The sequence below is a fragment of the Pseudomonas sp. B1-22 genome (assembly GCF_050474425.1).
Taxonomy (GTDB): domain Bacteria; phylum Pseudomonadota; class Gammaproteobacteria; order Pseudomonadales; family Pseudomonadaceae; genus Pseudomonas.
In genome coordinates, this window is the sequence record NZ_JBCHVH010000001.1 from 1 (window position 1) to 115343 (window position 115343).

Annotated in this window: 94 protein-coding genes and 1 tRNA gene (1 of these 95 running past the window's edge); 43 read left to right on the plus strand and 52 right to left on the minus strand. The window is 64.9% G+C overall.

Translation table 11 applies throughout. The features are described from left to right. Positions 1-161 precede the first annotated feature (161 nt). The 9 genes from ACQ5BL_RS00005 to ACQ5BL_RS00045 form a co-directional block, all read right to left on the minus strand. Positions 162-1019 (minus strand): hypothetical protein, encoded by an 858-nt coding sequence (locus ACQ5BL_RS00005; RefSeq protein WP_243809216.1) that lies wholly within the window; start codon positions 1017-1019, stop codon positions 162-164. Between the two features lie 201 nt (positions 1020-1220). Beyond that, complete coding sequence (locus tag ACQ5BL_RS00010; RefSeq protein ID WP_243809217.1) at positions 1221-2609, minus strand: amidohydrolase family protein; 1389 nt, start codon at positions 2607-2609, stop codon at positions 1221-1223. A gap of 12 nt (positions 2610-2621) precedes the next feature. Continuing rightward, on the minus strand, positions 2622-3977 hold the full coding sequence (locus tag ACQ5BL_RS00015) for a nucleobase:cation symporter-2 family protein (RefSeq protein ID WP_243809218.1): 1356 nt from the start codon (positions 3975-3977) through the stop codon (positions 2622-2624). A gap of 92 nt (positions 3978-4069) precedes the next feature. Continuing rightward, complete coding sequence (locus ACQ5BL_RS00020; RefSeq protein ID WP_243809219.1) at positions 4070-5116, minus strand: CobW family GTP-binding protein; 1047 nt, start codon at positions 5114-5116, stop codon at positions 4070-4072. After that, positions 5113-5724 carry a UbiX family flavin prenyltransferase gene (locus tag ACQ5BL_RS00025; protein ID WP_207887274.1) on the minus strand — a complete coding sequence of 204 codons (612 nt, stop codon included), beginning with the start codon at positions 5722-5724 and terminating at the stop codon, positions 5113-5115. Before ACQ5BL_RS00025 ends, ACQ5BL_RS00020 begins: the two co-directional genes overlap by 4 nt. Next, on the minus strand, positions 5721-7106 hold the full coding sequence (locus ACQ5BL_RS00030; protein WP_243809220.1) for a UbiD family decarboxylase: 1386 nt from the start codon (positions 7104-7106) through the stop codon (positions 5721-5723). The genes ACQ5BL_RS00025 and ACQ5BL_RS00030 overlap by 4 nt, the downstream gene beginning before the upstream one ends. A gap of 116 nt (positions 7107-7222) precedes the next feature. Beyond that, positions 7223-8128 carry an amidohydrolase family protein gene (locus ACQ5BL_RS00035; protein WP_207887272.1) on the minus strand — a complete coding sequence of 302 codons (906 nt, stop codon included), beginning with the start codon at positions 8126-8128 and terminating at the stop codon, positions 7223-7225. 4 nt (positions 8129-8132) lie between these two features. After that, a complete protein-coding gene (locus tag ACQ5BL_RS00040) occupies positions 8133-9062 on the minus strand; it encodes an amidohydrolase family protein (protein WP_138217011.1) in 930 nt (309 codons plus the stop codon). A 264-nt stretch (positions 9063-9326) separates the two neighbouring features. After that, a complete protein-coding gene (locus ACQ5BL_RS00045) occupies positions 9327-10217 on the minus strand; it encodes a LysR substrate-binding domain-containing protein (RefSeq protein WP_243809221.1) in 891 nt (296 codons plus the stop codon). Positions 10218-10335: 118 nt separating this feature from the next. Between ACQ5BL_RS00045 and ACQ5BL_RS00050 the strand changes: the two genes are divergently transcribed. Genes ACQ5BL_RS00050 through ACQ5BL_RS00060 form a run of 3 tightly spaced genes read left to right on the plus strand, consistent with a single transcriptional unit; the run spans position 10336 to position 13936 of the window. Continuing rightward, positions 10336-10800 (plus strand): (2Fe-2S)-binding protein, encoded by a 465-nt coding sequence (locus ACQ5BL_RS00050; RefSeq protein ID WP_207887270.1) that lies wholly within the window; start codon positions 10336-10338, stop codon positions 10798-10800. Continuing rightward, on the plus strand, positions 10800-13013 hold the full coding sequence (locus ACQ5BL_RS00055) for a xanthine dehydrogenase family protein molybdopterin-binding subunit (RefSeq protein WP_243809222.1): 2214 nt from the start codon (positions 10800-10802) through the stop codon (positions 13011-13013). Before ACQ5BL_RS00050 ends, ACQ5BL_RS00055 begins: the two co-directional genes overlap by 1 nt. A gap of 5 nt (positions 13014-13018) precedes the next feature. Beyond that, on the plus strand, positions 13019-13936 hold the full coding sequence (locus ACQ5BL_RS00060; RefSeq protein ID WP_207887269.1) for a LysR substrate-binding domain-containing protein: 918 nt from the start codon (positions 13019-13021) through the stop codon (positions 13934-13936). A gap of 64 nt (positions 13937-14000) precedes the next feature. On the opposite strand, the gene ACQ5BL_RS00065 is transcribed toward ACQ5BL_RS00060, so the two are convergent. Together ACQ5BL_RS00065 and ACQ5BL_RS00070 are read right to left on the minus strand one after the other, a co-directional pair. Continuing rightward, positions 14001-14594, minus strand: a complete 594-nt coding sequence (locus ACQ5BL_RS00065; RefSeq protein ID WP_243809225.1) for a glutathione S-transferase family protein — start codon at positions 14592-14594, stop codon at positions 14001-14003. Then, positions 14591-15040 carry a VOC family protein gene (locus ACQ5BL_RS00070; RefSeq protein WP_207887267.1) on the minus strand — a complete coding sequence of 150 codons (450 nt, stop codon included), beginning with the start codon at positions 15038-15040 and terminating at the stop codon, positions 14591-14593. Before ACQ5BL_RS00070 ends, ACQ5BL_RS00065 begins: the two co-directional genes overlap by 4 nt. A 113-nt stretch (positions 15041-15153) precedes the next feature. Here ACQ5BL_RS00070 and ACQ5BL_RS00075 point away from each other — a divergent pair, with 113 nt between their 5' ends. From ACQ5BL_RS00075 to ACQ5BL_RS00085, 3 genes are all read left to right on the plus strand, one after another. After that, positions 15154-16056: a LysR family transcriptional regulator gene (locus ACQ5BL_RS00075; RefSeq protein WP_243809226.1), complete on the plus strand. Its 903-nt coding sequence runs from the start codon at positions 15154-15156 to the stop codon at positions 16054-16056. A gap of 115 nt (positions 16057-16171) precedes the next feature. Then, entirely contained in the window at positions 16172-19405 is a 3234-nt protein-coding gene (locus ACQ5BL_RS00080) for a response regulator (RefSeq protein WP_243809229.1), read from the plus strand. After that, entirely contained in the window at positions 19402-20526 is a 1125-nt protein-coding gene (locus ACQ5BL_RS00085; RefSeq protein WP_243809231.1) for an HD-GYP domain-containing protein, read from the plus strand. The genes ACQ5BL_RS00080 and ACQ5BL_RS00085 overlap by 4 nt, the downstream gene beginning before the upstream one ends. 403 nt (positions 20527-20929) lie before the next feature. On the opposite strand, the gene ACQ5BL_RS00090 is transcribed toward ACQ5BL_RS00085, so the two are convergent. From ACQ5BL_RS00090 to ACQ5BL_RS00110, 5 genes are all read right to left on the minus strand, one after another. After that, the gene (locus tag ACQ5BL_RS00090; protein WP_243809232.1) at positions 20930-23068 is read right to left on the minus strand and encodes a hypothetical protein; all 2139 of its coding nucleotides are present in this window, start codon (positions 23066-23068) and stop codon (positions 20930-20932) included. A 3-nt stretch (positions 23069-23071) separates the two neighbouring features. Next, the gene (locus ACQ5BL_RS00095) at positions 23072-23731 is read right to left on the minus strand and encodes a hypothetical protein (RefSeq protein WP_226283719.1); all 660 of its coding nucleotides are present in this window, start codon (positions 23729-23731) and stop codon (positions 23072-23074) included. A gap of 47 nt (positions 23732-23778) precedes the next feature. Next, positions 23779-24477, minus strand: a complete 699-nt coding sequence (locus tag ACQ5BL_RS00100) for a hypothetical protein (RefSeq protein ID WP_243809234.1) — start codon at positions 24475-24477, stop codon at positions 23779-23781. Positions 24478-24725: 248 nt separating this feature from the next. Beyond that, a tRNA-Gly gene (locus ACQ5BL_RS00105) sits at positions 24726-24799 on the minus strand. Positions 24800-24950: 151 nt separating this feature from the next. Further along, positions 24951-25844, minus strand: coding sequence for an alpha/beta fold hydrolase (locus ACQ5BL_RS00110; protein ID WP_243809235.1), 894 nt, complete (start codon positions 25842-25844; stop codon positions 24951-24953). 502 nt (positions 25845-26346) lie between these two features. Here ACQ5BL_RS00110 and ACQ5BL_RS00115 point away from each other — a divergent pair. Continuing rightward, the gene (locus ACQ5BL_RS00115; RefSeq protein ID WP_243809236.1) at positions 26347-27180 is read left to right on the plus strand and encodes a substrate-binding periplasmic protein; all 834 of its coding nucleotides are present in this window, start codon (positions 26347-26349) and stop codon (positions 27178-27180) included. A 2-nt stretch (positions 27181-27182) separates the two neighbouring features. Then, the gene (locus tag ACQ5BL_RS00120) at positions 27183-30056 is read left to right on the plus strand and encodes an HD domain-containing phosphohydrolase (RefSeq protein ID WP_243809237.1); all 2874 of its coding nucleotides are present in this window, start codon (positions 27183-27185) and stop codon (positions 30054-30056) included. A gap of 157 nt (positions 30057-30213) precedes the next feature. Here ACQ5BL_RS00120 and ACQ5BL_RS00125 read toward each other — a convergent pair whose 3' ends face one another. The 6 genes from ACQ5BL_RS00125 to ACQ5BL_RS00150 all read right to left on the minus strand — a co-directional run bounded on the left by ACQ5BL_RS00125 (position 30214) and on the right by ACQ5BL_RS00150 (position 35541). After that, on the minus strand, positions 30214-30960 hold the full coding sequence (locus tag ACQ5BL_RS00125; RefSeq protein ID WP_243809238.1) for a murein L,D-transpeptidase catalytic domain family protein: 747 nt from the start codon (positions 30958-30960) through the stop codon (positions 30214-30216). A 391-nt stretch (positions 30961-31351) separates the two neighbouring features. Continuing rightward, on the minus strand, positions 31352-32404 hold the full coding sequence (locus tag ACQ5BL_RS00130) for a L,D-transpeptidase (RefSeq protein WP_243809240.1): 1053 nt from the start codon (positions 32402-32404) through the stop codon (positions 31352-31354). A gap of 200 nt (positions 32405-32604) precedes the next feature. Then, entirely contained in the window at positions 32605-33300 is a 696-nt protein-coding gene (locus ACQ5BL_RS00135) for a pseudouridine synthase (protein ID WP_207887245.1), read from the minus strand. Next, a complete protein-coding gene (locus ACQ5BL_RS00140) occupies positions 33300-33530 on the minus strand; it encodes a cysteine-rich CWC family protein (RefSeq protein ID WP_243809242.1) in 231 nt (76 codons plus the stop codon). Before ACQ5BL_RS00140 ends, ACQ5BL_RS00135 begins: the two co-directional genes overlap by 1 nt. Before the next feature lie 92 nt (positions 33531-33622). After that, positions 33623-34468 carry a DUF4824 family protein gene (locus tag ACQ5BL_RS00145; protein ID WP_243809244.1) on the minus strand — a complete coding sequence of 282 codons (846 nt, stop codon included), beginning with the start codon at positions 34466-34468 and terminating at the stop codon, positions 33623-33625. Then, on the minus strand, positions 34465-35541 hold the full coding sequence (locus ACQ5BL_RS00150) for a DUF2157 domain-containing protein (protein ID WP_243809245.1): 1077 nt from the start codon (positions 35539-35541) through the stop codon (positions 34465-34467). The genes ACQ5BL_RS00145 and ACQ5BL_RS00150 overlap by 4 nt, the downstream gene beginning before the upstream one ends. Before the next feature lie 258 nt (positions 35542-35799). Here ACQ5BL_RS00150 and ACQ5BL_RS00155 point away from each other — a divergent pair, with 258 nt between their 5' ends. After that, positions 35800-36057 carry a DUF1145 domain-containing protein gene (locus tag ACQ5BL_RS00155; RefSeq protein ID WP_243809247.1) on the plus strand — a complete coding sequence of 86 codons (258 nt, stop codon included), beginning with the start codon at positions 35800-35802 and terminating at the stop codon, positions 36055-36057. A gap of 122 nt (positions 36058-36179) precedes the next feature. After that, positions 36180-36356: a hypothetical protein gene (locus ACQ5BL_RS00160; protein WP_207887240.1), complete on the plus strand. Its 177-nt coding sequence runs from the start codon at positions 36180-36182 to the stop codon at positions 36354-36356. A 10-nt stretch (positions 36357-36366) separates the two neighbouring features. On the opposite strand, the gene ACQ5BL_RS00165 is transcribed toward ACQ5BL_RS00160, so the two are convergent. Further along, positions 36367-37278: a LysR family transcriptional regulator gene (locus ACQ5BL_RS00165; RefSeq protein WP_243809248.1), complete on the minus strand. Its 912-nt coding sequence runs from the start codon at positions 37276-37278 to the stop codon at positions 36367-36369. Positions 37279-37375: 97 nt separating this feature from the next. On the opposite strand from ACQ5BL_RS00165, the gene ACQ5BL_RS00170 reads away from it, so the two are divergent. The 3 genes from ACQ5BL_RS00170 to lapD all read left to right on the plus strand — a co-directional run bounded on the left by ACQ5BL_RS00170 (position 37376) and on the right by lapD (position 42150). Then, positions 37376-39349: an alkyl/aryl-sulfatase gene (locus ACQ5BL_RS00170; RefSeq protein WP_243809249.1), complete on the plus strand. Its 1974-nt coding sequence runs from the start codon at positions 37376-37378 to the stop codon at positions 39347-39349. A gap of 143 nt (positions 39350-39492) precedes the next feature. Next, complete coding sequence (gene lapG / locus ACQ5BL_RS00175) at positions 39493-40191, plus strand: cysteine protease LapG (RefSeq protein ID WP_430292753.1); 699 nt, start codon at positions 39493-39495, stop codon at positions 40189-40191. A 15-nt stretch (positions 40192-40206) separates the two neighbouring features. Continuing rightward, positions 40207-42150, plus strand: a complete 1944-nt coding sequence (lapD, locus tag ACQ5BL_RS00180) for a cyclic di-GMP receptor LapD (RefSeq protein ID WP_243809253.1) — start codon at positions 40207-40209, stop codon at positions 42148-42150. Positions 42151-42886: 736 nt separating this feature from the next. On the opposite strand, the gene ACQ5BL_RS00185 is transcribed toward lapD, so the two are convergent. Both ACQ5BL_RS00185 and ACQ5BL_RS00190 read right to left on the minus strand, forming a co-directional pair. After that, on the minus strand, positions 42887-43219 hold the full coding sequence (locus ACQ5BL_RS00185; RefSeq protein ID WP_243809255.1) for a tryptophan synthase subunit beta: 333 nt from the start codon (positions 43217-43219) through the stop codon (positions 42887-42889). Positions 43220-43333: 114 nt separating this feature from the next. Further along, complete coding sequence (locus tag ACQ5BL_RS00190; protein ID WP_430292754.1) at positions 43334-53440, minus strand: retention module-containing protein; 10107 nt, start codon at positions 53438-53440, stop codon at positions 43334-43336. A gap of 343 nt (positions 53441-53783) precedes the next feature. Between ACQ5BL_RS00190 and ACQ5BL_RS00195 the strand changes: the two genes are divergently transcribed. From ACQ5BL_RS00195 to ACQ5BL_RS00205, 3 genes are read left to right on the plus strand one after another with little or no spacing between them, the layout of a single operon-like run. Beyond that, positions 53784-55136 carry a TolC family outer membrane protein gene (locus tag ACQ5BL_RS00195; protein WP_207887231.1) on the plus strand — a complete coding sequence of 451 codons (1353 nt, stop codon included), beginning with the start codon at positions 53784-53786 and terminating at the stop codon, positions 55134-55136. A 49-nt stretch (positions 55137-55185) separates the two neighbouring features. After that, positions 55186-57342 (plus strand): type I secretion system permease/ATPase, encoded by a 2157-nt coding sequence (locus tag ACQ5BL_RS00200; protein WP_243806115.1) that lies wholly within the window; start codon positions 55186-55188, stop codon positions 57340-57342. Next, the gene (locus ACQ5BL_RS00205; RefSeq protein ID WP_243806113.1) at positions 57332-58702 is read left to right on the plus strand and encodes an HlyD family type I secretion periplasmic adaptor subunit; all 1371 of its coding nucleotides are present in this window, start codon (positions 57332-57334) and stop codon (positions 58700-58702) included. Before ACQ5BL_RS00200 ends, ACQ5BL_RS00205 begins: the two co-directional genes overlap by 11 nt. Positions 58703-59676: 974 nt before the next feature. Here ACQ5BL_RS00205 and ACQ5BL_RS00210 read toward each other — a convergent pair. The 6 genes from ACQ5BL_RS00210 to ACQ5BL_RS00235 all read right to left on the minus strand — a co-directional run bounded on the left by ACQ5BL_RS00210 (position 59677) and on the right by ACQ5BL_RS00235 (position 65453). Continuing rightward, positions 59677-60318 (minus strand): NAD(P)-dependent oxidoreductase, encoded by a 642-nt coding sequence (locus ACQ5BL_RS00210; protein ID WP_243806111.1) that lies wholly within the window; start codon positions 60316-60318, stop codon positions 59677-59679. Positions 60319-60434: 116 nt separating this feature from the next. Next, on the minus strand, positions 60435-61067 hold the full coding sequence (locus tag ACQ5BL_RS00215; protein ID WP_243806110.1) for a potassium channel family protein: 633 nt from the start codon (positions 61065-61067) through the stop codon (positions 60435-60437). A 72-nt stretch (positions 61068-61139) separates the two neighbouring features. Further along, positions 61140-62024, minus strand: coding sequence for a 3-hydroxyisobutyrate dehydrogenase (gene mmsB / locus ACQ5BL_RS00220; RefSeq protein WP_243806108.1), 885 nt, complete (start codon positions 62022-62024; stop codon positions 61140-61142). 118 nt (positions 62025-62142) lie between these two features. Then, positions 62143-63246 carry an enoyl-CoA hydratase/isomerase family protein gene (locus tag ACQ5BL_RS00225; RefSeq protein ID WP_243806106.1) on the minus strand — a complete coding sequence of 368 codons (1104 nt, stop codon included), beginning with the start codon at positions 63244-63246 and terminating at the stop codon, positions 62143-62145. A 10-nt stretch (positions 63247-63256) separates the two neighbouring features. Further along, positions 63257-64075: an enoyl-CoA hydratase gene (locus ACQ5BL_RS00230; protein WP_207887225.1), complete on the minus strand. Its 819-nt coding sequence runs from the start codon at positions 64073-64075 to the stop codon at positions 63257-63259. A 214-nt stretch (positions 64076-64289) separates the two neighbouring features. Beyond that, entirely contained in the window at positions 64290-65453 is a 1164-nt protein-coding gene (locus tag ACQ5BL_RS00235; protein ID WP_243806104.1) for an isobutyryl-CoA dehydrogenase, read from the minus strand. A gap of 148 nt (positions 65454-65601) precedes the next feature. On the opposite strand from ACQ5BL_RS00235, the gene ACQ5BL_RS00240 reads away from it, so the two are divergent. Together ACQ5BL_RS00240 and ung are read left to right on the plus strand one after the other, a co-directional pair. Then, complete coding sequence (locus tag ACQ5BL_RS00240; protein ID WP_243806101.1) at positions 65602-66480, plus strand: AraC family transcriptional regulator; 879 nt, start codon at positions 65602-65604, stop codon at positions 66478-66480. Positions 66481-66545: 65 nt separating this feature from the next. Next, positions 66546-67238 (plus strand): uracil-DNA glycosylase, encoded by a 693-nt coding sequence (gene ung / locus ACQ5BL_RS00245; RefSeq protein WP_243806099.1) that lies wholly within the window; start codon positions 66546-66548, stop codon positions 67236-67238. A gap of 72 nt (positions 67239-67310) precedes the next feature. Here the strand turns inward: ung and ACQ5BL_RS00250 are convergent, their stop codons facing one another. From ACQ5BL_RS00250 to ACQ5BL_RS00270, 5 genes are all read right to left on the minus strand, one after another. Continuing rightward, positions 67311-68354, minus strand: coding sequence for an AbrB family transcriptional regulator (locus ACQ5BL_RS00250; protein WP_243806097.1), 1044 nt, complete (start codon positions 68352-68354; stop codon positions 67311-67313). Beyond that, positions 68347-69864, minus strand: coding sequence for a tripartite tricarboxylate transporter permease (locus ACQ5BL_RS00255; RefSeq protein WP_243806095.1), 1518 nt, complete (start codon positions 69862-69864; stop codon positions 68347-68349). Before ACQ5BL_RS00255 ends, ACQ5BL_RS00250 begins: the two co-directional genes overlap by 8 nt. A gap of 10 nt (positions 69865-69874) precedes the next feature. After that, positions 69875-70345: a tripartite tricarboxylate transporter TctB family protein gene (locus tag ACQ5BL_RS00260; protein ID WP_207887219.1), complete on the minus strand. Its 471-nt coding sequence runs from the start codon at positions 70343-70345 to the stop codon at positions 69875-69877. Positions 70346-70497: 152 nt separating this feature from the next. Beyond that, positions 70498-71475, minus strand: a complete 978-nt coding sequence (locus ACQ5BL_RS00265) for a Bug family tripartite tricarboxylate transporter substrate binding protein (RefSeq protein WP_243806093.1) — start codon at positions 71473-71475, stop codon at positions 70498-70500. A 30-nt stretch (positions 71476-71505) separates the two neighbouring features. Further along, positions 71506-72807, minus strand: coding sequence for an OprD family porin (locus ACQ5BL_RS00270; protein ID WP_243806091.1), 1302 nt, complete (start codon positions 72805-72807; stop codon positions 71506-71508). A 215-nt stretch (positions 72808-73022) separates the two neighbouring features. On the opposite strand from ACQ5BL_RS00270, the gene ACQ5BL_RS00275 reads away from it, so the two are divergent. Both ACQ5BL_RS00275 and ACQ5BL_RS00280 read left to right on the plus strand, forming a co-directional pair. After that, positions 73023-73694 carry a response regulator gene (locus ACQ5BL_RS00275; protein ID WP_207887216.1) on the plus strand — a complete coding sequence of 224 codons (672 nt, stop codon included), beginning with the start codon at positions 73023-73025 and terminating at the stop codon, positions 73692-73694. Then, positions 73687-75096, plus strand: a complete 1410-nt coding sequence (locus ACQ5BL_RS00280) for a sensor histidine kinase (protein WP_243806089.1) — start codon at positions 73687-73689, stop codon at positions 75094-75096. The genes ACQ5BL_RS00275 and ACQ5BL_RS00280 overlap by 8 nt, the downstream gene beginning before the upstream one ends. A gap of 147 nt (positions 75097-75243) precedes the next feature. On the opposite strand, the gene ACQ5BL_RS00285 is transcribed toward ACQ5BL_RS00280, so the two are convergent. Both ACQ5BL_RS00285 and ACQ5BL_RS00290 read right to left on the minus strand, forming a co-directional pair. After that, positions 75244-76080, minus strand: a complete 837-nt coding sequence (locus ACQ5BL_RS00285; protein WP_243806087.1) for an HDOD domain-containing protein — start codon at positions 76078-76080, stop codon at positions 75244-75246. Positions 76081-76248: 168 nt separating this feature from the next. Then, complete coding sequence (locus ACQ5BL_RS00290) at positions 76249-77190, minus strand: YgfZ/GcvT domain-containing protein (protein WP_243806085.1); 942 nt, start codon at positions 77188-77190, stop codon at positions 76249-76251. A gap of 170 nt (positions 77191-77360) precedes the next feature. Between ACQ5BL_RS00290 and ACQ5BL_RS00295 the strand changes: the two genes are divergently transcribed. Together ACQ5BL_RS00295 and ACQ5BL_RS00300 are read left to right on the plus strand one after the other, a co-directional pair. After that, positions 77361-77615: a succinate dehydrogenase assembly factor 2 gene (locus ACQ5BL_RS00295; protein ID WP_207887212.1), complete on the plus strand. Its 255-nt coding sequence runs from the start codon at positions 77361-77363 to the stop codon at positions 77613-77615. Beyond that, the gene (locus tag ACQ5BL_RS00300; RefSeq protein WP_243806083.1) at positions 77599-78051 is read left to right on the plus strand and encodes a protein YgfX; all 453 of its coding nucleotides are present in this window, start codon (positions 77599-77601) and stop codon (positions 78049-78051) included. Before ACQ5BL_RS00295 ends, ACQ5BL_RS00300 begins: the two co-directional genes overlap by 17 nt. Here the strand turns inward: ACQ5BL_RS00300 and nadB are convergent. Next, the gene (nadB, locus tag ACQ5BL_RS00305) at positions 78020-79636 is read right to left on the minus strand and encodes an L-aspartate oxidase (RefSeq protein ID WP_207887210.1); all 1617 of its coding nucleotides are present in this window, start codon (positions 79634-79636) and stop codon (positions 78020-78022) included. The genes ACQ5BL_RS00300 and nadB overlap by 32 nt on opposite strands. Before the next feature lie 460 nt (positions 79637-80096). Here nadB and rpoE point away from each other — a divergent pair, with 460 nt between their 5' ends. The 12 genes from rpoE (at position 80097) to pdxJ (ending at position 90667) form a co-directional block, all read left to right on the plus strand. Beyond that, entirely contained in the window at positions 80097-80681 is a 585-nt protein-coding gene (rpoE, locus tag ACQ5BL_RS00310; protein WP_015476086.1) for an RNA polymerase sigma factor RpoE, read from the plus strand. A gap of 31 nt (positions 80682-80712) precedes the next feature. Next, the gene (locus ACQ5BL_RS00315; protein ID WP_243806081.1) at positions 80713-81303 is read left to right on the plus strand and encodes a sigma-E factor negative regulatory protein; all 591 of its coding nucleotides are present in this window, start codon (positions 80713-80715) and stop codon (positions 81301-81303) included. Positions 81304-81325: 22 nt separating this feature from the next. Then, positions 81326-82270: a MucB/RseB C-terminal domain-containing protein gene (locus ACQ5BL_RS00320; RefSeq protein WP_243806079.1), complete on the plus strand. Its 945-nt coding sequence runs from the start codon at positions 81326-81328 to the stop codon at positions 82268-82270. Next, complete coding sequence (locus ACQ5BL_RS00325) at positions 82267-82722, plus strand: SoxR reducing system RseC family protein (protein WP_243806077.1); 456 nt, start codon at positions 82267-82269, stop codon at positions 82720-82722. Before ACQ5BL_RS00320 ends, ACQ5BL_RS00325 begins: the two co-directional genes overlap by 4 nt. A gap of 36 nt (positions 82723-82758) precedes the next feature. Next, positions 82759-84189: a DegQ family serine endoprotease gene (locus tag ACQ5BL_RS00330; protein ID WP_243806075.1), complete on the plus strand. Its 1431-nt coding sequence runs from the start codon at positions 82759-82761 to the stop codon at positions 84187-84189. A gap of 147 nt (positions 84190-84336) precedes the next feature. Further along, on the plus strand, positions 84337-86136 hold the full coding sequence (lepA, locus tag ACQ5BL_RS00335; RefSeq protein WP_207887205.1) for a translation elongation factor 4: 1800 nt from the start codon (positions 84337-84339) through the stop codon (positions 86134-86136). 5 nt (positions 86137-86141) lie between these two features. Continuing rightward, positions 86142-86996 (plus strand): signal peptidase I, encoded by an 855-nt coding sequence (gene lepB / locus ACQ5BL_RS00340; protein WP_243806073.1) that lies wholly within the window; start codon positions 86142-86144, stop codon positions 86994-86996. A gap of 144 nt (positions 86997-87140) precedes the next feature. Further along, on the plus strand, positions 87141-87518 hold the full coding sequence (locus tag ACQ5BL_RS00345) for a DUF4845 domain-containing protein (RefSeq protein ID WP_207887203.1): 378 nt from the start codon (positions 87141-87143) through the stop codon (positions 87516-87518). After that, a complete protein-coding gene (gene rnc, locus ACQ5BL_RS00350; protein ID WP_207887202.1) occupies positions 87515-88204 on the plus strand; it encodes a ribonuclease III in 690 nt (229 codons plus the stop codon). The genes ACQ5BL_RS00345 and rnc overlap by 4 nt, the downstream gene beginning before the upstream one ends. Beyond that, positions 88197-89138 carry a GTPase Era gene (gene era / locus ACQ5BL_RS00355; protein WP_243806071.1) on the plus strand — a complete coding sequence of 314 codons (942 nt, stop codon included), beginning with the start codon at positions 88197-88199 and terminating at the stop codon, positions 89136-89138. Before rnc ends, era begins: the two co-directional genes overlap by 8 nt. An 88-nt stretch (positions 89139-89226) precedes the next feature. Continuing rightward, entirely contained in the window at positions 89227-89931 is a 705-nt protein-coding gene (gene recO / locus ACQ5BL_RS00360; RefSeq protein WP_207887201.1) for a DNA repair protein RecO, read from the plus strand. Continuing rightward, positions 89924-90667 (plus strand): pyridoxine 5'-phosphate synthase, encoded by a 744-nt coding sequence (gene pdxJ / locus ACQ5BL_RS00365; RefSeq protein WP_243806069.1) that lies wholly within the window; start codon positions 89924-89926, stop codon positions 90665-90667. The genes recO and pdxJ overlap by 8 nt, the downstream gene beginning before the upstream one ends. Positions 90668-90811: 144 nt before the next feature. Here pdxJ and cmoB read toward each other — a convergent pair whose 3' ends face one another. From cmoB to ACQ5BL_RS00405, 8 genes are all read right to left on the minus strand, one after another. Beyond that, complete coding sequence (cmoB, locus tag ACQ5BL_RS00370; protein WP_243806067.1) at positions 90812-91780, minus strand: tRNA 5-methoxyuridine(34)/uridine 5-oxyacetic acid(34) synthase CmoB; 969 nt, start codon at positions 91778-91780, stop codon at positions 90812-90814. After that, complete coding sequence (gene cmoA, locus ACQ5BL_RS00375; RefSeq protein ID WP_243806065.1) at positions 91777-92517, minus strand: carboxy-S-adenosyl-L-methionine synthase CmoA; 741 nt, start codon at positions 92515-92517, stop codon at positions 91777-91779. Before cmoA ends, cmoB begins: the two co-directional genes overlap by 4 nt. A 113-nt stretch (positions 92518-92630) precedes the next feature. Beyond that, positions 92631-93203 carry a hypothetical protein gene (locus ACQ5BL_RS00380; protein WP_207887197.1) on the minus strand — a complete coding sequence of 191 codons (573 nt, stop codon included), beginning with the start codon at positions 93201-93203 and terminating at the stop codon, positions 92631-92633. 86 nt (positions 93204-93289) lie between these two features. Beyond that, the gene (locus tag ACQ5BL_RS00385; protein ID WP_243806063.1) at positions 93290-94039 is read right to left on the minus strand and encodes a substrate-binding periplasmic protein; all 750 of its coding nucleotides are present in this window, start codon (positions 94037-94039) and stop codon (positions 93290-93292) included. A 1-nt stretch (position 94040) separates the two neighbouring features. Then, on the minus strand, positions 94041-94715 hold the full coding sequence (locus ACQ5BL_RS00390) for a lysoplasmalogenase (RefSeq protein ID WP_430292756.1): 675 nt from the start codon (positions 94713-94715) through the stop codon (positions 94041-94043). Positions 94716-94826: 111 nt separating this feature from the next. Next, positions 94827-95222, minus strand: a complete 396-nt coding sequence (locus ACQ5BL_RS00395) for a protease inhibitor I42 family protein (protein ID WP_207887194.1) — start codon at positions 95220-95222, stop codon at positions 94827-94829. 620 nt (positions 95223-95842) lie between these two features. Next, positions 95843-98242: an endopeptidase La gene (gene lon, locus ACQ5BL_RS00400; RefSeq protein WP_243806059.1), complete on the minus strand. Its 2400-nt coding sequence runs from the start codon at positions 98240-98242 to the stop codon at positions 95843-95845. A gap of 106 nt (positions 98243-98348) precedes the next feature. Next, complete coding sequence (locus ACQ5BL_RS00405; RefSeq protein WP_243806058.1) at positions 98349-99149, minus strand: AraC family transcriptional regulator; 801 nt, start codon at positions 99147-99149, stop codon at positions 98349-98351. An 86-nt stretch (positions 99150-99235) separates the two neighbouring features. On the opposite strand from ACQ5BL_RS00405, the gene ACQ5BL_RS00410 reads away from it, so the two are divergent. The 3 genes from ACQ5BL_RS00410 to putP all read left to right on the plus strand — a co-directional run bounded on the left by ACQ5BL_RS00410 (position 99236) and on the right by putP (position 103248). After that, a complete protein-coding gene (locus ACQ5BL_RS00410) occupies positions 99236-100099 on the plus strand; it encodes an ATP-binding protein (RefSeq protein WP_430292757.1) in 864 nt (287 codons plus the stop codon). Positions 100100-100198: 99 nt separating this feature from the next. Continuing rightward, a complete protein-coding gene (locus tag ACQ5BL_RS00415) occupies positions 100199-100948 on the plus strand; it encodes a helix-turn-helix domain-containing protein (RefSeq protein WP_207885270.1) in 750 nt (249 codons plus the stop codon). A gap of 782 nt (positions 100949-101730) precedes the next feature. Next, positions 101731-103248 carry a sodium/proline symporter PutP gene (gene putP / locus ACQ5BL_RS00420; protein ID WP_207885269.1) on the plus strand — a complete coding sequence of 506 codons (1518 nt, stop codon included), beginning with the start codon at positions 101731-101733 and terminating at the stop codon, positions 103246-103248. Positions 103249-103372: 124 nt separating this feature from the next. On the opposite strand, the gene ACQ5BL_RS00425 is transcribed toward putP, so the two are convergent. After that, positions 103373-104569 carry a sugar transporter gene (locus ACQ5BL_RS00425; protein ID WP_243806054.1) on the minus strand — a complete coding sequence of 399 codons (1197 nt, stop codon included), beginning with the start codon at positions 104567-104569 and terminating at the stop codon, positions 103373-103375. A 206-nt stretch (positions 104570-104775) separates the two neighbouring features. Continuing rightward, positions 104776-105690 (minus strand): LysR substrate-binding domain-containing protein, encoded by a 915-nt coding sequence (locus tag ACQ5BL_RS00430; RefSeq protein WP_430292758.1) that lies wholly within the window; start codon positions 105688-105690, stop codon positions 104776-104778. 140 nt (positions 105691-105830) lie between these two features. On the opposite strand from ACQ5BL_RS00430, the gene ACQ5BL_RS00435 reads away from it, so the two are divergent. Genes ACQ5BL_RS00435 through ACQ5BL_RS00445 form a run of 3 tightly spaced genes read left to right on the plus strand, consistent with a single transcriptional unit; the run spans position 105831 to position 107046 of the window. Then, positions 105831-106469, plus strand: coding sequence for an FMN-dependent NADH-azoreductase (locus ACQ5BL_RS00435; protein ID WP_243806050.1), 639 nt, complete (start codon positions 105831-105833; stop codon positions 106467-106469). Continuing rightward, on the plus strand, positions 106469-106777 hold the full coding sequence (locus ACQ5BL_RS00440) for a DMT family transporter (RefSeq protein WP_243806048.1): 309 nt from the start codon (positions 106469-106471) through the stop codon (positions 106775-106777). The genes ACQ5BL_RS00435 and ACQ5BL_RS00440 overlap by 1 nt, the downstream gene beginning before the upstream one ends. Positions 106778-106824: 47 nt before the next feature. Continuing rightward, entirely contained in the window at positions 106825-107046 is a 222-nt protein-coding gene (locus ACQ5BL_RS00445) for a VF530 family DNA-binding protein (RefSeq protein WP_243806047.1), read from the plus strand. Positions 107047-107292: 246 nt separating this feature from the next. Here ACQ5BL_RS00445 and ACQ5BL_RS00450 read toward each other — a convergent pair whose 3' ends face one another. Beyond that, the gene (locus tag ACQ5BL_RS00450) at positions 107293-110409 is read right to left on the minus strand and encodes a transglycosylase domain-containing protein (protein ID WP_430292759.1); all 3117 of its coding nucleotides are present in this window, start codon (positions 110407-110409) and stop codon (positions 107293-107295) included. 278 nt (positions 110410-110687) lie between these two features. Between ACQ5BL_RS00450 and ACQ5BL_RS00455 the strand changes: the two genes are divergently transcribed. The 3 genes from ACQ5BL_RS00455 to ACQ5BL_RS00465 all read left to right on the plus strand — a co-directional run bounded on the left by ACQ5BL_RS00455 (position 110688) and on the right by ACQ5BL_RS00465 (position 113438). Next, complete coding sequence (locus ACQ5BL_RS00455) at positions 110688-110933, plus strand: hypothetical protein (protein ID WP_207885262.1); 246 nt, start codon at positions 110688-110690, stop codon at positions 110931-110933. A gap of 131 nt (positions 110934-111064) precedes the next feature. Further along, entirely contained in the window at positions 111065-111742 is a 678-nt protein-coding gene (locus ACQ5BL_RS00460) for a class I SAM-dependent methyltransferase (RefSeq protein WP_243806046.1), read from the plus strand. Positions 111743-112055: 313 nt separating this feature from the next. Next, on the plus strand, positions 112056-113438 hold the full coding sequence (locus ACQ5BL_RS00465; RefSeq protein ID WP_207885260.1) for an amino acid permease: 1383 nt from the start codon (positions 112056-112058) through the stop codon (positions 113436-113438). A gap of 71 nt (positions 113439-113509) precedes the next feature. On the opposite strand, the gene ACQ5BL_RS00470 is transcribed toward ACQ5BL_RS00465, so the two are convergent. Both ACQ5BL_RS00470 and ACQ5BL_RS00475 read right to left on the minus strand, forming a co-directional pair. Next, positions 113510-113884 carry a 5-carboxymethyl-2-hydroxymuconate Delta-isomerase gene (locus ACQ5BL_RS00470; RefSeq protein WP_243806044.1) on the minus strand — a complete coding sequence of 125 codons (375 nt, stop codon included), beginning with the start codon at positions 113882-113884 and terminating at the stop codon, positions 113510-113512. Between the two features lie 286 nt (positions 113885-114170). Then, a protein-coding gene (locus ACQ5BL_RS00475; RefSeq protein WP_243806042.1) for a M48 family metallopeptidase crosses the window boundary here: on the minus strand, positions 114171-115343 show its 3' portion. 735 nt of this gene lie beyond the right edge of the window; the window shows 1173 of its 1908 coding nt (coding positions 736-1908); its start codon lies off the right edge, out of view; it ends in the stop codon at positions 114171-114173.

The following is a 115343-nucleotide window of genomic DNA, read 5'->3' on the forward strand; positions in this document are numbered from 1 at the left end:
GAAACGACGCATCGCCGATGGTAGTGTGGGGTTTCCCCATGTGAGAGTAGGTCATCGTCAAGCGCCTATCCCAAAGCCCCTGGTCAGCATCGCTGGCCGGGGGCTTTGCTTTTGCGCGCGGGAAAGTCGCCAGGCGACAGAGCAGGCCCACACCTGCCGTCTTACAGATGCCATTCCAGGTTCAGGAACGGCGTATTGGCCTCGGTGCCTGGCGTATTGGCGGAGTTGTTGCCGAACTTGTTCTTCCAGTATTCGTAACCTACCCCGGCAAAGAGGGTGCTCTTCTTGCCGAATGCCAGTTCGCCTACGTCTACAAGCACCGCAGCATGCACCAGCGTCTCGCTCACGGTGTCGTTACCGAAGCCGTCCTTGCCCTTGGGGGGGACGAAGTTGGCAAACCCCTTGAACTTCAGCGATACCGAGCCGAGCTGGAAGGGCGTGTCCCAGGCGGTTTCCACATAGTACGTATCGTCGAAGCGGATATCGTGCTTCTGGGCGAACGACAAGCCATTATGGTTCTTCTCGGTGCGGTACATCAGGCTCAGGTCCCAGAAGCCCGGTACATCGAAATTGATGGTCGGGCCGACGACGAACATGCGTTTTTCCGGCGCGAACGCGGTGTTCTTGGTGTTCCAGTCGAGGCCGGCCGACAGCGACCAGTCCCGAACGGGGCCCCACTTGAAGTCCTGGCCGGAAATCTTGTTGAGCGATAGTTGATGGCGGTACACCACATAGAATTCCGTGGCGCCGTCGTTGCTGTCTTCGGCGGGATCGGTGCTGTCGGAAAACAACGCCTGTATGTCGAGAAAGTTGCCGCCGTACTGGTATCCATCAACATAGGTGAATTCGACGATGTTCTTGGCGATCGAATCATCGATTCCCGGCTCGGCAAAGCGAGTGCCGTACAAGTAGCTGAAAGAGCTGTCGCTCCACTCGGCCGCTTGTGCAGAAGCAATCGCAGTCAACGATAGAACACCGATGGCAAAGGCCTGGCAGGCAGGTAACGTGCGTTTCTGCATTTTCTGTTTCCCTTGAGTCATCACCCCGTTCGGCGCGGGGGACTTTTTATTTTTCTCGGTGAGGCTTTGCGCAGGACGTGCGTCTACCGGCACGGCGCAATGAGCCGGACATGTCGAGTTGTCCCGAGGGGGAGGCCGTAGGAGTCCGGCCTTAAGGCCGCCATCGCTGGCAAGCCGGCTCCTACGAGGAGGGTGGGTGGATCAGTCGTCGACCTGCATCAGCTGCTGCACCCCGTCCCAGGCTTCGGCGCGCATCTGTTCCAGGTCCAGGCCCGGAATCACGCCGCCGTCGACCACCAGCCGCCCCCCGACCATGCTGTAGCGCACGGTAATCGGCTCGCCTGCAGCGACCGGCGCCAGCGCGGTATCGTGGAAGCCGAAGAAGCGCGGATGGTCCAGGCCGTAGATCACCAGGTCCGCTGCCTGTCCGACTTCCAGGGTGCCAACCGAGTCCAGCCCCAGCACTCTTGCCCCTCCGGCCGTTCCCCAGTGGATCACGTCCTCAGCCGTGGTGGCTGACGCGCCTTGCTCCGCGCGATGGATCAGCCAGGCCGTGTGCGCCTCACCAACCATGCTTCCGGATTCGTTCGAGGCCACGCCGTCGACCCCGAGGGAAATCGGCACACCGGCCTCGTACATCTGCGGCACCGGTGCGATACCGCTGCCCAACCGTGCGTTGCTCACCGGGCAGTGGGAAATGCCGGTGCCGGTTTGCGCGAGCATGCGGATCTCGCCTGGCTGCAGATGGACCGCATGGGCGAACCAGACGTCAGGGCCGAGCCATTCGTGTTCGGCGACGAACTCCACGGGCAGGCAGTTGTATTTTTCGCGGCAGAAGTTGACGTAGTTCTGCGTCTCGGAAAGATGCGTGTGCAGCCGCAGGCCGAGGCCGCGTGCGGAGTGGGCCAGTTCGCGCAGCAGTGTTGGCGGCAGCGAGAAGGTCGGCGTGGTCGGTGCCACCACCACCCGGCGCATCGCATCCGGAGTGTCCTGGTGGTACAGCGATTTGAGTCGCTCAATGTCGCCGACCATCTGATCCAGGGTCTCCGGTTGCAGCGCCGTTTTCGAGAATCCCGGATGTGCGCTGGCCGACTCCAATGCGCCGCCCCGGCACAGAGCGAAGCGCATCCCGAATGTCTCGGCCATGTCGAATAACAGGTCGCCGGTCTCAGTGGTGCCGTTGGCGTGGTAGAGGTAATGGTGATCGGCGCAGGTCGTAACCCCGGACAGCAGCAGTTCGGCCATGCCCAGCCGCGCAGCGATCCGCGCCAGTTGCGGGGTGAAGAGGTTCAGGCGTGGATAGGGCACGCTGGCCAACCAGCCTTGCAGGTCCTGGTTCATCCCCTCCGGTACTGCCTTGAGCAGATTCTGGAACAGGTGATGGTGGGTGTTGATCCAGCCCGGATACACCACCGAGTCACGGGCGTCGATGACCCGCTCCCCCGGTTGCGCCGTGAGGCCCACCGCCATTTCGGCGATGCGACCGTTGACGATGCGGATGTCTACGCCGCCAGCCCGGGCGCGCGGACCGCGCAACCCGGTCATCACCGCCAGGGGATTCTTGATCAGGGTGTTCTGCAGTTGAGTCATGGGCTTCTCCAGTCAGAGGGTGTGGGAGGCGGACTTGCTGGCTGTACTGTCGGGGGCGCTGACGCCATTGAGCGCCGCGTTGAGCAGCACCGACACCAGGCAGGCGATCACCACGCTGCTGTGCAGGAACGGCTGAGACCACTCGGGCAGTTGCTTGAACAGGGTCGGCGCCATCACCGGCACCAGGGCGGCCACGATGGTGAAACCGACGATCAGGACGTTGTAGCGGTTGCGCTCGTAATCGACCTTGGCCAGGGTCTGGATGCCGGCCGCCGCGACCACGCCGAACATGGCGACTCCGGCGCCGCCGAGGGCTGCGGTGGGCATCGAGGCGATGATCGCCCCGGCCTTGGGCACCAGCGCCACCGAGCACATCAGCAGCCCGCTGATCGCCACCACCCAGCGGCTGCGCACGCCGGTGAGGATCACCAGCCCGACGTTCTCCATGAAGGCAATGAACGGAAACGCTGCGAACATCCCGGCGATGGTGCTCGCCAGCCCATTGGCGCGCAGGCCGCCGATCACCTGTTTCTCGCTCACCGGTTTATCGACGATGTCGCCGATGGCGACGAACAGCCCCATGGACTCGACCATCTGCACGATCATCACCACCACCATGGTCGCGATCGGGATCAGGCTGAAGATCGGCAGGCCGAAGTGGAAGGGGTAGGGCACGGTCAGCCAGGGGGCTTCCTGTACGCTGTGGAAACTGCCCATGCCCAGGCCGTAGGCCAGCCCCGCACCCACCAGCATGCCCATCAGAACCGCCATGTTGCGCATAAGCGGGCCGCCGTAGCGGTTGACCAGCAGGATGGTCGCCAGCACCACCACGGAGACGGCCAGGTAGGTCGGTGCGCCGAAGTCGCTGGCGTGGCGGCCGCCGCCGATCCACTCGTAGGCGATCGGGAACAGCTGCAGGCCGATCACCGTGACGATGCAGCCGGTGACCACCGGTGGGAAGTACCGGCGCAATCGACCCACGAGGGGCGCGGCGAGCAGCGTGAATATCCCCGCGCCGATCACCGCTCCGCAAACCCCGGCGAACCCCACCTGCGGGTCGCTGCCGATGGCGATGACCGGGCCGACGCTGCTGAAGGCCACGCCCTGGAGGATCGGCAGGCGCACGCCGAACTTCCAGAAGCCGACACACTGCAGCAGGGTGGCGATCCCGGAGCAGAAGAGTGTGGTGCTGATCAGTACCACGGTATCGGCTTCGGACATTTTCAAGGCGCTGGCGACAATCAACGGCACGGCGATGGCGCCGATGTACGAGACGGCCATGTGCTGCAGGCCGAGGGTGAGCATTTGCCGGACCGGTAATACCTGGTCGACCGGGTGGACGGTGGAGACGGTACTGGCTGACGACATGGGGAATCACCTCTTGCTGTTTTTATTGGGTAGAGAGGGGTATTCGTTCTGCGTGCCCGGAGCCGCCATCCACCGGCGCCGATGCTTTTTTCTCAGCCGGCCAGGCAGGCCGCGAATCCTTGGTTCAACGCCGCACGATCCAGGTCGCGGCCGATGAACACGATCTTGCTGGAGCGTTGTTCCGTGCCCCACGAGGTGGAGGCGCGGAACTCGACGAGGCTGTGCACGCCTTGCAGCACGTAGCGCTGATCCTGGTCCTTGACCGCCAGCACGCCTTTCATGCGGTAGAGGTTGTCGGCCTGCTGGACGCGCAGTTCGCTGATCCAGCGGTGGAAGGCGCCCAGGTTCACCGCGCCGTCCACGGCGATGCCGACGGAGGAAACGCTGGGGTCGTGGTCATGCTCCAGATCGTCGTGGTCGTGATGATGCTCATCGGCGTGGTGATCGTGATCCGAGCCGATCTCCATCAGCTTCTGGGTGGCCTCGAAGGCACCGACACCGAGGATCTTCGATAGGTCGATCTCGGCGTAGCTGGAGGTCACCAGGTCCGCCGTGGCATTCAAGCCGCGAATCTTCTCGCTCAGGCTCGCCACTTCGGCGTCGCTGACCAGATCGATCTTGTTGATGACGATCCGGTCGGCACAGACGATCTGGTCCACGGCCTGGTTGTCCGCGCCGTCGAGTTGCAGATCCTCCAGGTGCTGGGTGATGTGCTTGGCGTCGACCATGGCCACGATGGCGTCCAGTTCCACTTCTTCGGCAATCGGGTCGTTGATGAAGAAGCTCTGCGCCACCGGGTACGGGTCGGCCAGGCCGCTGGTTTCGATCAGGATGTGATCGAGGCGTACCGGACGCGCCACCAGCTCGCGGACGATGCGCACCAGGTCCTCGCGAACCTCCGCGGTGCAGCACACGCAGCCGTTGACCATCTCGTAGATTTCTTCGGTCTCGGAACTGAGCACCAGGTCGCCGTCGATGCCGACTTCGCCGAACTCGTTTTCGATCACGGCAATCCTGCGACCGTGGTTTTCCTTGAGGATGTAGTTGAGCAGCGTGGTTTTTCCGGCGCCGAGGAAGCCGGTGAGGATGGTGACCGGAATCTTGCGGTTCGGGGTCGGTTGCTGGAATGGGCTGTTCATGCGAGCTCCTTCGATGGAGAGAAATGGCCGGTGGACGCCGGGCCGGGTTCACCCCAGCGCAGCGCGGTACCGGCGTCGAGGCCGAACAGGTCGAGGACACGGCCGAGGCTGTGATCGACCATTTGCGAAAGGGTGTGCGGGCGGGCATAGAAGGCCGGCACCGGCGGAGCGATGATTCCGCCCATCTCGGTGACGGCGGTCATGTTGCGCAGGTGCGCCAGGGTCAACGGCGTCTCCCGGGCCATCAGCACCAGTGTCCGGCGCTCCTTGAGGGTGACGTCGGCGGCGCGGCCGATCAGGCCGGTGGAGGTGCCGGTGGCGATTTCCGCCAGGGTGCGCATGGAGCAGGGGGCGACCACCATGCCCAGGCAGCGGAACGAACCGCTGGCGATGCCGGCGGCCACGTCGTCGGCGCGGTGGTAGTGGCTGGCCAGTGCGGTGACGTCCGCCAGTTTGTAGTCGGTTTCATGGGCCATGGTCAGCAGCGCGGCACGGCTGATGATCAGGTGGCTTTCGATGTTCAGCTCGGCCAGCAATTCCAGCAGTCGCACGCCGTAGATGAAGCCCGACGCACCGCTGATGCCGACCACCATCCGCTGGCGGCTCATGACGGGATGCTCTTGAGCAGATCGCGTGCGCGCTCGACCACCTCCTGGTCCAGTTGCGCCTTGATACCGTCGAAGCCCGAACCTCGGGTGGCATCCAGGCCCATCCGCGACGTGGTGCCATTGACCGAGGAGGAGGGGTCCAGCGGACTGCCGGGCAAACCGTCGACGACGAAGATGTCCTGGTGCGGCTGGAAGTGAGTCGCCAGCGCCCACAGCACCTGGCTGTCATCGGTGATGTCGATGTCGCCATCCACCGCGATCACGGTTTTCAGGTACGGGTCCCAGCCCAGCAAGGCGAGCATGATCTGCCGCGCTTCGCCGTCACGGGTCTGGTCCAGTGCCACGTAGCAATGGAAGTGGGTGCCGGAGTTGGGGTAGTGCACGGCGGTGACGGCGGGGAAGCGCGCCTTGAGCTTCTCGCTCATCTCCGCTTCCCGCGGCAGCCTCGCCAGGGTCAGGTGCTCGGCGTAGCGTCCGCCGACCACGTCCACCAGCCAGGCGTCCTTGCGGCGCATCAGCGTGTCGACCCGCAGGACGTTGTTGGTCGAGCGGTCCGAGGAGTACCCGCTGAACTCGCCGAATGGGCCTTCTTCGGCATACCCGGCCGGGTCTATCGCGCCTTCCAGCACGAACTCGGCGTAGGCCGGCACGCCGATGCCGTAGCGCGGGGTCCTGACCAGTTCCAGCGGTGCGCCGAACAGTCCGCCGGCCACTGCACGCTCGTCGCTGCCAAACGGCAGCCGCGCGGCGGCGGCCAGCATGAACAGTGGGTGCGCGCCGACCACCATGGCCACGTGCAGTTCTTCGCCCCGCTCGCGGGCGCTTTGCAGCATGCGCCACAGGTGACCACGGGAATGCAGGCTGGTGGCGAGGGTCTGCCGGGCGTGGCGCATCGAGCGGTGATAGCTCATGTTGGCGATGCCGGTGACCGGGTCTTCGGCGATGATGATCGCGTTGGTGATGTACGGCCCGCGGTCGCTGTCGAAATGCTTGAGCATCGGCAGCAGCGCCAGGTCCAGCGCTTCGCCTTCGAATATCTCGTCGAGTACCGGGCCGGTTTCAACATAGCGGGGCGGGATCGGCTGGTTGGCGCGGCTCTGGAAGGTTTCGTGCAACTGCGCCGGGGTGACGCCGAAGATCCGCGCGATGCGGGTCCTGGACGCGAACAGGTTGGTGACCACCGGCACGCCGAGCGTGCCGACGTTCTCGCAGATCAACAGGGGATCGCGGCCTTGCGCGGCCAGGGCATCGACCAGAGCGGTGACCTCCTGGTCGGCGGAAAGGGGTGACTCGATGGTGAGCACATCGTCCGGATACTGCCGGCGATAGCTGTCGATGAAGTCGTGGAAATCCTGGGTATCGCCGAGCGTGGAGAGGGGCATGGTTTCACCTCTTGAAAAAAACAGGCGCGCAGGGCCGAGGGCGACGTTCGATCGAGAGGCCAGCGGCCTGCCCGATCGAACACCGGTTCATCTGTGCGCCTGGAAGTCCCGCTGTGTTACAGGTAGGTCTTGCTCAGACGGAGGTCTGCCTCGACCAGGTTCCTGGGCGGCGGTGTCGGCTCGATGCCGCACAGCCGGGCGATGTTGTTGCCCAGGTAGTCCTCGAGGTGGTCCTCGTCGATGCCCAGGCCCTGGGGTGGCGGTGAGCACAGTACCTCCAGTTCCCGCAGCCACATGCCCGGCTCGTTCGGCGGCGAGTCGGTGCCGAACACGATCTTGTTGCGCGGCAGGTCCTTGGCGAACTCGACGATTCGCGACTGGAAGCACCAGCCGGATTCGCAGTACACGTTCGGCGTGTCCATGGCCATCCAGAAGGCCTCGAACGAGTAGTTGCCGCCGGTCTGGATGCCGAAGTGGCCGATGATGAAATTGACCATCGGGAATTCGCGGATGATCGGGTAGAACATCGTCGGAATGGTGTAGGGCCCGTCACCGGTGTGGATCAGCACCACGACGTTGTACTTGGCGCAGACCTTCATGGCCGGGCGTAGCCAGTCGAGTGCGCGGTCCGGACGGTAGCCGTGCATGTTGGCGTGCAGCTTGAGCATCTTGAAGCCGTATTCCTTGACGTGGAATTCCAGCTCGGCTGCACCGTTTTCCGGGCCCCAGCGCGGGTTGAAGGTGAAGTTGCCGATGAAGCGGTCCGGGTATTTCACGCAGAGTTCGGCGACATAGGACATGTAGTCGCGCACGCCCTCGCGGCCCCGCCGGTTGCCGTCGCGGTAGCCGGTATTGCCCGGCGGCGGCTGGATGAAGCCCATGTCGATGCGGCGCGGTTTGCCGTTGATCATGTACGGGCCGTCCATCAGCTTGAGCATGCGCTCGCCGGTGAAGGGTTCGCCGGTGTGGCGCCAGGCCTCGTCGACCAGGTTGGTGGGGTGCAGATGGGTATCGATGATCATGGGTTCAGCTCCTGGCCAGTTGAGTCGTGACAGGGCGCTTGAGTTGCGCCTCGGCTTCGGAAACGGAACGCGGCGGCGGAGTCGGTTCAAGCCCGATCATGCGTGCGGTGTTGTTGCCCAGGTATTCCTCGAGGGTGTCCTCGTCGAGGTTCAGGCCCTGGGGCGGCTCATGGCAGAGCACTTCCAGCAGGCGTAGCCACATGCCCGGCTCGTTCGGCGGGGTGTCGGTGCCGAAGAGGATCTTGTGCGTCGGCAGGACCTTGGCGAACTCGACGATCCGCGATTGCAGGCACCAGCCCGACTCGCAGTAGACGTTGGGCAGTTCCATCGCCCATTGCATCGGTTCGAACACGTAGACCCCGCCGGTCTGCACACCGAAGTGGGCCATGATGAAGTTGACGTTGGGGAACTCCTTGATCATCGGAACCCATTCCGATGGGATGCTGTAGGGCCCGTCGCCGGTGTGCAGCTTGACCGGGATGCCCAGCTCGGCGCACTTCTCGAAGGCCGGACGGACCCAGTCCAGCGCACGATCCGGGCGATAGGCGTGCATGTTGGCCTGCATCTGGACCATCTTGAAGCCATGTTCCTTGACATAGCGCTCGATCGCTTCGACGCCGTTCTCCACGCCGCAGCGCGGGTTGTAGACGAAGCAGCCGATGAAGCGGTCCGGGTACGTCTGGACCATCTTCAGGGTGTAGGCCATGTAGGCGTCGATGGATTCGCGACCGCTGAGTTCGCCGTCGGTCCAGGTGTAGATGGTGTTGCCCTGCGGCGGCTGGATGAAGGCTTTGTCGATGCGGCGAGGTTTGCCGTTGACCATGTACGGGCCATCCATCATCTCCAGCAGACGCTCGCCCGTGAACGGGTCTCCGTCATGCCTCCAGGCCAGGTCAACCTGGTCAGTTGGATAGCAGCTGATATCGATGATCATTGAAGTCGATCTCCTGATAGCGGGGAAGGGAACCTTGCGGTTCACAGCAACCACGTCCCGGAAAATCGGCCGTTTCTATGCGCGCAAGACTCGCGCATTCCCTCGCCTGGTCGCATCCGCTCTGGGACGCTGGCTGCTTGGGGGCAGTATTGGAAGGGGGAGGAAGGTTCGTACAATATTAATTGGGCGAGGTGTTGATATGCGCTCGATATGGGCCTGCTGCCGGCGCGGCGTTGCCCTGTCACCGGCGTGTACGCGGCGGGCTCAGCCCTGGGTTCGCGAGGCCATCCGCTTGATCAGCTCCACCACGGGCGCCACCCGCTCCGCCTGTCCCGGCGGCCATACCGCATACAGGTTGTAGTGCGCCGGAATCTCGGCCTCGTTCAGTTCCACCAGGCGCCCTGCGCAGAGTGCATCCGCCGCCAGCAGGCCGCGCACCAGTCCCGCACCGACTCCGGCTTCGGCCGCTGCGATCAGGTTCGCCGCATTGTCGAAGACCATTCGTGCGCCCGGCTCGATCGGCGCCATCCCGACCGCATCCAGCCACGGAATCCACGAGCGCCGCGTATACCCCAGCAGCGGCAGCTCCAGTATCTGCTCCGGGGTGATCGGGACCTGCAATCCATGGCGCTCCAGCAACGCCGGGGAAGCCACCGCCATCACCCGGTCGCCGCAGATCTGCGTCATCTCGCAGTCCTCCCAGTCGCCATAGCCGTAGCGCAGGGCCAGGTCCACCCGCTCGAAGGAGACGCGCTCGGTACGCGGCATCGACAGCAGCGCCACCTCATGCTCAGGCAGCGCATCGAGCAGTTCCGGCAGCCGTGGGTTGAGCCAGCTCTGGGCCAGTTCGGTGTCCACATCGAGGGTCAGGCGTTGCGCCACCCGGCGGTTCTTTACCGACGACAGCGCCCGGTCGATCTGCGCCAGGCCATCGGACAGGACGCTGGCGAACAGCTGCCCGGCATCGGTCAGCTTGCTGCCGCCGCCTTCGCGCACGAACAGTGCCTGGCCGACGAAATCTTCAAGGGTCCGGATCTGCTGGCTGATCGCGCTGTGGGTCAGGTCGAGTTTGCGCGCAGCGCTGGAGAAGCTGCCGCTGCGGGCGGCCTGGATGAAAGCACTCATGGACTGCACCGACGGGTATCGCTTGTACATGCTGTTAGTCCTGCTTACACACGATGGCAGAAATCGTTGCTGGCCCGAATTTCCCCGGCTTACCACTATTCGGTCACCAGGCCCGCGCAAAGACGGGCCGCTCTCCTGGAGCCTGACAATGATCGAGTTAACGGTAAACGGCGAACGACACGAGCTGGCAGGGACGTCACCGTCCATGCCGCTGTTGTGGGTGTTGCGAGACCACCTGAAGCTGACCGGCACCAAGTTCGGTTGCGGCATGGGCCTGTGCGGCGCCTGTACGGTGCACCTGGATGGTGTCGCGGTACGTTCCTGCCAACTGCCGGTCGCTGCCGCCGCGGGGCACCGCATCACCACCATCGAAGGCCTGTCGCCCAGCGGACAGCATCCGCTGCAGCTGGCCTGGGTTGCCGAAGATGTCCCGCAATGCGGTTACTGTCAATCCGGTCAGATCATGTCCGCCGCGGCGCTGCTCAACACGGGAGCGGCGGTCACCGACGACTCGATCCGCAATGCCATGTCCGGCAACCTGTGCCGTTGCGGCACCTACGGGCGGATCAACAAAGCCATCAAGCGTGCGGCGTCCGCGCCGAAGGAGGCGTGATGAAGCCTGTCGTCGACATGTCGGTCGAACCCTCGCGCCGGCGCTTTTTGAAGCAGGCGGCCACCGTCGCGTCCGGTCTGGCGATTGCGTTCTATCTGCCCTCGGGCGTCGCGGCGACGGAGGCCAAGGCCACGACGCCAGACGGCGAATTCGAACCCAATGCCTGGGTGCGGATACTGCCCGACGGCACGGTGAAACTGGTGGTGCACAAACACGATTCCGGCACCGGCACGCAGACCGCTCTCGCGGCGTGCGTAGCTGAGGAGCTGGACGTCAACCCGATGACCGTGCAGGTGATCACCCCGGAGAATCCGTTCTTCGAGGCCTATATCCACCCGATCTGGAAGGTCTACTCTACCGGCGGCAGCACCAGCGTTTCGCTGGAGTACGAGCGCTTGCGCATGGCCGGTGCGACGGCCCGCGCACTGCTGATCGCGGCAGCGGCCAGGCAGTGGGACGTCAGCCCCGAGAGTTGCACCACCGAAGAGGGGCGGGTGGTGCACGCCGACAGTCAGCGCAGCTGCGGTTACGGTGAGTTGGCGGGGCTCGCTGCACAATTGCCGGCACCCGAGAAGGTCGCACTGAAGGACCCGCGGCAGTTCAAGTACATCGGCAAGCTGCGGCACAAACGGGATGCGGCGGCCAAGGTTTGCGGGCGCTTCACCTACAGCATCGACGTGACCCTGCCACAGATGCTGGTGGCGGTGGTTCAGCGCGCACCGGTGATCGGCGCGAAAGTGCTGACGGTGGATGCCAGTGCCTCGCTGCAGGTACCGGGGGTACGCCGGGTGATCGCGATTCCGGGCCGGCCCGACGTACTGGGCGGCAACCAGGAAGGTGTCGCCATCCTTGCCGACAACTACTGGGCCGCCCATCAGGGACGCGAGTTGTTGAAGGTGCAGTGGAGCGACTCACCCCTGGGTGGGTTCGACAGCGACCAACTGGCCACCGTGCAAGCCGCGGCCATCGACGACAAGGCCGCGCAGCGGGTTTCCGCGCTGGCGGCGGGAGACGTCGCGGGGCAATGGCCGAAAGCGGCGAAGCTGCTCGAAGCCGACTATCGCATGCCGTACAAGGTGCAGAACCCGCTGGAGCCGGTGTGCATCACCGCGCAGGTGTCGAACAACGCCATCGTCTACTGGGGCGGGGTGCAGGTGCCGTCATCGGCGCTGGAAGCCGCGGAAAAGGTGTGCGGGATCGCCAAGGACAAGGTCACCATCAATGAGTTGGTCTCCGGCGGCAGTTTCGGTGCGCGGGAGTCCAAGTACTGGTTGTTCGAGGTGGCGTATCTCGCACAGCAGGCCGGGGTGCCGGTCAAGCTGATGAACAGCCGTGAAGACGAAATGCGCGCGCTGTTCATGCACCCGGCCACCTTGCACCGGGCCAAGGGCGCGCTGGACGCCGACGGGCGATTGACCGCCCTGCAACTCAACGCGGTCTCGCCGGCCTCGCCGGAACAGTGGGAGCCGGGGTACTTCGAGCGCCCGGACCACATGGACTACAGCACCACCGAGGCCATTACCGCCTGGGACTTTGCCTACCGGCCGGCGAACCTGGACCTGGCCTGGGTCAAGCATGAAAGCGGAGTGCCCAGCGGCTGGTATCGTTCGGTGAGCTTCATCCCCAACGTGTTCGCCGTGGAAAGCTTCATGGATGAGCTGGCCCATGGCGCCGGGCAGGACCCGCTGGCGTTTCGCCTGGCCAACATGCACGAACGGCCCCGGCATGTCGCGGTGCTCAAGCGCGCCGCCGAGCGTGCCGGCTGGGGCCAGCCGCTGCCGGAGGGAACGGCATTGGGCATTGCCACCAACCAGGGTTACACCAGCTTCATTGCGGTGGTCGCCCGACTTTCCCGAAAGGACGGGGCAATTCGTGTCGACAAGCTCACCTGCGTGGTCGATTGCGGTTTGGCCGTGTCGCCAGGGGGCGTCGAAGAGCAGATCTACGGCGGCCTGATGTGGGGACTCGGCCACGCGCTGTTCGATCGCATGGACATCAAGCAGGGCCGCGTGATGCAGAGCAACTTCCACGACTATCGGGTGACCCGCATGTCGGACATGCCGGCCGTGGACATCCTGGTGCTGGACGGCGAGCCAGGCAAACCCGGCGGCGTCGGTGAGCTGGGCAGTCCGTCGGTGGCTCCGGCCATCGCCAACGCCCTGTTCAGCCTGACCGGCGTGCGCCAGCGCTCGACGCCACTGACCCTGGGGTAGCCGCCATGGACCTGCGATTGCTGCGGTATTTCATGGCGCTGGCCGAAGAGCTGCACTTCGGTCGGGCGGCCGCGCGTCTGCACATTTCCCAGCCGCCCCTGAGCCAGCAGATCCGGCTGCTGGAAGAGGAACTGGGGACGCCGCTGTTCGAGCGCAGCCACCACCGGGTGGAACTGACGGCGGCCGGACAGGTGCTCAAGGAGCAGGCGCCACTGGTGTTCGGGCAACTGGATCGCGCCCTGGACTTGACCCGTCAGACCGGGCGAGGCCAGTTGGGCGAGCTGGAAATCGGCATGATCAGCTCGGTGATGATCGGCGTGCTGCCACGGGCCCTGCACCTGTTCCGCGAGCGCTATCCGCAGGTGTCCTGGCGCCTGCATGAAATGACCCCGGCGGCCCAGGTCAAGGCGCTGAAGGAAAAGCGCATCGACGCCTGCGTGTTCCGGGTCGGTTACGACGATCCGCAGTTGCGCAATGAGCTGCTGCTCTACGAGCCGATCCGGGTGGTCATGCCGGCCGACCATCCGTTGGCCCGGCGTGACAGCCTGGCGCCGGCGGACCTGGCGCAGGAGCCTTTCGTGGCGCTGGAGCTCAAGCAGTCGCGCTTTGCCGACTTTCTCTATCAGTGCTGCATCAAGGCCGGGTTCACCCCGCAAATCCGCCAGCAGGTCATCGAGGTGCAGACGTTGCTCAGCCTGGTGCGGGCCGGTTTTGGCGTGGCGCTGTTGCCTGCCTCCATCGAGCCGATGGCGCCGGCCGGGCTGGTGTTTCGTCGTCTGCTGCCAGCGCTGCCGGAGGTGCCCCTGTATGCCACCTACCGGGCGGACGACAACTCGCCGGTGATCAAGCTGTTCCTTGATACCTTGCGTGAGCTGGTCGCCGAGGACGAAAGCAGACGCAACGGGGCGTGCCTGCAGGAGTAGCCGCAGGGGCGACTTGTTGATCCTGCTGCGGGCCTGCATCGATTCTGCAGGCCCGCAGCCCCGGTCAGATCCCCGGCATCGGCACGAACCCGGGCAACTGCTGGATCCTGTCGATCCAGTGCGCAATGTGGGTATAGGGCGCCAGGTCGATACCGCCTTCGGGCGCCAGCGCGACATAGGGGAACACCGCACAGTCGGCGATGGTCGGGCGGGAAAGCGCCAGCCAGTCGTGCCTGGCCAGGTGCGCGTCCAGCAGCGGCAGGATGCGGGCGGCGCGGGCGAGGGTGTCGGCCTTGTCGATGTCATAGCCGAACTTGTCTACCAGCCGTGCGGCGCAGGGGCCGTTCTGGATCTCGTTGGCCGCCGTCGAGAGCCATTGCATGATCTCCGCTTGCAGGTGCGGCTCCACCGGCCACCAGGCCGCACCACCATAGGTGCCGGCCAGGTACACCAGGATGGCCTGCGAATCGCGCAGCACTCGCTGGCCATCCACCAGGATAGGCAGCTCGCCCCAGGGATTGAGGTCGATCAGCGGCGCGCGCTTGTGCTCTCCGCCGAGAAAGTCCACGGGGACGATTTCCAGGTCCAGTTTTGCCAGGTGGGCGAACAGGCGGACCTTGTAGCAGTTGCCGGACAGTTCCAGGTCATAGAGCTTCATGACGTTTCCTTGTTAGTGGCCAATAGCTGGTTGAACTCCAGGACATTGCCGTCGGGGTCGCGAATGAACAGCGCAATGCGACGTGGCCCGATCCGGTGCGGCCCTTCGGTGATGGTGATGCCGCGTTGCAGCAGCCAGCCCTGCAGGGCTTCCAGGTCCTCCACGATGAAGGCCGGGTGAGTGATGCCGGGCAGCTTGATGGGCGCATCCAGCAGCACATTGTGGGCATTGAGCTGGCGGGCGCCGTTGAAGATCAGGTTGATGCGCACGCCGCTGGGGGCAAGCATCTCATTCGCTTCGAAGTCGCTGAAACGCATGGTTTCGACGAACCCCAGCGCCTCGTAGAACGCCAGGGCACGGCTGCGGTCGCTGACGCGGATGCCGATGTGATCATAGGCTATGACGGGCGACGGGTTGCGCAGGCTGGCAGAGGCATCGGCATTCATGGCGGGACATCACGCAAGGCTTGGATGCGCCCAGTGTGTCCATTGACGGCGGTTTCACCAATGCCTGTAAGCTGACAACACTATTGCGCTTACTGCACAGACGAGGCCCGAGATTGGACCGATTGAAAGCCATGGCAACCCTGGTGCGGATTGTCGACAGCGGCAGCCTCAGTGCTGCGGCGAACGCCTCCGGGCAGTCCACGGCATCGGTGGTTCGTACCCTGGCGGCGCTGGAGAAGCACCTCGGCACACGACTGATCAATCGCACGACCCGACGCCTGGCCCTGACCGACGAAGGCACCGAGTTCCTCGCCTGGAGCCGGCGGATACTGGCGGAGTTCGATGAGGTCGAACATGGCTTCGATGCACGGCGCAAAAGCCCGGGTGGCCTGCTGCGCATCACGGCGCCGGTCGAGTTCGGACGCCGCTACGTCGCGCCACTGGTCAACGAATTCCTGGCCTTGCATCCCTCCATCCAGGTCGAGCTGATCCTGCTCGATCGCCTGGTCGACCTGCTGGAGGAGGGCATCGAGCTGGCGATTCGCATCGGGCAGCTGCCGGACTCTTCACTGGTGACGACGCCCCTGGGGCATACCCGCCTGGTGCATTGCGCCAGCCCGGCATACCTGCAGGATAAAGGCACACCGCGGCAGCCATCGGACCTGCAGGATCATGCCTGCGTTGCCTTCGCGCCCCAGGGCAAGCACTGGCAATTCCTCGAACAGGACACTGTCGTGAGCCGGACCGTTCCGGCGCGCATGACCACCAACCAGATCCAGGTTGCCAGCCTGGCCTGCCAGCAAGGCGTCGGCATCGGCCGGTTGCTGCATTACCAGATCGCCAGCGAGCTGGCCGATGGTCGCCTGGTGCGGGTATTGCCGGCGTTCGAACTAGCGGATATTCCGATCCAGATGGTGTACCCGCACGCTCGGCTGCTGTCGTCGCGGGTGCGGCAGTTCATAGATTGGGCCTCGCCACGGCTGGCGGCGCTGATTCCTGATCCGGCACGGCCCTGAGGCGTGGGAGCCAGGCAATCCTCCTGGATGCCGCTTACGTCATGGCATGCGTTTTTTTCGCGGTACATGCCAGAATGACTCATAGCATTTCGATAGCCGTTGCAAGGGGGCGTGCATGGATCTCGCGGACATCCTCGTTCGGCTGAAGGCGCGCGCCCGTCGATCCAAAGGTCGGCCGGCCATCCACGACTACCTGCTGTACCGGATTCTTGGCATCGTGGTCCTGGCTTTCGCGATATTCGCCGTTGCCACCTACCTCGTCGTCACCCGTCCCGCGCAGCAGGAACTTGCCGATACGGCCATGGCCCGGGCATCGGAGCAGGTGGAAAACGATGTCGGCAAACTGTTTGGCGCGGCCACCCAGCAGTTGGGCATGCTGAGGGACTGGGGACGCAGCGGGGTGCTGGATACCGAGGCGCCCGATGCCTTCGCGACTCTGCTGATCCCGGCGATGAAGGCCCAGCGCCAATTCACGGGGGCCATCTTCGCCGACGGGCAGGGGCGCTATATCGAACTCAACCCGGAGTCGGAACAGGGCGCGAGCTGGATCGTGCGCGTCGCCAATATCCCCAGGGACGGCGCCGTACAGCGCTGGTTCCATTACGACGATGAGGGCCGGCTCCTGCGCGAGGAGCGCATCGTGCGCCTGTATGACGCGCGCACCCGGCCCTGGTACAAGGAGGCGCAGGCCGCCTCGGCAAAGCAGGTCCACTGGACCGCGCCATACCCCTTCTTCGAGCGCAAGGACATCGGCATCACCGCTACGCTGCGCTGGGACGGAGCCCAGCCCGGCGAGACCTGGGTCGTGGCGCTGGATCTGCTGCTGCATGACCTCGCCCGTTTCACCTCGCAGCTCCAGGTCGGGATCAATGGCAGTGCGGCGCTGCTGACCCAGGATGCCAGGCTGCTGGCGCCGCCACGATTCCTGCCGGGCGTTGCTGACAGCAACCCGGCGGATTGGCTTTCCAAGTCCGCGGACGAAGCGGGCGCGACCAAACTGGCCGCTGCGCTTGCAGCATGGCGCGGGCAAGGCAACCCCAGCGATGCCCCGGTTTTCTTCAAGGTCGCCGCCGAGCCGTGGATTGCGAGATTCCGGCCATTGCAGTTCGGCGATCTGCACTTGCAGGTCGCAACGCTCGGCCCTCGCAGCGATTTCACCCTGACCACCAACTGGCACACCACGGCCATGCTGCTCATGATCCTGGCGGTGCTGGGCCTGGTGTTCATGGTGGCGCATCGATTCTCCAGGCGCTTCGCCAACGTGATGGACCATCTGGCGGCGGAAAGTGAGCGCATCGGCAGCCTGCAGCTCGACGAGCCGGTGCGGTTTTCCACCCACACCCGTGAAATCGACAAGCTGGTCAATGCCCAGGAGCACATGCGCGTGATGCTGCTGGAGGCTACACGGGGCCTGGAGGCGAAAGTGATGGAGCGCACCCGAGACCTGGAAAAGCTGACCAACGAGCAGGAGCGGCTGCTCACGCACCTGCGCATCGCCAAGCAGACCGCGGAGGAGGCCACCCAGTCCAAATCCATGTTCCTGGCCAATATGAGCCATGAAATCCGCACGCCCATGAACGCCATCATCGGCATGGCGCATCTGGCCCAGAAAACCGAGCTCTCGCCCAAGCAACGCGACTACATCGCCAAGATCCACAGCGCCGGCACGGCGCTGCTCGGGATCATCAACGACATTCTCGATTTCTCGAAAGTCGAGGCCGGCAAGCTCGAACTGGAGCATGCCCTGTTCCGCCTGGACCAGGTACTGGACGGCAGCGTGGCCCTGGTGGCGCAGAAGGCGACGAGCAAGGGGCTGGAGATGCTCTGCGACATCGCCGGGGACGTTCCGCTGATGCTGCGTGGCGACCCCTTGCGGCTCGGCCAGGTGCTCACCAATCTGCTCAGCAATGCGGTCAAGTTCACCGAGCAGGGGCAGATCGTCGTCCGGGTCAGCATGGCTGGCCGTGAGGGCGATCGCGTGCAGTTGCAGGTCCAGGTCAGCGACACCGGGATTGGCGTGACGCGCGAGCAGGCGGGCGAGCTGTTCAACGCATTCAGCCAGGCCGATGGCTCGACGACCCGCAAGTACGGCGGCACGGGGCTGGGGTTGGCCATCTGCCGCCGCATCGTCGACCTGATGGGGGGAACGATCGAGGTCGACTCCACTCCTGGCCAGGGCAGCACGTTCAGCTTCACCGCCTGGTTCGTCCAGGAGGAGGGCGCCGTGCAACCGCGCCAGACCCTGCCGGAGGCGCTCCGGGGCATGCGCGCCCTGGTGATCGACGACAACGCGACGGTACGCGAGCTGCTGTCGCAAATGCTGCAAACCATGGGGCTCGATCCCCTTGCAGTCTCCTCGCCGCAAGAGGCCCTGCAGGCCATATCCGCAGCGCAACGGAATCCCTTCGGCGTGGCCTTCCTGGACACCGGGATGCCTGCGCTGGAAGGTATTGCGCCGGCGCAGAGGCTGGCCCGCGAAGCGCCCGCCCTGCCGGTCATCCTGCTCCAGCCGTTTGGTGAGGACGAGCAGGACGCGGACGGGGACCAAGGGCAACCGGAGAACATCAAGGCCCTGCTGTACAAACCCGTGAGCGCATCGTCGCTTGCCGACGTACTGATCCAGCTCTTCCCGGTGCGTGCGCCCGCCGCTACGGCCATTGGTACGAGTAACGTCCTGCACCAGCTCCTGGACGGCGCCAAGCTGCTGCTGGTCGAAGACAACGGCGTCAACCAGCAGATCGCCCGCGAACTGCTGGAAGGTGCGGGAGCCGAGGTGCGGCTTGCGAGCAATGGTCGCGAGGCCCTTGAAATCCTCCGCAGCGCCGGCCCGGACGGCTATGACGTGGTGCTGATGGACCTGCAGATGCCGGAGATGGGCGGCCTCGAGGCGACGCGCCGGGTGCGTGCCGATGCCCGGTTCGTCGGCCTGCCCATCATCGCCATGACCGCCCATGCGCTGCCCGATGAGCACCGCCAGTGCATCGATGCCGGCATGGTCGACCACATCACCAAGCCGCTGGAGCCGTCCATCGTGCTGCAGGTGGTTGCGCGCTGGATCGGCAAGCGACCTGCTCCGCAAAGCCCAGGCCAGCCCGTGGCGCTGCCGGCGTCCTCCGGCGATGCCATGGATGCCGCCAGCAAACTCTCGACATTGCTCGCATCGGCCGATGGCGAAGCGGTGGATCACCTTTTCGACCATCTGGAGAGCCTGAAGACACTGTTCGTGGCCAACGGCGACTTCGCCGCCTTCGAGTCGGAAGTGACCAACTATGATTTCGATGCGGCGTTGCAGCGGCTGCGTCGCACCGTCCGGCCCCTTGGCATCACCCCTGAGGAATCCACCCCATGAGCAGCGCGCAGGATGCCGCCCCTCCGCCAACGATCCTGATCGTCGACGACACGCCGCAGAACATCGCGTTCATGGCCGGCCTGCTCAAGGAACGCTATCGCACGCGCATCGCCACCAACGGCGAACGCGCCCTGCAGGCGGCTGCCATGCTGCCGCTGCCCGACCTGATCCTGCTCGACATCATGATGCCCGACATGGACGGCTACGAAGTCTGCCGCCGCTTGAAAGCCGACCCCGCCCTGCAGCGAATCCCCGTCATCTTCCTGACCGCCAGGACCGATGCCGAGGCCGAACAGATGGGCCTGGACTGCGGCGCGGTGGACTACCTCACCAAGCCCATTTCGCCGCCCATCGCACTGGCCCGGGTGCGCAACCACCTGGCCCTCAAGGCCGCCGCCGACCAGCTCCGGGACCAGAACCTGCACCTCGAAGCCGAGGTCGCCCAGCGCACGCGGCAGATCCAGAAGACCCAGGACGTGACCATCATGGCCATGGCTTCACTGGCCGAGGCCCGCGACAACGAAACCGGCAACCACATCCGCCGCACCCAGCACTACGTCAAGCTACTGGCCCAGGCGCTGCAGACGCACCCCAGGTTCTCCGACTTCCTGAGCGACGAAGTCACCGAACTGCTGTTCAAATCCGCCCCGCTGCACGACATCGGCAAGGTCGGCGTGCCCGACGCCATCCTGCTCAAGCCCGGCAAGCTGACCCCCGACGAATTCGAAATCATGAAGACCCACACCACGCTGGGGCGGGACGCCATCGTCAAGGCCGAGCAACTGATGGACGAGCCCAGCACCTTCCTGCACCTTGCCCGCGAAATCGCCTACTCCCACCAGGAAAAGTGGGACGGCTCAGGTTATCCACAAGGCCTGGCCGGCGAGGCCATTCCGGTTTCAGCGCGCCTGATGGCACTGGCCGACGTGTACGACGCGCTGATTTCCCGGCGGGTCTACAAACCGCCGTTCCCCCACGAAGAGGCCGTGCGCATCGTCCAGCAGGGCAGCGGCACGCACTTTGACCCGGATATCGTGGCGGCGTTTCTGGATATCCATGAGGCGTTTCACCAGGTGGCGAAGCGGTTTGCGGATGATCACGATGAGGGGCAGCCGCTCTGATCGAGTCTGTCGTTGTCCGTGAGCCCAGTAGAAACGCAAAAGCCCCCGGCAACGAATGCTGCCGGGGGCTTTTGCATGGAATTCTGGAGCAGGCGAAGGGAATCGAACCCTTAAGAGCAGCGTTTCAGAGCGTTCCAATGCGCTCTATTGCCTGCGCTCTGGTGGTTCCGGTTTCGCCAATCGTGCCTTTTGGTTTCGTTGGTTTCGACACTTCTTCGACAGGTTGAATCTACAGACGATGGCGGCCTTTGTCTGGCGAATAAGAGCAGGAATGCAGGTTTCTTTGGTGTTAGTGAGTCTTGAGGGGCGAATTAAGGAATTCCTTTGATCTCATGAATGGAAGCCGCTTCAGGCGGAAGCGGCTATTCCATTGCTAGAGGTTCGGATGTCTACTTTAAACTGACTATGTCGTTTTTTTGATTATTTCATCTAATATGTTTATTGTTTCTGGGATGGCGTGATTAAGAAGGTCCATAGGGTTTTTGATTCTGAATAATGGGGCAGGTCTTCCATGCATGGCCTTTTTTACTTTTATATCAATTCGATCATGCTCTTCTAGTATCTGCTTGAGAGTTGGCCAGTTTTCATCTTTTAGTAAGAACGAGCCTTCGTCGTCACCCTCTTCCCTTATATAGCAGTAGCGATTTGATCGGCGTGCTAGTTTTTCTAGTAATTTAATTGCGGGGTTGTTTGAATATTTGTTCTCTGAGATGTGAGTGCTGTGATTTGACATTTCGCAGCTAATCATCTCTGGTGAGCGCTCTATGCGCGGGTTTGATCCGCGAATTTCTAAAGAGTCGACCTGTGGGTGGCTTTTCCCTAGTTTCGTATAGTCATCAATTACTAATGTGGTGATTCTTGTTTTTTCAAATACCACATCTGTCAAATCAGCTCCGCACGCATCTATTCGACTAGCGGAGAAGTCGTTTAAGGTTCCTGATGGGGAACCAGCGGCAAAAGTTGCTTCATTAACCGACAAGTAGTCAAGTCTGTTGAGTAAGCCCAGCGAGAATGCTAGGAGAACTATTGCTGATCCGTTGTTAGATAGGCTGTCAGCAGTTAGATCCTTGTTAAGTTCTGAGTATAGATATGTTGCTGCATCTTTTGCTTGCTTTTCTTGGGAGTTGAATACTTCGGCGAAGACTTCAAGTTGCTCATTGCCTAGTATTGTTCTTCTCAGTACGGAAGGAATCCTTTTTCCTGCTAATCCTTCAAGGATGGCATGGGCGAAGAAGTAGTATTGAATTTCGGAATGGGGGAATTTTCTCTTGTCTTTCTCAGCTGTGATTTCAAGGAGAGAGGTACTTCCGGACTTATGGGATAGTTTGCGAATGGAAACCTCGTCTGTGACTCCTTCAAATACGTAAGACATAATGAAAGAAAGGTGCTCGAGATCAATGAGGTTATTTTCTCTCATTGCCATTTCAAGTGATATTTCGCGAAATAGACGATGCAGCGGGAATATGACGTCCTGGGGCTCCAGCCCTTTTAGTCCGGTTGAGATTATTTTTGCCTCTCTTTGAATGAGGTTGTTGACGAGATAGGATCGGAAACCCTCGTCTTTTACCTTTTCCCAGCCGCCTGCATCTCGCAATACGTTAAGAAAGAATGGTCGCAGCGCATAACTTCCTTCTGAAAGTATGTCGCTGGTTATTTCGGATTTTATGTCGTCTGGCTTCCAGTATGGCGACTTGGATAGGTATTCTATTGCGCTTTCTGGGGAGACAAGATTTATATGGCCAAGTTCAAGTAGGATATTTTCGCCATTTTCTTTGTTTATTCTTTCGAGTAGCTCTTGCTGGTCGATGAAGGTGTCTCTTGCTGCCAGGATTATTTGTCCTGCATTTCCTACATCTGAAAGGAAATGTTGAAGGGCTCTCCATGAGTCTTCATAGCCATCGGCGTCTACAAGTTCATCGAAACCATCAATTGCTGCAATTATTAAGCCGTGACGAACTAATATTGGAACGTGCTTTCCATTAAAACATGCTCCGATTTCTTGTGTTGTAGCGGCTAGTACGTCTGGAAAGTTTGAAAGCCTTCTTCCACCGCTGCTGATATGCAAGACTGGAGGGGATTGATTATCAATTAAGAATTTTGCTGCTTGTTTTTTAGCTAGCCTTTTTATTTGATAGGTTTTTCCGACGCCAGCGGGCCCGTCGAGTAAGGTTAAGGATATTTTTCCATCAGCAAAAGATATTCTTTCAGCTAGATCTTCTGCTGAAATTCTCTTTTTGCTTATTGTTATTTCGGCAGGGATCTCGGGGCTTGACTCTTGCCTTGAATAGTATCGGTGCTGGGTGTCGGCCAGCCTTTTTATGTCGCAGAACTCTGTCGAAGCCAGAAGAGATTTTATATTTGGATAGTCTGCCTTTCGGTGTTTGGATGTGATTCTTCCTGATGTTTTATCTATCTCGAATATCAGTTCTCGTGCATTTCTTGTTAGTTCTATTCTGCGCTTTCCTGCCGGATTTTTTACCTTGCTGTCGGTAAATGGGTCGCTAAATGCAAGAATGTCGTTTGTGATTTCTTCGATATCCATATTTTATATCCTGTGAATAATTCCAGATAATGAGATGTGACGGCTCTCATGATCTCGAGAAACTCTAAAAATATATGTTGGCATGCCCCAGGCTTCTGCTACAAATGCTCCGGGCAGGAGATCGTCATCATCACCAATTATTATGGCTGCAGAGTTGGGCTCTGAGTCTCTTCTGAAATTTTTGCTTTCGCTTCGGCAATAACAAAGAAGATCTGAGGTAAGTGCAGTGTCCACCATCTTTTGCTGAAATTTCTTTGCGGTTTTTTTTCTGCCGCCCTGATCTTGTCTTAAGGTATCATATAGAGGCACTCTGGTTCCTCTACAAATTAGTTCGTTCCCAAATTGAATTTCTGGGATGAATATCGAATTTCCTTGCCGTAATGAGCGTATTTTGCTTTTCGCATTTTCCCAAGCTATTCGATCTTTTGTCGCTGTTGTCCCCTGGTGCCAGCCGTGGTAAATGCGCGCTTTTTCTATAGTGGATCTTCTGTTGTTTGTTATTTCGTTGAGTTTTGTGAGTGTTTTCGTTTGTAATTCTTCGAATATGGCGCTTATCGCTGTCTCTTTGGATTTTAGCGGAGCGTCAGGATCTCTAATGGCGAGTCCCTTAGAGGATATCCTGGCTGCACTGTCCCAGTCGATGAAAACACTTACTCTATACATGTAGTCGGCGTCCTAGCGGTGTTTGGCATTATCTTATTGTTGGTTCTTTACCCCATAGGGCTGAAGCTGCTTGCTGCCGAGCAAAAGCGATGCCTAAGTTGATAACTTTTTAGCTTTCTGTCGTTTTGCCATTTTTCATCCCAAGAGCGACATTCCTCCTTGAAGAACTGTTTCGCTCCTTTCCTACATTCGCGGTAATCTATTGATCCGCGCTTATGATTGACGCATACGGATGTGTTGTCGATGTAGTTATTGATCACCGTCCACTCTGCGTAGTATTGGGCGCCTCCGCTCCACTTATCGACCCATGCGCCGGATTGCTCGATGCTATTGCGGGACGATCTACTCGAAGCGGCGGTGGGATTCCGGTACGCCTCGGATTGGCGCACGGCCTCCATGTCAACGACGTTTGTAGCCCCCTTGGGAACGTAGTTAGTGTCGTTGTAGACGGTTTGTTTGGGTTGGGCTTGTTGGCGGTTGCGCTCGTTTACGTCATCCCAGAACAGTTGTTCCGGTGTCGCTGCGGGCTGGCTGGTGGGCTCGTTGAATTCATATTCCGGCGTGTAGCTTTCTGCCGGGGGCGCTTGAGCAATTGGCGGCTCAGGTGGAAACGTGAGCTTTTGATCGGCCACGTAGACGGCCAGGGCGGTGAAGGCGACTCCGGCGGTAACGGCAGCCATCCACTTTCCAGCGCTTTGGCGTTTGCGCTTGAGGTGCTGCGGTGCGTCATCCCAGTCTGCTTTCACCTGTACTCAGTCCTTTGAGTAGTGCTGCAATGTCATTGTGCTAGTAGATACTCCTACTTTCTGAAGGGGTAGGGAAGGGGGTTACGTCACCCGACAATGCCAGGACTGTGAGTAGGCTACGCCGTCGATGAACTCAATTCCGGACGAAAAGGGGACAGATTTATTTTCCCTTTTCTGACTGCACGTAGCCTCTTAGAAAAACAAAAGCCCCCGGCAACGAACGCTGCCGGGGGCTTTTGCATGGGATTTGGAGCGGGCGATGGGAATCGAACCCACGGCTCTAGCTTGGGAAGCTAGGGTATTACCATTATACGACGCCCGCTTGGGGGTGCCTTTTTACCAGAAGGCGCAGGCTTAGTGAAGCCTTGGGCGGCGAGCTGTGTCGCGGCGGCTGCTTTCGTGCGGTGCGGCGCGCAAAAAATAACCGGGGGCGGTGGGTGGTGTCCGGCCCCCGGTGTCCTTCGCTGGCTGCATCAGCCCACCATGGCGGCGATCGGGATGCCCTGGTAGCTGGGCTGGTACGCAGGGGCGAGCATGGGTTTGCGCTGGGGTTGGAGGAAGGCGAGGAGGTGGTCCCGGGTTTCCTGCCAGCCCTGCTTGTGCTCCACGTCGATGAAGTGACCCACGTTGCGGATGGTGCGGAATTCGCAGTCGCGGATCAGTTGCTGGAACTGGCGCGCTTCGGCCGGGGTGGTGTAGATGTCCAGTTCGCCGTTGAGGAACAGCAGCGGGATGTCGATGGCCGAGAAGTTCTCCATGTAGCTTTCCGCGCTGAGCTGGAGCACCTGGCAGATGTGGAAGTGCATCTGCCGGTATTCGTGCTCGTCGAGGCTGCTGACGTGGCGGAAGTTGTAGCGCTTGAACAGCTGCGGCAGGTAGCGGCCGATGGTCTCGTTCACCAGGTTGCCGACGTTGGTGCGATCGCAGGCGGAGAGGTAGTCCAGGCCGCGATGCAGGTAGTCGAGCATGGAGGCGTTGAACAGCGGCGAGAACGAGTTGATGACCGCCTTCTTGATGCGCGCCGGACGTTGGGCCAGGGCGAGCAGGGTGGCGACGCCGCCCCAGGAGAAGGACATCACGATGTCGGCCTGGTAGTGCTCGATCAGCCCCAGCAGCAGGGCGGCCTCGTACTCCTTGGTGATCGGCTCGCGGCAGTCGTTGTGCGCCTTGGACCGGCCGGCATAAGGCTGGTCGTAGCAGACCACGTTGAAGTGGGGCTGCAGATATTTCACCGTTTGCGCGAAGGAGGCAGTGGTTGCCAGCGAGCCGTTGACCAGGATGATGGTCTGGCGCGCTTCCCTGTTGGCGTGGAACTCCGTGTGTACCCGATGTTGCTGAATCTCGACGACGGCGGTTTCCGGCCTCATGTCGTTTTCCTCCAGACGCAGGTCATAGGAACGCACCCACGATCGGATGCGAAGAAAGTACCCAGGCAGAGGAAAGCGCCTTGACGTGACAGCTTCGTGTCACACGGCGAAACTTAATATTTTATTAATTTTCAAGCGGTTACAGCGCCAAAAGATATCGTTCCGGCACCGTTTCCAGCGCGGAAGGAGGGCTCTTGACCAGGCAGGGAAGGGGCGGCTTGGGGAACGGCTGCCGCGATGAAGCGATCTTGGACGTTGTGTGTGACTCATCGGTCACGCTTGAGCCTGAGTTAAGCAGGCGGGGTTGTCCGACGCAACCGTCCGTGAACGATTGTTCGCGATTGCCGGGCGGGAATCCGACGAAATGACATTTATCTTTGTGACTCGCCAGCGATTTGGAGAAGGGCGATTACACTCTTTGTGTTAATCACTTCTTCCCGCCCGCAGATGAGCGTCGTTGACGTGCTCCTCTCAAGGCCGATACCACGGACGGAGCGGGTCAATGGCACTGCCCCCCATGCTGCGCACACTGCAGGTCTTGCCGGCTGCCTGGCTGTGTGCGGTAGCCATGTCTGCGGATCGCTATGGCTGCGAGGCTCCGATCCGCGTCGCCTATACCCGCAACCTGGTGTTTTTCCATGAAGACGGCAGTGGCATCGATACCGATCTGATCGCCGAGCTGGCGCGGCGCAGTGGTTGCCGGTTCGAGGCTTCCGTGCGGCCGCGCGACGAGATCTGGCGGATGCTGGAAAGCGGCGAGCTGGAAATGGGCACCAGCGGGGTTGCCACGCCGCAGCGGCGCACCTTCACTTACCTGCTGCCGTACGTCTACCTGCGCAACAAGCTAATCGTGCCCGTGGAGTTGGGCGAGATGCAGTCGCTGGAGGATTTCCACGACATGCCCGGCGCGCGCATCGGTGTGATCGCCGGCTACCGCCATGGCCCCTATATCGAGGCCATGCTGCGCATCCTGCGGGGCGAAGGGCGGGTGGTGGAGTTTCGCGACGATACGACGCGTTTCAACGCATTGCTCAATGGCAATGTGGAAGCGGTGATCGGCCATGAGCTGAACCTTGCGGGCGCCGTCGCCAATCGCCGCGAGCGGGAGCGCTTCCGGGTGGTGGATGTGATGAGAGGCCCGGCCACGCCGCACCACCTGATGCTCTCGCGCAAGCGCTTCACTCCGGCGCAGAGCGCCGCATGGCTGCGTCTGATCGAGGCGATGCGGCTGGACGGCAGCCTGGCCGGGATCATGCAACGCAACACGTCGCCGGCCATGGCGACAGAACTTCTCGACAGCGGATATCGCTACGGCTCAACGGACAGAGGCTGGTGATGATGAAGGCATTCAAACGGGGCGTTCCGCTGCAGCTGCTGGTGGCCGGAGCCATCATCGTCAGCATGCTGGCGCTGGCGGGCGCGTTGCTGATCCAGGGCTACCGGGGCGTGGAAGGCGTGCTGGTGACGGCGGCGGGCGAGTCAGCCAGTCAGCTGGGGGCGACCATCAACGAGCGCATCCGCCGTCTGATCGACCCGGCTGAGAGTGCGCTGCGACTGATGACCCATGACTCCATCTCGCAGATCGACAACCTGCCGGGACGCCTGGAGCGCCTGCCCATGCTGGTGGAGAACCTGCGCGCCAACCGCACCTTGAGCGCGGTCTACATCGGCTACCCGAACGGCGAGTTCATGCTGATCCGTGCGCTGCGGGTGCCCGAGGTGCGCCGTAACCTGCAGGCGCCGGATGATTCGATGTACCTGGTGCAGAGCCTGACCCTGGACGACCAGGGGGCCATGCGGGGCGAATGGCGTTTCTACGACAAGGACCTGCAGTTGCTGCGGGTGCAGGAGCGGCCGGACTACCAGTACGACCCCCGGCAGCGGACGTGGTACCAGGAAGCGCTCGATACCAGCAAGACGGTGCTGACCCAGCCGTACGTGTTCTTCACTACCCGCGAGATCGGCCTGACCCTGGCGCACCGCAGCGTCGATGGTGCGGCGGTGATCGGCATGGACGCCTCGGTCAATGACCTTGGCGGCGAGATGGGCGACCTGCGCCAGACGGCCCACACCGAGCTGGCGGTGGTGGACGGCAAGGGCGTGGTGATCGCCTATCCGGACCTGAGCAGGCTGTTGATCCATCAGGGCGAGGAGTTGCGCCTGGCGACCCTGGAAGAACTGGGCGTGCCCAGCCTGATCCAGCTGAACGCCGCCTCGATACCGGCCGGCAAGCCTCAGGCCTTCGATGCAGCCGGAGCGACCTGGTACGGCATCTGGGTGCCGCTGTCGAACTTCACCAACAGCGAGGTGCGCGTGCTGATCGCCATTCCGGCCGTCGAACTGCTGGCCGGTGCGCGCCAGATGCTGTTCGACCAGGCGCTGTGGAGCGCGGCGTTGCTGCTGGTGCTGCTACTGCTCGGTTGGCATCTGGGCCGGCGCATCGCCCGTCCGCTGACGGCATTGGCCGACCAGGTGGGAGCCCTGGCGGCCTTCGATTTCGCCCAGCCCGTCGGGGTCAAGTCGAAGATCGCCGAGGTGCGCGACCTGAGCCAGGTGATGGGCAGCATGTCGCGGACCATCCACAACTTCCAGGCCATCACCCTGACCCTGAGCCGCGAGACGCATCTGGAGAGCATGCTCGAGGGCGTGCTTTCGCGCCTGGTGGAAGCCACCAGCGTGATGGGCGGCGCGGTGTACCTGCTGGACGACGAGGGCTGCCGCCTGCGCCTGGCCTGCTCGGTGAGCGGCGAGCAGTACCCGCAGTCGATGCTCATCGAGGGCTTCACCGAGGCGCAACTGGCCGAGCGGGTGGACCAGGCGATGAGCAAGCGCGGGCAGTACATGGAGGTATCGCTGCGCAATCGCAGCGATGAGCTGCTGGGCATCCTCGTCCTGCAATTGGCCGGCGAGGGCGCCCTCAGCCACCAGCCACGCCCGCAATTCAAGCGATTCGTCGAGGAACTCTCCGGCGCCGCGGCAGTGGCCATCGAGACCCGCCAGTTGATCGAGGCCCAGCAACGTCTGCTGGATGCCATCATCAAGCTGCTGGCCGACGCGATCGATGCCAAGAGTCCCTACACCGGCGGCCACTGCGAGCGGGTGCCGCAACTGGCGGACCTGCTGCTGCAGAAGGTGATCGATTCCCGTGACGGCGAGTACGCCGGTTTCACCATGAGCGATGCGGAGCGCTACGAGTTCCAGATCGCCGCCTGGCTGCACGACTGCGGCAAGATCACCAGCCCCGAGTACGTAGTGGACAAGGCCACCAAGCTGGAGACGCTGTACAACCGCCTGCACGAGGTGCGCATGCGCTTCGAGGTGATCTGGCGCGATATCGAGCTGGACTACTGGCGCGGCATGGCGGCGGGCAACGACATCGGCCTGCTGGCGGCGCGGCGGGATGCGCTGCATGAGGCGCTGCGCGAGGATTACGCCTTCGTCGCCCAGGCCAACGTCGGCGGCGAGTTCATGAAGGACGAGGATATCGAGCGCCTCAAGCGCATCGGTGAGCGCCGCTGGCTGCGTTACTTCGACGATCGCCTGGGCATCTCCCGCGATGAACTGGAGCGCAAGTTGGGCCGTCCGGAACCGACCTTGCCGGCGGAGGAATTCCTGCTCGCCGACAAGCCCGAGCACCGCGTGCCCTGGGGCGAGCGCAAGCCGCCGGTGGACAAGGACGATCCGCGCAACGTGTGGGGCTTCGACATGCGCCTGCCACCGTACGCGAGCAACTACGGCGAGCTGTACAACCTGGGCATTCGGCGCGGCACGCTCACGGAAGAAGAGCGCTTCAAGATCAACGAGCACATCGTCCAGACCCTGATGATGCTCACCACCTTGCCCTTGCCGAAGCATCTGCGCCGGGTGCCGACCATCGCTGCCAACCACCACGAAAAGGTGGATGGCACCGGCTACCCGCGCAAGCTGTCGCGCGATCAGATGAGCATTCCGGAGCGGGTGATGGCGATCGCCGATATCTTCGAAGCGCTGACCGCCGCCGACCGTCCGTACAAGGCCCCGAAGACGCTCTCGGAGTCGCTGAAGATCCTGGCCTTCATGGCACGCGACCAGCACATCGATGCGGAGCTGTTCCGGGTGTTCCTGACCCAGGGGGTGTACCTGGAATACGGCGAACGCTTCCTGCGGCCGGAGCAGATCGATGCGGTGGACGTTCAGGCGATGCTGCAGGTGCTGGAGGGCGTGAAGGCGTAGGGCGTGGCCCCTGGGCCCTGCGCGGCTGTTGCTCTTGTAGGAGCGAGCTTGCTCGCGAACAAACCCCGCTGCGGAGCCGTTCGCGAGCAAGCTCGCTCCTACGAAGAGCCGTTGTAGAGCAACGTGTCGGTGTCCCGTACGTGCAAGGATGCGTCACTCAACGCTTGGCGAGGTTCTGCGCGTAGCGGTTGATCTGCGGGTTCTTCGCCACGGTGCAGCTCTGCCCGGCGAGGAACTGCGAGGTTTTCAGCCATTGCTGCTGCGGGTAGTAGGCGAACACGTAGCTGCCGTTCTTCACCGTGTCGATCAGCTTCTGCGCCACCTGCGGGCGTACCGCCGGGCAACCCAGGCTGCGGCCCAGGCGGCCGAGGCCGGGGACGACCTTCGGGTCGGCGTAGGCGGCCGCGTGCATGACGATGGCGCGTTCTTCGCTGTTGTCGTTGAAGCCCGGCTCCAGGCCCAGCAGGCGCAGGGACCGGCCGTGCTTGCCGCTGTAGGTCTGGCCGGTCTGGTAGAGGCCGATGGAGGACTGGTTGCTCTCCGGGAGGTTGGAGAAGGAGGTGGCCATGTCGTCGCCACTCTTCTTGCCGTGGGCGACCCACTCTTCGAACAGCAGCTTGCGCTGCTTGAGGTCGAAGACCCACAGGCGCTTGTCGCGGGACGGCTTGGAATAGTCGATCACCGTCAGCAGCTGGTTCTGGCCGCCCAGCTGGGTGCTGGCGCACTGCAGGGCGTTGAGCGCCAGGCGCAGCGTTTCGGTGTCGGTGGCGGGGGCGAGGCGGTGCAATTCCTCGGCCGTCGGCAGGCGGGCGGCGGATGCACCCTGCCAGCTACCGAGCGCGAATAGCGCGGCACTGGCGACAGTGATCCGGAAGATCCCCCGCAACTTCGAAAAAGTCAGCATGAATACGACATTCCCGTTGAATCGATATGGTTTTTTCTGGGAAACGCCGCATTGTGCGTGATTTTTGACCAGTGGTGTGGTTGTTTTTTAACCATTTGTTAGCCCGCCTGTCGGCAAATACGCATGCTTGACGCTGTCAAAGCCTGTCTGGCTCAGGAATACCGGGCTGTGAAAGCCATCCTGATGGCATCGCTGGAACGGTTGCTGTTTCGAAGTTTTTCGGCCCCTGTGGCCGGCGGATGAGTGCCGCCGGTCCGGACAGCGCGCATCGCCGATGCCCGTGCTGGCCTCTTGCTATTGAGCATAGCGGACACCCGTCGCCACGGCGCGCGGACGGCGCCATGAGGGGAAACCTGCGCGGCGCGGGGAAGGCTGCGCAGCTGCAGGGTTATCAGTTGACCGGCTGGTTCTTGACCGGCTTCTGTTCCGCCTGCCGGTCGTTGGTGGTGATCACCGTGAAGTCCGGGTTGCTGCGCATGGTGCGGGTGGACGGCAGGTCGGTGATGATCAGCGTGCTGCCGATATCCATGCTCGCCATCAGGTTGCGCAGGAACTCGCGGTCCATGCTGAACCGGCCCAGTTGCTCGGCGGGCGTCAGGCCCTTCTGCGGGTCGCTGACCTGCACGGTGGTCCAGCGCAGGCTGGGGTTCAGGCTGTCGATGTCGCTCTGGGTCGGTTTGGTCATCAGCGAGAAGGCGGCGACGCCGGTCTTCTCCTCGGGATGCGCGAAGGACACCGGCGCGGTGCCGATCTGCAGGCCGCCACGGTAGACGTAGGCTCGGCGGTCGGCGCGGCTGATCAGTACGGAAAGCGGGCCTTTTTCCGCGCCCGGATCGCTCCAGAACGGCGTCACCATGCCGCTGTCGTCGTGCGGGCCGGCGGGGCGTCCGTCGCTGACGATGGGGGCGAGCAGGCCGGGGTGGTAGACCTCCACCGGCGAGCTCTTGGCGTCGGAGATGATCACGGTGGTGGTGCTGAAACCGGTGACTTCATAAAGCTTCTTGGCGAACGCCATGGGCAGCCGGATGCAGCCGTGGGAGGCCGGGTAGCCGGGCAGGTTGCCGGCGTGCAGGGCGATGCCGTCCCAGGTCAGGCGCTGCATGTAGGGCATGGGCGCGCTGTTGTAGAGGTCGGAGTAGTACTCGACCTTCTTCTGCAGGATGGTGAATACGCCGGTGGGGGTTTCCTTGCCCTTCTTGCCGGTGCTGACGGTCGCTACGCCGATGGCGATGCCGTTGCGGTAGACGTAGGCGCGCTGCTCGGTGAGGCTGACCACCAGCGTGACCGGGCCGGCCGGGGAGATTTCCGGATACCAGAGGAACTGGCCGGGCTTGAGCGTCTTCAGCGCCGCCTGCAGGTCGGACAGCGGCGAGGGTTTGCTCGGCGTTGCGACGGCGAAGCTGGCGCTCAGGGCGAGCAGCAGGGCGACCGACAGTTTCTTCATCACCTTTCCTTGGGACGCGGGTTTGACTGGAGCTTATCCAAGCTGCCGAGGCGGCTGCAATCCGCCGGGCTGAACGGCTTGCGGGGGGAATTGGCGGAGTGTGGGACAGGTCTCGCGGCGGGGTGAATTTGTAGGAGCGGGCCATGCGCGCGAATCGCGGGCATGGCCCGCTCCTACAGGGGGATACCGGCGTTGTGGTCTCACCCCAGCTCGGCGATCTCCTGCGCCGTCAGCGCGCGGTACTGCCCCGGCTGCAAGGCGGGGTCGAGTTGCAGGCTGCCCATGCTTTCGCGGTGCAGGCGCGTCACCTTGTTCTGGAAGTGGCCGAACATGCGCTTGACCTGGTGGTAGCGGCCTTCGTGCAGGGTCAGGCGCGCCGCGCGCGGGGCGAGGATTTCCAGCTGCGCGGGCAGGGTGGTGAGGTCTTCGAAGGCGAAGTACAGGCCCTGCTCGAAGGTCTGTGCGTAGTGCGCCTCGATCGGGTCTTCGGTCTCGACGTAGTAGACCTTGGGCAGCTTGCGCCCCGGCAGCGTCATGCGTCGCGACCACTGACCGTCGTTGGTGATCAGCAGGAGGCCGGTGGTGTTGTAGTCCAGGCGGCCGCCGATGTGCAGTTCGTGTTTGTCCGGCTCGTCCAGCAGGTCGAGCACGGTACGGTGTTCGGCATCGCGGGTGGCGCTGACGCAGCCGGTGGGCTTGTGCAGCATGAAGTAGCGGGCGGGCTTGCCGGCTTGCAGCAACTCATCGTCCAGTTCCACCCGGCTGAACTCACGGACTTCATGCTGGCCGTCGCGCACCACCTGGCCGTCGACGCGCAGGCGGCCTTCGGCGAGCAGTTGGCGGGCCTGCTGGCGATTGAAGCGGGGCAGGTTGGCGATGAAGCGGTCCAGGCGCATCAGGCGTTTCCGTCGCGGTCCTGGCGCTGCGGCGAGAGCCCGGCGGCGCAGCGCGGGCAGAGGCAGGCGCGGTCGACCAGCTCGGGCGGGATGCGCTCCAGGGCGCTGCGCTCGATGCGCTCGCTGAAACACCAGCAGGCCTGGCCTTCCAGTGCCGGGTCGGCCTGGGTGCAGCGGTTGGACTGGCCGCAGAGCGGGCAGCGGCTGGGGTCGGGAGTGACGTCGTTCATGGCCGGGAGGCGAAGGGTACGATGCGGGCGCACAGGGTGCAGCGCCGGTGCGCCTGGTGCAAGCGGATTCGGATCGGCGCGGCGGCCCTCGGTCAGGGCTTTGGCTGGGCGATGTCGATCCAGTTGATCCAGGGCTCCAGGCGCTGGCCGAAGACGACCTCGGCGGTGAAACGCTGCATCCGTTCGCGGTCCTCGTCTTCTTGCCAGCTGTCCTCTTCCAGCGCCTGCCGCCAGCGGTACGGCACGTTGATGCTGTCCACGCCCAGGGCGCTGGCGGTGCCTCCGAGGGTCCAGATGTGCTCGTGGAACAGCGAGATCGGTCGTACCCGCCCCTGCACGATCAGGTAGCGCTGGCGGTCCGGGTAGCGCTGGCGCAGGGCTTGCCGGTCGAGCCCGACGTCCTTGAGCAGCAGGCGGCTGGCGTACTTCTCCTCGCTCTTGAGTGCGTTCTGACTGTCCTTGAGTTCATAGGCCAGCTTCTGGTTGCCCGGCGCCGCGGCGGCGGCCTGGTTCGCCTCGTCCAGGTGCTTGCGCGCCAGTTGCAGTTCGCGCTGGTACAGCGGGCCGTCCAGTTCCAGCACCAGCAGGGCGGTGCGCGATTGCTGACGGTCGAACTGGCGGGCGCTGTTGTCGTCCACCTGGGCGGGCATGCGGAAGCCGAGTCCGGCCATCTGTCTGGCATCGATACGGGGCTCCCAGGCGTGGCTGCGCGGGCCGGCGCCTTCGGCCTCGCTGGGGAAGCGCCAGTTCAGGCGCACGCTCAGGCCGCTGTTTTCCTGGTGCCAGGAGCTGTTGTGCGCCAGCTCGCGCTGGCTCAGGCGCGGCAGGCTGTCCGGGTTGCCCGAGCGGTTCCAGGCCACGCCGCCCAGGGCCACGGCGTTGACCAGCAGGATCAGCCCGGCGCCGCCGAGCAGCGCGTGGGTGCGAGTCCAGTTCATGGCTGGTTCCCTCCCAGCAGGCCGTGGACGTTGCGCAGGCGGCGCAGCACCAGCAGGATCAGCACCGCGCACAGGCCCAGTACGAGGAAGAACAGGTACTTGGGCATCACCGCCCACCACCAGTCGAAGAACTTGGTGTAGAGGAAGATCACGAAGAAGGTCAGCCCGGTGTTCACCACCTCCGGCCATTCGCGGTGGGCGCCGAGCCAGATGACCAGTGCCGAGGCGACGAAGCCCAATACCTGGTAGCCGTTTTCCACCGTGCTGAAGCCCAGCGGCAGGTAGCTGCCGCCGCCCCAGTTGGCCAGCACCAGCATCGGCAGGAACAGCCCGAGCAGGCCGAATACCCGGTAGATCGCGGCGAATCCATCGAAGCGTCCCTGGCCGATCAGCGAGGGCACCAGGAAGATCAGCAGGGCGGCGGGGAAGAAGTTCTCCGGGCGCTCGCCCACGTCCAGCCAGTACACGCCGCTCCAGGTGCCGACCCGTGCGGCGACATAGCCCATCACGCAGATCAGCGCGGTGGCCAGCAGCAGGCGGGCGTTGCAGGTGTAGGCCAGCAGCAGGGCATAGGCGGCCCAGGGCAGCAGGGCCTTGTCCGAGGGCGTGATGTTGAAGATCTGCCCGATCATCAGCACGTTCAGCACCAGGCAGGCGAAGGCCAGCATGGCGGCGAGCCTGGCGAAGTAGCCGGAGGCGTCGCGGCGTTGCAGCCAGAGGGTCAGCAGCAGGCTGCCCAGCGCGGCGGTGATGAGGATGGCCACCTGGGCGGTTTCCGCGAACAGGCCCCAGAACTGGTAGAAGAGGAAGAAAAGGCTGGCGGCCAGGGCCAGCGCGCCGAGAAAGGAGGCGACGCGCATGCCCAGGGACAACCGGTGGTCCTGGCTGTCGCGGTCGATGTCGAAGCGCGCGCGGTAGTCGGCGAGCAGGCGTTGCTGGTGGTGGCGCAGGCGTCGGCTTTGTGCGGCATCCAGGGTGAGGGCGCCCTCGTCGTTCAGGCGCTGCAGCTCCCGCTCGAAGGCCAGGATGTCATCGACACGGCGCTGCGCCTGCTGGTGGCTGAGTTCGGGCATGGCCGGTCCTTGCGACGGGTAATACTTGGACTCTAGCTCCTGGCGGGGAGGGCTTCCATGAGCTCAGCGGGTGGCATCGGTGTGGGGCCGGGTTCGCGAGCAAGCTCGCTCCTACGAAGAGCTCGCCCATGCGTACCTGTAGGTCCGAGGAGGACGCCCGGTCCTTGCTCGCGAACGGTCGGCCAGTCGAAAGACAGGAGCGCTCACGACGGGGCGGACGGCAGACTCCACCGACCGTCATCGAAAGGAAAGACCGCCATGTCCGAATTGCTGAGTTTCGCCAAGGGCGCGCTGGCCATGTTCTGGCTCGCCGCCGTCCTCAATCTCGTCTACCCGTTCGGCGAGCTGCATCGCCCGCTGCTCTGGATTTCCGGGGTGATGCTGCTGGCGCATGTCGGCGAGGTATTGCTGCTGGCGCGCCGTCGTTCGCTGGGCGAGCAGCTGCAGGTCCTGCTGTTCGGCGTGCTGCACCTGCAGAGCCGCCGCCAGCGTCGTCTGGAAACTGTAAACGGCTGATTTACCCAAGCTTTACCTTGCTGCACAGCACCGGCGCCTGACAGAAATGTCTGACCCTGTGAGACCGGAAGAATCATCGCCCCGCATTCCGGCGGGGCTGCCGGCTCGTTCCAGGAGGCGCCATGCGTCGCATCTTCGCTGCTGTACTGCTCATCCTTCCGTTGACCGGTTGCGTGGTCTACGAGCACGACCACGATCGCGGCTGGCACGACCGCGACTGGAGTGACCGCCCGCACCGCGATTACCGACGGGACTACCACGACCGCGATCATGATCGCTACGAGGGATGGAGTCGTTGAGCCATGACCGTCAGGGCGTGGCGCGAAACGCCGCGTCCTCCTCCAGCAACATCGTCACGAACTGGCTGGCCGCGGGTGACAGGCTGCGGCTGGCATGACGCACCAGGGCGTAGGCCGAGCCGCGCCCGGAGGCGTCGCCGGCATTGGGCCAGGGCAGCACGGCCAGGCGCCCGGCCTCTAGGTCTTCGGCCACCACGTCCCAGGTGGCCAGGCAGAGTACGTCGCTGCCTTTCACCAGTTCCTTGAGCAATAACACGTCATCGCATTGCACGCTCAGCGGCTGCTCGCGGCCGAGGTTGCGCACCAGTCCTTCCTGGGCGTCGCGCGGCAGGCGCGGGCCGGCCAGCGGGTAGTCGAGCAGGCGCTCCACCGATGGCTGCGTGTCGATCAGCGGATGCCCCGGCCGGCAGAACAGCACGGCGCGGTGCTTGCGCAGCGGCAGGATGTCGAGGCGGCTGTCGCCCTCCAGCTCGCGGGAGTCGGCGATGAAGAGTTCCAGTTCGTCGTCCAGCAGGCGCTGGTGCAGTTCGCTCCAGTTCTCGATGGACAGCAGGATCGACACCTTCGGGTGGGCGCTGCTGTAGCGGGCGAGCACCTGTGGCATCAGCCGCGCGGCGGGGAAGGGGCCGGCGCCCAGGCGCAGTTCGCCGGTCTCCAGGTCCGCCAGTTGCACTACAGCATTCTTCAGCGCGCGGTCGCCGGCCAGCAGCCGACGGGCATGTTCCAGCACCAGCCGGCCGTGGGCGGTGAGAGTGACGCCGCGCGGATTGCGGTCCACCAGCTGGCAGTTCAGCTGGCCTTCCAGGGCCTGGATGCTGCGCGACAGGGCGGGTTGGCTCAGGCTCACCGCATCGGCGGCACGGGCGAAGTGGCCGTGTTCGGCGAGGGCGACGAAGTGGCGTAGCTGGCGGAGATCGCTCATGCGCTTCCTGCATCGATTGTGAAATTGGAATGCATTGGAATTATTAACGCGACGGCCGGCATAGTGCGAGCACAACAACAAAATCCGGAGTCCATCGATGTCCCGCCTTTCCGCCGCGATCCTGCTGGCCAGCCTCTGCCCCGGGCTGCTCCTCGCCGCCGAGCAACCCAAGCCGCCCACCGAGTTCACCCTCGCCGCCCAGCAGAAGGTGCGTGAGTCGCTGCCGTTTTCCGACCGCGCCGATTTCGACCGGGTGGAGCAGGGGCTGATCAAGCGCCCGGAGAACCTGGTGATCAAGAACGAGGACGGCAGCGTCGCCTGGCAATTGGGCAGCTACGACTTCCTCAATGAAGGCAAGGACATCGGCAGCATCAACCCGAGCCTGCAACGCCAGGCCCTGCTGAACCTGAAGTACGGCCTGTACAAGGTCACCGACGGCATCTACCAGGTGCGCGGCTTCGATCTCGCCAACATCACCTTCGTCGAGGGCAAGAGCGGCTGGATCGTCATCGACACCCTGACCACTCCGGCGACCGCCAGGGCGGCCTATGCACTGGTGAGCCAGGAGCTGGGGCAGAAGCCGATCCGCGCGGTGATCTACAGCCACGCCCACGTCGACCATTTTGGCGGGGTGAAGGGGCTGGTGACCCAGGAGCAGGTGGACAAGGGCGAGGTGCAGATCATCGCGCCCAAGGGCTTCATGGAGGCGGCGATCAAGGAGAACGTGCTGGCCGGCAACGCCATGATCCGCCGCGCCACCTACCAGTACGGCATGACCTTGCCCAAGGGGCCCGAGGGCCAGGTCGACATGGCCATCGGCAAGGGCGCAGCGCGCGGCCCGATGAGCATCCTCGCGCCGACCCGGCTGATCGAGGGCGACCTGCAGGAGCTGGAGATCGACGGCGTGCCGGTCACCTTCCAGAACACCCCCGGCACCGAGTCGCCGGCCGAGATGAACGTCTGGCTGCCGCAGCAGAAGGCGCTGCTGATGGCCGAGAACGTCACCGGCACGCTGCACAACCTCTACACCCTGCGCGGCGCCGAGACCCGCGACGCGCTGGGCTGGAGCAAGTACATCAACGAGGCGCTGCACCGCTTCGGCGACAAGGCCGAGGTGCTGTTCGCCGTGCACAACTGGCCGCGCTGGGGGCACGACGACATCGTCCGTACCCTGGAAAAGCAGCGCGACATGTACGGTTACCTGAACGACCAGACGCTGTACCTGGCCAACCAGGGCGTGACCATCAACCAGATCCACGAGCGCTTCCAGGTGCCGCCGGAGCTGGCCAACGAGTGGTACAACCGCGGCTATCACGGCAGCGTCAGCCACAACGTCCGCGCGGTGGTGAACAAGTACCTGGGTTACTACGACGGCAACCCGGCGACCCTCAACCCGCTGGCGCCGGAGGATTCGGCGAAGAAATACGTGGAGTTCATGGGCGGCGCCGAGCATCTGCTGCAACTGGCCAGGCAGTCCTACGACAAGGGCGAGTACCGCTGGGTGGTGGAGGTGGTCAACAAGCTGGTCTTCGCCGATCCGTCCAACCAGGCCGCCCGCGACCTGCAGGCCGATGCCCTGGAACAGCTCGGCTACCAGGCGGAGAACGCCGGCTGGCGCAACAGCTACCTGGTGGCCGCGCAGGAACTGCGCAACGGTGTGCCGCGTGACCTGCCGTCGCTGCGGGTGACCAGCTCGGACGCCCTGTCGGCGATGGATACCGGCCTGCTGTTCGACTACCTCGGCGTGCGCCTGAATGCGCAGAAGGCCGAAGGCGAGGACCTGAGCATCAATCTGGTATTGCCGGACAGGAACGAGCACTACCTGCTCGAACTGAAGAACTCGCACCTGAACAACATCAAGGGTGTGCAGAGCGAGAACGCCGGGCAGACCGTGACCATCGACCGTGCCGACCTCAACCGCCTGCTGCTCAAGGAAGTCTCGCCGGTGCGGCTGGTGTTCGAGGGCAAGCTCAAGAGCTCGGGCAATCCGCTGCTGCTGGCGAAGCTGTTCGGCATGCTCGACGACTTCGACTTCTGGTTCGACATCGTCACGCCGCCGCAGAAGGGCTGATTCCGCACCACTCCCTCGCCACCGCCAATGGCACAATGCTTGATTGCATTGTGCCATTGTTTTTTTCGCGACCAGCTTGCACCATGCCGCTCCGACGCACGCCCAGCCAGGTGTTGCGCCTTCGCAGTCGAGTAGTCGCGATCGTGTCCAGCCGTTCCATCCGTGCGTTGCGCCGCTGTCGTCCCGGAGCCCTGCTCCTGGCGCTGGCGGTATCGCTCGCCGTGCTGGCCGGTGCGCAGCCGGGCGCCTGGGACTTCCCCCTGATCGAGCAGCGCGCCGAATCGCTCTACGGCCCCCTCGGCGAGGGGCGTGTGCGCATCGAGGCCTGGCAGGGCATGTTGAAGGATGCCGCCGGCCTGCCCGAGCGCGAGCAGTTGCAGGCGGTCAACCGCTTCTTCAATGCGCAGCTGCGCTTCACCGATGACCTCAGTCTGTGGGGCGAGGTGGATTACTGGGCGACGCCGGTGGAGGCGCTGCTCAAGGGTGCCGGCGATTGCGAGGATTTCGCCATCGCCAAGTACATCAGCCTGCGGCAGCTCGGCGTGCCGGCGCAGAAGCTGCGTATCACCTACGTCAAGGCGCTGCGCCTGAACCAGGCGCACATGGTGCTGACCTACTACCCGCGCCCCGATGCGGTGCCGCTGGTGCTGGACAACCTGATCGGCAGCCTGCTGCCGGCCAGCCAGCGCACCGACCTGCAGCCGGTGTACGCCTTCAACGGCGAGGGCCTGTGGCTGGCCGGCGCCGGTGGCAACAAGCAGGTCGGCGACAGCAAGCGGCTGTCTCGCTGGCAGGACCTGCTGAAGAAAATGAAAGCCGAAGGCTTTCCCCTGAACGAATGAGAGCGTGGAGACACGATGTCCCTGTTCAAGCAATTGCTCATCGCCATCTGCCTGTTCCTGGTGGTCGCCTTCAGCGGCAGCTTCATGGTCGGCCTGGAAAGCTCCCGCGAGCAGTACGTCAACCAGCTGCGCTCCCATGCCCAGGACGCCGCGACGGCGCTGGGGCTGTCGCTGACGCCGAACATCGATGACCCGGCGATGGTCGAGCTGATGGTCAGCTCTATCTTCGACAGCGGTTACTTCGAGAGCATCCGCGTGATCGACCTGGCCAGCGGCAGGGTCATCGTCGAGCGCACCGGCGTGCCGGACGCGGTGGCCGCCAGCGTGCCGCAGTGGTTCGTCTCGCTGATCGGCCTGCATTCGGCCGGCGGTGACGCCATCGTCAGCCGTGGCTGGACCCAGGCGGCGCGGGTGGAAGTGCTGAGCCACCCGATGTTCGCCATCGCCAAGCTCTGGCAGAGCGCACTCGGCAGCCTGCTCTGGCTGGCGCTGTGCGGCCTGGCCAGCGGCGTGCTCGGGGCGGTGCTGCTGCGCCGCCAACTGCGGCCGCTGGATTACATGGTGGCGCAGTCCCACGCCATCGCTCGCCGCGAATTCCTCAGCCTGCCGGAGCTGCCGCGCACGCCCGAGCTGCGCCGCGTGGTGCAGGCGATGAACCAGATGGTGGAGAAGCTCAAGGCACTGTTCCAGGAGCAGGCTGAACGCAGCGAACGGCTGCGCGACGAGGCCTACCAGGACAGCCTGACCGGCCTGGGCAACCGGCGCTTCTTCGACATGCAGCTGCACGCCCGGCTGAGCGCCGAGGACCAGGTGGGCAGCGGCCTGCTGCTGGTCCTGCGGGTGCGCGACCTGGCCGGCCTGAACCAGCGCCTGGGTGGCCAGCGCGTCGATGACCTGCTCAGGGCGGTGGCCGATCAATTGCGCCTGGCCGGGCAGAGCCTGGGTGCCGGCCTGACCCTGGCGCGCAGCCGCGGCGGCGAGTTCGTCCTGCTGGCGCCGGGGCTGTTGCCGGAGGATGCACCGGCTCTGGCGATGCGCCTGGAAACCATGCTGGCGACCCTGGCCAGCACCGGAGCCAGCGATGTCAGCCCGGTGGCGAGCATGGGGCTGGTGCCCTTCGTTTCCGGCGAGTCGGCGCAGGCGCTGCTGGTGCTGGCGGACGAAGCGCTGGCGCTGGCCGAGCGCGAGGGCGAGCGCTGCTGGGCCTTCCTGCAGGGCGGGGCGAGCCCGGTGGCCGAAGAGCGTCACAGCTGGCACCAGCTGCTGGACGAGGCCCTGGCGCGCAAGCGCTTCCAGCTCTATTTCCAGCCGGTGGTGGCGTGCAACGAGCCGACCCGGATACTGCACTACAAGGCGCTCTCGCGCCTGCCGGACGGGCAGGGCGGCCACCTCGCCGCCGGACGCTTCCTGCCCTGGCTGGACCGCTTCGGCTGGACCGCGCGGCTCGACCTGCTGATGCTGGAAAGCGTGCTCGCGGACATGGCCCGGCACGACCGGCCGCTGGCACTGAACCTGTCGGCGGCGCTGCTGCGCGACGAGCGGGCCACCGGACGGGTGTTCGATCTGCTGCGTCAGCACCCCCAGTTCGCCGGGCGCCTGACCCTGGAGCTGGAGGAAGACCAGCTGCCGGCCCAGGCGCTACTGGAAACCCTGACCCGCCGCCTGCGCGAGCTGGGCTACAGCCTGAGCCTGCAGCATTTCGGTGGGCGCTTCAGCATGATCGGCAACCTGGCCCGCCTGGGCCTGGCCTACCTGAAGGTGGACGGCAGCCACATCCGCGCCATCGACCAGGAGAACGACAAGCGCCTGTTCATCGAGGCCATGCAGCGCGCCGCGCACAGCATCGACCTGCCGCTGATCGCCGAGCGGGTGGAGACGGCTGGGGAGTTCCGCATATTGCGCGAGATGGGGATTCACGGGGCCCAGGGGCAGCTGTTCGGTGGGCCGGCGCCGTGGTGATTGCTCTTTGCTCTTCGTAGGAGCGAGCTTGCTCGCGAACCCCGCCTGACGCCGGCCTTGCCGGCAGATCGCGGACGAAGTCCGCTCCTACGTACGCGGGATACGTCGGTATTTCCCTTTTGAGACGGAGCCATCCGCGATGGATTTCGCGGACAAGGTCCGCTCCTACAGGGTGAGCCCCGTGCTGCTTTTGTAGGAGCGGACTCCGTCCGCGATGCTCTCGCTTTTTGTAGGGCGAATAACGCGCAGCGTTATCCGCCGCGATGGGTATCGCTTCGCTCCACGCCATCCTACGAAACACCCCCGAAATCCCAGGCGCGCGCAGAGTCCGGCGAAGCCGGGCCCGGATGCCGGGGCGAGACCTCTGGGTTCCGTTTGTAAGGGCGGCTATCCGACGTTTGAGAAAAGTGGCTCGCCCGAGGGGGCGGAACAAAATGCTCCAGCACACGCCGAAGCGGCGCAGAAACACCTGCCAAGACGGCGGATAACGCTTGGAGCGTTATGCGCCCTACGAAGAGCAAGAGCATCGCCGAGAAGCTCCACCCCTACGAAAGCAGCGCTCCCCCGTGGTGGCCGCGATCCGTCGGCAGCACCCCGGCGTTTCCCCCGATCCTGCGCAATGCACCGCCGGTGCGCACCTGTAGGAGCGCCCCATGGGCGCGATCGCGGGCATGGCCCGCTCCTACGGGTTATTCCGTCGCGTCGATGAACGTCGAGCCAGGATCGAAAACAGGCCTCAGATCAGCCCCGTTTCCTCATCGTCGTTGATCAGCCGGGTCAGCCCGCCCAGTGCCTCACGGGCCTGGGTACGGTTGAGCAGCTTGGAGCGCGCCGCCGGCGGCAGGTCGGTGATGCGGATGACGCCCTTGGCGATCAGCACCGAGATCAGGTCGTCCAGCACCCGGATCATGTCCAGGTCGCTCTGCTTGAGCTGTAGCAGGCTGCTCTCGGCGGCCTGCCAGGCCAGGATATCCGGGTGGTCGTCCGGCAACGTTCCGGTCATTCCATCGAACTCGGCGTCTTCGACGCGCGCCAGTTTTCCCTCGGCGTTGCGCTGGATGTACAGCATCGGCCCGTCCCCATTGTCGGAAGTGAAAGTACGCCAGCGGCGCCACCCCGAAGGATGGCGCCGCTGGCGCGATGGCTGAGCCTGACTCTTTCGTCGCCTGGCGGCAACGGGGAATCAGTGATGCTCAGTCTTGACCACGGGATCGGAGCCCGCCACCAGTTGCTTGACGATATCGGTGGGGTTCGAGCCGTAGGTGGTGAGGTCGACGCCGCTCAGCTTGATGGTGACATCCGCGCCGCTGTTGACCTGGCCGGTGGTGCTCACCTGCAGGGTCGAGGTCGTGGTGTCCACCTTCAGGTAGCTGAGGATGTCGTTCTGCGCGGCATCGGGCAGCAGGTCGCTGATGTCGATGCGGTCACCTTCGCCGGCCTTGAAGTCGGTGATGGTGTCGTTGCCGGTATCGCCCGCCTTCCAGATAAAGGTGTCGGCACCCGCGCCGCCGGTGAGGATGTCGTTGCCCTTGCCGCCGGTGAGCTGGTCATCGCCGGTGCCGCCGAACAGGATGTCGTTGCCACCCTCGCCGAACAGGAAGTCGTTGCCGCCCTGGCCGTAGAGGATGTCGTTGCCCTCGCCACCGTAGAGGTTGTCGCTGCCGCCACGGGTGTCGCCGTCGACGTTGAACAGCGCATGGTTCTCCTTGATGAAGCTGTACATCTCTTCGGAGGTCGCCACGTGGCCGTTCTTCAGTTCGAGGAACGCCGACAGCGCGCTGACGCCGGAGCCCGCCGGCAGCTCGGCAGGTTTGACCGGGTTGCCGTTGACGCCCCAGGGCAGGTTGTCGGTGTTGATGCTGTCACCGAAGACGATGTCGTTACCCGAGCCGGCATGGACGGTGTCGTTGCCCGAGGGCGCCAGGTCCGAGCTGCTGGAGCCGCCGTGCAGGGCAGCGTTGAGCTGGTCGGCCTGGGTGACGATATCGACCTGGCCGACCGGGGCTGCGACCTGGTCGTTGCGCGAGATGTTGTCGATGGTGACGGTGGCGTTATTGTCCTTGCCCTTGTCGCTGTTGTCATTGAGCTCGAATTCGAGGCGATAAGTGCCCGCGCCGACGGCAATGGTGGTGAGGGTGCCGCCGTTATCGTTGGAGTCGAGCGTGTTCTGGTCGACTTGGCCCCAGCTACCGTCGGCCTTCTGCTTTTCCAACGTCCAGGTGAACTGGTCGCCCTTCATCATGTTCTTGACCAGGTCGAAGCTGAAGGTCGAGGTCTTGCCCTGAGCGACCGTCAGGTTCGAGCTGATGACAGTGCTGGAGCCGCTCTTCACGTGGGTGTCCATCATTTGCAGCTTGCCGCTACTGATGCTGACCGAACCGTTGCCATCGGTGTTCCCGGTCCATCCGCTGGGCAATGCGGTACTGCCCTCGAAGTCGAACAGGGTAGTGCCCTTGTAGTAGGTCACCGAACCAGTGCCTGTAACCGAGGTGTTGTCGAAGTACTTGAGCGTGGCTTCGTTGACGTTGGTACCGATACCGATCGCACGGACCTCGCTGAGCGCCGACAGGTCGGCGAAGGCCTTCGTGGTGTTCTGCATCAGGGTGCCGCTACCGGTGGACTCGGTCGGGTCGCCGTCGGTGAGGAACAGCGAGACGTTCTCGAAGCCGTTCTTCTGGCCGTTGAACCAGGTTACTGCCTGGCCGAACGCCTCCTGGTAGTCGGTACCGCCGCCAGCCTGCAGGCCCTGGGTCTGCGATGTACCGATGGCGTCGACCAGCTTGTTGACGTTGGCGTCGGTGAGGTCGCTCACGCTGACCTTGAGGCTGGCGGTACTGTTGAAGCCGATCAGCGCGATGTTGATCACGCCATCGTGGCCCTTGAGTTGGTCGGCCAGTTTGATCAGCGCGTCCTTGACCAGCTTCATCCGCGTATCGGCGTAGTTCGTGGTGCTCGCCCCGGCCAGACTGTCGCCCATGCTGCCGGAGGTATCGACGATCAGGGCGATGTTGTAGTTGGTGCCCGGCTGGGTGACGGTCAGGGTGCCGCCCACGTCGCCGAGGATCACGTCATCGCCCGCGCCGCCGATCAGGTTGTTGTCGCCGTTGGGATCGATGGTCGGGATTTGCATCTGCCCGACAAGGATGTCGAAGCCGTGGGTCGCCGAGGTGTCGGCGCCGCCGTTGGCGGTGCCGCCGCTGTCCTGCACGGCGAAGTCGAAGTGCGCGTTGCTGCCCGCGGCGTCCGGCACGAAGGTCAGCTTGCCGCTGGCGATGTCGCTGGGGCTGACCGGCTGGCCGGCCACCACCTTGGCGCCGTTGAGCCACAGGGTGCCGGAATCCGGCAGGGACTTGATGATCACCGACTGCAGGCTCTGCAACTGGCCGTTGGCGGCGTCCGCGGAGTCGTTGAAGGCGAAGTCGTTCAGCCCGAAGGTGTAGGTCTGGCCAATGTGGATGTTGGCCGTGGCGTCCGCCGACAGCGGCGCGTCGTTCACCGGGGTGACGTTCAGGGTGATGGTGTTCGGCGTCGAGTCGAAGGCACCGGCGCTGTCTTTCACCGAGAAGGTGAAGTCGGCGTAATGGTTGCCGCTGGCGTTGGCCGCCGGGGTGAACACCAGACCACCCAACTGGCTTGCAGCGATCACCTGGCCGGCGGTCACGGCGACACCGTTGAGGCTCAGGCTGCCGGCGCTTGGCAGGCCGTCGATGCGTACCGCGCTCAGGCTGTCACCCTGGTCCACGTCGGTGAAGCCGAAATCGGCAGCGCTGAAGGAGCGGCTGCTGTCTTCGTTGAGGGTGATGCTGTTGTCAGCGCCGTTGGGGGCGTCGTTGACTGGTTCCACGTGGATGGTGGCGGTGGCCGGCGTGCTGTCCGCCAGGTTCTGGTTGTCCACGGCGGCGAACTGGAAGCTGGTGTCGCCGTTCCAGTTGGCGTTGGGAATGAAGCTCAAGCTGGCGGTATTGCCGGTGGCCGGGACGTTGTCGCCGACGTTCAAAACCACGCCATTGAGCATCAGGGTGCCGTTGGCCGGCAGGCTCTGGATGACGAAGTGATCGACAGTGCCGTCGATGTCCGAACCCGAGAGGTTGACGGTGATCGGCGAATCTTCGTTGCCGCTGGCAGTAGCGGGGTTGGTTTCCGGGGCGTCGTTGACCGGTTCCACGTGGATGGTGGCGGTGGCCGGGGTGGCGTCAGCCAGGTTCTGGTTGTCCACGGCGGCGAACTGGAAGCTGGTATCGCCGTTCCAGTTGGCGTTGGGAGTGAAGGTCAGGCTGGCAGCGTTGCCGGTGGCCGGGACGTTGTCGCCGATGTTCAGCGCCACGCCATTGAGCATCAGGGTGCCGTTGGCCGGCAGGCTCTTGATGACGAAATGGTCGACAGTGCCATCGATGTCCGAACCCGAGAGGTTGACGGTGATCGGCGAGTCTTCGTTGCCGCTGGCGGTGGCGGGGTTGGTTTCCGGGGCGTCATTCACCGGGGTGACGTTGATGCTGACCACCGACTCCACGGAGCCGCCGTGACCATCGCTGACGACGACGGTGAAGCTGTCGTTGCCGTTGTAATCCTTGGCCGGCGTATAGGTGTATTCGCCAGTGACCGAGTCCAGCGTCAGGGTGCCGTGCTTCGGTTCGTTGCCGGATTTCAGGGTGAAGGTGAGGTTGTCCTGGTCGACGTCGGTGCCCACGATCTGGCCGTTGACCGCAGTATCTTCGGTGGTGGTCTTGGACTGGTCTTCAGTGACCGGCGCATCGTTCACCGGAGTGACGTTAATGCTGACCACCGACTCCACGGAGCCACCGTGACCATCGCTGACCACGACGGTGAAGCTGTCGTTGCCGTTGTAATCTTTGGCCGGTGTATAGGTGTATTCGCCAGTGGCCGGGTCCAGCACCAGAGTGCCGTGCTTCGGCTCGGAACCGGATTTCAGGGTGAAGGTGAGGCTGTCCTGATCCACGTCGGTGGCGACGATCTTGTCGCTGACCGCGGTGTCTTCGGCGGTGGTCTTGGACTGGTCGGCGGTGACCGGATCGTCGTTGACCGGCGTGACAGTGATGCTGACCACCGACTCCACGGAGCCGCCCTGGCCGTCGCTGACGACCACGGTGAAGGAATCAGCACCGTTGTAATCCTTGGCCGGCGTGTAGGTGTATTCGCCAGTGGCCGAGTCCAGCGTCAGGGTACCGTGTTTCGGCTCGGAACCGGATTTCAGGGTGAAGGTGAGGCTGTCCTGATCGACGTCGGTAGCGACGATCTTGTCGCTGACCGCGGTGTCTTCGGCGGTGGTCTTGGACTGGTCTTCAGTGACCGGCGCATCGTTCACGGGCGTGACGTTGATGCTGACCACCGACTCCACGGAACTACCGTGACCATCGCTGACCACGACGGTGAAGCTGTCGTTGCCGTTGTAGTCCTTGGCAGGGGTATAGGTGTATTCGCCAGTGGCCGGGTCCAGCGTCAGGGTGCCGTGCTTCGGTTCGTTGCCGGACTTCAGGGTGAAGGTGAGGCTGTCCTGATCGACGTCGGTAGCGACGATCTTGTCGCTGATCGCAGTGTCTTCGGCGGTGGTCTTGGTCTGGTCTTCAGTGACCGGCGCATCGTTCACGGGCGTGACGTTGATGCTGACCACCGACTCCACGGAGCCGCCCTGGCCGTCACTGACCACGACGGTGAAGCTGTCGTTGCCGTTGTAGTCCTTGGCAGGGGTATAGGTGTATTCGCCAGTGGCGGAGTCCAGCGTCAGGGGGCCGTGCTTCGGTTCGGAACCGGATTTCAGGGTGAAGGTGAGGCTGTCCTGATCGGCGTCGGTACCGGCGATCTGGCCGTTGACCGCAGTGTCTTCGGCGGTGGTCTTGGACTGGTCCTCAGTGACCGGAGCATCGTTCACCGGAGTGACGTTGATGCTGACGACCGACTCCACGGAACTACCGTGACCATCGCTGACCACGACGGTGAAGCTGTCGTTGCCGTTGTAATCCTTGGCTGGCGTATAGGTGTATTCGCCAGTGGCCGAGTCCAGCGTCAGGGTGCCGTGCTTCGGTTCGTTGCCGGATTTCAGGGTGAAGGTGAGGCTGTCCTGATCGACGTCGGTAGCGACGATCTTGTCGCTGATCGCAGTGTCTTCGGCGGTGGTCTTGGACTGGTCGGCGGTGACCGGCGCATCGTTCACCGGGGTGACGTTGATGCTGACCACCGACTCCACGGAGCCGCCCTGGCCGTCGCTGACGACCACGGTGAAGGAATCAGCGCCGTTGTAATCCTTGGCCGGGGTGTAGGTGTAGTCGCCAGTGGCGGAGTCCAGCGTCAGGGTGCCGTGCTTCGGTTCGTTGCCGGACTTCAGGGTGAAGGTGAGGCTGTCCTGATCCACGTCGGTGGCGACGATCTTGTCGCTGACCGCAGTGTCTTCGGCAGTGGTCTTTGTCTGGTCTTCAGTGACCGGCGCATCGTTCACCGGGGTGACGTTGATGCTGACCACCGACTCGACCGAACCGCCTTTGCCGTCGCTGACGATCACGGTGAAGGAATCAGCACCGTTGTAGTCCTTGGCCGGGGTGTAGGTGTACTCGCCAGTGGCCGGGTCCAGCGTCAGGGTGCCGTGCTTCGGTTCGCTGCCGGATTTCAGGGTGAAGGTGAGACTGTCCTGATCCACGTCGGTGGCGACGATCTTGTCGCTGACCGCAGTGTCTTCGGCGGTGATCTTGGACTGGTCTTCAGTGACCGGCGCATCGTTCACCGGCGTGACGTTGATGCTGACCACCGATTCCACGGAACCACCGTGACCATCGCTGACGACGACGGTGAAGCTGTCGTTGCCGTTGTAGTCCTTGGCCGGCGTATAGGTGTATTCGCCAGTGACCGAGTCCAGCGTCAGGGTGCCGTGCTTCGGCTCGGCGCCGGACTTCAGGGTGAAGGTGAGGCTGTCCTGATCCACGTCGGTGGCGACGATCTTGTCGCTGATCGCGGTGTCTTCGGCGGTGATCTTGGACTGGTCTTCAGTGACCGGTGCATCGTTCACCGGGGTGACGTTGATGCTGACCACCGATTCCACGGAACCACCGTGACCATCGCTGACGACCACGGTGAAGCTGTCGTTGCCGTTGTAGTCCTTGGCCGGCGTATAGGTGTATTCGCCAGTGACCGAGTCCAGCGTCAGGGTGCCGTGCTTCGGCTCGGAACCGGACTTCAGGGTAAAGGTGAGGCTGTCCTGGTCGGCATCGGTGCCGGCGATCTGACCCTTGACCGCGGTGTCCTCGGCGGTGGTTTTGGACTGGTCGGCGGTGACCGGTGCGTCGTTGATCGGGGTGACGTTGATGCTGACCACCGATTCCACGGAACCGCCTTTGCCGTCGCTGACGACCACGGTGAAGGAGTCAGCACCGTTGTAATCCTTGGCCGGCGTGTAGGTGTATTCGCCAGTGGCCGAGTCCAGCGTCAGGGTGCCGTGCTTCGGCTCGGAACCGGATTTCAGGGTGAAGGTGAGGCTGTCCTGATCGACGTCGGAGCCCACGATCTGACCGTTGACCGGGGTGTCCTCGGCGGTGGTCTTGGACTGGTCGGCGGTAACCGGTGCGTCGTTGACCGGAGTGACGCTGATGTTCAGTGTCGAGCTGCTGCCGGTGTTGGTGGTATAGGTGATTTCCGGCACCGCGCCGTTGTAGTCCTGCGCCGGGGTGAAGGTGTAGGAACCATTGGCGTTGATCACCAGCGAACCGACACCTGCGATGGTTGCGGTGCTGCCGGCGGCGAAGCTGCCCTGCACGCCAGTGATGCTGAAGCTGTCGACGCTGAGCGTGTTATCCACATCGCTGTCGTTGCTCAGCACATTGCCGGTGGCAGGGGTGTCCTCGGCGACGCTGTTGCTGTCTGCGACCAGCACCGATGCGTCGTCCACCGGGGTGACGTCGGCGAAGTTCAGTTGCGCGGTGTCGGTGGCGCTACCGTCGCTGACGGTGTAGGTCGCGCTCGGCACCGGGCCGTTGTAGTCCTTGGCCGGGGTGAAGGTGAAGCTGCCGTCGCTGTTGATGACGAGGCTGCCGATGCCCTGGAGGGTGGCGGTCTGGCCAGCGGCGTAGCTGCTTTCGCCGAAGGTGAAGCCAGTGACGGTCAGCTTGTCGCCATCGACGTCGTGGTCGTTGGTCAGCACATTGCCGGTGGCTGCGGTGTCTTCGGTAACGGCGAACGGGCCGTCGTTTGCAGCTACCGGCGCGTCGTTCACCGGGGTGACGTTGAGATTGACGACTGACTCGACCGAGCCGCCTTTGCCGTCGCTGACGACCACGGTGAAGGAGTCAGTACCGTTGTAATCCTTGCTCGGCGTGTAGGTGTATTCGCCAGTGGCCGGGTTCAGCTCCAAGGTGCCGTGTTTCGGCTCGGAGCCGGACTTCAGGGCGTAGCTGAGCGTGTCCTGGTCGACGTCGGTGGCAGCAATCTTGCCGCTGACCGGGGTGTCCTCGGCAGTGGTCTTGGACTGATCGGTGGTTTCCGGCGCGTCGTTGACCGGGGTGACGTTGATGCTGACCACCGACTCCACGGAGCCGCCCTGGCCGTCACTGACCACGACGGTGAAGCTGTCGTTGCCGTTGTAATCCTTGGCCGGGGTGTAGGTGTATACGCCAGTGGCCGGATCCAGCGTCAGGGTGCCGTGCTTCGGTTCGTTGCCGGACTTCAGGGTGAAGGTGAGACCGTCCTGATCGACGTCGGTGCCCACGATCTGGCCGTTGACCGCCGTGTCTTCAGCAGTGGTTTTGGACTGATTGGCGGTTTCCGGGGCGTCGTTCACCGGGGTGACGTTGATGCTGACCACCGACTCCACGGAGCCGCCCTGGCCGTCACTGACCACGACGGTGAAGCTGTCGTTGCCGTTGTAATCCTTGGCCGGCGTGTAGGTGTACTCGCCAGTGGCCGAGTCCAGCGTCAGGGTGCCGTGCTTAGGCTCGGAACCGGATTTCAGGGTGAAGGTGAGGCTGTCCTGATCCACGTCGGTGGCGACGATCTTGTCGCTGACCGCGGTGTCTTCGGCAGTGGTCTTGGACTGGTCTTCAGTGACCGGCGCATCGTTCACCGGAGTGACGTTGATGCTGACCACCGACTCCACGGAGCCGCCCTGGCCGTCGCTGACGATCACGGTGAAGGAATCAGCACCGTTGTAATCCTTGGCCGGCGTGTAGGTGTACTCGCCAGTGGCCGAGTCCAGCGTCAGGGTGCCGTGCTTAGGCTCGGAACCGGATTTCAGGGTGAAGGTGAGGCTGTCTTGATCGACGTCGGAGCCCACGATCTGACCGTTGACCGCAGTGTCTTCGGCAGTGGTCTTGGACTGGTCGGCGGTGACCGGTGCATCGTTGACCGGGGTGACGTTGAGGTTGACGACCGACTCGACCGAGCCGCCTTTGCCGTCACTCACCACCACGGTGAAGGAGTCAGTACCGTTGTAATCCTTGGCCGGGGTATAGGTGTATTCGCCGGTGGCAGGGTTCAACACCAGGGTGCCGTGGGTCGGCTCGGCGCCAGGCTTCAGGGTGAAGCTGAGGCTGTCCTGATCGACATCGGTGCCCGCGATCTTGCCGCTGACCGGGGTGTCTTCGGCGGTGGTCTTGGACTGGTCTTCGGTGACCGGCGCATCGTTCACCGGAGTGACATTGAGAGTCACCACCGACTCGACGGAGCCGCCATGACCGTCGCTGACGACCACGGTGAAGGAGTCAGTACCGTTGTAATCCTTGCTCGGTGTGTAGGTGTATTCGCCGGTGGCCGGGTTCAACACCAAGGTGCCGTGGGTCGGTTCGGCGCCAGGCTTCAGGGTGAAGCTGAGGCTGTCCTGATCGACATCGGTGGCAGCAATCTGGCCGCTGACCGGGGTGTCTTCGGCGGTGGTCTTGGACTGGTCCGCAGTCTCCGGTGCATCGTTAACCGGAGTGACATTGAGGTTGACGACCGACTCGACCGAGCCGCCTTTGCCGTCGCTGACGACTACGGTGAAGGAGTCAGTACCGTTGTAATCCTTGCTCGGTGTGTAGGTGTATTCGCCGGTGGCCGGGTTCAATACCAGGCTGCCGTGGGCCGGTTCGGTCCCCGGTTTCAGGGCGTAGCTGAGCGTGTCCTGATCGACGTCGGTGCCCACGATCTTGCCGCTGACCGGGGTGTCCTCGGCTGTGGTCTGTGACTGATTGGCACTGACCGGCGCATCGTTCGCCGGGCTGACGTTGCCGAAGTTCAGCTGCGCGGTATCGCTCAGCCGGCCGTCACTGACGGTGTAGGTCGCGCCCGGTACCGGGCCGTTGTAGTTCGGCGCCGGGGTGAAGGTGAAGCTGCCATCCGCGTTGATCACCAGCGAGCCAACGCCACTGAGGGTGGCGGTCTGGCCGGCGGCGTAGCTCTTGCCGTCGAAGGTGAAGCCGGTGACGGTCAGCGCATCGCCGTCCGCGTCGCGGTCGTTGGTCAGCACATTGCCGGTGGCCGGGGTGTCTTCGGTCACGGCGACCGGGCCGTCGTTTGCGGCAACCGGCGCATCGTTCACCGGGTTCACGCCTACGGTGACGGTGATGGTGTCGCGGCCGCCCTGGCCGTCATTGACCACCACGGTGAAGCTGTCGCTGCCGTTGAAGTTCTGCCCGGGGGTGTAGGTGTAGGTGCCGTCGGCGTTGACCACCACGGTGCCGTTGCGCGGGGCGTCGCCCAGGTCGAAGCGCAGCGGGTTGCCGTCCGGGTCGTTGGCGCGCAGGCGGCCGCTGACCGGGGTGTCTTCATCGGTGCGAATGCTGGCGTCCTGGCCACGCGGGTCGTGGTTCGGTCCGCGCTGGTTCTGCGCGTTGTTGCCTTGTTCCTGCTGTTGCCGGCCGACGGCTTGGCCATTGTTTGCCGTGCCGAAGCCGATGTTCGGGTCGACCCGGCCGCCCGTCTCGCCAAGCATCACGAAGCTGTGGCCGCCGCCCGCGGCGCCGGAGCCCCCGGTGGACGCCGACGGACCGGCCGCGGTGGGCGCCAGGGCCTGGGTCGGGTCGAGGCCGGCGGCGATGGCTTTCTGCAGGTCCTCGGTGCTCGGTACGGAGAGTTGTGCTTGCGCATGTGCAGGTGTCGCGTGCGGCAGGCCGGCGCCGCTCCACTGGCTGTCCCGCCCCAGGTCGACCACGCGGCCGTTGCCGGTGTCCAGGGTCACGGCACCGGCGGCGCCCGTGACCAGCTGCTCACCCTGGTAGATGCGGTCACCTTCGACCAGGACGCGCTGGGCGCCTTCGGGGGATACCGCAACCACTTGGCCGATGATGCTTTTGACGACGGCGACGACGTTGCTCATGCACTTCTCCTGATGAGGCTTACCTGGTGTGCCAGCTGGCCCGCCGTGTTCCATGTCGGCGCCAGGGGCATTCCCTTGTCATTCAGAGCGAAATAGTTGGCGTCAATAACTTGGCTTTATGGCGAATCGAAATTAGGCATATGCCAATGTATTGACCATTCGCGAGCCATCCTAAACAATTGGCAAATCGATGTCACTTTGATATCGAAGCGCCGCCAAAAATATTTTTCGCGAAACTGGTCACGTTTCTCGAACGATCCTTGCAGCGTATTCGCCGGTCTTTTGACGCTCTTTGCGGCAATCGAATCGCTGCCGCACATCTCATTGATAAGGATGTTTCTTCATGCGTCTGCGATTCGCTTCCGTTGTGCCCTTTGCCCTCTCGTTCGTGCTTCCCGCCCATGCCGACACGCTCAACCAGGCGATGCAGAAGGCCATCGATTACCACCCGGAAATTCAGGCCGGCGTGAACAGCCGACTGGCCGCCGACAAGCAGTTGCGCGCCGCCCAGGGCGGCTACCTGCCGTCGGTCGACCTGCTCGGTGGCTACGGTCGCGAAGGCACCGACTCGCCCTCCACCCGCGCCGACGGCGACAACCACTGGGACACCATGAACCGTGGCGAGTCCAGCCTGCGCCTGCAACAGATGGTGTTCGACGGCTTCGCCACCTCCAGCGAAGTGGGCCGTCAGCAGGCGACCGTGAACTCTCGCGCCTATGCGCTGCTCGGCACCTCCGAGCGCACCGCGCTGGAAGTGGCGCAGGTCTATACCGATGTGCTGCGTCGCCAGGAAATGGTCCGTCTGGCCGAGGCGAACCTGAAGCGCCACCAGCAGGTGTATGACCAGATCAGCCTGCGCAGCGCGCGTGGCGTCGGCCGCCTGGCCGACCAGGACCAGGCCGAGGCACGCCTGGCCCAGGCGCAGAACAACCTGTTCACCGAAAAGACCAACCTGGCCGATGCCCGCACCAATTACTTCAGCGTGGTGGGCAGCGAGCCGGCGGACCTCGCCGAGCCCACCGGCCTGAACGGCCAACTGCCGGCGGACCTGCAGGCGGCGCGTCGCCAACTGCTGGAAAACAGCCCGATCCTGCGCTCGGCGGAGTCCGACGTGGCGGCGGCCGAGAAGCAGTACGAAGCGGCGAAGTCGACCTTCTATCCGCGATTCGATGCAGAACTTTCCACGGGTGCCGATAACAACATCGACGGCGATCCGGGCCACAACAACGAATGGCAGGCCATGCTGCGCATGCGCTACAACCTGTTCGCCGGCGGCAGCAACAAGGCCGAGCTGGAAGCCAAGTCGTACCAGGCCACCCAGGCTCTGGATATCCGCAACAACGCCCTGCGCCAGTTGAACGAGGAGCTCGGATTGTCCTGGAACGCCCTGGAAAACGCCCGTGAGCAGCTGCCGATCGCCCGCCAGTACGTGGACTACAGCACCCGCGTGCGCGAGGCCTACCAGCAGCAGTTCACCATCGGCGAGCGCACCCTGCTCGACCTGCTGGACAGCGAGAACGAACTGTTCAACGCTTCGCGCCGCGCGGTCGACCTGAAGTACACCGAGCTGTTCACCCAGTACCGCATCAAGGCGACCCTGGGCGAGCTGCTCAAGAGCCAGGGCGTAGTGGCTCCGATGGCGACCGTGGTGAGCAACGACGTCAAACCGCAGGTGCAGCTGCCCGGCCTGAACTGAGCCGGACTTCTGCCTCAACCCAGATCGTCCCAACCAAGAGTGTTCGCGCGTGGATCAAGAAGTCAGTCGAGTTTCCTCACGTCACGATCCACGCGGTCTGCTCGATGACCCGCTGCTGGACAGCCTGCTGACCCTCTGCCAGCTGCACCAGAAGCCGGCCAGCCGCGCCATGCTCACCAGCGGCCTGCCGCTGCCCGAACAGCGCCTGACCGCCGAGCTGCTGCCGCGCGCTGCAGCTCGCGCGGGCTTGCAGGGGCGGCTGTTGCAGCGGCGCCTGGAGCAGATTCCGGCGCTCGCGCTGCCGGCCATGCTGCTCCTGCGCGAGGGCCGCTGTGCGGTGCTGCTGGGTTGGGAAGACGATGGCCAGGCGCGCCTGCTGCTCAGCGAAAGCGACGGCGGTGAGGTGCGCGTGTCCCGCGAGCTGCTGCTCGAGGACTACAGCGGCCAGGCGTTCTTCGCCCAGCCGCAGCACAAGTTCGATCTGCAGCATGGCGAACTCATCCCGCGCGCCAAAAGCTGGTTCCGCGACACGCTCAAGCGCTCGCGCTGGCTGTACGTCGACGCGGTGGCCGCGAGCCTGGTGATTAACCTGATCGCCCTGGCCGCGCCGCTGTTCGTGATGAACGTCTACGACCGCGTGGTGCCCAACCAGGCCGCCGCCACCCTCTGGGTGCTGGCCGTCGGCATCAGCGGCGCCTACCTGTTCGACCTGCTGCTCAAGACCATGCGTGGCCTGTGCCTGGACCTGGCCGGCAAGAAGACCGACCTGATCATCTCGGCAACATTGTTCGAGCGCATCGTCGGCATGAGCATGAAGTACCGCCCGGCGCGGGTCGGCTCGTTCGCGCAGAACATCCATGAGTTCCAGACGCTGCGCGACTTCTTGAACTCACTGACGCTGACCACCCTGATCGACCTGCCGTTCACCCTGCTGATCCTGCTGGTGATCGGCATCATCGGCGGGCCGCTGGTGTTCGTCCCGCTGGTAGCCTTCCCGCTGGCCGCGGGCCTGGGCTGGATGCTGCAGAAGCCGCTGGTGGAAACCATGAACCGCACCATGGCGCTGTCCGCCGAGCGCCAGTCGAGCCTGATCGAAACCCTCGCCAGCCTCGACGCGGTGAAGGTGAACAACGCCGAGAGCGAACGCCAGTACCTGTGGGAACAGACCATCGGCACCCTCAGCCGCCTGGAGCTGCGGGTGAAGCTGCTGTCGTCCCTGGCGATGAACATCACCGTGCTGATCCAGGCGCTGGCCGGGGTGGCGATGATCATCGGCGGGGTCTACCTGATCATTGCCGGCGACCTCTCCATGGGCGGCCTGATCGCCTGCTACATGCTCAACGGCCGCGCCCTCGGCCCGCTGACCCAGCTCTCCGGGCTGATCCAGCGCTACCAGCAGGCGCGCCTGTCCATGCACACCACCAACCAGATGATGGAACTGCCGCAGGAGCGCAGCGCGGAGGAGCGTCCGCTGACCCGTTCGCAACTGCGCGGCGGCATCGAGATGCGCGAGCTGGACTTCGTCTACCCGAACCAGCAGGTGGCGGCGCTGCACGGCATCAACCTGCAGTTCCGCCCTGGCGAGAAGGTCGGCATCGTCGGCCGCAGCGGCTCGGGCAAGAGCTCCCTGGCCAAGCTGATCGTCGGCCTCTACCAGCCGAACAAGGGCAACCTGCTGGTGGATGGCGCCGACGTGCGCCAGCTGGACATCAGCGAGCTGCGCCACAACATCGGCTACGTGCCGCAGGACATCAGCCTGTTCAGCGGCACCCTGCGCGACAACCTGGTCTCCGGAGCGCGCTACGTCGACGACGAGCGCGTGCTGGAGGTAGCCGAACTGACCGGAGTGAACGAGTTCGTCCGCCTGCACCCGCAGGGCTATGAGCTGCAGGTCGGCGAGCGTGGCCAGAACCTTTCCGGCGGGCAGCGGCAGAACGTCGCCCTGGCCCGCGCGCTGCTGCTCGACCCGCCGATCCTGCTGCTGGACGAACCCACCAGCGCCATGGACAACGCCGGCGAAGAACGCCTGAAACAGCGCCTGCATTCGATCATCGGCGACAAGACGCTGCTGCTGGTCACCCACCGCGCCTCCATGCTCAGCCTGGTGGATCGCCTGGTGATCATCGACAAGGGCCGCATCCTCGCCGACGGCCCGAAGGACGTGGTGATGGACGCATTGAAGAAGGGGCAGATCAGTGTCGCTTGATCCCAAAGGCAGCATTCGCCACGGCATCGGTGGCTATTTCAAGGGCGGCGACAACCTCTCCGGCCAGCCGCTTCCAGAAGTCAGCAAGGCGCTGGTGGAAGACGCGCCGCGCGTGGTGCGCCTGACCATCTGGGTGCTGATCGGCTTCGTCCTGTTCCTCGGCCTGTGGGCGCACTTCGCCAAGATCGACGAAGTCACCCGCGGCGAAGGCAAGGCCATTCCCTCGTCCAAGGTGCAGAAGATCCAGAACCTGGAAGGCGGCATCGTCTCGCAGATCTTCGTCCATGAGGGCGAGGTGGTGCAGGCCGGCCAATCGCTGATGCGCCTGGACCCGACCCGCTTCCAGTCCAACGTCGGCGAGACCGAGGCCGACCGCCTGGCGATGTTCCTGCGCGTGGAGCGGCTTTCCGCCGAAGTGGAAGACCGCCCGCTGAACATCCCCGACGACGTGCGCGCCAAGGTGCCCGGCCAGGCCAGCAGCGAAGAGGCGCTGTTCCACAGCCGCCAGCAGCAGCTCAACGACGAGGTTGCCGGCCTTGAGCAGCAACTGGTGCAGAAGCAGCAGGAACTGCGTGAGTTCGTTTCCAAGCAGGCGCAATACCGCAACAGCCTGGAACTGCTGCGCCAGGAAATCTCCATGTCCTCGCCGCTGGTGGCGCAGGGCGCCATGTCCCAGGTGGAACTGCTGCGTCTGAAGCGTTCGGAAGTGGAAAACCGCGGCCAGCTGGACGCCACCACCCTGGCGATTCCCCGCGCCGAGGCGGCGGTGAAGGAGGTCGAGCGCAAGGTCGCCGAGACCCGTTCGCGCTTCCGCAGCGAGGCGCTGAAGGAACTCAACGAGGCGCGCACCGAACTGAGCAAGGCCGAGGCCACCGGCAAGGCTCTGGAAGACCGGGTCAGCCGCACCCTGGTCACTTCGCCGGTGCGTGGCATCGTCAAGCAGCTGCTGGTCAACACCATCGGCGGCGTGATCCAGCCGGGCAGCGACCTGGTGGAAATCGTCCCGCTGGACGATACCCTGCTGGTGGAAGCGCGCATCCGTCCGCAGGACATCGCCTTCCTGCGGCCGGGACAGCATGCCATGGTCAAGTTCACCGCCTACGACTACACCATCTACGGCGGGCTGGAAGCGGACCTGGAGCAGATCGGCGCGGACACCGTCACCGACGACGACGGCAACAGCTTCTACCTGATCAAGCTGCGCACCCGCAAAAGCCACCTGGGCACCGATGACAAGCCGCTGCTGATCATACCCGGCATGGTCGCCACGGTGGACATCATCACTGGCAAGAAGAGCATCCTGAGTTATCTGCTCAAGCCGATTCTGCGGGCGAAGGCGGAGGCGTTGCGGGAGCGGTGATCGGAAAGGGAACTGCGAAAAAGGGTCATTCCGCATGGGATGGCCCTTTTTTGTGGGTGCTGTTTCTGAGGCGGGAGTGATGTTGTAGGAGCGGGCCATGCCCGCGATTCGCGCGCATGGCGCGCTCCTACAGGCCGGCCCCGGCGTATCCGCTTTCGTAGGGGAGACGGGGCGCCTAGCCCTTGTACGCGAGATCCATCGCGGCTGATTCGGTGCCGTATGTGAATGCATCGTGCGCCCGCGTAGGAGCGGACTCTGTCCGCGATGCTTTTGGTTGGCGTTGGGTGTACTTGCGCCGCTTCGGCGTGTGTTGAGAGCTTTTGTTTCGCCCCCTCGGGCGACCTTCTTTGGCAAACGACCCAAAGAAGGCAAAGGTCTTGCCCCTGTCATCCGGTTTTTCGCTTAGACGAAAAATTCCCTCGCTCCATCGAAGTTTCAGGGGCACGCGTCGACGGGCCATCCCTGGCCCGACGACGCTCTCGCGGCATCCATGCCGCTCAACCCCTGAAACTCCGATTCCACTCGGCCTCCTGAAGGGGCACTCCGGAGTGTGCAGATGTTTCTCTGGAAGCCTCCTAAGAGCCAACGCCGAGGACGGAGAGCAGGCTTTCGTAGGAGCGGACCTTGTCCGCGAAATCCGCCGCGGATGATTTCCCTATTGCAGGGAATCACCGTTGCATTGCGCCTGCGTAGGAGCGGATTCCATCCGCGATGCTCTGTCACTTGGGCAATCGCGGACAGAGTCCGCTCCTACGAGATCAAGACCCCCTCACCCTGACCCTCTCCCGCAAGCGGGAGAGGGGACCGTCCGATGCAGGATGAAACCATGACGTCAGCCGGCACGATCTGCCCCCTCTCCCTCAGGAGCGGGGCGCGCAGCCAGGGCTGGGTGAGGGGCGTGTCGGCACAGACTGTCCAGAAGAAGACAGTTGCTCCTACAGGTTGGCTCCGCTGCGGGCGGTGACGCGAGCTGATCAATACGCCACGGTAAACCGCTGCTGATGATGGTTGGCCTGCTCGGCTTCATCGATCATCGCCACCGCCAGGTCCGGCAGGGAAATGCGGCTTTCGCCCTTGGCGTCGAACAGCACCTGGTCTCCGCCAATGCGGAAGCTGCCGGTGCGGGTTTCACCATCGAGCAACATCGCCGGGCTGAGGAGAGCCCAGTCCAGCTCCTTCTCGCCGCGCAACTGGTCCAGGGCATCGGCCGCGCCCAGCGCGCCTTGCTTCCACTGCTCGGGGAATTCCGGGCTGTCCACCAGACGTTGGCCGGGGGCGATCTCCAGGCTGCCGGCACCGCCGAGCACCAGCAGGCGCTTCACGCCGGAGGCCTTCACCCCGTCGAGAATGGCGCGGCTGCCCCTGGCATGGGCACCACGGATGTCCGGGTTGCCCCAGCCGGCATTGAAGGCGCTGATCACCGCATCCTGGCCGGCGACGGCACCGGCGACCTGGGACGGATCATAGACATCGGCCTGGACCACCTTCAGGTTCTCCCGTGCCGGCAGTTTCGCCGGGTCGCGGACCAGTGCGGTCACCTGGTGACCACGACGCAGGGCTTCTTCGAGGAAGTAATGGCCGACATGGCCGGTGGCGCCGATCAGGGCAATGTTCATGAAATCACCTCTTATGGGAGAGGCCGCGAAGTCGCGGCGGGTGACTTATGTTCGGCGCATGGGCGCTCACGATAAAGCCAGGCTGCAGGCATGCACTCGTTAGCCTGGCTTAACAATCAATCCTTGATGTCTTCGTTCATCAGGCTCAGCCCCCGCGCCACGGCCAGTGCGATGAACAGTGCGCCCATGATCGCCTCGCTGCCCGCCAGCAGGCGCGCCAGCGGGTGCACCGGCACGATGTCGCCGTAACCGATGGTGGTCAGGGTGATCATGCTGAAATAGACAAAGCTGGCCATGTCCAACGGGCCGTTGCCGGTCTGGAAGCTGTGGGGATGGAGGTGCTCGATCAGGTTGTAGGTGAGTGCGAAGGACAGCACGAAGTTCAGGTACAGCGCGCAGAGCCCGTAGAGCAGCTCGCGGGTCACAGGCCGTTGCTGGGTGACCCGATGGAAGAGACTGACGACCAGCAGCAGGATGAAGGCGATCTGTGGAATGCCACGCTTGAGGAAGGGATGCACAGGCCAGCTGTCGGGTACGAACGACATGCACAGGCTGAGAATGCCCATGCCGCAGATCAGCTCGAACCACTTGCTGTGGCTGCGCACGGTATTGATCCCGGCCAGGACCATCAGCAACAGGCTGCCCAGCTCCAGCAGCAGGGGCGGGGAGGGGATCGACAGCACCAGCAGCAGGAGCAGGACGCTGTTGAGCAGCAGGCGGAAACGATAATGCGACAGGAACTGCTTCAAGTCGGTAGCCAGACGTGCAACTGAGGGCTGGCCAGTCTGGTCCAGCCCCTTGTCGGACTGCCACGCCCCGGACTAGGAATCGAAGAGCTTCTGTATGACAGAAAAGTCCTGTTCTCCATGTCCCTGTTTCACCAGCAGCCGGTACAGCGCCAGGGCCAGGCTGCCCATGGGCGTGCTGTTGCCGCTGACCTGCGCGGTTTCCTGCGCAAGGCCCAGGTCCTTGGTCATCAACGCGGCCATGAAACCGCCCGTGTAGCCGCGCGAGGCGGGGGCGTTCTCCATCACGCCGGGCCAGGGGTTGTAGACCTCCAGCGCCCAGTTGCCGCCGGAGCTGCGGCGCATGATCTCCGACAGGACCACCGGATCGAGCCCATTGGCGGCGCCCAGGGCCAGGGATTCGGCGGTGCCGATCATCAGCACGGCGAGCAGCTGGTTGTTGCACACCTTGGCCACCTGGCCTGCGCCGTCGCCGCCGGCGTGGAAGATGTTGCGGCCCATGGCGGAGAACACCGGCCGGGCGCGTTCGAGCACCTCGGCGTCGCCGCCGACCATGAAGGTCAGGGTGCCGGCGATGGCGCCGCCGGTGCCGCCGGAGACGGGGGCGTCGAGCATTGGAATCTTGAGTTCGGCGGCGGCCTGGTGGACTTTGCGCGCCGAGGCCGGGGCGATGGTGGAGCATTCCAGCACCAGGGTGCCGGGGGCGATGTGCGTCAGCAGGCCGTCGGCGCCCAGGTAGAGTCCTTCGACGTGCTGGCTGGCCGGCAGCATGGTGATCACCAGGTCGGCGCCGTCGACCGCGTCATGGGCGCTGCGCGCCGCGCTGGCGCCCTGGGCGACCAGGCCGTCGATGGCGCTCTGCACCAGGTCGAACACGCGCAGCAGGTAGCCGGCCTTGATCAGGTTGGCGGCCATGGGAGCGCCCATGTGGCCGAGGCCGATGAAGGCGATGGTTTGCATGCTGGTTTCCTCCTGTTGAACCACAGGCACTCCAGCGCAAGGAGCCACCCTGTAGGAGCGGGCCATGCCCGCGATCGCGCCCATGGGGCGCTCCTACAGGGAGAGCAGGGGATAGGGCCTAGAGATCCGCCAGCGGATGCTCGCCCTCCCAGGTCGCGTCGAAGTGCGCATTCACCACAGCATCAGGTATGGCAGCGATATCCGGCCAGTGCCAGTGCGGGGTGTTGTCCTTGTCGATCAGCCGGGCCCGCACGCCTTCCGGGAATTCCGGGTGGCGGCAGCAGTTCAGGCTCATCGCGTACTCCATGCGGAACACCTCGGCAGTCGACAGATGGCGGGCGCGGCGGACCTGTTCCCAGACCAGGCGGGCGGTCAGCGGGCTGCCGGAAACCAGGGTCCTGGCACCCTTGGCGATCAGCGCATCGCTGTCCTCGGTGAGCGGGGCCAGCGCGTGCCAGGCTTCCACCACGTTGGCGCAATCCAGCAGGGCGTCGATGCGCTCGCGGCGCGGCAGCAGCTGGGCTTGTGGCAGTTCCCCGCGTACCTCGTGCTCCAGCGCGCGGAGCAGGCTGTGCAGCTGCACGTCGGCCTGTTCGCGCCAGTTCAGCTGCACCAGGCCCTCGATCAGGTCGTCCTGCTGGGTGTCGAGCAGGAAGCGGTCGGCCAGGTCCAGGTCCAGCGCGTCGCGGGCGTTCATCTGCGTGGCGGTGAGGCCGAGGAACAGGCCGAGGCGGCCGGGCAGGCGGGCGAGGAACCAGCTGGCACCGACGTCCGGGTACAGGCCGATGCTGATTTCCGGCATGGCCAGGCGGGTGGACGGAGTGACGATGCGCACCCCGGCGCCCTGCATCAGGCCCATGCCGCCGCCCATCACGTAGCCGTGGGCCCAGCAGATCAGCGGTTTGCCGTAGCTGTGGATGAGATAGTCCAGGCGGTATTCGTCGGCGAAGAAGCGGCGGGCGAGGGTGGGGACTTCGCCGGGCTGCTCGCGGCAGGCGTCCACCAGCTTGCGCACGTCGCCGCCGGCGCAGAAGGCCTTGCCGCCATTGCCGCGCAATACCACGCAGGCGATCTGCGGGTCGTTCTTCCAGACGCCCAACTGGTGGTTGAGCGCCTCGATCATCGGCAGGCTCAGGGCGTTCAGGCTCTTCTCGGCGTCGAGTGTGGCGATGCCGATACGGAAGCCGTGCAGGCCGGGGCGTTCTTCGAACATCACGTTCATGGTCGGTCCCTTACTGGTTGCGCCAATGCGGCTCGCGTTTCTCCAGGAAGGCGTTGACGCCTTCGCGGGTGTCATCGGCGTCGAACAGGTCGACGAAGCGCTCGCGCTCTTCCGGCAGCCAGGTGCTCGGGCCGCGCTCGCGGGCGCCCTGGATCAGCGGCTTGATGGTGCGCACCGCCACCGGGCTCTGACGGGCGACCTTGGCCGCCAGCAGCAGCGCGGTGCCACGGGCTTCGCCGGTGTCCACCACCTGCTCGACCAGGCCGATGCGCAGCGCGGTGTCGGCGTCGACGCGTTCGCCGCAGAGGATCATGCGCTTGGCCCAGCCTTCGCCCACCAGCCACGGCAGTGCCTGGGTGCCGCCGGCGCAGGGCAGCAGGCCCACGGCGGCTTCCGGCAGGGCCATCTGCGCCTGGCGCTCGGCGATGCGGATGTCGCAGGCCAGGGCGCATTCCAGGCCGCCGCCCATGGCGTAGCCGTTGATCGCGGCGATGGACACGCCACGGAAGTCGCGCAGCGCCTCGAAGGCTTCGCCGAAGCGGCGGGCCATCTCGCGGGCGCGGGCCTTGTCGCCGTCGGCGAACATGTTCAGGTCGGCGCCGGCGGAGAAGAATTTCGGACCCTGGCCGGTCACCACCAGGGCGTAGATGTCGTCGTCGCGGTTGAGGTGCGTGATCAACTGACGCAGGCCGATCAGGGAGTCGCGGTCCCAGGTGTTGGCCGGCGGATGGTTGATGGTGATCAGCGCGGTGTGCCCGTGCTTCTCCACGGTCAGCTTGTGGGTCAGGTCGAAGACTCCGGGCTTGTAGGGCTCGAGGGCGTTGCTCATGGGCATCTCCTTGTCGGTGCCGCCGGCGGGCGGACGTATGTGCCTGGACTCTAGGCGCGCGCGGTGGGGCGCGTCCATGTCCGATCTGTTCAGTTGGCGCCCGGCGTGCGGGCGGTTTTTCCAGTCGGGGGCTCTTCGTAGGAGCGAGCTTGCTCGCGAACCGACTCCGCAGCGGGGCATGTTCGCGAGCAAGCTCGCTCCTACAGGAAAAGCGTCAGAGCAAGCGATCCAGCATCCCACCCTGTTCCAGCAGGCGGCGGGCGACGATCACCCGCATGATCTCGTTGGTGCCCTCCAGGATCTGGTGCACACGGCTGTCGCGCACCCAGCGTTCCAGCGGGTAGTCGTTCAGGTAGCCGTAGCCGCCGTGCAGCTGCAGCGCCTCGTTGCACAGGGCGAAGCAGCGGTCGGTGGCGAAACGCTTGGCCATGGCGCAATACAGGGTCGCCTCGCCGTCCTTGTGGTCCAGCTTGTGGGCGGCCAGGCGCACCATCTGGCGGCTGGCGGTGAGGTCGGTGAGCATGTCGGCGAGCTTGAACTGCAGCGCCTGGAACTCCGCCAGCGCCTTGCCGAACTGCTTGCGCTCCTCGACGTAGCGAAGCGACTGCTCCAGCGCCGCCTGGGCCGCGCCCAGGGAGCAGCTGGCGATGTTAAGGCGGCCGCCGTCCAGGCCCTTCATCGCATAGACGAAGCCCTGGCCTTCCGGACCGATGCGGTTGCCCGCCGGGATGCGCACGCCCTCGAAAGTGATGGTGCGGGTCGGTTGCGCCTTCCAGCCCATCTTGTCCTCGTTGCGCCCGTAGCGGATGCCCTCGGCGTTGGCCGGCACCAGGAAGCAGGAGATGCCCTTGGCGCCGTCCACGCCGGTGCGCGCCATGACGATCAGCACGTCGGTGCTGCCCGCGCCGGAGATGAAGGTCTTGGCGCCGTCCAGCACGTACTCGTCGCCATCGAGGCGGGCGCGGGTGCGCAGGTGGGCGGCGTCGGAGCCGGCGTCCGGCTCGGTGAGGCAATAGGAGGCCAGCAGCTCGCCGCCGATCATCCCCGGCAGCCATTGCTCCTTGAGCGCCGCGTCGCCGAAGCTGGCGAGCATCCAGGTGGCCATGTTGTGGATGGTGATGTAGGCGGTGGTGGCGACGCAGCCGGCGGCCAGTTGCTCGAAGATCAGCGAGGCGGACAGCCGCGACAGGCCCAGGCCGCCGTCTTCCTCGGCGATGTACAGGCCCAGGTAGCCCTGTTCGGCGGCCATGCGAATCACTTCCACCGGGAAGTGGTGCTGGCGGTCCCAGTCGGCGGCGTGGGGGGCCAGTTCGCGGCTGGCGAAAGCGCGGGCGCTGTCCACCAGCAGGCGTTGTTCTTCGGTCAGATCGAAATGCATGCAGCTACCTCGGATTGTTCTTGTCGGCCACATCGTCGCGCGGTGCGCGGATTTCCATCGGTTATAGCGGTTGTGCGGGCGGCTGTGGATTGACGATCTTGCTCGTGGGATGGACGATCTTGGTATTCAGGAGATCGGAACTCTCGCCATGTCCCGTCCACTCACTTCATCCTGGCCACTGCCGCAGCAGGGCGTCCGCTTCATCACCCCGCCGCGACTGCGCCGGGCCCTGGAGCGTCATCCGCTGGGCCAGGCCTGCTATCCACTGGCGCTGGGCTACTACCCGGCGGCGGCGGGGCACCGCATGGAGCGGGAGCATCCGGACGATCATCTGCTGATCTACTGCAGCGCCGGCCACGGCTGGCTGGAAACGGCGGATGGACGATTCGAGGTCGCCGGCGGCGATCTGCTGGTGCTGCCCAAGGGCCGCGCCCATGCCTATGGCGCCGATGCGCAGCGGCCCTGGTCGATCTTCTGGGTGCATCTGGAAGGGCGGCTGGCCGAGGACTTCCTGCGCCCGCTGGGCAAGTCGCCACGATTGCGCGTCGGCGTGCAACCGCGCCTGCTGGGCGAGTTCGATGCGCTCCTGGCGCTGCGCCGGCAGGGCCTGAGCCTGCCGCACTTCATCCACGCCGCGCACCTGCTGCAGAGCCTGCTGACCTCGCTGGCGCTGCGTCCGGCGCGGGCGCGGCTGAAGTCCGGGCGCGTGCTGGACGTGGAAGCGGTGCAGGCCATGATGCGCGAGCACCTGCACGACGCGCTGAATCTCGACGAGCTGGCCGCGCAGTTCCGCCTGTCGCGCTTTCACTTCGCCAAGACCTACCGCGCGCTGACCGGGCAGGCGCCGATCCAGGATTTCATCCGCCTGAAGATGACCCACGCCTGCCGCCTGCTCGACCAGGGCAACCTGGAAGTGCGCCAGGTGGCCGAGCAACTGGGCTACGCCGACGCCTATTACTTCTCGCGGCTGTTCAAGCGCGTGGTGGGCATGGCGCCCAGTCATTACCGGGCATTGCACACCGGCTGAGGCCGCCTTGACTTGGCCGGGGCGCTTGCTTAGCGTGCCGGTTCGTTTTACCAGGCAGACGCACCATGACGAATGAAGATCGGATCAAGCTGGAGCCCAGCTGGAAGGAAGCCCTCCACGAGGAGTTCGAAAAGCCCTACATGAAGCAGCTGGGCGAGTTCCTGCGCGCGGAGAAGGCCGCCGGCAAGGTGATCTTCCCGCCCGGTCCGCTGATCTTCAACGCGCTGAACACCACGCCGCTGGACCATGTGAAGGTGGTGATCATCGGCCAGGACCCCTACCACGGCCCCGGCCAGGCCCACGGTCTGTGCTTCTCGGTACAGCCGGGCGTGCCGACGCCGCCGTCGCTGCAGAACATTTATAAGGAGCTGCAGCGCGACCTGAACATCCCGATCCCCAATCATGGCTACCTGCAGCACTGGGCCGAGCAGGGCGTGCTGCTGCTCAACACCTCGCTCACCGTCGAGCAGGCGCGCGCCGGTTCCCACGCCCAGGCGGGCTGGGGGCCCTTCACCGACAAGGTGATCGAGGTGGTCAGCCAGCGCTGCGAGAACCTGGTGTTCCTGCTCTGGGGCTCCCACGCGCAGAGCAAGCAGAAGCTGATCGACGCGCAGAAGCACCTGGTGCTCAAGTCGGCGCATCCCTCGCCGCTGTCGGCCTACCGGGGTTTCCTTGGCAACGGCCACTTCAGCCGCACCAACAAATTCCTCGAACAGCACGGCCTGGCGCCCATCGACTGGTCGCTGCCGCCGGTCTGACGCGCGCACAAAAAAAGGCCCGCACGAGGCGGGCCTGGAGAAATCGCCGGGGAAGCCCGGCGAGCGTGGCACTTACTCTGCCGCCTCGGCGCGACGCTGCCAGAGGCGGAAACAGGGTTCGGCAAGGAACAGCACCAGCAGCAGGCGCAACACCTGCAGCGCCGTCACCAGTGGTACCGAGAGCTGCAGCGCTTCGGCGGTGAGGCTCACTTCGGCGATGCCGCCGGGCATCATGCCGAGCATCAGCGACTGGTGATCCAGCGGCCCGAGCCAGCCGATCAATTCCGCCACCAGCGCCGCCGCCAGCATCATCCACAGGGTGCAGACCAGGCTGCGGCCGACGAAGGCCGGGGCATTGCGGAAGAAGCTGCGGTTGAAATGACAGCCCAGCGCGCTGCCGATCAGCCACTGGCCGAGCGAGCTGCTGCCGGCCGGCAGGCCGATCTGCAGGTCGGCGGCAATGGCGGCGACGGCGCTGACCATCAGCGGACCGAGCAGCCAGGGATTGGGTTGGCGCAGCGCCTGCAGGACCAGCGCGACGGCCGCGCCGGCCGGCAGCAGCAGGGCCAGCCAGGCCCAGCTCACTGTCGTCGCGTGTACGCTCGGCTGCTGCACGTCCAGCAGCCAGGTGAAGGCCGCCGGTACCAGCAGTACCACCAGCAGCAGGCGCAGGCTCTGTGCCGCCGCCACGCGGCTGGCCTGCGCACCGTGGCGCAGGCCGAGGTTGACCATCTCGCTGGCGCCGCCGGGCATGCTGGAGAAGAACGCGGTGGCGCGGTCCTCGCCGGCACGCCGCAGCAGGACGATGGCGGCCAGGCTCGACAGCGTGGTGGCCAGTGCGCCGAGCAGCACGATGGCACCGTGCTCCAGCACCTGCTCGACCACTGCCGGGGTGAAGTGCAGGCCGATCCCGGTGCCCACCACCCATTGCCCGGCCTTGCGCGCGCCGGGGACTTCCGCCAGCGGCCAGTTCAGCAGGCAGCGGCTGAGTATCACCGCCAGCAGCGAGCCGATCATCCAGGGCAGCGGCCAGCCAACCATTGAGGCGAGCCAGCCGCCGAGGGCGCCGATCAGGGGTGTTGCCCAGAACAGGCGCCAGTTCGCCAGTTTATGCATCGGCCAGCTCGACCGCTGCGCGACGGCTGCGCTTGCGCCAGGCTCGGTACAGCGGCAGGCCGAGCATGAGCAGCACCAGTGCCCAGGTGCCGAGGGTGATCGGGCTGGACCAGAGGATGCCCAGTTCGCCGTTGGAGATCGACAGCGCGCGGCGCAGGTTCTGCTCCATCAGTCCGCCGAGGATGAAGCCCAGCAGCAGCGGCGAGAGCGGGAAGTCCAGCTTGCGCAGGATGTAGCCGAGGATGCCGATGGCGACCATCAGGAACAGGTCGAAGGTGGTGGCATGCACGGCGTAGACGCCGATCGCGGTGATGATCGCGATGCCCGGCACCAGCGCCCAGTTCGGCACCGAGAGGATGCGGGTGAACACCCGGACCATCGGCACGTTGAGGATGATCAGCATGACGTTGGCGACGAACAGCGAGGCGATCAGGCCCCAGACGATGTTCGGCTGCTCCTGGAACAGCAGCGGGCCGGGGGTGATGTTGTACAGGCTCAGCGCGCCGATCATCACCGCGGTGGTGCCCGAGCCGGGTACGCCGAGGGTCAGCATCGGCACCAGGGCGCCGCACGCCGCGCCGCCGATGGCGGTTTCCGGCGCCGCCAGGCCGCGCATGTCGCCCTTGCCGAACGTACCGGTTTCGCCGGCCAGTTTCTTCTCGGTCATGTAGGCCACGGCACTGGCGAGGGTCGCGCCGGCGCCGGGCAGTACGCCCATGATGAAGCCGAGCAGGCCGCAACGCAGGTTGACCACGAACACCGAGGCGGCTTCCTTGACGTTGAACAGCATGCGTCCGCTGGCTTCGACCATCTTGTGGCCGCGGTGGGTCTTCTCCAGCAGCAGGAGGATTTCGCTCACCGAGAACAGGCCCAGCACCAGCACCACGAACTGGATGCCGTCGGAGACGTGGATGCTGTCGAAGGTGAAGCGGTACACGCCGCTGTTGGCGTCGATCCCGACGCTGGAGAGGAACAGGCCGAGCAGGGCGGCCAGCAGGGTCTTCAGCGGCCGGTCGCCGGCCAGCCCGCCGAGGGCGACGATGGCGAACACCATCAGCACGAAGTATTCCGCCGGACCGAAGGCGATGGCCCATTTCGCCAGCAGCGGGGCGAACAGCACCATGCCGCAGGTGGCGATGAACGCGCCGATGAACGAACTCCAGGCCGACAGCGACAGCGCTACGCCGGCCAGGCCGTTGCGGGCCATGGGGTAGCCGTCGAGGGTGGTCATCACGGTGGAGGCTTCACCGGGGATGTTCAGCAGGATCGAGGAAATCCGCCCGCCGTATTCGCAGCCCAGGTACACGGCGGCCAGCAGGATCAGCGCCGACTCCGGCGGCAGGCCGAGGGCGAAGGCCACCGGGATCAGCAGCGCCACGCCATTGATCGGGCCCAGGCCCGGCAGCAGGCCGACGACGGTGCCGATCAGGGTGCCGATCAGCGCGGTGATCAGGTTGTAAGGGGTCAGGGCGACGCCGAAGCCCTGTCCCAGATAGCTCAAGGTATCCATCGTCTTTTCCTCAGAGCAGGGGTTCGAGAATGCCCAGCGGCAGCGGGACATCCAGGGTGCGGTCGAACAGCAGGTACAGGCCGATGGCGAGCAGGGTGGCGGTGACCACGCTGGCCACCGGGCGACCGCCATAGATCAGCGCGATGAAGGTGCCGATCAGGGCGCTGGCGGGAATGAAGCCCAGCGGCTCGAACAGCCCGGCGTAGATCACCAGCAGGGCGACGCAGAGCACCACCTTGGCCAGCAGGGCGCCTTCCAGCGCGGGCTCGTCCTCGTCACGCTTGATCGGCGTGGGGCGGGCGATCAGCCAGGCCAGGCCGGCGGCCATCAGGCCCAGGCAGAGCAGCGGGTAGGCGCGCGGGCCGACCGGTTCGTAGGAAAAGGGCGCCTGGTAGTTCCAGGCGATCAGGGCGAAGGCGACGCAGGCGAGCAGCCAGACGCCGGCGAACAGCCGCTGGAAGAGGCTATTGGAAGAGCTCATGAAAGCTTCCTCGTGTCAGGAATAGCGCTTGCTAACGATTGAGCGAGCTAGAGCCAGACAAGGCGAAAGCGGGCGAAGACGCGGAGTTTGCGATTGTAAATGAGCAGTCTGAGCCCGCTTTCAACGCCGGCTGGCCGACGCGCAGCCGATCGTTACTGGATAAGGCCGAACTCGCGGGCGAGCTGCTTGTACTGGGTCACCTGCTTTTTCACATAGGCGTCCAGCTCAGGCCCGGTCATGGCGAAGGGGAACAGCTCGCGCTGGTCGCGCAGCTTGGCGAAGTCCTCCGAAGCCAGCAGCTTGTCGAAGGAGGACTTCCAGAACTGGTAGTCCTCGTCGCTCACCTTCGGTCCGACGTAGAAACCGCGCACCACCGGCCAGACGATGTCGTAGCCCTGCTCCTTGGCGGTGGGGATGTCGGTCATGCCTTCATCCTTCAGGCGCTCCTCGGCGAATACCGCCAGCAGGCGCATCTTGCCGGCACGGATGTGCGGCATGGAGTCGGAGATATCGGTGCTGCCGACCTGGATGTGACCGCCCAGCAGCGCCGTGGCGATCTCGCCGCCGCCTTCCAGGGCGACATAGCGCAGCTGCTTGGGATCGATGCCGGCGGCCTTGGCGATCAGTGCGGTCTGCATCCAGTCCTGGCTGCCGACGGTGCCGCCGGAACCGATCACCACCTTGCTCGGGTCGGCCTTGAGCGCGGCCACCAGGTCGCCGAGGTTCTTGAACGGCGAGTCCGCCGGCACCGCGATGGCGCCGTAGCTGGTGCCGATCGCCGCCAGCCATTTCACCGCGTTCTCGTCGAAGCGGCCAAACTTGCCCTGGGCCAGGTTCAACAGGGAACCGCTGGAGAAGGCAGTGATGGTGTTGCCGTCGGCCGGCCGCTGGGCGACCACCGCGTTGTAGGCCACGGCGCCGACGCCGCCGGGCATGTAGGTGACGCGCATAGGCTTGGACAACAGCTTCGAGTCCATCAGGGCACTTTGCGCCAGCTTGCAGGTGAGGTCGAAGCCGCCGCCGGGGGAGGCCGGGGCGATGCATTCCGGGCGCTTGGGCTCGGCCATCAGGCTGCCGGCGAATAGCAGGGTGGCGCCGGCCAGGGTCAGGTTGCGCAGGACGTTGGACATGGTGCGATTCCTCTCTTGTTGTTATTTCGGTTACCAGATCGCCAGGGAGTAACTCAGGTAGATACGCGTCTCGTCGGCGTCCCGCGCGAAGCTGGAACGGTAGGTGGCGTTGCGCACGCGCACGGCGACGTCCTTGAGCGGGCCGCTCTGGATCACGTACTTGATGTCGGTGTTGCGCTCCCATTCCTTGCCGTGGCCGTCCATGCCATTGATTCTGGCATCGTCGCCGCTGACATAGCGATTCATCAGGGTCAGGCCGGGAATCCCGAGGCCGGCGAAGTCGAAATCGTGGCGCAGCTGCCAGGAGCGTTCCTCGGCGTCGGCGAAGTCGCCGACCTGCACGAAGTTCACCAGATACGGGTTGCTGCCATCGATGTAGGGGAAGGCGGTGTCGCCGTTCATCTGCTGCCAGCCGAGGCTGAACTTGTTGGCGCCCAGGGCGTAGCCGAGCATGCCGTTGAAGGCACGGTTGTCGATCTTGCCGCCACGGGCGGCGCCCTGGTCGTCGCTGAGCGCCAGGCGCAGGTCGGCGCTGAATTTTCCGGGGCCGAGCGGGTAGCTGGCGAGCAGGCCGACGAAGTGCTGGCGGTAGACGTCGTCCAGCTCGGCATAGTGGTAGCGGCCGGTGAGGTGGTCGGTGAGCTTGTAGTCGCCGCCGGCCAGGTCGTAGTGATCGCCCTCGGCGCTGCCGCCGGAGAAGCGCTTGTTCTTGTTGTTCAGCGCCAGGTCCTGCCAGTTGGTGGAGTCGCGGTCCTTGACCTTCTCCAGGCGGCCGCCGGTGAAGTTGAGGCGGGGCAGGTCGGTGGAGTTGAGCAGGCCGCCTTCGAAGGTCTGCGGGAACAGGCGGCTGTCGTTGGGCTGCAGGGTCGGCAGGTCGGGAATCAGGCTGCCGATCTTCAGCTCGCTCTTCGACACCTTGAACTTGGCGGTCAGGCCGAGCTTGCTGTACTCGTCGGCGGCGCGGCCGTCGTCATGGGTGGGCAGCAGGCCGGTGCCGGTGCGGTCAGGGCTGGAGTCGAGCTTCAGGCCGAGCATGCCCATGGCGTCGAGGCCGACGCCGACGGTGCCGGGGGTGTAGCCGGACTGGAAGTCGAGGATGAAGCCTTGCGCCCATTCCTCGCGCTTGGACTGGCCGCTGCCGTCGCGAAAATCACGGTTGAAGTAGATGTTCTGGGTGCTGAGGGTGGCGCTGCTGTCTTCGATGAAACCTGCCGCATCGCACAATGGGACGAAGCCGGCGACGGCCAGCAGGGCGCTCGCGCGGGCAGGGGACAGGCAGGGGAAAAAGGGCTTGCGGGCAGCCAGTGCAGCCTGGGGCTGGACAATGGGCATCTGTGGTCTCCGGTTCTTGTTGTTGTCACGAAAGGGCACCACGCCGCCTTTCGCTCTGAGCAGTCTTCGCCGCTTGGGGGCGATGCTAACGGGCTAAGCTTTCACCAGGCTTTCAGTCAGCTTTCGCAGTGTTTTCAGCGAATTTCCCCCATTCACAGCGGCGCGTGGATGGGTACACTGCCGGCCCGAACCTGTCGTCGTAGGGGTAAATCCACGTGCGAATCCTCCTGGTCGAAGACCATCCCCAACTGGGCGAAAGCGTTGCCCAGGCGCTCAAGGGCGCCGGCTGGACCGTGGACCTCTTGCAGGATGGCGTGGCCGCGGACCTGGCCCTGGCCAGCGAGGACTACGCGCTGGCGATCCTCGATGTCGGCCTGCCGCGCCTGGACGGCTTTCAGGTGCTGGCGCGCCTGCGCGAGCGCGGCAAGACCCTGCCGGTACTGATGCTCACCGCCCGTGGCGAGGTGCGCGACCGCGTGCACGGACTGAACCTCGGTGCCGACGACTACCTGGCCAAGCCCTTCGAGCTGACCGAACTGGAAGCGCGGGTGAAGGCCCTGCTGCGACGCAGCGTGTTGGGCGGGGAACAGCAGCAGCGCTGCGGCGAGCTGGTCTATGACCTCGGCGCGCGGCGCTTCACCCTGGCCGACCAGGCGATGAACCTGACCTCTCGTGAGCAGGCGGTGCTGGAAGCGCTGATCGCCCGTCCGGGGCGGGTGATGAGCAAGGAGCAACTGGCCTCCCAGGTGTTCGGCCTGGACCAGGACGCCAGTGCCGATGCCATCGAAATCTACGTGCACCGCCTGCGCAAGAAGCTCGAAGGCAGCTCGGTGCGCATCGTCACCTTCCGCGGCCTGGGTTACCTGCTCGAGGCGCAGGATGGCTGAGCCGCGCCGCTGGCGCGTCCCCGGCGCCGGCAGCCTGCGTGGCCGGCTGCTGTGGCGGCTGGGCGGCATGTTGCTGGTGCTGCTGCTGATCGGCAGCGCGGTGACCTACTCGCGTGCTCGCCACGCCGCCGACATCGCCTATGACCGGACCCTGCTGGCCTCTGCGCGGGACATCGCCGACGGCCTCTACGCCAGCGACGGCACCCTGCGCGCCAATGTGCCCTATATGGCGTTGGACAGCTTCGAGTACGACAGCGCCGGACGCATCTTCTACCAGGTGATCGATCCGCACGGACAGATGATCTCCGGCTATGAGAGTTTGCCCGCGCCGCCGCCGGGCACGCCGCGCACCGATGATTACCCGGCGTTAGCCAAGTTCTACGACGCCCAGTACCAGGGGCAGGGCGTGCGGGTGGTCAGCCTGCTGCAGCCGGTCAGCCAGCCGACGGTCAACGGCATGGCGGAAATCCGCGTAGCGGAAACCCTGGGCGCCCGCGAGCGGCTGGCGCGCAACCTGCTCGGCGACACCCTGTTGAACCTGGCGCTGTCGGCCATCGCCGCGCTGCTGCTGGTCTGGTACGCGGTGAGTGCCGGCCTGCGCCCGCTGGACCGCCTGCGCGCGGCGGTGGAGGAGCGGCAGCCGGACGACCTGCGGCCGCTGCCGGTGGTGCGGGTGCAGCGCGAGCTGCGTCCGCTGGTGGCGGCGCTCAACCACTTCACCGTGCGCCTGCGCGGGCTGTTCGACCGGCAGTCGCAGTTCATCGCCGAGGCCTCCCACGAGTTGCGCACGCCGCTGGCGGCGCTCAAGGCGCGGTTGGAGCTGGGCCTGCGCGAGCAGGACCCGCAGCAATGGCGCGCCACCCTGGTGGACGCCGTGCAGAACACCGATCGGGTGACGGGACTGGCCAACCAGTTGCTGTCCCTGGCGCGCGTCGAGAGCGGCGCGCGGGCCATCGCCGAAGGGGCGGGGGAGGACATCGATCTCAGCCAGCTGGCGCGGGAGCTGGGCCTGGCGCTGGCGCCGCTGGCCTATGCGCGCGGCGTCGCCCTGGCGCTGGAGGCGGACGATCCGGTGTGGGTGAAGGGGGATCCGACGCTGCTCAACGAGTTGCTCAGCAATCTGGTGGACAACGCCATCGCTCATGCTCCGGCGGACGGCAACGTGATCATCCGCGTGCTGTCGCCGGCCGGCCTGGAGGTCGAGGACGACGGCCCGGGGATTCCGCCGGAGGAGCGCGACAAGGTGTTCCGCCGTTTCTACCGCCGTCGTCAACAGGGCACCGGTCTGGGATTGGCCATCGTCGGCGAGATCTGCAGCGCGCACCGGGCGCGCATCGAGCTGGCGCAGGGCGAGTTGGGCGGGTTGCTGGTGCGGGTGAGTTTCCCGGTGGAAAACGCCTGAGGCAGAAACGCAAAACCCGCCGGTGAGGGCGGGTTCTGGCGTTGGGCGAAGCCATCGCGGACGGAGTCCGCTCCTACCCGGAGATCGACCCCTGTGTAGGAGCGGACTCCGTCCGCGATCGATCGCCGGCGGCGCGGTCGTCCGCTCTTACTGCAACATGCTCATCGCCGCTTCCATCGCCGCCGAGAGGTCCTCGTCTTCCTTGAGGTTGTCCTTCGGGTCCAGGCCCAGCTTGGCGAAGGCCGGAATGTTGCTCCAGTCCAGTTCGGTATAGGGGTGCTGGCTGCCCAGGTAGCTCTGCAGGGTGGCGACCTGGACGATGTCCACGTAGTCGACCTTGACCGAGTCGCGCTCGAAGTCCAGGTGCTGGCCCGGTACGGCGGCAATCGGCGCCGGGAAGTCCCAGGCCTTGAGGATGCGATCGCCGATGACCGGGTGGATGCGCTCGATCACATGGTTGAGGCTGATGGAGTCGGCCAGCAGCTCGCTGTGTTCCTCGGCGTAGGTGAGGATCGGCAGCGCGCCGATCTGGTGCACCAGGCCGGCGAGGGTGGCCTGGTCCGGCGCCAGGCGGGTGTAGTGGCGGCACAGGGCGTGGCAGATGCCGGCGATCTCGGTGCTCTTGTTCCAGACTTCGCGCATCTTGCGGTCGACCACGTCGGAGGTGGCCTGGAACATCTGCTCCATGGCAAGGCCGGTGGCCAGGTTGCAGGTGTAGTTCATGCCCAGGCGGCCGATCGCCATCTGCAGGTCGGTGATTTCCTTGTTGGTGCGCAGCAGCGGGCTGTTCACGACCTTGATGATGCGTGCAGTCAGTGCGGCATCGTTGCCGATCACCTTGGCGAGGTCCTGAACGCTGCTGTTGGGGTCTTCCGCCGCCTCGCGCACGCGCAGGGCGACTTCCGGCAGCGTCGGCAGCACCAGTTCATCGTTCTCGATGGCCCGCAGCAGATCCTGTTGTACTTTGTCGGCAAGCTTGCTCATGGCACTTCCTGATTGGGTCTGATGTTGCTTCTTGATGAGTCGTGTTGCCGTGCAACCCGTCGGGACGGGCTGCATTGTGCGCGTTGCTGAATGACTCGTCGGTTAGGTGGATCACCAAATCGTGTTTCTCACACCTTGCCTTGGGCCGGGCTCCCCACCCGGCCGAGTTCAGCGCTGGATCTCTCGGTCGCTGTCCAGGGTGTAGGGCAGGTCCAGAAGGCGCAGCGGCTGGCCTTCGGCCTCGCCCAGGCGCACGCGACCATCGGCGACGGCGTCGTCCTGCAGCACCGCCAGCAGCTCCACGCCTTCCGCGGCATGGGCGGCCAGCACCACTTCGCCGACGCTGGTGGAGTGCACCGGCGAGAACAGCTCGCGGCCCGGCTCCGGCAGTTCATTGCCGTCCAGCGCCAGGCGATGCAGGCGGCGCTTGAGGCGGCCGAGGTACTGCATGCGCGCGACGATTTCCTGGCCGGTGTAGCAGCCCTTCTTGAAGCTCACGCCGCCGACGGCCTGCAGGTTGATCATCTGCGGGATGAACAGCTCGCGGGTGCTGCCGAAGACTTGGCCGACACCGGCGCGGACCTGGCCGAGCAGCCAGTCGTTGAGGTTGCCGTGCGCCAGTTGCGCAGCCAGGTGCTCACGCAGCTCGGCGGCGCGTGGAGCCGGCACCCAGAGCTCGACGCGGCCCTGGCCCAGGCCGATGGCGATCAGGCCGTCATGGCGCGCCACCTGGTCGGCCTGGCCGCTGAGCGCAAGGCCCAGCTCGGCGAGCAGGGCGTCGGCGCCGCTCAGGCCGAAGCGCGTCCACAGGGCGCTGTCGTCCGACAGGCTGGCCTTGGAGAACACGGCGTACTTCTTGAGATCGGTTAGCTGGCCGTCGAGCAGGTCGCTGGCCATCGCCAGCAGGTAGCCGTCGCCCTCGGCGACGATGCGGAAGCTGGAGGTCATGCGCCCCTTGGGGGTGCAGCGCGCGCCAAGGCTTGCGGTTTCGTCGTTCAGGTAGCTGAGGTTGCAGGTCAGCTGGCCCTGGAGGAATTTGGCGGCGTCCACGCCGCGCACGGCGAGAATCCCTTCGTGATTGAGTTCGGTGAAGAAGACGGAGGCGGTCATCACGATTCGCTGGAAGAAAGTTAGGGGCCTCATGATAGAGCCCGGACCGAGGCTTGTCAGCGGGTGCCGGGAGCTGGGCCGCATGCGTATAATGCCGCTCGGCTCGCGCCGGCCGTCGCCCCCGCGAGCGATCCGATGTATTCGCCCGCCGTTATTCGAGGTACCTGCAGATGACCGATGAAATCGAACTCAAGCGCCTGTTCTGGCACAGCCGCCGTGGCATGCTGGAGCTGGACGTGCTGCTGGTGCCCTTCGTCCAGGAGGTCTACCCGGGCCTTGGCGCCGAGGACCAGGCGCGCTTCCGCAAGCTGCTGGAGTGCGAGGACCAGGATATGTTCGGCTGGTTCATGCAGCGCGGCGAGCCGGACGATGCCGACCTGCGCCACATCGTTCGCATGATCCTGGACCGTGTCCAGCCGAAGTGACCCCTTCGAATGCCACTGGCGACCGTCCATCGGGTTGCTGGTGGCCTATCTCGGCGCGCAGTCGTTCGCCGTCCTTGCGTTGCTGCTCGCAGACATTCCCTTCCACTGGATTTCACTCGGCCTGAGCCTTTGCCTGCTGCACGCCTGCTGGGTAGTGCCAGGGCGGATCCTGTTGCGCGGCCCGGCTGCGGTGCGCGCGCTGCGCCATGACGCCGGGGGTTGGCAGTTGTGGAGTGAGCGGGAAGGATTCCAGCCGGTGCAGCTGATGCCGGACAGCCTGGCGCTGCCGGCGTTGATCGTGCTGCGTTTCCGTCGTCCCGGCCAGTGGCTGGTGGGCAGCGTCTGCGTGCCGGCCGATGCCCTGGCACCGGAGCTGCACCGGCGCCTGCGGGTAAGGCTGCGCTTCAGCCGCAATAGGTGGGCGGCGCCAGGATAGTGTCGCGCGCCTCGGGCAGCAGGTCCGGATAGTCCAGGGTGTAGTGCAGGCCGCGACTTTCGTGGCGCTGCATGGCGGAGTTGATGATCAGCTCGGCCACCTGGGCCAGGTTGCGCAACTCGATCAGGTCGCGGCTGACCTTGTAGTTCGAGTAGAACTCGTCGATCTCGTCCAGCAGCAGGCGCACGCGGTGCTGCGCGCGGGCCAGGCGCTTGTTGGTGCGTACGATGCCGACGTAGTCCCACATGAAGCGCCGCAGCTCGTCCCAGTTGTGCGCGATGATCACGTCTTCGTCCGAGTCGGTCACCTGGCTGGCGTCCCAGCCGGGCAGGGGGGCTGGAGCGGGCGCGCGGGCAAGTTTGCCGACGATGTCGGCGGCGGCGGAACGGGCGTAGACGAAGCACTCCAGCAGGGAATTGCTGGCCATGCGGTTGGCGCCGTGCAGGCCGGTGAAGGTGGTTTCGCCGATGGCGTAGAGGTTCGGTACGTCGGTGTGGCCGTGCTGGTCCACCAGTACGCCGCCGCAGGTGTAGTGCGCCGCGGGTACTACCGGGATCGGCTCGCGGGTGATGTCGATTCCGAAGTCCAGGCAGCGCTCGTAGACGGTGGGGAAGTGCTCGCGGATGAACGCGTCCGGCTTGTGGCTGATGTCCAGGTAGACGTAGTCGATGCCCAGGCGCTTCATCTCGTGGTCGATGGCGCGGGCCACCACGTCGCGCGGCGCGAGTTCGGCCAGGGCATGGAAGCGCTGCATGAAGCGCTCGCCGTTGGGCAGGCGCAGCAGGCCGCCTTCGCCACGTATGGCCTCGGTGATCAGGAAGCTCTTGGCCTGCGGGTGGTACAGGCAGGTCGGGTGGAACTGGTTGAACTCCAGGTTGCCGACCCGGCAGCCGGCGCGCCAGGCCATGGCGATACCGTCGCCGGAGTTGCCGTCCGGGTTGCTGGTATAGAGGTAGACCTTGCTGGCGCCGCCGGAGGCGAGCACGGTAAAGCGCGCGCCGAAGGTGTCGACTTCGCCGGTGCTGCGGTCCAGCACATAGGCGCCCAGGCAGCGCTGGCCCTTCATGCCGAGCTTGCGCTCGGTGATCAGGTCGACCGCGACCCGTTGCGCCAGCAGTTCGATGTTCGGCCGCTGGCGCGCCTGCTCCAGCAGGGTGTTGAAGATGGCTGCGCCGGTGGCGTCGGCGGCGTGAATGATGCGGCGGTGGCTGTGGCCGCCTTCACGGGTCAGGTGGAACTCGAAGCCGCCGTCCTCGCGCCCCGGTTCGTGGTCGCGGGTGAAAGGCACGCCCTGTTCGATCAGCCACTGGATGGCTTCGCGGCTGTGCTCGACGGTGAACTTCACGGCGTCTTCGCGGCACAGGCCGGCGCCGGCGACCAGGGTGTCCTCGACGTGGGACTCGACGGTATCGGTATCGTCCAGCACGGCGGCGACTCCGCCCTGGGCCCAGAAGGTCGAGCCCTGGGACAGTTCGCCCTTGCTCAGGACGGCGATGCGCAGGTGCGCGGGCAGCGTCAGGGCGAGCGTCAGGCCTGCGGCCCCGCTGCCGATCACCAATACATCATGCTGGAAGTGCTGACCCATGTCCGGCTCCACCAAAAAGGCGCCCTAGTATATAGAAGGGTGTCACGGCACAATACTGGCGAACCGATGACACCGAAGCCGCCTGCGGCGGACGGCAGCCGCAGGGCGGACTCTCCGGACTCCCGCTCATGCCGCGAATGCAGGCGTGTTGGTGTTGCATCGGAGGTGACGGATCGTGGCAAATCGCCGGAACTTTTTTAGTCGTTCCGGTTCCAACCCAAAATACCTTAAGTCGTTTTCGCGCAGGCTCGGACTGCGCGGAGGGGAGCGCGGGTGTTTCGCCCGATACAGTTGAATTCAACGGGCTTCGGACGCATGTCTGGGTCCGGTTGCCGCGAACGTGAAAAAACTGTGCGGCGCATGCTTGGAGGGGAGAACTTTTGCAGAAGTCCCGAGTCTATCTTGGCAGGACGATTCACCAGGGTGCTCGAAGCTCCTCCAGGTTCGTAGAGGAGCATTCATGCTAACCCAGGAACAGGATCAGCAACTGGTTGAACGGGTACAGCGCGGAGACAAGCGGGCATTCGATCTGCTGGTGCTGAAGTACCAGCACAAGATTCTCGGGCTGATCGTGCGGTTCGTGCACGACGCCCAGGAAGCCCAGGATGTCGCACAGGAAGCATTCATCAAGGCGTATCGCGCCTTGGGTAACTTCCGAGGCGATAGTGCCTTTTATACCTGGCTGTACCGTATCGCCATCAATACCGCGAAGAACCACCTGGTGGCGCGCGGTCGGCGCCCGCCTGACAGCGATGTCACTGCGGAAGACGCGGAGTTCTTCGAGGGCGACCATGCCCTGAAGGACATCGAGTCGCCGGAACGAGCCATGCTGCGGGATGAGATCGAGGAAACAGTTCATCGCACCATCCAGCAGCTGCCGGAGGATCTGCGCACGGCACTGACCCTGCGCGAGTTCGAAGGCTTGAGTTACGAAGATATCGCCACCGTGATGCAGTGTCCGGTGGGGACGGTCCGCTCACGGATATTCCGTGCGCGGGAAGCGATCGACAAAGCTTTGCAGCCTTTGTTGCATGAAGAAGTCTGATACAGCGGCAACAGCCAAGAGAGGTACCGCTATGAGTCGTGAAGCCCTGCAGGAGTCGCTGTCCGCTGTAATGGATAACGAAGCGGATGAGCTTGAGCTGCGGCGAGTGCTTGCAGCCTGCGGCGAGGACGCCGAATTGCGGGCCACCTGGTCCCGTTATCAACTGGCCCGTGCGGTGATGCACAAGGAGCCGGCGATGCCAAAGCTGGATATCGCCGCCGCCGTGTCCGTCGCTCTGGCCAATGAAGCCGCGCCGGCGCCGAGCAAGCCCAATCCGTGGCGCAACATTGGCCGCCTGGCGGTCGCCGCGTCGGTGACCCTGGCCGTGCTGGCGGGTGTTCGCCTGTACCATCAGGACAGCGGCGTCGCCAACAACGGACTGGCCCAGCAGTCGACTGCCACGCAGCAGATCGCTCTGCCGCAAGTTCAGGGGCCGGCGGTTCTGGCAGGCTACACTCAGGACGAGGCGCCGCAGGTGATCACCAATGCCCAGGGCGGGCAGACCACCTGGCATGAGCAGCGTCTTCCGGGTTATCTGCGCCAACATGCGCAACAGTCCGCCGTAAACGGTACTGACAGCGCCCTGCCTTACGCGCGCGCCGCGAGCCTGGAAAGCCGCTGATTTTGCGACCTTAAGGAGCGACATGCGCGCGACTACAGCACTGCTGTTCATCCTTGGCGGTCTGCTGGCTTTGCCAGTCCAGGCCGCCGATGCGTTGGACTGGATCAAACGTCTCTCCGAGGCGGATCAGCAACAGAATTTCCAGGGTACTTTCGTCTACGAGCGCAGCGGCACCTTCTCGACCCACGACGTGTGGCATCGGGTCGATGCCGATGGTTCTGTGCGCGAGCGCCTGGTGCAGGCCGATGGCCCGCGCCAGGAAGTGCTGCGGGTCGATGGCGCCACCCAGTGCGTCGGCGGCGGCATGGCCGGGCAGGTTGCGGTGGGTCAGCTCTGGCCCACGCACAAGCTGAATCCGCAGGACCTGACCTCCTGGTACGACATCCGCATGGCGGGCGAGTCGCGCATCGCCGATCGCCCGGCCGTGGTGCTTGCCGTGCTGCCGCGCGACCAGCACCGCTACGGTTTCGAGCTCCATCTGGACAAGGAAACCGGTCTGCCGCTCAAGTCCCTGCTGCTCAACGACAAAGGACAGGTCATCGAGCGCCTGCAATTCACCCGCATCGACCTGACGGCCCCTGACGATGCCGAGCTGCAGCCGACCTCGGCCTGTCAGCCGGTCAAGGAGCTCAAGAGCGCGGCCGTGAAAACCGGCTGGCATTCGGAGTGGGTGCCCCCGGGGTTCACCCTCAACAGCACCTTGCAACAGCGCAGCCCGGTGTCGGACGACCAGGTGCTCTGCCTGGCATACGGCGATGGCCTGGCGCGCTTCTCGGTGTTCCTCGAGCCGCTGCATGGCGCCAAGGTCGACGATGCGCGTACCCAGTTGGGCCCGACGACCGTGGTATCCCGGCGATACGCCAGTGAAGATGGCGGCACCATGGTGACCGTCGTGGGCGAGATACCCAGTGGTACGGCTGAGCGGGTTGCGCTGTCCATGCGGCCAGCGGGAGCCCAGCCCGAGTGATCGAGGAGCGGGGGAGGGTAGTGGCGGTCGAGTCCGGAGCGGTCTGGGTCGAAACGCTGCGCCAATCCACCTGCTCGGGATGTTCAGTGAATGCCGGCTGCGGACAGGGTATCCTGGGCCGGTTGGGTGTCGGTAACAGGCGTGGCCGCGTGCGCGCCTTGTCTTCGCTGAAGCTGGCGCCTGGCGACGAAGTCGTGTTGGGCGTAGGCGAGGACCTTCTCCTGAAGAGTGCCCTGCTCTTCTATCTTTCCCCGTTGCTTGGACTTTTCGCGCTGGCACTACTGGCGGCGCGCCTCGGTTTCGGGGAACCTCTGGTCATGGCGGCCGGGCTTGCGGGATTCCTGCTGGCCTGGTTGCTCGTGCGTCGCCTGGCGCGACGCCATTCGGATGATCCGGCGATGCAACCGGTTGTGCTGCGTGCGCTGGTCGGTGGGCCGCTCGGCCCGGTTTAGTCTCTTTCCCAATCAACATCACGGGAGCTGTAGTCAATGCAAACCCTGAAACGCAGCATGGCTGCGCTGGTTGCCCTGCTGGCCTTGAGCCTGTCGGTCACTGCGCGTGCCGAATTACCGGACTTCACGCCGCTGGTGGAGAAGGCGTCGCCGGCGGTGGTCAACATCAGTACCACGCAGAAGCTCCCGGATCGCTCGAATGCCCAGATGGGCATCCCGGACCTGGACGGCCTGCCGCCGGGCCTGCGCGAGTTCTTCGAGCGCAGCATTCCCCGCGGCCAGGGCGGTCAGGGGCAGGCGCCCCGTGGCCAGCAGCGCGAAGCGCAGTCCCTGGGTTCGGGTTTCATCATCTCTGATGATGGCTACATCCTGACCAACAACCATGTGGTGGCCGACGCCGACGAGATTCTGGTGCGCCTGTCCGACCGCAGCGAGCACAAGGCCAAGCTGGTGGGTGCCGATCCGCGCAGCGACGTGGCCGTGCTGAAGATCGAGGCCAAGAACCTGCCGACCCTCAAGCTGGGCGACTCCGACAAGCTGAAGGTGGGTGAGTGGGTGCTGGCCATCGGCTCGCCCTTCGGCTTCGACCATTCGGTGACCGCCGGTATCGTCAGCGCCAAGGGCCGCAGCCTGCCGAACGAGAACTACGTGCCGTTCATCCAGACAGACGTGGCGATCAACCCGGGCAACTCCGGTGGTCCGCTGCTGAACCTGCAGGGCGAAGTCGTGGGTATCAACTCGCAGATCTTCACCCGTTCCGGCGGCTTCATGGGCCTCTCCTTCGCGATTCCGATCGATGTGGCGCTGAACGTCGCCGATCAGCTGAAGAAAGGCGGCAAGGTCAGCCGTGGCTGGCTGGGTGTGGTGATCCAGGAAGTGAACAAGGACCTGGCCGAGTCCTTCGGGCTCGACAAGCCGTCCGGCGCTCTGGTGGCGCAGCTGGTCGAAGACGGCCCGGCGGCCAAGGGCGGCCTGCAGGTAGGCGACGTGATCCTCAGCCTGAATGGCCAGACCATCAATGAATCGGCCGATCTGCCGCACCTGGTGGGCAACATGAAGCCGGGCGACAAGGCGGCCCTGGAAGTCATCCGCGATGGCAGCCGCAAGACGCTGAACATGACCATCGGCAACCTGCCGGACGAGGACGAGGAAGTCGCCGCCGTCGAAGGCAAGGGCGCCGAGCGCAGCAGCAACCGCATGGGCGTGACCGTGGCGGAGCTGACTGCCGAGCAGCGCAAGTCGCTGGACATCAAGGGCGGCGTGGTGATCAAGGAAGTCCAGGGTGGCCCGGCAGCGATGATCGGCCTGCGTCCGGGCGATGTGATCACCCACCTGAACAACCGTGCGGTGGATTCGTCCAAGACCTTCTCCGAGATCGCCAAGTCTCTGCCGAAGGATCGCTCCATCTCCATGCGCGTACTGCGCCAGGGGCGTGCGAGTTTCATCACCTTCAAGCTCGCCGAGTAAGCTCGGCATCGAAAAAGGGCGGTCTTCACCGCCCTTTTTCATGCCTGTCCGTCCGGCGCAGACATAGCGGACGGTGCGGTATTCAAGTAAACTCCCCGGCTATTTTTCGGCGGATTGCCGCCTTCAGCCTTTCGAGTGTGTTCAGCCGTGAGTGACCTGAGTCATATCCGCAATTTCTCCATCATCGCCCACATCGACCATGGCAAGTCGACGCTGGCGGACCGCTTCATCCAGATGTGCGGCGGCCTGTCCGACCGCGAGATGGAGGCCCAGGTACTGGACTCCATGGACCTGGAGCGCGAGCGCGGCATCACCATCAAGGCGCACAGCGTCACCCTTCACTACAAGGCGAAGGACGGCAAGACCTACCAGCTGAACTTCATCGATACCCCCGGTCACGTCGACTTCACCTACGAAGTCAGCCGCTCGCTGGCCGCCTGCGAGGGCGCTCTGCTGGTGGTGGACGCCGGCCAGGGCGTGGAAGCGCAGTCGGTCGCCAACTGCTACACCGCCATCGAGCAGGGCCTGGAAGTCATGCCCGTGCTGAACAAGATGGACCTGCCGCAGGCCGACCCCGACCGCGTGAAGGACGAGATCGAGAGCATCATCGGCATCGACGCCACCGACGCCGTGGCCTGCTCGGCCAAGAGCGGCATGGGCGTGGAAGATGTGCTGGAGCGTCTGGTCAGCGCCATCCCGGCGCCCGAAGGCGAGATCGACGCTCCGCTGCAGGCGCTGATCATCGACTCCTGGTTCGACAACTACCTGGGCGTGGTCTCGCTGGTACGTGTGAAGCACGGCCGCGTCAAGAAAGGCGACAAGATTCTGGTGAAGTCCACCGGCAAGGTCCACCAGGTGGACAGCGTCGGCGTCTTCACCCCGAAGCACACCGAGACTCCGGACCTCAAGGCCGGTGAAGTGGGCTTCATCATCGCCGGCATCAAGGACATCCTCGGCGCGCCGGTGGGCGATACCCTGACCCTCAACAGCACCCCCGACGTGGACGTGCTGCCGGGCTTCAAGCGCATCAAGCCGCAGGTCTACGCCGGCCTGTTCCCGGTCAGCTCCGATGACTTCGAGGACTTCCGCGAAGCCCTGCAGAAGCTGACCCTGAACGACGCCGCGCTGCAGTACGAGCCGGAAAGCTCCGAGGCCCTGGGCTTCGGCTTCCGCATCGGCTTCCTCGGCATGCTGCACATGGAGATCATCCAGGAGCGCCTGGAGCGCGAGTACGACCTGGACCTGATCACCACCGCACCGACCGTGATCTTCGAGATCGTGCAGAAGAACGGCGACATCCTCTATGTCGACAACCCGTCCAAGCTGCCGGACCTCTCGTCCATCGACGAGATGCGTGAGCCCATTTGCCGCGCCACCATCCTTGTGCCTCAGGAGCACCTGGGCAACGTCATTACCCTGTGCATCGAGAAGCGTGGCGTACAGCGCGACATGCACTTCCTCAGCGGCCAGGTCCAGGTGATCTACGATCTGCCGATGAACGAAGTGGTGCTGGACTTCTTCGACCGCCTGAAGTCCACCAGCCGTGGCTATGCTTCGCTGGACTACAGCTTCGATCGCTTCGAGCCGGCCAACCTGGTCCGTCTCGATGTATTGATCAACGGCGAGAAGGTCGACGCCCTCGCCCTGATCGTCCACCGCGACAACGCCCCCTACAAGGGCCGTCAGCTGGTGGAGAAGATGAAAGAACTGATTCCGCGGCAGATGTTCGACGTCGCGATTCAAGCGGCCATCGGTGGGCAGATCATTGCCCGTTCGACGGTCAAGGCGCTCAGGAAGAACGTGCTGGCTAAGTGCTATGGTGGTGACGTGAGCCGTAAGCGCAAGCTGCTGGAAAAGCAGAAGGCCGGTAAGAAAAGGATGAAGCAGGTCGGTAGCGTGGAGATTCCGCAGGAAGCCTTCCTCGCTGTGCTCAAAGTGGACAGTTGAACCCTATGACGCTGAATTTCCCGCTGTTGCTGGTGATTGCCGTTGCTGTGTGCGGCGTTCTCGCCCTGGTGGACTTGGTGCTGTTCGCACCGCGCCGCCGGGCGGCCATTTCCGCCTATGAAGGCACGGTTGGCGAGCCTGATCCGGAAGTGCTGGAAAAACTGAACAAGGAGCCGGTACTGATCGAGTACGGCAAGTCGTTCTTCCCGGTACTGTTCATCGTGCTGGTGCTGCGCTCCTTCCTGGTCGAGCCGTTCCAGATTCCGTCCGGCTCGATGAAGCCTACCCTGGAAGTGGGCGATTTCATCCTGGTCAACAAGTTCGCCTACGGCATCCGCCTGCCCGTGCTGGATACCAAGGTGATCCCGGTGGGCGATCCGCAGCGCGGCGATGTCATGGTGTTCCGCTACCCCAGCGATCCGAACATCAACTACATCAAGCGCGTGATCGGCGTCCCTGGCGACACCATCCGCTACACCAGCGACAAGCGCCTCTACATCAACGACCAGCTGGTCGCCGAAAAACTGATCGGCGAGGAGCCGGGCAGCCTGGGCAGCGTGACGCTGTACAAGGAAAAGCTGGGCGACGTGGAGCACCTGATCCGCAAGGAAATGACCCGTTACCGCATCGAGCCGGGCAAGCAGTGGAAGGTCCCGGCCGAGCACTACTTCATGATGGGTGACAACCGCGACAACTCCAACGACAGTCGCTACTGGAACGACCCGAAGATCCCGAAGGACCTGCTGGGCATGGTTCCGGACCGCAATATCGTCGGCAAGGCGTTCGCGGTGTGGATGAGCTGGCCGGAGCCCAAGCAGCGCAACCTGCCGAATTTCTCGCGAGTGGGCGTGATCCACTAAAGTTGTGAGATGTTCGAAGCCTTCGGGCGGCGAACAGTGCTAGAAACCCGGGCGGGGCTGCACGCGGGGAGCGAGGCAGCCCCGCTTGTACGTGGGCCCGCCGCGGTTGGCGGACAATAAGAACGATACCGACATGAGGTCGATATGAAGTACGCACGTTCGCAGAAGGGCATGTCGTTGCTGAGCTGGCTGGTGATCCTGGCCGTTGTGGCGTTCCTGGCCAGCGCGGCGTTCAAGGTCTTCCCGCACTACATGGATTACTACGCCATCGAGAAGGCCATCACCTCGGTGGAAACCGACAAGGCCGCCGAAGTGCGCACTGTCCCGGAGTTCTACTCTTACGTGGACAAGGCGCTGATGCTCAATAACATCCGCGACCTCAAGCTGGATGACGCTCTGGACGTGAAGCTCGAGAACAATGAGTTCCGCGCCCACCTGAAGTACGAAAAACGTGAGCCACTGGTCCAGAACATCGACCTGGTGGTCAAATTTGACAAAGAATTTCGTGTACGAATGCCGTGAGTAACAGTCTGGATCGACTCGAGCGAAAGCTTGGCTATACCTTTCGCGACCAGGACCTGATGGTCCTGGCGCTGACCCACCGCAGTTTCGCCGGGCGCAATAACGAGCGCCTGGAGTTCCTGGGCGACGCCATCCTCAACTTCGTCATCGGCGAAGCCCTTTTCACCCATTTCCCTCAAGCCCGCGAAGGCCAGCTATCGCGCCTGCGCGCGCGCCTGGTGAAGGGCGAGACCCTGGCCCTGCTGGCCCGCGGTTTCGAAATCGGTGATTACCTGCGGCTGGGCTCGGGCGAGCTGAAGAGCGGCGGTTTTCGCCGTGAGTCGATCCTGGCCGATGCCATGGAGGCGCTGATCGGCGCCATCTACCTGGATACCGGCATGGACTCCGCCCGTGAGCGGATCATGGCCTGGCTCGGCCCGCAGCTGCGCGAGCTGACCCCGGTGGATACCAACAAGGACCCCAAGACCCGCCTGCAGGAGTTCCTGCAATCGCGCGGGTGCGAGTTGCCGCGTTACGACGTGGTGGATATCCAGGGCGAACCGCATTGCCGCACCTTTTTCGTCGAGTGCGAGGTTGCCCTGTTGAATGACAAGACCCATGGCCACGGCGGCAGCCGCCGCATCGCCGAGCAGGTGGCCGCCGCTGCCGCGCTGGCAGCCCTGGGCGTGGAGAATGGCCATGAGTGAGCACGAGCAAGACCAGCACGACCCATCCGAGCACGATGAAGCAGGAGCCGTTCGTTGCGGTTACGTCGCCATCGTCGGCCGCCCCAACGTAGGCAAGTCGACCCTGCTCAACCACATCCTCGGGCAGAAGCTGGCGATCACCTCGCGCAAGCCGCAGACCACCCGTCATACCCTGCTGGGTATCAAGACCGAGGGTGACGTGCAGGCGGTGTACGTCGACACCCCCGGCCTGCACAAGGACAACGACAAGGCGCTCAACCGCTACATGAACCGTTCGGCCAGCGCCGCGCTGAAGGATGTCGACGTGGTGATCTTCGTCGTCGACCGCAACCGCTGGACCGACGAGGACCAGATGGTCTACGACAAGGTCAAGTACGTGAGCTGCCCGGTCCTGCTGGCGGTGAACAAGGTCGACCGCATGGAAGACAAGGGCGAGCTGCTGCCGCACCTGCAGTGGCTGGCCGAACAGTTGCCCAACGCCGAAGTCGTGCCGATTTCCGCCCAGCACGGGCAGAACCTCGACGTGCTGGAAGGCCTGGTGGCCGAGCGCCTGCCCGAGAACGATCACTTCTTCCCGGAAGACCAGATCACCGACCGCAGCAGCCGTTTCCTCGCCGCCGAGCTGGTGCGCGAGAAGATCATGCGCCAGCTGGGCGCCGAGCTGCCGTATCAGGTCACCGTGGAGATCGAAGAGTTCAAGCAGGACGGTCCGATCCTGCACATCCACGCGCTGATCCTGGTGGAGCGCGACGGCCAGAAGAAGATCATCATCGGCGAGAAGGGCGAGCGCATCAAAAGCATCGGCCAGAACGCGCGCAAGGACATGGAAGTGCTGTTCGACTCCAAGGTCATGCTCAACCTCTGGGTGAAAGTGAAGGGCGGCTGGTCCGACGACGAGCGCGCGCTGCGTTCGCTGGGCTACGGCGACCTCTGAGCCGCAACGCCCCGCGAGCTTTCGCGGGGCGCACCCTTCGGGCGCCTGAGCGCGCCCGTCTCCCGATTCCCACTCCAGGCGCAGCGCCATGAGCCTCGCTTCTCCCGCCCAACCCGCTTTCGTCCTGCACAGCCGTGCCTACAAGGAAACCAGCGCACTGGTGGACTTCCTCACGCCGCAAGGCCGGCTGCGGGCCGTACTGCGCGGCGCCCGGGGCAAGGCCGGTGCACTGGCGCGGCCCTTCGTGCCGCTGGAAGCCGAATTCCGCGGGCGCAGCGACCTGAAGAACGTCGTGCGCCTGGAGGCCAACGGTATTCCCAACCTGCTGAGCGGCGAAGCGCTGTTCAGCGGCCTGTACCTGAACGAGCTGATGATTCGCCTGTTGCCGGCGGAAGACCCGCATCCGGCGCTGTTCGACCACTATCAGGCCACCTTGCCACTGCTGGCCGCCGGACGGCCGCTGGAGCCGCTGTTGCGCGCCTTCGAATGGCGGCTGCTGGACGAGCTGGGGTATGGTTTCTCCCTGGACAGCGATATCGTCGGTCAACCGGTGGCCCCCGATGGCCTTTACCGCCTGCTGCCGGACTCGGGCCTCGAGCCGGTCGGCAGCCTGCAGCCGGGGCTGTTCCACGGTGCCGATCTGCTGGCGATGGCCGAGGCCGACTGGAGCGCTCCGGGCGCTCTGGCGGCGGCCAAGCGCCTGATGCGCCAGGCCCTGGCGCCCCATCTTGGCGGCCGACCGCTGGTCAGCCGCGAGTTATTCATGAATCGCAAGGACAACTCCCGTGACTGAAGCCAACCGTATCCTGCTCGGCGTGAACATCGACCACGTTGCTACCCTGCGCCAGGCCCGCGGCACCCGCTATCCCGACCCGGTGAAAGCCGCGCTGGACGCCGAGGAAGCCGGCGCCGACGGCATCACCGTGCACCTGCGCGAGGACCGCCGGCACATCCAGGACCGCGACGTGCGCGTGCTCGCCGAAGTGCTGCAGACCCGCATGAACTTCGAGATGGGCGTCACCGAGGAGATGATGAAGTTCGCCGAGATCATCCGCCCGGCCCACGTCTGCCTGGTTCCGGAGACTCGCCAGGAGCTGACCACCGAGGGTGGCCTGGACGTCGCCGGCCAGGAAGCGCGCATCCGCGACGCGGTGCAGCGCCTGGCTGCCGCTGGCTGCGAGGTGTCGCTGTTCATCGATCCGGACCAGCGTCAGATTGAAGCCTCGGCACGTGTCGGCGCCCCGGCCGTCGAGCTGCACACCGGCCGCTACGCCGACGCCCACAACCCCGCCGAAGCCGCTCATGAACTGGCGCGCATCCGTGATGGCGTGGAGTTCGGCCTGTCCCACGGGCTGATCGTCAATGCCGGTCATGGCCTGCACTACCATAACGCCGAGCCGGTGGCGGCGATTGCCGGGATCAACGAGCTGAACATCGGCCACGCCATCGTTGCTCACGCGCTGTTCGTGGGCTTCAAGCAGGCGGTGGCGGAGATGAAGGCGCTGATCGTGGCGGCTGCGAATCGCTGATTGGTGTTTAGTTCGAAATCTTAGGGCGGATAACGCTTTGGGCGTTATGCGTCCTGCATCCTGCGATTCCTGTAGGAGCGGGCCATGCCCGCGATCGCGCCCATGGGGCGCTCCTACAGAGTTTCAGGACTTCCGTGAGTCGTCTCAGGGCTTGCGCGCCACCAGCGTGGCGCGCAGCGGCGCCGGCAGGCCTTCGACGGTGCGGCCGTGGTCGTGCGGATCGAGGAAGTCCGGCAGCGACTGGTAGCGCATCCACTCGGTGGCGCGTTGCTCTTCCACCGAGGTGCGGCTGATGTCCACGCTGCGCACATCGGTGAAGCCCGCGCGGCGCAGCCACAGCTCCAGCGCCGGCACCGACGGCAGGAACCACACGTTGCGCATCTGCGCGTAGCGGTCCTCGGGCACCAGCACGGTATTCACGTCGCCTTCCACTACCAGGGTTTCCAGCACCAGTTCGCCGCCACGGCGCAGGCAGTCCTTGAGCGCCAGCAGGTGGTCGATGGGCGACCGGCGATGGTAGAGCACGCCCATGGAGAACACCGTGTCGAAGCCTTCCAGCTTCTCGGGCAGGTCTTCCAGGGCGAAGGGCAGGTGCCAGGCCGGCAGGTCCGGCAGGTAGCGCTTCATGGCCAGGAACTGGCAGAAGAACAGCCAGTTCGGGTCCACGCCCACCACGCTGCGCGCGCCGGCGCCGAGCATGCGCCACTGGTAGTAGCCGTTGCCGCAGCCGACATCGAGGATGCGCTTGCCCGCCAGGTCGATGTGCGGCGAGACGCGCTCCCATTTCCAGTCCGAGCGCCATTCGGTGTCGATGTGCACGCCGAACAGATTGAACGGGCCCTTGCGCCACGGAATCAGCCCTTGCAGAGCCAGTTTGAGCTGCGCACGGGTGTCCTCGTCGCAGGCGCCTTCGAGGTTGAAGCGCTCACGCAGTTCGACGGCCGCGGCGTGCAGCTCCGGCAGGCGATCCACCGCCGCCAGCCAGCGTTCCAGGTCGCCGTGACCATCCTCGACCTTCGCGGCCAGTTGTGCGGGCAGGGAAGCGGCCCAGGATTCCAGTGGCGTGCCGGCCAGTTCAAGGCTCAGGCGGTCGAGGTCGAAGCGTTCGATCATGGCAGGGCAATCAGGGAAGCGAAGTTGAGGCACTGGAACCAGGGCACGACCTTGGAGAAGCCGGCAGCCAGCAGGCGCTCGCGGTGGGTCTCCAGGGTGTCGGGGCGCATGACGTTCTCGATGGCGGTGCGTTTCTGGGCGATTTCCAGTTCGCTGTAGCCATTGGCGCGCTTGAAGTCGATGTGCAGGTCGGTGAGCAGTTCGTGCTCCTGCTCGTCGGCGAAGCGCAGTTTTTCCGAGAGGATCAGCGCGCCGCCGGGCAGCAGGGCGCTGTGCAGGCGGGTGAGCAGCGTCAGGCGTTGTTCGGGGGCGATGAACTGCAGGGTGAAGTTCAGCGCGATCAGCGAGCAGGGCCTGAGCTCCAGGGTGAGGATGTCCGCCTCGATCAGCTCGACCGGCAGCAGTTCCTGGTGCATGGCGTCCTGGGCGCGTAGGTATTCGCCGCAGCGCGCGATCATCGGCGCCGAGTTGTCCACGCCGATGACGCGGCAGCCTTCGGTCTTCACGTGACGGCGCAGCGCCTGGGTCACGGCGCCGAGGGAGCAGCCGAGGTCGTACAGCACGCTGTTCGGGGCGGCAAAGCGCGCGCCGAGCACACCGATGTTCTCGACGATGGTGGGGTAGCCCGGCACCGATCGCTTGATCATGTCCGGGAAGACGCGCACCACGTCCTCGTTGAAGGTGAAGTCGGGAACCTGGGCTTGCGGCTGGGCGAAGATGCGGTCGGATTCGCTCACGCTGGATGGGGCCTCGTTACGCTGAACAGGCAACAGGGCGCGGCGCGCCCGGTCTGCCGGGGCGCGCATTGTAGCCGAGGCGCCGGGTGCGCCCAAGCTTCAGCCGATAAGGGTCACTTGAGCTGGTCGGAGAAGTATTCGCCGGCGCCCTGCAGCGGGCCGAGCGGGTTCTTCTTGTCTTCCCGGCGGCGGATGTTCGGCTCGCCGTTGCTGGTCTTGTGCACCACCACGTCGTCGATCAGTACGAACACCGGGCGGAACGACCACCCCTGGACTTCCCGGCGCTTGCGGAAGTTGAAGATGTCCGCCCAGAAACTGCCCACCCGCTGGCTGTCGGTCTTGCTGAAGTCGAAGGCGTAGCCGACGCAGCGATCCTTGGCCTGCAGGCAGGTGATCAGGCCGTCAGGCAGGTAGTCGATGGGAATGTTGGGTTGTACGAACATCAGCCGCACGTCGATGAACGAGAGCATCTTGGCGTTGCCCTGGGACAGCGGGTCGAAGCCCAGTGCGTAGAGCTGCGACTTGGTGGTCTTGCCCGTCTCGACCTGGTTGAAGCGGCTCTGTGCATCCTGGTAGTCCAGGAAAGGTGACTGCACTTCCGCACGTTCGCTGGGCAGCAGGCTGCCACACGCCGAGAGCATCATGTACGCCCCCAGCAACATCATCGAGCGAACTACTGCACGCATGGAGCTCCCCTTAATCGCAGTCTCTTGTAATTGATCTATAGCCGATGCCCAAGCGCTGTGCCGGACTTTTCTCACGCCTCGGAAGGCTATTCCGCAGCCACTCCATATCCTTGCATCAGCGGTTTCCACTGATCGCCGCGGCGGAACTCGCGCAGACCGTCGTCGAGCTCGTCCAGACGCTCCCTGACCGACTCCAGGCGCGGGTTGAGTGCGACGTACATGGGACGTTTATCGGCAAGCTGTCCGGCGGCACGAATCTGCCCGGACAGGCGGTGACGCTGAAGATAGTGCTCGACGATCTGGCTGTCTTCGAGCAATACGCTGATGCGCCCGAGCAACAGCTTCTGGATGTTGCGTTCCAGCACCCGTTCACCGCTGAGTACCTGCACCTGTTCGTGATCGTCCAGATGGCTGTCGCGCCAGGCGTCCAGCTCAGCGCCGTAGGAATAGCCCTGAGCGAGGCCGATGGACTGGTCGTCCAGCGATGCCGGACCCTGGTAGTGCCACGGACTGTCGGTACGGGTATAGAAACGCATGGTCACCCAGCCGATGGGCTCCTGGCCGATCACCAGGTTCTCGGATTCTTCCGGGTAGGCGCCAACCACGCCATCCACCAGGCCCTCGCGGGCCATCTGCAGGGCGCGGGGCCAGGGCAGGGGCTCGAAGGCTGGAGCCTGGCTGAGAATACGGGACAGGGCCTCGAGCAGATAGCCGGGTTTGTCCGGGTTGTCCGGGCAGATGTAGGGGCACCAGTCGTCGCCGGCCAGGCGCAGTGGCTCGGCACTGGCGATCAGTGCGGTGCACAGGAGCAGAGCCGGCACAGCGAAACGCAGCATGTCAGACTCGGGAAGTGGGCTGTCCCGGGGAGTATGGCAGAGCCTGATGACGACTTGTGACGGATGCCGCGATGCCGAACTGGCCCAGCCAGTAAGTGAGCATGATGGCGTAGGAGGAGCCGTCGAAGGCGCCGACGAAGCGGCTGATGCCGATCATCGCGTCGGAACTGACGAACAGCAGGGCGCCGACCGCGGCGAGGTTGCGGCTGGCGGCCGGCAGATCGGCGCAGCCGAGGCGGGCGAGGGCGCGCCAGAGCATGCAGCTGATGGTCAGGCTATAGAGCGCGATCGGCAGCAGCAGCGGCCCGAGCCCCCGGCTATGGAGCAGGACGAACAGGCCGCCACCGAGCAGGGCGGCGAACAGCTGGCCCGCCGGGGCCAGGCGGCGGGTATCCCCGAGGTAGGCGAGCAGATAGGCCAGGTGCGCCAGCAGGAAGGCGGCGAGCCCCGGGACGAAGGCGTTGACCGGCCACTCCAGGAGGATGTCGCCCAGCATCGACAGCACCAGGCCCGCTGCGATCCAGCGCCGGTAGGTGTCGGCCGGCGCGCTCAGCACCCAGAACAGCAGGGCGAGCACCGGCAGCGGCTTGCACAGCATGCGCAGGGGCGGCAGGTCGAGGGTGACGGCAAGCAGGTAGGCGATGCCACCGATGAGTGCCAGCAGTATCCAGCGCATGGGTTCCCTCCCGTGGAAATGTGCGCCCACTCTGCCGCAGCGCGCCGTGCCGCCACAGGCCGAGGGCGTCAGTGCGAGTGGCTTATGGCGCCGGATCTCTGCTGCGTCGGCTCAGCGCACGGCAATGGGGCAGACGAAGGTCTGCGCGGGCGCGACTTCCGCCTCCCAGGGGCGGCGGTAGGCCAGTTCCAGTTTGTCCTCGCCGGTGCCGGTGACGCGGAAGCGCCAGGTAGATTCGCCAGCGCTGCCGACCAGGCCCGCGTCTTCCGGATTGCTGTAGACCTCCGGGCCGAGGCTTTGCAGCAGGCCGTTGGCGGCATTGCGCATTTCCCAGCGGAACCCGGTGGTGGGGTTGCTCGGCAGGATCAGCACCAGTTCCTGGCCTTCGTGCAGCTTCAGGGGTTTGCAGTCACTGGCGTCTTCCAGGGTGACCACGGGTTTGGACTGCCCGGCGCAGCCGGCGAGCAGGGCCAGGGAGAAGGGGAGCAACAGGCGGTACGACGGCATGACGACTCCTGGGGTGGGGACCAGACTGGCCGCAGGATATCGCAATCGGAGGGAGAGAGAAGACTGTCCGGTGTTGCCCGGCGTAGGAGCGGACCCTGTCCGCGAAGGCTAGCCACTGCACCCACGTTGCAGGATGAGCGCCCACAAAAAGCATCGCGGACGGAGTCCGCTCCTACGCAGGCACGAGACAGCGGCACTTCCTTGTAGGGGCGGATTCATCCTCGATGGATTTCGCGGACAAGGTCCGCTCCTACAAAAGCATCGCCGCTCCGTTTTAGCTCTTCAGGACTTCCAGAGAAACTACCGCACACACCGGGCCGCCCCTTTCAATGAGGGGATTTTTCGCCTAAGCGAAAAGCCGGATGACAGGGGCAAGACCTTTGCCTTCTTTGGGTGGGGCGGCCATCCGTCGTTTGCCAAAGGAGGTCGCCCGAGGGGGCGAAACAAAATCTCCCAGCACACGCCGAAGCGGCGCATGAACCCCGAGCAAGACGGCGGATAACGCTTGAGGCGTTATCCGCCCTACAAGGAGCAAGAGCATCGCGGGCATGGCCCGCTCCTACAGGTTGAATCCGAGTGTAGGAGCGGGCCATGCCCGCGACCAGCTAGACGCTGGGCGATCAGCCCGGGAACAACACCTTGGCCACATCGCCGAAACGCTTGGCGAAGTGCACGGTGATGTCCTCCTTGAGGTACTCCGGCAGTTCCTCGAAGTCGCCCCGGTTGGCTTCCGGCAGGATCAGCTCGAAGATCTTCTGCCGGCGCGCGGCGATGACCTTCTCGCGCACACCGCCGATCGGCAGCACCTGGCCGGTGAGGGTCAGCTCGCCGGTCATGGCCACGCCCTTCTTCGGTGCCTGGTTGCGCGCCAGGGACAGCAGGGCGCTGGCCATGGTGACCCCGGCACTGGGACCGTCCTTGGGCGTGGCGCCCTCGGGCACGTGCAGGTGGACGAAGGCCTGGTCGAAGAAGCTGGTGTCGCCGCCGTACTGCTTCAGGTGCGAGCTGATATAGCTGTAGGCGATTTCCGCCGACTCCTTCATCACGTCACCCAACTGGCCGGTGAGCTTGAAGCCACGGTTGAGCGTGTGGATGCGCGTCGCTTCGATGGGCAGGGTCGCGCCGCCCATGCTGGTCCAGGCCAGCCCCGTGATCACGCCGATGCCGGAGAGCAGCTGTTCGGTGCGGAACACCGGCATGCCGAGGTAGTCCTCCAGGTCCTTGGCGCCGATCTTCACCACAGACTCCGGGTCTTCCAGCAGCTTCACCACCGACTTGCGCACCAGCTTGCCCAGCACTTTTTCCAGTTGGCGCACCCCGGCCTCGCGGGCATAGCCCTCGATCACCGCGCGCAGGGCGGCGTCGTTGATCGACAGGCGGCTCTTCGGCACGCCGGCCTTCTCCAGTTGCTTGGGCCACAGGTGGCGCTTGGCGATGGCCAGTTTTTCCTCGCCGATGTACCCGGAGAGGCGGATCACTTCCATGCGGTCGAGCAGCGGGCCGGGGATCGAGTCCAGGGTATTGGCGGTGCAGACGAACAGCACCTTGGACAGGTCCAGGCGCAGGTCCAGGTAATGGTCGAGGAACTCGACGTTCTGCTCCGGATCGAGCGTCTCCAGCAGCGCCGAGGCAGGGTCGCCCTGGTAGCTGCTGCCGAGCTTGTCGATCTCGTCGAGCATGATCACCGGGTTCATCACCTCGACTTCCTTCAGCGCCTGCACCAGCTTGCCGGGCAGGGCGCCGATGTAGGTGCGGCGGTGGCCCTTGATCTCTGCCTCGTCGCGCATGCCGCCGACGCTGAAGCGGTAGAACGGCCGCCCCAGGCTCTCGGCGATGGACTTGCCGATACTGGTCTTGCCCACGCCGGGCGGGCCGACCAGCAGCACGATGGAGCCGGCGATCTCGCCCTTGAAAGCGCCCACGGCGAGGAATTCGAGGATGCGGTCCTTCACGTCGTCGAGGCCGGAATGGTACTTGTCGAGCACCTTGCGCGCGTGTTTCAGGTCGAGCTTGTCGGTGCCCAGCAGGCCCCAGGGCACCGAGGTGGCCCAGTCCAGGTAGTTGCGGGTGACGGCGTACTCGGGCGAGCCGGTCTCAAGGATCGACAGCTTATTCAGCTCCTCCTCGATGCGCTTCTGCGCCTGCTCAGGCAGGACCTTGCCTTCCAGACGGGCACGGAATTCGTCGGAGTCGGCGCTCTTGTCGTCCTTGGTGATGCCCAGTTCCTGCTGGATGATCTTCAGCTGTTCCTTGAGGAAGAACTCGCGCTGGCGCTCGCCGATCTTGCGGTTGACCTCGGCGGACAGCTCTTTCTGCAGGCGCGCGACTTCCACCTCCTTGCGCAGCAGCGGCAGGACCTTCTCCATGCGCTTGAGGATCGGCACGGTGTCCAGCACGCCCTGCAGCTCGGTGCCGGGCGCGGTGGTCAGCGCGGCGGCGAAGTCGGTGAGCGGCGACGGGTCGTTGGGGTTGAAGCGGTTCAGGTAGTTCTTCAGTTCTTCGCTGTACAGCGGGTTGAGCGGCAGCAGCTCCTTGATCGCGTTGATCAGGGCCATGCCGTAGGCCTTCACCTCGTCGCTCGGGTCGCTGGGCGTGTGCGGGTAGTCCACTTCCACCAGGAAGGGCGGGCGATGGCGCTTGATCCAGCCGCGGATGCGCACCCGCGACAGGCCCTGGGCGACGAACTGCAGCTTGCCGCCCTCGCGGCTGGCGTGGTGCACGCGCACCAGCGTGCCGTGTTCGGGCAGGCTGTTGGGGTCGAAGTGGCGCGGGTCTTCCGGCGGATTGTCCATGAAGAACAGCGCCAGGCTGTGGTGGTCGGTCTTGGCCACCAGCTCAAGGGTTTCCGCCCAGGGCTCCTCGTTGACGATCACCGGCAGCACCTGCGCCGGGAAGAACGGGCGGTTGTGGATCGGGATGACATAGACCGTGGTCGGCAGGTTCTGGCCGGGCAGAACCAGCCCGGTGTTGCTGACCTCTTCGGCGCTATGGATATCGTGAATCTCGTCGTGGTCGCTCATGAGGCACCTGACTGATAGGACATGACAGTCTAGATGGGGAAGCGGAGGCGGGGTTTCAATCCCATGATTCGAGTGGATGCGTCGAGGGGATGTTGCAGGAGATTGCTTACCGCCGGATTAGCGGCCGCAGGAAATCGCTGGGCGGCCGGCCGAACTGGCGGCTGAACATGGCGCTGAAGGCGCTCGGCGTGCTGTAGCCCACTTCCAGCGCCACGCTCAGCACGCTCTCGCCCTGGGCCAGGCGCTCCAGGGCGGCCAGCAGACGCGCCTGCTGGCGCCATTGGCCGAAGGTCAGCCCGGTCTCGCGGAGGAACCAGCGTTGCACCGTCTTGCTGTCGACGTTCATCCGCCCGGCCCAGTCGGCCAGGCCGGCATTCTCGCCGGGCTGGCGCTGAATCGCCTGGCACAGCGTGCGCAAGCGCGGATGCGCCGGCAGGGGCAGGTGCAGCGGCAGCACGGGCTCTTCGCGCAGTTCGTCCAGCAGCAGGCCGAGGACACGGCCGTCGCGGGAGTCCGGCGTCACCTCGCCACTGATCGACAGCGCGGCGAGGATCAGCTCGCGCAATAGTGGCGAGACCGCCAGCACGCAGCAGCTCTGCGGCAGGTGCGGGGCGCTGTCCGGCTCCACGTAGAGGGTGCGCACCTGCACGTCGCCGACCATGCGCGTCCAGTGCTCGACGCCGGCGGGTATCCACAGGCCGCGATTGTCCGGCACCACCCACTGGCCGCTGGCGCTGCCCACCACCAATACGCCGCGCACCGCATAGAGCAGCTGCGCGCGGTGATGGCTGTGGGCGGGCACTTCATGACCGTCGGGAAAGTCGAGCGCGACGGCGGCGACCGGGCTGGCGGCTCGCTCGTCCCCGTGGTTCGGCACCGAATCGACGGAGATGTCCTTTTTACGCATCTGGCTGCCTGTTTATCGTTAGACGGCCACTTTGGTCCATCGCTAGGCTGCTGACCAGTCCCATTCCTGCTTCGATGATCTTCGCCATGACTGAAATGTCTGCAATTGCCGAGCAACTGGCCCGTATTGCCCGCCTGCTCGAACAATCCCTGCCGCCACGCCCTGCACTGGCGCTGGAGGAGGGCGCCATCGCCCACCTGTGGGAGTACCGCCAGGGCCAGCCGCGCCTGACGCCGGTGCATGAGCCGGCACTGATCGCCTTCGACGACTTGCGCAACGTTGACCGACAGAAGGCTCTGATCGAGCAGAACACCCGCCAGTTCGTCGCCGGTCGCCCGGCCAACAACGTACTGCTCACCGGTGCGCGCGGCACCGGCAAGAGTTCGCTGATGAAGGCCTGCCTGCATGCCTTCCAGGCCGAAGGGCTGCGCCTGATCGAGGTGGACAAGGAACACCTGGCCGACCTGCCGCAGATCATCGACCTGCTCCGGCATCGTCCCGAGCGCTTCATCCTGTTCTGCGACGACCTCTCCTTTGAGGATGGCGAGACCGGCTACAAGGGCCTGAAAACCGTGCTCGACGGCTCCGTGGCCGGGCAGTCCGGCAACGTGCTGATATACGCCACCTCCAACCGCCGCCACCTGCTGGCCGAGCGCGCCGAAGACAACCTGGCCTTCCAGCGCAGCGAGAGTGGCGAGCTGCACCCCGGCGAGGCGGTGGAGGAGAAGGTGTCGCTCTCCGAGCGTTTCGGCCTGTGGATATCCTTCTATGCCTTCAGCCAGGAGCAGTATCTGGAGGCCGTCGCACGCTGGCTCGAATACCACGGCCTGGGCGGCGTGGAGCAGGCGGAGTGGGAGCAGGCGGCGATCCGCTGGGCGACTCATCGTGGTTCGCGCTCCGGTCGGATCGCCGCGCAGTTCGCCCGGGATTGCGCCGGGCGCCGGCCTTGAGTCATGCGCCGTGCGCTGACCGGGTGCAACCCGACGAGGTGAAACTGGGCAGGCAGGTGCAACTCACGTAACATGCGCAAAATTTGATCAGATTGCGCCATGTTCGAAACCCGCCTCGCCTGTCTGTCCGATCAGACCCATCAGCACGCCCATGGCCACCACCAGTTGGTGATGTCGCTCAGTGGGCGCGCGGAGTTCGAGGTCGAGGGCCGGGGCGGCGAAGTCTGCCGGATGCGCGCCTGCCTGGTGCCGGGAGAGGTGGGCCACGAGTTCGCCGGCCTGGGCGACAACCGGATGCTGATCGTCGACCTCGACGAGGCCAGTACCAGCGAGCAGGACCGTGACCTGCTGGCGCGCCTGTTCGAGGCGCCGCGCTATCCGACCCTGGATGCCGATTTCCAGAACCTGCTCAGCTACGCCGGCGCGGAGATCGCCCGCTATGGCAATGACCCGCTGCTGGCCCGCGCCCTGGGCGGCGTGTTGCTGCGCGCCCTGCACCTGAGGCTGTTCGGCGAAGTGGCCGCACCGCGTGGCGGGCCGCTGGACCTGGCGCGGCTGGATGCCTACATCGGCGAACATCTCGCCCGGCGCATCACGGTGGCGGAGCTGGCGCAGGTCGCCTGCCTGAGTCCCAGCCAGTTCCATGCGCAGTTCAAGGATAAGGTCGGTCTCACGCCCCATCAGTACCTGCTGCGTCAGCGCCTGGATCGCGCCGCGCGTCTGCTGCGCGAGAGCGACCTGCCGCTGGTGCGGGTGGCGGGGGAGTGCGGCTTCTCCAGCCAGAGTGCGCTGACCACCACCATGCGCCGCTACCTGGGACTGACCCCGGGCAGTCTGCGCCGCAGCTGAATTCCCTGGCTGAATCGGCGTCATTGCTGACCAGATGGTCAGCCGATGCCGTATCGATGCCGGAGTCTTTTGCAAGAAATCCGGAGTTTTTCGCAAGAAATCCACAGGTGCAACCCATAGAGTCCGCCAACCGCGTTGCTGGTGTTCCAAGGTGCAACCCGGTCAAACCAAGAACAACATCCAGCTCGATATACGCGGGAGGGGCAGCATGCCCATCACCGATTTTGTCCGCGCGCCTGCACCTGGCCGCGTCATGCCCTCCACGGTCCGGCCCCTGGCGCCCGATTGTGGCCTTGCGCCATCACTGGTCGGACCAGTGGCGCAATCGACTCCCCTGCTTTCTGTACAATTCGCGCCCTCGTGCGCCGGCCAACCCCCTGCCGCTTCTCAATGCGCGCGTGAACACAGTTCTGCATGACTCCGGTGAATACCGCCGCAGGCCCCGTATCGTGTGGCGTGCAGGGTTTCAACGGGGTGCAGGCGCCGGCCTCGGCGCCTGAAGGATCGCCGGGCGCTGCCCGGTAAACGTCCGGCACCGCGCTTACCCGCGAGGTGCGGGACGAAGGTCGCCGTGGTGAGACGGCGGCCGCAGGAATGCGCCAGCAAGGACGATGGCGGGCCTGCGTCGGGATGCGTAGCGGTTCGGTGCCAGTTGGCGCCACGCGCACCCCGGTTTGCCTGTGAGCAAGCGCTAACCGGTCGGCGCCAACCGCGCCTTCTGCCAGTCAAGGGTCCGCATTACCCAGCGGGCCTGGATAAAAACAAGCTGTAGGGGAGTCCCCATGAGCGTCAACACGCCAACACTGATCACCTTCGTGATCTACATCGCTGCCATGGTTCTGATCGGCTTGGCCGCCTATCGTTCCACCAACAACTTCTCCGACTACATCCTGGGTGGCCGCAGCCTCGGCAGCTTCGTCACCGCGCTGTCGGCCGGTGCCTCGGACATGAGCGGCTGGCTGCTGATGGGCCTGCCGGGCGCCATCTACCTGTCGGGCATCTCGGAAAGCTGGATCGCCATCGGCCTGATCGCCGGCGCCTACCTGAACTGGCTGTTCGTCGCCGGCCGCCTGCGTGTGCACACCGAGCACAACGGCAACGCCCTGACGCTGCCGGACTACTTCAGCACCCGCTTCGAGGACAACAGCCGCATCCTGCGCGTGATCTCCGCGCTGGTGATCCTGGTGTTCTTCACCATCTACTGCGCCTCCGGCATCGTCGCCGGCGCCCGCCTGTTCGAAAGCACCTTCGGCATGTCCTACGAGACCGCCCTGTGGGCCGGTGCCGCCGCGACCATCGCCTACACCTTCGTCGGTGGTTTCCTGGCGGTGAGCTGGACCGACACCGTGCAGGCCTCGCTGATGATCTTCGCGCTGATCCTCACCCCGATCATCGTGCTGTTCGCCACCGGTGGCGTCGAGCCGACCTTCGCCGCCATCGAGCTGAAGGACGCGGCCAACTTCGACATGCTCAAGGGCGCGTCCTTCGTCGGCGTTATCTCGCTGATGGCCTGGGGCCTGGGCTATTTCGGCCAGCCGCACATCCTCGCGCGCTTCATGGCCGCTGACTCGGTCAAGTCGATCCCGGCTGCCCGCCGCATCTCCATGACCTGGATGATCCTCTGCCTGGGCGGCGCCGTCGCTGTCGGCTTCTTCGGCATCGCCTACTTCCAGGCGCACCCGGAGCTGGCTGGCGCCGTGGGCGAGAACCACGAGCGCATCTTCATCGAGCTGGCGAAGATCCTGTTCAACCCGTGGATCGCCGGCGTGCTGCTGTCCGCCATCCTCGCTGCGGTGATGAGCACCCTGAGCTGCCAGCTGCTGGTGTGCTCCTCGGCGCTGACCGAAGACTTCTACAAGGCCTTCCTGCGCAAGAACGCCAGCCAGCTGGAACTGGTCTGGGTCGGCCGCGCCATGGTGCTGCTGGTGGCGCTGATCGCCATCGCCCTGGCCGCCAACCCGGAAAACCGCGTACTGGGCCTGGTGTCCTACGCCTGGGCCGGTTTCGGCGCCGCCTTCGGTCCGCTGGTGCTGTTCTCCGTGCTGTGGAAGGGCATGACCCGCAACGGCGCGCTGGCCGGCATCATCGTCGGCGCGGTCACCGTGATCGTCTGGAAGCAGTTCGGCTGGCTCGGCCTGTACGAGATCATTCCGGGCTTCATCCTCTCCAGCATTTCGATCGTGGTGTTCAGCCTGATCGGCACCGCTCCGTCCAAGGCGATGATCCAGCGTTTCGAGGCCGCCGAGGCCGAGTACGCGGAAGCGCATCTGCCCGAGGGCACTCCGGCCACCAGCCGCTGAGTCTTCGCTGAATGAAGAAGGCCGCGCTCCCGAAAGGGGCGCGGCCTTTTTCGTTTCTGGCGCCGGCATTTACCTGTAGGAGCGGGCCATGCCCGCGATCGCGCGCATGGCGCGCTCCTACACGTCAGTGGGAGACGTGTCCTCTACTGAGCGCCGCCGCATAGCGCCAGCAGGCGAACAGGCAGAGCATCAGGCCGGCCACCGCCAGTGCGCCGCCGACATAGCCGATCCACTCCAGCCCCACGCCCGCCGCCACGCGGCTGCCGAGCAGCGCGCCGCCGCCGATGCCGACGTTGTACAGGCCGGAGAACATCGCCATGGCCACGTCGGTGGCGTCATGGGCCAGTTGCAGCACCTTGGCTTGCAGCGCCAGGCCGAAGCAGAGGATCGCCGCACCCCAGAACAGGCTCAGGCCGAGCAGCGCGAACGGCGAATGCGCCAGCGGCAGGAGCAGCAACAGGCAGGCGCCGAGCACGGCGATGGCGGCGCAGGGGAACACGCGCGGGAAGCGCTCGCTGTAGCGGCTGAAGAGGATCGAGCCAAACAGCCCGGCGCCGCCGAACAGCAGGAGCAGCAGGGTGGTCTTCTGGCTGTCCAGCGCCGCGACTTCCCGCGCGAAGGGCTCGATATAGCTGTAGGCGGTGAACTGCGCGGTGATCACCAGCACGGTGAGCACGTACATCGACACGAGTGCGGGCCGGCGCAGCAGCACGGGCAGGCTGCGCAGGGAGCCGGAATTCTGGCTCGGCAGCAGCGGCAGCGAGCGCGCCAGCCAGAGCACCACCACCAGCGAGACGCCGGCGATGGCCAGGAAGGTCGCCCGCCAGCCCATGGCTTCGCCCAGTACGCGGCCCAGCGGAATGCCCAGCACCATGGCCAGGATGGTGCCGGTGGCGAGCAGGCCGAGAGCTTTCGCCTGCTGCCCGGGCGGCGCCACGCGCACCGCCAGCGAGGCGGTGATCGACCAGAACACCGCGTGGGCGAAGGCGATGCCGAAGCGGCTGATCATCAGCACGCTGAAGCTCCAGGCGACACCCGAGAGCAGGTGGCTGCCGATGAACAGGCAGAAGATCACCACCAGCAGGCGGCGCCGTTCGATGTTGCGGGTGAGCAGCATCAGCGGCAGCGAGGTGAGGGAGACCACCCAGGCGTAGAGGGTGAGCATCAGTCCGGTCTGTTCCGGGCGCATGTCGAAGCTCGTGCCGATGTCACTGAGCAGGCCCACCGGGACGAACTCGGTGGTGTTGAAGATGAAGGCGGCAAGGGCCAGGGCGATGACGCTCAGCCAGCTGCCGGTGTGGGCGGGTTGCGTGGTGCTCATGGGAATCCTGAGGTGAGGTGGGGCTCAGGCCGAGTCCCCGGCCATGCGCGGTGCGCTCCGGAGCCGATGGGGCGGAGTGCGGGCGGGCAAAGAGGAATCGTTATAGGTATGGGGGATGCGGCGGGTGTGATTCTACCCACGGCCGCCGCACCGTGCACGGCGAACGCCCACCTGCGCGGGCGCAGCGGCAAACACCTCGACCCGCCTCAGGCGGCGTTGTCGATCAGCGGATCGGCGGCCTGGGCCGCTTCCTCGGCCAGCCAGTCGAGGAAGGCGCGGACCGGCGCGTGGCGCTCGCGGCCCGGTACACAGAGCGCGGTATAGCGGGCGCCGGGCACGTTGATCTCGGGGCGGTAGGGCACCAGCAATCCCTTCTCCACGCATTCGGACACCAGCAGCGAGCTGGCCAGCACCAGCCCCTGGCCGGCGATGGCTGCCTGCAGGGCGTAGAACTCCTCGTCGTACTCGCGCTGTACCGCCTGGGCCAGCAGGCATTCCTCGCCGGCTACCTTGCACCAGGCCTTCCAGCCGCGTTCGTAGAGCTCGGAATTGTGCCAGCGCACGCTGATCATCTCCGGCACCTCCACGTCTGCCGTGGCGACCAGGGCCGGCGCACCGTACACGGCGAAGCGTTCGTCCAGCAGGAACTGGCTGTGCATGCGCGGGTAGTCGCCGAAGCCGTAGCGGATCGCCAGGTCGACGCTGGCGTCCTGCTGCAGGTCGAGCAGTTCGCACTGGCTGTCCAGGCGCAGGCGAATGTGCGGGTGGCGGGCATAGAAGCGCCCCAGGCGCGGCACCAGCCAGAGCGCGGCGAAGGCCGGCGTGGTGGAGATCGTCAGGCTGCTGGCGCTGCGTTGCGGACGCAGGCTGTTCACCGATTGCGACACCTCCAGCAGAGCGCCGTGCAGGCTGCGGAATAGCCGTTCGCCGGCTTCGGTCAGGCGCACCTGGCGCGGCAGGCGCTCGAACAGCGGCAGGCCCAGCCAGTCCTCCAGTGCGCGGACCTGGTGGGACACCGCCGTGGGTGTCACCGCCAGTTCCTGGGCGGCGGCCTTGAAACTCAACTGGCGCGCGGCGGATTCGAAGGTGCGCAGGGCGGGAAGGGGCAGGTTGGCGAACATGATGCGCTCCATGGATGAGCTGGATTCATCTCGGTGGAGTTTCCCTCAGTTGTCCGCAAGGCCGTCGGAAAATAGCTTTAGCGGCAAGGCAGAGGCGTATTCGAGACCTCTGCAGTGTATACCCACTTGAGGAGTTACAGATGAGCAGGATTCTTGCCATTCATGCCAGCCCGCGTGCCGAGCGTTCTCATTCCCGGCGCCTGGCGGAGAGTTTTCTCGCCGCGCTGCCGCAGGCCGAGGTCGCCCGTCGCGAAGTTGGCCGCGCCGATCTGCCCCACGTGAACGAAGCCTTCATCGCTGCGGCGTTCTACCCGGAGCCGGAGAATCGTCCGCTGACCATGCAGGCCGATCTGGCGCTCAGCGATGAACTGGTGGACGAGTTGTTCGCCCATGACCTGCTGGTGATCTCCACGCCCATGTACAACTTCAGCGTACCCAGCGGCCTGAAGGCCTGGGTCGACCAGGTCGTCCGGCTCGGCCGCACCTTCGACCTGCACCTGAACGACGGCGAGGCCGAATACGAGCCGCTGCTCAAGGGGCGCAAGGCACTGATCGTCACCAGCCGCGGCGGTGCCGGCATGGGGCCGGGCGGGGCGCTGGAGTGGATGAACCACGCCGACGCCTGGCTACGCGTGGCGCTCGGCTTCCTCGGCATCGAGGATGTGCGGGTGATCGCCGCCGAAGGCGAGGAGGGCAATCCCGATGCCTTCCAGGCGTCCTACCGGCAGGCCGAGCGGGAACTGGCCGATCTCGCCGAGAGCGAGTGGGTGAGGGCGTGATGGCCTGGGCGATGCTGATGGTGGCGGCGGTGTTCGAGGTGATGTTCGCGGTGTCGATGAAGTACGCCGAGGGCTTCACCCGGCCGTTGCCCACCGCCGTGACGGTGGTCGCGGTGTTCGGCGGGATCTTCTTCCTGACCCTGGCGATGCGCCAGTTGCCGGTGAGCATCGCCTACCCGATCTGGACCGCGATCGGCACCCTGGGCACGGTGTTCTTCGGCTTCCTGTTGCTGGGCGAAGCGTTGACCCTGACCAAGCTGGTGTCGGTGACGCTGATCGTCGCCGGGGTGGCCGGGCTGCGGGCCTGACGGCTTGGTGTTAAGGTGCCGCGCATTCTCCGCGTGACGACACCGACATGACCGACAAACCGAAGAACCCGCTGCACGGCAAGACCCTGGAAGCCATCCTCAACCGCCTGGTCGAGCAGTACGGCTGGGAAGGGCTGGCCAAGCGCATCGATATCCGCTGTTTCAAGAACGATCCGAGCGTCAAGTCCAGCCTGACCTTCCTGCGCCGCACGCCCTGGGCGCGGGAGCAGGTGGAGACGTTGTACGTGAAGACCGTCCAGGGCAAATAGGGTGCTGCTTTTCGTAGGAGCGGACTCCGTCCGCGATTTGCCCTGCGCCGGGGTTCATCGCGGACGGAGTCCGCTCCTACAGATCCAGGGATGCATCAGCGCCGGGGCGTTTGATGTGGATGGCGCCGGCCGGCGAACTCAGGGCTTTTCGTAGGAGCGAGCTTGCTCGCGAACCCTGCTGGGCACTCATGGCGTCCGGCTGTTCGCGAGCAAGCTCGCTCCTACAGGGCTGGCAATGGCGTTTACCTACCGCCAGCTCACCCGCAGGTTATCGATCGGTTGCTGGCACCCAGTGCTGATCCCCGGTTCCAGATAGCTCGCCAGCATCGGCGCCATGCCCTTGAGCACCTGCACCGGCAAGGCCGAGGTGAATTTGAAGCCGTCCGACTCGCTGCCGGCCACGTAGGCGGTGAGGGTGCCGAAGTGCCGTGGGCCGAGGTAGAACACGAAGGTCGCGGTGCGGTTCATCGCCTTGGAGCTCTTCACCCAGCCGCTGCGGGTCACGCTCTCGATGCGGTTGTCGCCGGTGCCGGTCTTGCCGCCCATCACCAGCGGGCTGCCGTCGGCCAGCTTGAAGCTGCCGGACAGGCGCCGCGCGGTACCGGCGTCCACCACCTGGGACAGCGCGGTGCGCAGGGCCTGGGCCACTTCCGAGCGCATCACCTGGCGGCCGGTGTTCGATTGCGGGCCGAGGCTGGCTTCGTACGGCGTGTCGGCGGCGAAGCGCAGGCTGTCGATGCGCAGGGTCGGCAGGCGTACGCCATCGTTGAGGATGATCCCCATCAGCTCGGCCAGGGCCGCCGGGCGGTCGCCGGAGCTGCCCAGCGCGGTGGCCAGCGACGGCACCAGGTGGTCGAACGGATAGCCCAGGCGCTTCCACTGCTCATGCAGGTCGAGGAAGGCTTCCACCTCCAGCATGATGCGGATGCGCTTGTCCCGTGCGTACTTGTGCCGCGATTTGAACAGCCAGCCGTAGACCTGCTTGCGCTCCGCCACGCTGGCCGCCACCGCGTCGTTGAAGGTGGCCGCCGGCTGCCGCTGCAGATAGCCCAGCAGCCAGAGTTCCAGCGGGTGCACGCGGGCGACGTAGCCCTGGTCGTTGAGGTCGAAGGCGCCCGGCCCGTAATGCGTGTAGAGGTCGGCGATGCGCTTGTCGGTCAGCTTCTCGCCGACGTACTTGCCTTTCTTCAGGCGGTCCTGGAGGAAGGTGGTGAAGGTCGGCAGGTCCGCCTGCGGTTGCAGGTAGCGGTGGATCGCCGCCAGCCGCACCGGCCAGGCGCGCAGGCCGTCGAGGAAGGTGTCGAGGCGGTCGTCGGTGGTCTTGCCCTTGTACTTCTGCCAGAAGCGCAGCAGGTAGACCTGGCTTTCCTTGTCGACGAAGCGGTTGAGGTAGTCCTGGCGGCGCGGGTCCTTGTCGTCGGCCAGCACGGCGACCTTGCTGCCTTCGTTGGCGTACATGTCGTGCCGCACCAGGTCGCGCAGCAGGCGCACGAAGGGCAGGTTGATCGATTCGCGCAGGGCATCCTGGACGGTCGGGATGCGGCCGTTGTCCTCCTTGCGGAAGTTGTTGAAGGTGTGGATGCCGCCGCCGGTGAAGAAGGCTTCGTAGGGGCTGGCGGAATACTTGCGCTGCATGGCTGCGGCGAGCATGTCCGGCAGGTTGCGGTCCTTGGCGGCGATCAGGTAGTCGATGGCCCAGCGACTGAGGAAATCGATCGGCTCCACCTGCACCTTCTTCAGCTCGGCGGTGCTCATCGGTGCGTACTGGTCGTGCAGGTCGGCGATGGTTTCCAGGTAGGTGGAGAGTACCCGCAGCTTGGCGGTGGAACCCAGCTCCAGCTTGCTGCCTTCGTTGATGTCAAACGGCTGCTCGGTGTTGTCGGTCTGCACGCGCACCCTATTGCCGCTGGGGGTGCGCTCGAACAGGGTGAAGCTGTAGCGCACATCCTTGGTCTTGTCCTCGGACAGCAGGTGCTCGCCGAACAGGCCGACCTGTGCGGCGAACTCCGGATCGGAGAGGTGCCGCAGGTAGGCGGTGACCTGCTCCTGCAGCTCATGCTGCAGGGTGGTGGTGAAGGCGAGGTCGAAGCGGTCCAGGTCATACAACGGCACGTCGAGCATCCCGGCCAGGCGGGTACGCGCCAGGGTCACGCCCTTGTTGTTCTCCAGCGGGGTGACGGTGGGCTGGTTGCGTGGATCGCGGAACACCAGTTGCTGCTTCAGCGCCGCATCGCTCAGCGAGGGCGCGATGATGCCGGACTGGGCGAGCAGGCGCAGGTAGCTGTCGGTCAGCCCGGACAACTGGTCGCGGCCGCGCGCCAGGTACCAGGACGGCCGGCGGTGGGCGATCATCAGCGAGACGACCTGGCGCAGCGCCTTGCCCTGTTCGGCCAGCGATACACCGCTGGCCGGCGGGGCGTTGAGCAACTGGTTCACCTGCTGGTAGTCGGCGCCGTACCAGATCCACAGGCCGTCCGGCAGACCGCTGACTTCGCCGTAGCCCGGCTGCGCCGAAAGCGGCACCGAGTTGAGGTAGGTGAGCACCACGTTGCGCCGCGCCGCCAGGTTCTCGGCGCCGCCCTGGTAGGTGCGCACGCTGGCCGACGCCATCTGCCGCAGCTTGTCGGTGATGGAGTTGGTGCGGCCGTCCTCGGAGTGCCGGTATTTCTCGATCTGCGTGGCCAGGGTGCTGCCGCCGGGGGCGTGGTTGCCCATGCCGACCAGCTTGCCGACCTGCGCCAGCGAGGCCTGGGTGAAGCGGCTCCAGTCGATGGCCGGGTTCAGGTAGGGGCGCTGGGTGTCCAGCAGGTCGCGGTTCTCGATGAACAGCAGGCTCTGCACGATCAGCGGGGAAATGCTCTCGAAGTTGGCATACAGCTTCTGCGGGTAGCGGAAGTTGTAGATCGGCAGGCCGCGGCAGTCGGCGATGTCCACCCCGGCCTGGGACTTCTCGGGATAGGGCGGGAACAGGCCGTGGCCGGCGTACTGCATCAGCGGTTCGGAGAAGCGCGTCTGGCTCAGGGTGATGAAGTTGCGCTGGTGCAGGCGGTCGAGGAAGGTCGGCAGTTGCAGGTAGCCCAGCCGGCGGTCGAAGGGGCCGCTCTGCGGGTAGACCACCGCGCTGCTGGGGCCTTGTGCCAGTTGCCAGGTCAGCTCGCTGGCATAGCGCGCCAACTCGCGCGCCTGCAGCTTGGAGGTGCGCGCCTCATACAGCAGCGCGGCGCCGATGGCGGCGAGCAGCGGCAGGAGGAAGAGGAATAGCAGCAGGAAACGATGGTGGTGCACTTTCGTTGGGGAAAGACCGGGCTCCGAGCGACCCGGTTGTGCTGCACTTGGCGTACCGGAATGCTTCGAGCTATCCATTTCACGACCTGCCCATGCTCAGACAACAGCCTAGGTAAGCGGACTCCGCCCACGTGACGACCGGCGCCCCTCCCGACGCCGCGAAAGCCCTGAGATAGCGGCTTTCCTAACATCCAGCGTAGTCGGCGGCGAAAAATCTGCGCGCCGTGGAGCGCTCTCCCACCCCCGTCGGATTGATTTGCCGACGGCCAGCAGGTGCAATAGTCGGGTCTGCCACGTTTGCCGCACTCTGCTCAAGCGTCAGCAGACCCTATTTCCTCCGACAGGACTTTCCGGCCATGCGTTCGTTATTTCTGCCCGTTGCGTCCCTGCTGCTGGTTTCGCTGAGCGCCATCGCCGCGCCGATGCCGTTCTACAAGTGGCAGAGCACGCTGGACGGCCGCTATGCCTGCCAGCAGACCTCGCCGGGAGATGGCTGGCAGAAGATCGGCGGACCGTTCCGCGACGCCGGCTGCCGCGAGATGCTGCCGCAGGGGCCATCGACCAAGGGGCTGGCGGTGCCCAAGGCGTGGAAGTCGCAGTAGAACGATATTCTGTAGGCGCGCCCCATGGGCGCGAATCGCGGGCATGGCCCGCTCCTACGGGAACGCAGATTGCTGCTTTTTGTAGGAGCGGATTTATCCGCGATCAGCTCGACTCACGCACGGAGTTCGCCATGACCGACCCGCAAGCCCGAATCCGCCACAGCTGGCAGGCCAACGCCGATGCCTGGACCCGCGCGGTGCGCGAGCAGCGTATTGAGAGCCGGCGCCTGGTGACCGACGCGGCGATCCTCGGCGCTGTCGCCGCCGGGCCCGCGCGCCGCGTGCTGGACATCGGCTGCGGCGAAGGCTGGCTGTGCCGCGCCCTGGCGGAGCGGGGCAGCCAGTGCGTGGGGGTGGATGCGTCCGCGCCGCTGATCGAGGCCGCGCGCCAGGCGGGTGGCGGCCGCTTCGAGGTGATGGACTACGCCGGACTGATCACCGAGGGGGAATCCCTGGGGCGCTTCGATGCGCTGGTCTGCAACTTCGCCCTGCTCGACGAATCCATCGCGCCGCTGCTGCTGGCGCTGCGCGAGCGTCTCGAACCCTGCGGTCGCCTGCTGATCCAGACCGTGCATCCCTGGTCCGCCTGTGGCGACGAGCCTTATGCCGATGGCTGGCGGCTGGAAACCTTCGCCGCCTTCGGAGAGACCTTCAGCGCGCCGATGCCCTGGTACTTCCGAACCCTGGAGTCCTGGCTGACGCTGCTCGCCGGCAGCGGCTGGCGTGTGCGGCAGCTGCGTGAGCCGCGCCATCCCGAAAGCGGCAAGCCCTGCTCGCTGCTGCTGGAGTTGCAACCGCTGGTCGACTGAGTAGAACCAGGTTGCACCTGGCGCGACGAATCGTCTCTACACCTTTGGTCAAAAGGCACCCGATTGGGGCAGACGTCCCCTGCGGACTTGTGTAAATTCGGCAGCGACCTCAGCCGTGGTCCACTCCCGCAATGCCGACGTCTGCTCCACAAGAGCGGGCAGCCTCTTGCGGCGTGCCGTCCTGGAATCGCCAGAAACCTCCGCCCTCCGTGCCAACCGGCGCGGTGGCGAAGCTTTTTTCCGGTGCTTTCGCATCCCGACTGCACTTCGAGTCCGCAGCTGATATTTCCCAAGAACAAAATGAGGTTGCACCATGTCGTCCCACGATCTCCAGCGGGATCTCAATGAGCGGCACATCCGTCTCATGGCCCTCGGCGCCTGCATCGGCGTCGGCCTGTTCCTCGGCTCCGCCAAGGCCATCCAGATGGCCGGCCCGGCCATCATGCTCTCCTACATCATCGGCGGTCTCGCCATCCTCGTGATCATGCGCGCCCTCGGCGAGATGGCCGTGCACAATCCCGTGGCCGGCTCCTTCGCCCGCTACGCCCAGGACTACCTCGGCCCACTGGCCGGCTACCTGACCGGCTGGAACTACTGGTTCCTCTGGCTGGTGACCTGCGTCGCGGAAATCACCGCGGTGGCCATCTACATGGGCATTTGGTTCCCCGACGTGCCACGCTGGATCTGGGCGCTGGCCGCACTGGCGAGCATGGGCACCATCAACCTGATCGCCGTGCGCGCCTTCGGTGAGTTCGAGTTCTGGTTCGCCCTGATCAAGATCATCACCATCGTCGCCATGATCCTGGTCGGCGGCGGCATGATCTTCTTCGGTTTCGGCAACGGCGGTATCGCCACCGGCATCTCCAACCTCTGGAGCAACGGCGGCTTCATGCCCCATGGCATCACCGGCGTGCTGATGTCGCTGCAGATGGTGATGTTCGCCTACCTGGGCGTGGAGATGATCGGCCTCACCGCCGGTGAAGCGAAGAACCCGCAGAAGACCATTCCGGGCGCGATCAACTCGGTGTTCTGGCGCATCCTGCTGTTCTACGTGGGCGCGCTGTTCGTGATCATGTCGATCTACCCGTGGAACGAGATCGGCACCCAGGGCAGCCCCTTCGTGATGACCTTCGAGCGCATGGGCATCAAGACCGCCGCCGGCATCATCAACTTCGTGGTGATCACCGCCGCGCTGTCGTCCTGCAACGGCGGCATCTTCAGCACCGGCCGCATGCTCTACAGCCTCGCCCAGCATGGCCAGGCCCCGGCCGTGTTCGCCAAGACCTCCAAGGGAGGCGTGCCGCGTAATGCGCTGCTGCTGTCCATCGGCGCGCTGCTGCTGGGCGTGCTGCTGAACTACCTGGTACCGGAGAAGGTATTCACCTGGGTGACCTCCATCGCCACCTTCGGTGCGATCTGGACCTGGGCGATGATCCTGCTGGCCCAGCTGAAGTTCCGTCGCGGCCTCTCCGCCGCCGAAGCCGGCAAGCTGCAGTTCAAGATGTGGCTGTACCCGGTCAGCTCCTACCTCGCCATGGCCTTCCTGGTGCTGGTGGTGGTGCTGATGGCGTTCTTCGAGGACACCCGCATCGCGCTGTACATCGGCCCGGCCTTCCTGGTGCTGCTGACGGTGCTGTACTACGCGCTGAACCTTGCTCCCAAGACTGAGCAGGGCGGTGCCGCCAGCCGTGCCTGAATGACGGTTGGGTGAATGGAAAGGGCCTCTTCGGAGGCCCTTTTCTTTTGCGCGCCTTTTTTGGCTGGCGGTCAGGCGGTGGGCAGGCTGCCGGCCATGCGGGTCAGGCTGCGGTCGAATTCGGTGATCTCCAGTTGCAGGCCCACCGGACGCCTGGCGATCAGCTCGGCGAGGGTTTGCTCGGCGGTGGAGAACAGGGTGTCGACGATGCGCTGGCGCAGTTCCTCCGGACGGCCGGGGGCGATGCGGACCTGGATGTTGATGAAGGCTTCGTTCGTCGTATTGGCGCCTACCCGGTATTCCCCGATGGCGCGGGCGAAGGTGCGGAGGCCGTTGATGGGGAACACACCCATGGCTTGCGCGGCCTCGTGGAGTTTCCGGGGCAGGTCGAGGGGCTGGAGGTCGTCGGTGAGGTTGGCGGTGTAGGTAATGGCGATGTGGGGCATGGGAAAGGTCTGGCATCCGTGATGCCAGACATCCTAGGGGCAGGGGCCTGCGAGTGATATGCGGGTAAATACCTAGTCGACGGAGCCGACCGGTAGGAGCGGGCCATGCCCGCGATCGCGCGCATGGCGCGCTCCTACGGGGAGCTCCAGCGCTACCCGGTGGGCGTAGTTCGTAGGGCGGATAACGCGCCAGCCTTATCCGCCGTCGTGGCATCGGCGGATAACCCGTTCCGGGTTATGCGCCCTACGTGCGGCGTAGGAGCGAATTTCGTCCGCACGGGGCCGATCAGCCCGCCAGCAACGGTGGCATCGGGCAGTCCAGGATATCGGCCACTGCGCGCATCAGTTCGGCCTCGCCGGTGCTGATGCGTCCGTCGTGCTCGATGCAGCGCGCCAACGCCTTGAGCAACTGCGGCTTCTGCAGCGGGCGCAATTGCTCCAGTTTCTTCAGGGCGCTTTCCAGGTCGCGCAGGCTGCCTTCCGCCGGCACGGGCCGGGGCGCGAAGGGCAGGGTGCCCCAGGCATCGGCGAAGGCCTGCCCGGTCTCCACCGGGCCGGTTTCGCCGACACGGGCGAGGAAGGCCAGCAGGGTTGCACATTCCTCGGCCAGCGCCGCCAGCGCCACGCTGCCGATTTTCCCTCTGCCGGGCTGAAGATTGCGCTCGACGATGCGCATCAGAGTCCACTCCAGCAGCTTCACCTTGCCGTCCAGTTTGATCAGCAGCGCCATGTTCTCGCGCAGGGCGATGAAAGCCGGGGCATCGAGCTGCTTCAGTGCCGGCATGGCCAGGTCCAGCAGCGGCAGGCGCTGGCCGGGGTCGAGCCGGAGCAGCGATTCTTCCAGCAGGTCCAGTTGCAGCGCCAGGCTCAGGTTCAGGCGCTGCTTGATCGCTTCCAGCTGGCGCGCCCGCAGGCCGGGCTCGCTGTCCAGCAGCAGGCCGTAGACCAGCGCCTGGGCGCCCTCGGTGTCGTGGGCGGCGCGCTGCAGGCGCTCGTCCAGGCGCAGCAAGGTACTGCGGGCCTCCTGCAGATGTGCGGCGGTGGGAGCGCCGACTGCGGCGACCGCCACATCGACCGCGCTGGGCTGATACGGCTGGCCCGTCACGGCGGCGGTCCAGGCATCCTTGTTCATCAGCGCCACGTCCAGACGCGGCTCGAATTTCGGGTAGCGGCCGTCCCAGCCCGGATCGACGCGGCGAATGCGGTCTTTCAGCGGCGGATGGGTGTCGAACCAGCTGCTGCCCACGCCGTCGCCGAAGTACATGTGGCTGAACTCCGCCGCGCGCGGGGCGCTGAGCAGGGCGCCGAAGGGATTGCTGCCGATCTTCTTGAGAGCGCCGGCAATGGTGGACGGATCGCGGGTGAACTGCACCGCCGAGGCGTCGGCCAGGTACTCGCGCTGGCGGCTGACCGAGGCCTTGATCAGCTGGCCGAAGAAGGTCCCGACATAGCCCAGCAC

Bases quoted from the DNA above. Each gene is read 5' to 3' on its own strand.
- ACQ5BL_RS00005 (WP_243809216.1), bottom strand. From the start codon at position 1,019: ATGCAGAAACGCACGTTACCTGCCTGCCAGGCCTTTGCCATCGGTGTT.
- ACQ5BL_RS00010 (WP_243809217.1), bottom strand. From the start codon at position 2,609: ATGACTCAACTGCAGAACACCCTGATCAAGAATCCCCTGGCGGTGATG.
- ACQ5BL_RS00015 (WP_243809218.1), bottom strand. From the start codon at position 3,977: ATGTCGTCAGCCAGTACCGTCTCCACCGTCCACCCGGTCGACCAGGTA.
- ACQ5BL_RS00020 (WP_243809219.1), bottom strand. From the start codon at position 5,116: ATGAACAGCCCATTCCAGCAACCGACCCCGAACCGCAAGATTCCGGTC.
- ACQ5BL_RS00025 (WP_207887274.1), bottom strand. From the start codon at position 5,724: ATGAGCCGCCAGCGGATGGTGGTCGGCATCAGCGGTGCGTCGGGCTTC.
- ACQ5BL_RS00030 (WP_243809220.1), bottom strand. From the start codon at position 7,106: ATGCCCCTCTCCACGCTCGGCGATACCCAGGATTTCCACGACTTCATC.
- ACQ5BL_RS00035 (WP_207887272.1), bottom strand. From the start codon at position 8,128: ATGATCATCGATACCCATCTGCACCCCACCAACCTGGTCGACGAGGCC.
- ACQ5BL_RS00040 (WP_138217011.1), bottom strand. From the start codon at position 9,062: ATGATCATCGATATCAGCTGCTATCCAACTGACCAGGTTGACCTGGCC.
- ACQ5BL_RS00045 (WP_243809221.1), bottom strand. From the start codon at position 10,217: ATGTACAAGCGATACCCGTCGGTGCAGTCCATGAGTGCTTTCATCCAG.
- ACQ5BL_RS00050 (WP_207887270.1), top strand. From the start codon at position 10,336: ATGATCGAGTTAACGGTAAACGGCGAACGACACGAGCTGGCAGGGACG.
- ACQ5BL_RS00055 (WP_243809222.1), top strand. From the start codon at position 10,800: ATGAAGCCTGTCGTCGACATGTCGGTCGAACCCTCGCGCCGGCGCTTT.
- ACQ5BL_RS00060 (WP_207887269.1), top strand. From the start codon at position 13,019: ATGGACCTGCGATTGCTGCGGTATTTCATGGCGCTGGCCGAAGAGCTG.
- ACQ5BL_RS00065 (WP_243809225.1), bottom strand. From the start codon at position 14,594: ATGAAGCTCTATGACCTGGAACTGTCCGGCAACTGCTACAAGGTCCGC.
- ACQ5BL_RS00070 (WP_207887267.1), bottom strand. From the start codon at position 15,040: ATGAATGCCGATGCCTCTGCCAGCCTGCGCAACCCGTCGCCCGTCATA.
- ACQ5BL_RS00080 (WP_243809229.1), top strand. From the start codon at position 16,172: ATGGATCTCGCGGACATCCTCGTTCGGCTGAAGGCGCGCGCCCGTCGA.
- ACQ5BL_RS00085 (WP_243809231.1), top strand. From the start codon at position 19,402: ATGAGCAGCGCGCAGGATGCCGCCCCTCCGCCAACGATCCTGATCGTC.
- ACQ5BL_RS00090 (WP_243809232.1), bottom strand. From the start codon at position 23,068: ATGGATATCGAAGAAATCACAAACGACATTCTTGCATTTAGCGACCCA.
- ACQ5BL_RS00095 (WP_226283719.1), bottom strand. From the start codon at position 23,731: ATGTATAGAGTAAGTGTTTTCATCGACTGGGACAGTGCAGCCAGGATA.
- ACQ5BL_RS00110 (WP_243809235.1), bottom strand. From the start codon at position 25,844: ATGAGGCCGGAAACCGCCGTCGTCGAGATTCAGCAACATCGGGTACAC.
- ACQ5BL_RS00115 (WP_243809236.1), top strand. From the start codon at position 26,347: ATGGCACTGCCCCCCATGCTGCGCACACTGCAGGTCTTGCCGGCTGCC.
- ACQ5BL_RS00120 (WP_243809237.1), top strand. From the start codon at position 27,183: ATGAAGGCATTCAAACGGGGCGTTCCGCTGCAGCTGCTGGTGGCCGGA.
- ACQ5BL_RS00125 (WP_243809238.1), bottom strand. From the start codon at position 30,960: ATGCTGACTTTTTCGAAGTTGCGGGGGATCTTCCGGATCACTGTCGCC.
- ACQ5BL_RS00130 (WP_243809240.1), bottom strand. From the start codon at position 32,404: ATGAAGAAACTGTCGGTCGCCCTGCTGCTCGCCCTGAGCGCCAGCTTC.
- ACQ5BL_RS00135 (WP_207887245.1), bottom strand. From the start codon at position 33,300: ATGCGCCTGGACCGCTTCATCGCCAACCTGCCCCGCTTCAATCGCCAG.
- ACQ5BL_RS00140 (WP_243809242.1), bottom strand. From the start codon at position 33,530: ATGAACGACGTCACTCCCGACCCCAGCCGCTGCCCGCTCTGCGGCCAG.
- ACQ5BL_RS00145 (WP_243809244.1), bottom strand. From the start codon at position 34,468: ATGAACTGGACTCGCACCCACGCGCTGCTCGGCGGCGCCGGGCTGATC.
- ACQ5BL_RS00150 (WP_243809245.1), bottom strand. From the start codon at position 35,541: ATGCCCGAACTCAGCCACCAGCAGGCGCAGCGCCGTGTCGATGACATC.
- ACQ5BL_RS00155 (WP_243809247.1), top strand. From the start codon at position 35,800: ATGTCCGAATTGCTGAGTTTCGCCAAGGGCGCGCTGGCCATGTTCTGG.
- ACQ5BL_RS00160 (WP_207887240.1), top strand. From the start codon at position 36,180: ATGCGTCGCATCTTCGCTGCTGTACTGCTCATCCTTCCGTTGACCGGT.
- ACQ5BL_RS00165 (WP_243809248.1), bottom strand. From the start codon at position 37,278: ATGAGCGATCTCCGCCAGCTACGCCACTTCGTCGCCCTCGCCGAACAC.
- ACQ5BL_RS00170 (WP_243809249.1), top strand. From the start codon at position 37,376: ATGTCCCGCCTTTCCGCCGCGATCCTGCTGGCCAGCCTCTGCCCCGGG.
- lapD (WP_243809253.1), top strand. From the start codon at position 40,207: ATGTCCCTGTTCAAGCAATTGCTCATCGCCATCTGCCTGTTCCTGGTG.
- ACQ5BL_RS00185 (WP_243809255.1), bottom strand. From the start codon at position 43,219: ATGCTGTACATCCAGCGCAACGCCGAGGGAAAACTGGCGCGCGTCGAA.
- ACQ5BL_RS00190 (WP_430292754.1), bottom strand. From the start codon at position 53,440: ATGAGCAACGTCGTCGCCGTCGTCAAAAGCATCATCGGCCAAGTGGTT.
- ACQ5BL_RS00195 (WP_207887231.1), top strand. From the start codon at position 53,784: ATGCGTCTGCGATTCGCTTCCGTTGTGCCCTTTGCCCTCTCGTTCGTG.
- ACQ5BL_RS00210 (WP_243806111.1), bottom strand. From the start codon at position 60,318: ATGAACATTGCCCTGATCGGCGCCACCGGCCATGTCGGCCATTACTTC.
- mmsB (WP_243806108.1), bottom strand. From the start codon at position 62,024: ATGCAAACCATCGCCTTCATCGGCCTCGGCCACATGGGCGCTCCCATG.
- ACQ5BL_RS00225 (WP_243806106.1), bottom strand. From the start codon at position 63,246: ATGAACGTGATGTTCGAAGAACGCCCCGGCCTGCACGGCTTCCGTATC.
- ACQ5BL_RS00230 (WP_207887225.1), bottom strand. From the start codon at position 64,075: ATGAGCAACGCCCTCGAGCCCTACAAGCCCGGAGTCTTCGACCTGACC.
- ACQ5BL_RS00235 (WP_243806104.1), bottom strand. From the start codon at position 65,453: ATGCATTTCGATCTGACCGAAGAACAACGCCTGCTGGTGGACAGCGCC.
- ACQ5BL_RS00240 (WP_243806101.1), top strand. From the start codon at position 65,602: ATGTCCCGTCCACTCACTTCATCCTGGCCACTGCCGCAGCAGGGCGTC.
- ung (WP_243806099.1), top strand. From the start codon at position 66,546: ATGACGAATGAAGATCGGATCAAGCTGGAGCCCAGCTGGAAGGAAGCC.
- ACQ5BL_RS00250 (WP_243806097.1), bottom strand. From the start codon at position 68,354: ATGCATAAACTGGCGAACTGGCGCCTGTTCTGGGCAACACCCCTGATC.
- ACQ5BL_RS00255 (WP_243806095.1), bottom strand. From the start codon at position 69,864: ATGGATACCTTGAGCTATCTGGGACAGGGCTTCGGCGTCGCCCTGACC.
- ACQ5BL_RS00260 (WP_207887219.1), bottom strand. From the start codon at position 70,345: ATGAGCTCTTCCAATAGCCTCTTCCAGCGGCTGTTCGCCGGCGTCTGG.
- ACQ5BL_RS00265 (WP_243806093.1), bottom strand. From the start codon at position 71,475: ATGTCCAACGTCCTGCGCAACCTGACCCTGGCCGGCGCCACCCTGCTA.
- ACQ5BL_RS00270 (WP_243806091.1), bottom strand. From the start codon at position 72,807: ATGCCCATTGTCCAGCCCCAGGCTGCACTGGCTGCCCGCAAGCCCTTT.
- ACQ5BL_RS00280 (WP_243806089.1), top strand. From the start codon at position 73,687: ATGGCTGAGCCGCGCCGCTGGCGCGTCCCCGGCGCCGGCAGCCTGCGT.
- ACQ5BL_RS00285 (WP_243806087.1), bottom strand. From the start codon at position 76,080: ATGAGCAAGCTTGCCGACAAAGTACAACAGGATCTGCTGCGGGCCATC.
- ACQ5BL_RS00290 (WP_243806085.1), bottom strand. From the start codon at position 77,190: ATGACCGCCTCCGTCTTCTTCACCGAACTCAATCACGAAGGGATTCTC.
- ACQ5BL_RS00295 (WP_207887212.1), top strand. From the start codon at position 77,361: ATGACCGATGAAATCGAACTCAAGCGCCTGTTCTGGCACAGCCGCCGT.
- nadB (WP_207887210.1), bottom strand. From the start codon at position 79,636: ATGGGTCAGCACTTCCAGCATGATGTATTGGTGATCGGCAGCGGGGCC.
- rpoE (WP_015476086.1), top strand. From the start codon at position 80,097: ATGCTAACCCAGGAACAGGATCAGCAACTGGTTGAACGGGTACAGCGC.
- ACQ5BL_RS00315 (WP_243806081.1), top strand. From the start codon at position 80,713: ATGAGTCGTGAAGCCCTGCAGGAGTCGCTGTCCGCTGTAATGGATAAC.
- ACQ5BL_RS00320 (WP_243806079.1), top strand. From the start codon at position 81,326: ATGCGCGCGACTACAGCACTGCTGTTCATCCTTGGCGGTCTGCTGGCT.
- ACQ5BL_RS00330 (WP_243806075.1), top strand. From the start codon at position 82,759: ATGCAAACCCTGAAACGCAGCATGGCTGCGCTGGTTGCCCTGCTGGCC.
- lepB (WP_243806073.1), top strand. From the start codon at position 86,142: ATGACGCTGAATTTCCCGCTGTTGCTGGTGATTGCCGTTGCTGTGTGC.
- ACQ5BL_RS00345 (WP_207887203.1), top strand. From the start codon at position 87,141: ATGAAGTACGCACGTTCGCAGAAGGGCATGTCGTTGCTGAGCTGGCTG.
- era (WP_243806071.1), top strand. From the start codon at position 88,197: ATGAGTGAGCACGAGCAAGACCAGCACGACCCATCCGAGCACGATGAA.
- recO (WP_207887201.1), top strand. From the start codon at position 89,227: ATGAGCCTCGCTTCTCCCGCCCAACCCGCTTTCGTCCTGCACAGCCGT.
- cmoB (WP_243806067.1), bottom strand. From the start codon at position 91,780: ATGATCGAACGCTTCGACCTCGACCGCCTGAGCCTTGAACTGGCCGGC.
- ACQ5BL_RS00380 (WP_207887197.1), bottom strand. From the start codon at position 93,203: ATGCGTGCAGTAGTTCGCTCGATGATGTTGCTGGGGGCGTACATGATG.
- ACQ5BL_RS00385 (WP_243806063.1), bottom strand. From the start codon at position 94,039: ATGCTGCGTTTCGCTGTGCCGGCTCTGCTCCTGTGCACCGCACTGATC.
- ACQ5BL_RS00390 (WP_430292756.1), bottom strand. From the start codon at position 94,715: ATGCGCTGGATACTGCTGGCACTCATCGGTGGCATCGCCTACCTGCTT.
- ACQ5BL_RS00395 (WP_207887194.1), bottom strand. From the start codon at position 95,222: ATGCCGTCGTACCGCCTGTTGCTCCCCTTCTCCCTGGCCCTGCTCGCC.
- lon (WP_243806059.1), bottom strand. From the start codon at position 98,242: ATGAGCGACCACGACGAGATTCACGATATCCATAGCGCCGAAGAGGTC.
- ACQ5BL_RS00405 (WP_243806058.1), bottom strand. From the start codon at position 99,149: ATGCGTAAAAAGGACATCTCCGTCGATTCGGTGCCGAACCACGGGGAC.
- ACQ5BL_RS00410 (WP_430292757.1), top strand. From the start codon at position 99,236: ATGACTGAAATGTCTGCAATTGCCGAGCAACTGGCCCGTATTGCCCGC.
- ACQ5BL_RS00415 (WP_207885270.1), top strand. From the start codon at position 100,199: ATGTTCGAAACCCGCCTCGCCTGTCTGTCCGATCAGACCCATCAGCAC.
- putP (WP_207885269.1), top strand. From the start codon at position 101,731: ATGAGCGTCAACACGCCAACACTGATCACCTTCGTGATCTACATCGCT.
- ACQ5BL_RS00425 (WP_243806054.1), bottom strand. From the start codon at position 104,569: ATGAGCACCACGCAACCCGCCCACACCGGCAGCTGGCTGAGCGTCATC.
- ACQ5BL_RS00430 (WP_430292758.1), bottom strand. From the start codon at position 105,690: ATGTTCGCCAACCTGCCCCTTCCCGCCCTGCGCACCTTCGAATCCGCC.
- ACQ5BL_RS00435 (WP_243806050.1), top strand. From the start codon at position 105,831: ATGAGCAGGATTCTTGCCATTCATGCCAGCCCGCGTGCCGAGCGTTCT.
- ACQ5BL_RS00440 (WP_243806048.1), top strand. From the start codon at position 106,469: ATGGCCTGGGCGATGCTGATGGTGGCGGCGGTGTTCGAGGTGATGTTC.
- ACQ5BL_RS00445 (WP_243806047.1), top strand. From the start codon at position 106,825: ATGACCGACAAACCGAAGAACCCGCTGCACGGCAAGACCCTGGAAGCC.
- ACQ5BL_RS00450 (WP_430292759.1), bottom strand. From the start codon at position 110,409: ATGGATAGCTCGAAGCATTCCGGTACGCCAAGTGCAGCACAACCGGGT.
- ACQ5BL_RS00455 (WP_207885262.1), top strand. From the start codon at position 110,688: ATGCGTTCGTTATTTCTGCCCGTTGCGTCCCTGCTGCTGGTTTCGCTG.
- ACQ5BL_RS00460 (WP_243806046.1), top strand. From the start codon at position 111,065: ATGACCGACCCGCAAGCCCGAATCCGCCACAGCTGGCAGGCCAACGCC.
- ACQ5BL_RS00465 (WP_207885260.1), top strand. From the start codon at position 112,056: ATGTCGTCCCACGATCTCCAGCGGGATCTCAATGAGCGGCACATCCGT.
- ACQ5BL_RS00470 (WP_243806044.1), bottom strand. From the start codon at position 113,884: ATGCCCCACATCGCCATTACCTACACCGCCAACCTCACCGACGACCTC.